Here is a 115,343-nt window from a genome sequence, read left to right on the forward strand (position 1 = left end):
TGGCTGTTTGCTGGACATGCTAATCACATTGGTGCATCAGGCATTGTAATGGGTTACTTTGGCTTACTGCTGGGTGCTGCGCTATTCAATCGCGATGTGCTTGGCATTGTTAGTTTTGTAGCTCTGCTGGTATTGACTTACTATGCCAATATTAGCTTTTTAGCGACATTATTTGATTTTTCGGCGCAGACGAGTAGTTCAAGCCATATTTTTGGGTTTTTAAGCGGATTATGCGGCGCTTACTTAACCAAGCAAAAGCGTATTGCTCGGCGTTAAAGCAGCACAACCTACCAGTGACGGCAGGTTATGCTTTGGGATTTAAGTTATTACCAAATACGCACGCGTTCTTCTGGTGCAAGGTAAAGTTTGTCACCCGGTTTTACGTCAAACGCTTTGTACCATGCATCATGGTTGCGAGGCGCAAGCGCTCTAAATTGCCCCGGTGCATGTGTACCTGCGCGTAGCTGGTTTAGCATGCTTTGCTCAGTACGCTTTTCTTTCCACACTTGTGCCCAAGCAAGGAAGAAACGTTGGTCGCCAGTCAAGCCATCAATCACCGGTGCTTCTTTGCCGTTTAGGCTCAGTTTATATGCATGGTAAGCCATTGCAAGGCCGCCTACGTCACCGATGTTTTCGCCAAGGCTGTTGCGACCGTTTACGAAGTTACCTTCAATAGGCTCATATTTGTTGTATTGTGCCGCGAGCTTGTCTGCCTTTTCTTCGAAAGCAGCGCGGTCGGCATCGGTCCACCAGTTACGTTGAATCCCGTTGGCATCTGATTTAGAGCCTTGGTCGTCAAAGCCGTGGCCCATTTCGTGGCCTATCACTGCGCCAATACCGCCGTAGTTTACTGCAGGATCTGCATTAGGGTCGAAGAATGGCGGTTGTAAAATTGCCGCAGGGAAAACGATTTCATTAAACGAGCTGTTGTAATAGGCGTTTACGCGTTGCGGTGTCATACCCCAGCGGTTACGGTCGGTTTTTTCAAGCTCTTTGGCGATGCTGTCGTTGCGGAAAAACTCACGTAGGTTTTTCACATTCGTCATTAAGTTATCGCGGGTTAAGGTTAACCCATCAAATGATTGCCATTTATCAGGGTAGCCAATCTTAGGCGTAAATGCGGCAAGTTTTGCCTGAGCATTTACTTTCGTTTCTTCACCCATCCAGTCTAAGCTTTTAATCCTTTCACCAAGCGCGGTGCGTAGGTTTTCAACCAATTCTGACATTTGTTTTTTAGAAGACTCAGGGAAATAACGGGCAACGTAAACTTTACCAATTGCAAATCCAAGCGAAGTAGTGCCAGACATTTCGCTGATTGCACGTTTCCAACGAGCACGCGGCTCTTGCTGACCACTTAAATGTTTGCCATAAAATTCAAAGTTAGTATTGAAGATATCTTCAGACAACAGCGACGCATTGCCGCTAATTGCGTGATAAGTTAAGTAGTCTTTCCAAACGGCCAAGTCTTCAGAGTTGATAAGCGTAATCATCGCTTTAATCGGCTCTGGCTGAGACATATTTAGCTGAGGCACTTTGTAGCCTGTTTCAGCAAAATATAAATCCCAATTAAAGCCTGGGTATAGTGTTGCTAGCTCGTCACGTTTGACTTGATTTAATGTCAGGTCGCGGTTTCTGCGTTTTTCACGTGGCCAGTGGCCCTCAGCAATTTTAGTTTCAAGTGCAAGAATGGCTTCTGCGCGCTCAGTCGGCTTGTCTTTACCCGCAAATTTAAGCATATCGGCAATATGTGCAACGTATGCTTCGCGAGTTTTAACAAAACGCTCAGCTTCTTCTAAATAGTAAGAGCGGTCTGGTAGTCCAAGTCCGCCAGCACCCATTGACATCTCATATTTATTTGGGTCTAGACGGTTAAACCACATACCGCCGCCGATCGGCGCATTGACGCCAGTTAACCAAGATTGTCCAAATGCTTTGGTGAGGCCGTCAGTGTTGTTAATGGCGTCAATGTCAGCAAGTAGTGGTTGAATAGGTTTAATGCCAAGCTTATTTAGGGTTTCAACATCCATATAAGCATTGTAAAAATCAGCAATTAGCTGCTCTTCGGCGTTTAGGTTTTTGCCGTTAGCAATTTCTTCGATAATGGTTTTTACTTGTTCTTCACTGCGTTCAGCAAGCGCAGAGAATGCACCAAAACGCGTTTTGTCTGCTGGCATTTCGTAGTTTTTGTACCAAGTGCCGCTGGCGTACATAAAGAAATCATCGCCTGGTTTTACACTTTCATCGCGTGCACTGAGGTCAACACCAAAACTACCTAGTTCTGCTTTACCTGTTGCTACTGCCGCATTTTCTGCTTGTTTGGTTTCACTTGTTGTGACTTGTGGCTCAGAGCAAGCTGTCAGCATGATGGCTGTAAGTGCACTTGCTATTATCGTTTTTTTCATTATGTAGTCTCTATTTGGTTCGAGAAGTGGGCCCGACAGTTGTATTATTGTACTTACTATCGGGAATGGAACCATTGTCGAGTGAATACGCTTTTGCTGCAAGCATTTGAGTCGAATTGTTGGGAAATTCGCGATGAATGTATTTTCAAACTGTAAAATAAGTAGAAGGGTATGAAATAGGATCAAGCTTTAAATCAACAACAATATCCCTTATCATTTCGGCATTGTTATCAGTGTTTTTTGCACTGCATGGGCCACAAGAAACGAATTTATGCAATTATCACCAAGTTTAACGGCGCTTATTGAAGCGCTGCGTTGTTTACCTGGCATTGGACCTAAGTCTGCGCAGCGTATTGCCTTTCATTTATTAGAGCGAGACAGAGAGGGCGGCAGCCAGCTGGGACAAAGCCTGACGCATGCGATGCAAGCCATTGGTCATTGCTCAAGCTGCCGAACATTTAGTGAGGTTGAGGTGTGTGATATTTGTCAAAGTATCAAGCGCCAAGACACAGGGCTGCTTTGTGTGGTTGAATCACCAACGGACGTTTTGGCGATAGAGCAAACGGGCCAATTTAATGGCTTGTATTTTGTGCTGATGGGGCATTTATCGCCTCTGGATGGAATTGGCCCTAATGAAATCGGCCTTGATGTTCTTGAGCGTAAGCTAAGTGCTGGCAATATTAACGAAGTTATTTTAGCGACAAACCCAACGGTAGAAGGCGAGGCGACGGCACACTATATTTCTGAGTTATGTCATAAATATCAAGTTGAAGCGTCGCGTATTGCTCATGGCATGCCTGTTGGCGGTGAGCTTGACCTGGTAGACGGTATGACGTTAATGCATGCGTTTAGCGGGCGCAAGAAGCTCTAATCTTAACGTTTCTTACTAAAAGCCCTGTTTTTGGAGCAATTGAATCTAAAAAATAGGGCGATTTGTTAAAAATTTTGTTCAGTCTCTTGAAAGTTTTTTCTCCTCCCCCATATACCTAGCATATTGATAAAGAACACTGCATTAATTGCTTATATTGGAGAGAACAATGTCCGCAGCTCAAAAAGAAACATTAGGCTTTCAAACAGAAGTCAAACAATTATTAAACCTAATGATCCACTCTTTGTACTCAAACAAAGAGATCTTTTTACGCGAATTAGTATCTAACGCTTCAGACGCGGCTGACAAACTACGTTATTTAGCTTTGCAAAATGGTGACCTTTACGAAGGTGACGCAGAGCTACGTGTCCGCTTAAGCGTAAACAAAGATGCAAAAACCATCACCATTTCTGACAATGGTATTGGTATGACGCGTGACGAAGTGATCAGCTCATTAGGTACCATCGCAAAATCTGGTACAGCTGATTTCTTTAAAAACCTAACTGGTGACCAAGCGAAAGATTCACAGCTGATTGGTCAGTTCGGTGTTGGTTTCTATTCCGCATTCATTGTTGCTGATAAAGTAACTGTTCGTACGCGTAAAGCGGGTGAGTCAGAAGCGGTTGAATGGGAATCGCAAGGTGAAGGCGACTTCACGATTGCTGAAATCGAAAAAGCAGAGCGTGGTACAGAGATCACACTGCATCTTCGTGAAGAAGAAAGTGAGTTCCTTGAAACTTATCGCCTTCGCGGTATTGTGACTAAATACTCAGATCACATTTCAATTCCTGTTGAACTTTATAAAGACCCAGTTCCTGAATCTGAAGGCCCAGATGGCGAGAAAATTGAAGCGCAACCTGGCGAGTGGGAAGCGATCAACAAAGCCACAGCACTTTGGACTCGCGATAAATCTGAGATCAGCGACGAAGAATATAAAGAGTTTTATAAGCATGTTGGTCATGATTGGGAAGAGCCACTCACTTGGGCACACAATAAAGTAGAAGGTAAAACTGAATACACCAGCCTACTTTATATCCCTAAAAAGGCACCTTTCGATTTATACAATCGTGAGCGTCAAGCTGGCCTTAAGCTTTATGTACAACGCGTGTTCATCATGGATGACGCCGAGCAGTTTATGCCAAGCTACCTGCGCTTTGTTAAAGGCTTACTAGATTCTAACGATTTACCGCTTAACGTATCTCGTGAGATCCTACAAGACAACAAGATCACTCAAGCTATTCGTAAAGGCTGTACATCTCGTGTACTTAAAATGCTTGAGCGCATGGGCAAAAACAAACCAGAAGATTACCAAGCATTCTGGAATGAGTTTGGTAATGTGATCAAAGAAGGTCCTGCTGAAGATTTCGCAAACAAAGATGCTATTGCAAAACTATTGCGTTTTAGCTCTACACATACTGACGAGAAAACGCAAAACGTATCGCTTGAGCAGTACATTGAGCGCATGAAAGAAGGCCAAGATAAGATTTACTATGTTGTGGCTGATAGCTTTGAAGCAGCAAAGAGCTCTCCGCATCTTGAAATCTTCCGTAAGAAAGGTATTGAAGTTTTACTATTGTCAGATCGCGTTGATGAGTGGATGATGAGCCACCTCACTGAATTCAACGAGAAGCCACTTCAGTCAATCACGCGTGGTGATCTTGACTTGGGTGATATGGATGATGAAGAAACGAAGAAAGCACACGAAGAAAGTGAGAAGGAAGTTGAAGGTCTAGTTGAGCGTGTGAAAACAGCACTTGGCGATAAAGTGAAAGAAGTACGCTTTACGCACCGCTTAACAGATTCTCCAGCGTGTGTGGTCGCAGATGATCATGATATGAGCTCACAAATGCAAAAGCTAATGGAGCAGGTGGGTCAAGCCGTGCCTGAGTCTAAGCCGGTATTTGAACTTAACCCAGAGCACCAATTGGTTAAGCATTTGAATAACGAACAAGACGAAGACAAGTTTGGACAATGGGCAGAAGTACTACTAGACCAAGCAATGCTTGCAGAGCGTGGTAGCCTGAAAGATCCAGCGGGCTTTGTAAGCCGTCTTAACAAGCTAATGCTAGATCTACAAAAGTAAAATTAATTAAGTAATAAATTAGTATAACGAATTGAAAAAGCCGGTCATTGTTAAGTGACCGGCTTTTTTGTGTTTATTGATGAGAGTATATGGTGAGGCTATAGACTCTTCAGTGCGCCAACGACTTCTTCGTAGTTTGGCTCTTTTGCTAAATTTTCTACCAGCTGCTTGTAAACAATTTTGTGTTCCTTATCTAGCACAAAAATCGCGCGACTGAGCAGGCCCATATCTTTAATCAACAAACCATAATTTTCACCAAAAGAATGCCATACGGCGTCTGATAATGTTTTAACCTTATCGATATTTTCCGCTTTACAGAAGCGCTTTTGCGCAAACGGCAAGTCCGCACTAATCGTCAACATGGCAACATCAGGAAATTGGCTTGCTACTTTCTCATTAAAATGTTTTGTTTGTAGGCTACAAGTACCTGTGTCTAGGCTCGGTACGACACTAATTAAAATTGCACGACTTTCAAAGTCTTTCAGGGTAACAGGGCTGAAGTCAGCATCGGCAACCTTAAAATCCGGTGCAGCCTGACCTTGCTTTACACCATTACCAAGCAATACCACCGCTTTACCTTGCGCTTTTACCTTGCCCATATCTACCGAGTTTTCAGGTAAATCATAAGCCAATGATATCGCACTAAACAGACCACTCGCTAAAACTAACGCTTTCAGCATAAAGTATTCCTTTTGAAGTTAACTTAATTGATTTGAGTGTATTATACTGACAGTAACTAACCAAGCTTAAGTGACATTTAGATTGTCAAGATGGCGTCATTTTATTAACATATGTCGCAATTTTAAGCTTTAATCTCATAATTATAACTAAAACTTCCCGACATCGTGCCGATACGCATGGGAAACAGAAAGAGAGCTTGTATGTCAACACTAGTCCTAATTTGTGACGATTCAAAACTTGCCCGTCGGCAGCTGGCGCGTTCATTGCCAGACGACTGGGACATTAAAGTAGAATTTGCAGAGAATGGACTCGACTGTATTAAACAAATCAAAGCACTTTCTCCAGAGATTCTATTCCTTGATCTAAATATGCCGCAGATGGATGGCTACGAAGTACTGCAAGCCATCAGCGAGCAAGATTTATCCGTGCTTACTGTCGTTGTTTCTGGCGACATTCAACCTAATGCGCACCAACGAGTGATAGAGCTCGGCGCTATTGATTTTATCCGTAAGCCCTGCGACGCTGCTAAACTTGCTGAAATTATTGAGCATCATGGAATAAAAGACAAAGCAATCAGAGAAAGCTTGGTTCATAAACTTGGTGAGCAGCTAGACCCTGAGATCCGTGATATCTATCAAGAGCTTACCAACGTTGCTATGGGGCAGGCGGGTGATTTGTTGGCGCGATTGCTAAACGTATTCGTCGAATTACCTATTCCAAACGTTAATGTACTCGAAGTCAACGAGCTGCATATGGCACTGCAAGCGATTGATGCGAGCGCAACTACGTCGGGCGTTTGCCAAGGTTTTATTGGTGGCGGCGTTTCCGGAGAAGCGCTGCTACTGCTTAATGATTCTAGTTTCAAAGAGATCGCGTCTTTGATGAATTATCATGGCGATCTTAATACCAAAGTTGAGCTTGAGCTTTTAATGGATATTAGCAATATTTTGATTGGCGCAATTTTAACGGGACTATCTAAGCAGCTCGATATGTCTTTCAGTCAAGGCCACCCTGTGGTGCTTGGTCAACATTGTGATGTTGCTGAGCTTGTGAAAGCCAACAAAGCGAGATGGCAAAGAACGCTCGCTATAGAGATTAGCTATGGCATTGAGCATCACAACATTAACTGTGATCTTATGCTGTTATTCACAGAAGACTCACTTAAAACATTAAAATACAAAGTAGCCTACTTATTGGATGATTAACTATGCCTGCAGCCGATTTTGATATGAATGAAATCCATTGGTTAATGGATATGTTTAACACCGTAGATGTTGGCTTGGTGGTACTCGATCGCGACTACAAGGTATGTATATGGAATGGTTTTATGGAAAATCATTCTGGTTTGTTACCGAGTGCGGTTAAAGATAAAGACATTTTTGATTTGTTCCCAAGTATTGATGAGCAATGGTTTAGATCAAAAGCTGAGCCTGTATTCGTGCTAAAAAATCGGTCGTTTACCATTTGGGAGCAGCAGCCGTATATTTTCCGATTCAAAAATTATCGACCTATCACAGGCAAAGCGGATTATATGTATCAGAATGCAACTTTCATCCCATTGACCACAGTGACGGGGGATGTAGGGCATATTTGTGTGATCATATACGATGTAACCGACGAAGCAATCAACAAGTTAGAGCTTGAGTCGTTGAATAAACAATTAGAAAAAATTAGCCGAACAGACAGTTTAACGCAGTTGCATAATCGCGGCTTTTGGGAAGAAAGCCTAAAGCAAGAGTTTAAACGCTTGAAACGTAATCAAGGCCAAAGTGCATTGCTTATGTTTGATATTGACCACTTTAAGCGTATCAATGACGAATACGGTCACAGTGGTGGAGATGAGGCAATCCGCCATATCTCTGACTTACTACGCAAAACACTACGCGAAACGGACACTGCAGGCCGCTACGGCGGTGAAGAGTTTGCAGTGACTTTGCTCGACACAGACGTAAAGGGTGCAATCACTTTCGCCGAAAGACTGCGCTCGTTAATAGAAAACTCATCTATTTACTACGATGAACAACAAATAAAGATTACGGTTAGCCTTGGTGTTGCCGTGTACGAAGAGTCTTTTGAAAAACATGAGCAATGGATTGAAGCCGCGGACAGCGCTTTGTATGTTTCTAAAGAGGGCGGAAGAAATCGGGTAACTGTATACTCTGAAGACATGGCCAGCGAGTAAATTTATCTTTATATGGTGACTTTAGCGCGATGCGGGTCTATTCATATTGCCACTTTATAATTTTTACCCCACTAACTTTTTAGTATCAGTGTGGAATGAACAGCGGTCTGTTAGACAAATCAGCCGTATTGTTCGGTTATTTCTGCGAATTAAAGTGGTAAAAGTGGCGTCTTACTTACCGCTAAATACATCACAATAACAACTGAAACCGGTATGGTTAAGAGTGCAAGTTTAGTAAAAGGGCCGTGATAGAGCGCTAACCAACGCCGTTGCTGAGCGCTTGCAATGCCCAAGTGGACACTTTTAGATGCCTTTGCTGCTAACCAATTTCCCAAGAAAATATCGACAATTTCTAATGGGATAATCACGAGACCGACCACCAGTAGCTTTTGCTGGAGCCATGGAGATGTAAACCATCCAGCTAAAAAAGCCATAGAAAAGCCTGTTAATAAGAGAACTATAAATGCCACATGTTCCAGTGTGACCATGAGAAAGAATACATGACCCACCTTCGCGGTCACCGGTCCTATATTTTCATTTTCTATTGCTTTTAACACAAACCAAGCACCAAGAGCTGGGCCGAGCCAAAAAATCAAGGCGCCTATGTGCACTAATTTTAAGATTGCGTATTCCATCTAGGCCTCAAAACTTGATGTGCAAAGATAATCATCCAAAGTGTACTAAGAGTCATGCTTGATGCAGTAAATATCTCAGCAGCTTTAAGTTGACCAGCAGCGATAGATACAGACAGCAATAAACCTAAAATCCAAGCGGTGATCCCCCACACTGACACCCATGTTTTAAATATACCTTGCTTCATGGCTAGACAGGTTAACGTAAGCCCTCCTAAATTATAAAGGCCATTACCTAAGTAACCGGTTAGATGGGTTGCAATATGCTCAAACAGTAAAAATACAGATTCGCCCATGGCTAAATGAACTACTTTTGGTAAAACAAAGGCATAAATCACTTCAGCAATTAGATCTGGGGCCACACCCAATGCGACTAATAGCAGGCCAACATGCTTTCTAAAGTCTGCTTTGAGCTCATCTGCTAAAATAACACTAAATACTAACAGACCTAGTGCAGAGAACATCCAAGCTATCCAAGACCACTGCCACAATACTAAGTTTTTGGCAATAAACTCCATACGCATTATTACCGTGTTATCAAGAGGCAAGCCTAGACGCATCGGTCCATTCATTAAAAGACATGCAGCAGTAATTATTGCGGCAATCAGATAAACAACAACAAATTTGGTTTTGTATTGATCCATTGGTTTTACGTCTGGATTGGAGTCTCATGGTTCATCTTAAATCTATACCCAAAATTGGTAAAGACTTAGTCTGAATAGACATTATTTACTTGGTGAAAATTGAATAACCCTTGTCTTTAAACTACAGCGGTTAACCAGAGTTGTTATGTCTACGCTCATGCTCTCGATATCAAAAGACTTGTAAATCATGGCTTATCTAGCTTTAATGGAGGAGTGGGGAGTTGAGTTCTCAATTAGAGGTCTTTAGCCATTTATTTTAAGATGAGGCAGGTGAATAGTAGTTCCTTAAATGATTTTAAGTCATTTAGGAAGAATTCCATAGACTTCAGTCAATATAAAACACTTGCTTGAAATGCGTAATCACTTACAACAATAAAAGGGAATGAAAAATGAACGATAATGATGAATACTGGGGGATGCCGCTAAATACATACTGTATGTTATTACATTTGAGCCAACTGGCGAGCTTTGTTGTTCCGGGACTAGGGCTTGTATTACCGGTGGTTATGTGGGCAACCAATAAGGATAAAAGCGAAACAATCGACCAACACGGAAAAGCCACTATTAACTGGTTAATTAGCTTAATCATCTATTCCATAATTTGCGGTATTTTAGTTTTTGTCGCGGTTGGTATTTTAGGGTTCGTTGTGTTAGCTATTCTTAATATTATATTTGCCATCATTGCCGCGATGAAAGCCAATAATGGGGAAGTATGGATTTATCCACTTAGCTTCAATTTTTTTAAGTAACCGGCACTTTGAATAGCGGAGAATCTGCTGTTTGTATTGTTCTGGTTTGCTGTATTGAGTTTAACAATACACCTCACAGCAGCATGATAAATAGAGGCAGGAGCTAATTTAAGGCTTCTGAGCATGAGAAAGGAGCCTAGGCAAACATAGCAGCCCAAGCTGTTTGCCTACTCCTAATTTACACTTACAGGGCTACGATTCACTTTCCTCTTCAGGGCATTGAGCTATCTGCTCAATATTGCCATTTTCATCTACTTGTTCAAGTTTCACTTTAAATCCCCATAAGCGGTAGAGGTGCTTTATCACTTCTTGCTTTGAAGCGGCAAGTGGGATCCCGCCTTGCGGTACATACCTTAGCGTAAGTGAACGATCTCCCCGTACATCGACGTCATAAACTTGAATATTAGGCTCATGGTTACTCAAGTTGTACTGCGCTGAAAGGGCACTGCGAAGTTGTTGATAACCCATTTCGTCGTGAATAGGGCCAACTTCTAAGTGCGGAGATTTTTGTTTGTCGACAATCGTAAAAAGCTTAAAGTCGCGCATGAGTTTTGGAGATAAAAATTGGCTGATAAAGCTCTCGTCTTTAAAATTTTGCATCGCAAAATGCAGTGTATCTAGCCAGTTGCTCCCCGCAAATTCCGGGAACCACTGTTTGTCTTCTTCCGTTGGGTTTTCGCATATACGGCGAATATCGACCATCATATTAAAGCCGAGCGCATAGGGGTTTATCCCTGAATAAAATTTACTATTGTATGGCGGTTGATACACAACATTGGTATGGCTTTGTAAAAACTCCAACATAAAGGAATCACTTAGTTTTCCCTCGTCATATAAGTGGTTCAAAATAGTGTAATGCCAAAATGTAGCCCAGCCTTCATTCATGACTTGAGTTTGTCTTTGCGGGTAGAAGTACTGTGATACTTTACGCACAATACGAATAATCTCGCGTTGCCAAGACTCCAACAATGGGGCATTTTTCTCGATGAAATACAGTATATTTTCCTGAGGTTCCGATGGGAAACGAGCACGGTTGTCGGTTTCTTCATCTTCACCTTTAGGAATGGTTCGCCATAATTCATTAACTTGGGACTGCAAATAATCTTCCCGTTCTTTTTGCCGTTTTTGCTCTTCAAACATAGAGATCCGTTGCGGCCTTTTATATCGATCAACCCCGTAATTCATTAACGCATGACAAGAGTCAATCAGGTTTTCTACCTCATCAATACCGTACTTTTCTTCACATTTGGCGACATAATTTTTAGCAAATACCAAGTAATCAATGATAGATGATGCGTCTGTCCAGGTTTTAAATAGATAGTTACCCTTGAAGAAAGAATTATGACCATAGCACGCATGCGCCATTACCAGTGCCTGCATAGGCATGGTATTTTCTTCCATTAAGTACGCAATACAAGGATTAGAGTTAATCACAATCTCGTAGGCAAGACCCATTTGACCTCGTTTGTAGGTTTGCTCAGTCTGGATAAATTTTTTACCGTACGACCAATGTGCATAACCAATTGGCATGCCCACACTTGAGTAGGCATCCATCATCTGCTCAGCTGTGATCACCTCAATTTGATTTGGGTAAGTGTCAAGTCTGTAATGCTCGGCTACACGAGCAATTTCCTGATGATAAGTATCAAGTAAATCAAAGGTCCAATCTGGACCATCGTCAATTGGCTGATATGTCATCGCGCAACCTCCCAAAAATTATGCCGCACTTTGCTTATTTTTGTTCTTCTTGAACAATTCTCTAAAGATAGGATAAATATCTTCTACACCCCGAATGTGCTGCATAGCAAAGTTGTCAAATGAGTTGGCTACTCCTTGATACTCCCGCCACAGACTTTGGTGTGCACGGGTCGTTATCTCTATATACGCATAGTAGCGGACAATTTTAAGTAGTTTGTTAGAGAGTATCTGGGTGCATTGTGGAGAATCATCTGCCCAGTTATCACCGTCAGAGGCTTGTGCGGCGTAAATATTCCAATCGCCTTGGGCATAACGCTCTTGAATGATTTCATCCATTAATTTCAGCGCACTTGAGACAATTGTGCCACCAGTCTCTTGCGAGTAGAAAAACTCTTGCTCGTCTACTTCTTTTGCTTGGGTATGGTGGCGGATATAGACTACCTCAATATCTTTATAAGTGCGGGTTAAGAACTGATAGAGCAAAATATAAAAACGTTTTGCCATGTCTTTTGTAGCTTGATCCATTGAGCCAGACACATCCATCAAGCAAAACATAACCGCTTTGCTGGTGGGGTGTGGACGCTTTTCGTAATTACGAAAGCGTAAATCGTAATTATCGATGAAAGGCACCGCGGCTATTTGCTCTTTTAGCACTTGGATCCGCAGTTCTATATCATTGATTTTCTGTTGAGGAGGAACCGGTTCAGCAAGCATATTCGCCAGCTCTTCTTCCAACTCCCTTAACTCTCGGCGTTTACTTGAGGTCATCGCAATACGGCGTGCCATTGAGCCTTTTAAACTGCGTACAATATCTAAGTTGCTAGGCATACCATCATTACAAAAACCAGCTCGATGCGTTTTCATTTGCATTAATTTATCTAACTGGCTTTGTTGTAAGTTGGGTAACTCCAAGTCTTCAAACAATAGGTCTAAGTATTCGTCTTTTGAAATAGAGAATACAAAATCGTCTTGCCCTTCACCTTGGTTACTTGCCTCGCCATCACCTGATCCACCACCTTGCCCAGAAGGAGGGCGCTGGATCCGATCGCCCGTTGAAAATTGATCGTTACCTGGGTGAATGAGCTCTCTGTCTCCCCCTTTACCCTGATGGAAAGTGGGCTCGCTGATATCTCGTTGTGGGATAGAAATGCTTTCGCCACTGGAGATATCAGTCACACTACGTTTGTTGATGGCCTCTGAAACCGCTTTCTTTATCTGCTTCTTGTAGCGGCGGATAAAACGTTGGCGGTTCAGAGTGCTCTTATTTTTGCCGTTAAGACGGCGGTCAATAAAATGCGCCATATAACACCCTCTTCATACTAACAAGTTACTGTGACTTTCTAACTCTTAAATACCATTCTGAAAGTAGGCGAACTTGTTTTTGGGTATAGCCTTTATCAACCATACGATTGACAAAGTCCTCGTGCTTCTTCTGATCTTCGGCAGAGGTTTTTGCATTAAATGAAATTACAGGGAGTAAGTCTTCGGTATTAGAGAACATTTTCTTCTCGATAACCGTTCTTAGTTTTTCATAGCTGGTCCATACTGGATTGTCACCATTGTGATGGGCTCTTGCTCTTAAAACAAAGTTGACTATCTCGTTACGGAAATCTTTTGGATTGGAAATACCGGCTGGCTTTTCAATCTTTTCCAGCTCGCCGTTAAGTGCGGCTCTATCAAACAGTTGACCAGTATCTGGGTCACGATATTCCTGATCTTGGATCCAAAAGTCTGCATAGGTAACATAGCGGTCGAAAATATTTTGGCCGTACTCAGAGTACGACTCAAGGTAAGCTGTTTGTAGTTCTTTACCGATAAATTCGACATATTGTGGGATTAGATACCCTTTTAGATGGCTTAGGTAGCGCTCTTGTACTTCAGCGTTAAATTGTTCGCGCTCAATTTGCTGCTCAAGTACATAGAACAAATGAACAGGGTTTGCTGCGACTTCACTATGGTCAAAGTTAAACACACGAGAGAGGATCTTAAAGGCAAAGCGAGTTGAAAGGCCGTTCATGCCTTCGTCAACGCCTGCATAATCTCTGTATTCTTGATAGGATTTAGCTTTTGGATCTGTGTCTTTTAAGCTTTCACCATCGTAAACCCGCATTTTTGAATAGATACTGGAGTTCTCTGGCTCCTTAATTCGAGACAGGGCTGAAAACTTCGCTAAAGTTTCTAATGTGCCAGGCGCACAGGGAGCCTCTCTGAGCTCACTATTTTCAATAAGCTTCTCGTAAATTTTGACTTCTTCAGACACGCGCAAACAATAAGGCACTTTGACGATGTAAACACGGTCTAAAAATGCCTCGTTGTTTTTATTGTTCTTAAAGGTTTGCCATTCAGACTCGTTAGAGTGAGCGAGTATTAGGCCGCTAAATGGTAGGGCGGAAATACCCTCGGTACCATTGTAATTGCCTTCTTGGGTTGCAGTTAGCAGCGGGTGTAGCACCTTAATGGGTGCTTTAAACATCTCGACAAATTCCATCAAACCTTGGTTCGCAAGACATAGCGCGCCAGAATACGCATAAGCATCAGGGTCATTTTGAGCGAAATGCTCAAGTTTACGAATATCAACTTTACCCACCAGCGCTGAGATATCTTGGTTGTTCTCATCCCCTGGCTCTGTTTTCGCGATAGCAACTTGATCAAGAATGGAAGGGTAACGTTTTACGACCTTAAATTGTGTAATATCTCCATTGTACTCATGTAAGCGTTTAGTTGCCCATGGAGACATTATCGTTTTAATATAGCGCCCAGGAATGCCGTACTCTTTTTCAAGTAGGTCGGCATCTTCTTGTGGGCTAAACAAGCAAAGCGGGTGGTCATTAACGGGTGAGCCTTTTAAAGAATAAACCGGCACCTTTTGCATCAAATACTTGAGCTTTTCTGCGATAGACGATTTACCACCACCTACCGGGCCGAGTAAATAGAGTACTTGTTTGCACTCTTCGAGCCCCTGTGCGGCATGTTTGAGATACGATACGATTTGTTCAATGGCATCCTCCATACCGTAAAACTCATTGAAGGCAGGGTATCGAGCTATTACTCTATTCGAAAACAGCCTGCTAAGTCTGGCATCTTTCGACGTATCGATCATTTCTGGTTCGCCTATTGCCATCAGAAGTCGCTCAGGTGCGCTGGCATAGGCTGATTTGTCATTCTTACAAATTTCAAGAAATTCCGCGATGGTGTACTCTTCTTCTTGCGCGGCTTCATATCTGGCCTGATAATGTTCAAATATTGTCATAACGACCTCCAATAAGCTACTTGGTGTGGTTTGCGGATCACAGATTTGGAAAGGTTACTTAAAGCTTAGTCGTGATATGAAGAATACCCAAAAAAAACTAGATTTTTTATGTATTAATGTTGAGTTACAGGCATGAAAAAGGGCGCTTTTGCGCCCCATTGTTGCATCAATACTGATAGTTGATGTTAAGCTAGGTTGCTGTTAGCGAAATCCCAGTTAACAAGTGCCCAGAAACCTTTAAGGTAATCAGGACGAACATTACGGTAATCAATGTAGTAAGCGTGTTCCCACAGGTCAACTGTGATGATAGGGGTAACACCTTCTTCAGTCAGCGGAGTCGCTGCATTTGAAGTGTTAACGATATCTAGAGAGCCGTCAGCTAGTTGTACTAACCAAGTCCAGCTTGAGCCAAAGTTGTTAACTGCTTTGTCGTTGAAAGCTTCTTGGAATGCTGCGAATGAGCCCCATTTTGCATTAATTAGTTCAGCAACTTTACCTGTTGGTTCGCCACCTGCATTTGGCGCAAGGCTGTGCCAGTAGAAAGTGTGGTTCCAGATTTGAGCAGCATTGTTGAAAACACCACCTTCAGAGCTACATACGATCTCTTCTAGTGATTTACCTTCAAAGTCAGTACCTTCGATAAGACCGTTAAGCTTTACAACGTATGTGTTGTGGTGCTTACCGTGGTGGAATTCTAGCGTCTCTTGAGAAACGTGCGGCTCAAGAGCATTTAGTGCATAAGGTAGTGACGGTAGTTCAAATGCCATATTAATCTCCATTTTTTGGTTGATTTGCCAATAACGCATACGAAAGGTAGCTAACATCAGCCCACTTTTCTATACCATTGGCCTATATAGTGATACTATAATTCCTGACTATTTTACTCAAGTTTTGGCAAACAGCAATGCGTGCCAGTGACTTAATGACTTATAATACACATTCTTTGTGAACATATGCCGAATAGCAGTCAAAGTGTAGAACATCATGACAGGCGGTCATGCTTATTTTAGCCATGTATCCCGAGATTCTACCGCTGCTTAAAGCTTGGCATTATGAATGCAACAGGTGTTGTTAAAGTGAGTAGCAAGCTAAAACGCCGATGCTAAACTAAATATTGATTAGCATTGGACGAAACGTCATTTTGAGGTAACTAATGGAAACTATTGACAAGATTAAACAGCAGATCGAAGAAAATCCAATCATCCTATATATGAAAGGGTCGCCAAAACTCCCTAACTGTGGTTTCTCTTCGCAGGCATCTCAGGCTTTGATGGCGTGTGGTGAGCAGTTTGCTTATGTTGACATTTTATTAAATCCAGATATTCGTGCTGAACTACCGCATTATGCGAACTGGCCAACTTTCCCTCAGCTTTGGGTAGAAGGCGAGTTAATCGGTGGTTGTGACATCATCATTGAGATGTTCCAAAAGGGTGAGCTTCAACCTCTTATTGCTGAAACAGCAGCTAAATATAAGAAAGACGAAGCAGCAGCGGAATAAGCTAACCGCTTATGGCAGAGTCGATACTCTGCCATGCTTTATTTTTTAAAAAATCTTCTAATATCTTCCTACCTACTTTTCTTAGCAAGTCTTTTTGTCTGATGTTTGGTTGAAAACCTGCAAGTTCATTGAATTTAAGATATTTACACTTTCATTAACGCTATCCGCGTTTATCTAACTCAGAGCTACTCACTTATTTTTATCAACTCAAGTTGACGTTAGCGTCAAGCTGAAAACGCTCTCTGTTTTGCATACCTATATAAACAGTGTAATAGAACGTGCTTCAGTATTGAGTTCTATAAAATCCAAAAAGTGAATAATTATTCACTTTTACTTTGGTTTACGTTTACGTAAACGTTTGCTATTGGTTATGTCTCGTTGCATTTTTATTGATGTGATACCGGTGTCATTTTACAAATTTATATTCACTATTTTCAAAGTGGCAAATTTATTACGATTTTGGCTAACTTGTCTTACCAATGAGAAATATTCAAGTTTGTGAATATGTATTCATATTTGTGTTGACTCTACTTTCAATCAAGGCTAATTTTGAATATCTGCCAGCATTTCGTCGTACCGTCATGGGCTGGCCGTTGTAGCAAGGGGAGGAGTCTATGTTATACGACTCAAAATTAGAAAAAGATAACTGTGGATTTGGCTTGATTGCGCATGTAAGCGGTCAGCCAAGTCACAAACTGATCCGTACAGCAATCACAGGTTTGGACCGCATGCAGCACCGAGGTGGTATTTCTGCAGATGGCAAAACCGGTGATGGTTGCGGACTGTTATTACAAAAACCGGATAGTTTTTTCCGTGCCGTCGCAGCTGAAAACGATTGGCATGTAGGCAAAAACTATGCGGTAGGTATGCTATTTTTAAATCAGGACCATGAGCTTGCAGCTGCGGCTGAGAAAGTGATCAGTGAAGAATTAGAAAAAGAAACACTGACGCTCATTGGTTGGCGTGAAGTACCCACCGATCCATCTATGCTTGGCCCTATCGCTAAAGCACAATTACCGCAGTTTAAACAGGTTTTTGTCGGTGCTCCTGAAGGGTGGCGTCCTAAAGATTTAGAGCGTCGTCTATATATAGCAAGACGACGCATTGAAAAGCGTTTAGAGCAAGATGAGCAGTTTTATATTTGTAGTTTGTCCGGTTTAGTGACTATCTACAAAGGCTTAATGATGCCAGCGGATCTACCGAATTTTTATACGGATCTTGCTGATATGCGGATGACCAGTGCGATTTGTGTATTCCATCAACGCTTTTCAACCAATACACAGCCTCGATGGCCGTTGGCGCAGCCATTCCGTTATTTAGCTCACAATGGTGAAATCAATACTATTGAAGGTAACCGTCAGTGGGCGAGGGCACGTGCTTACAAGTTTGCGTCACCTTTATTACCAGACTTGCAAAATGCGGCTCCGTTTGTCAATGAAACGGGTTCTGACTCGTCTAGTTTAGATAACATGCTAGAGCTATTTTTAGCTGGTGGCATGGACTTATTCCGCGCTATGCGTATGTTAGTGCCACCTGCATGGCAGAAAAACCGAGCCATGGATGAAGACTTACGTGCATTCTATGACTTTAACTCCATGCATATGGAACCGTGGGATGGCCCTGCTGGCATCGTGATGTCTGATGGGCGCTTTGCTGCCTGTAATTTGGACCGTAACGGTCTTCGTCCTGCCCGTTATGTGATCACACAAGACGGCTTTATTACGCTTGCCTCGGAAGTGGGCATTTGGGATTACGCGCCAGATGAAGTTATTGAAAAAGGTCGCGTGGGTCCAGGTGAATTACTGGTGGTTGATACTTTACATGGCAAGATTTGGCAGTCCGATGAAATCGATCAAGATTTGAAATCCAGACATCCATACAAAACTTGGCTTGAGCAAAACGTTAAGCGTTTAACGCCATTTGAAGCACTAGATGAAAAAGCGGCTGGCAAGCGCGATCTTGACGATGAAACCTTGTTGACCTATCAGAAGCAGTTTGGTTATACCAACGAAGAGCTCGACCAAGTTATTCGCGTGATGGGTGAAAATGGCCAAGAAGCAACTGGTTCAATGGGTGACGATACGCCATTTGCAGTGCTATCTGAAGGACACCGTTCGATATTTGACTACTTCCGCCAGAAGTTTGCTCAGGTCACGAACCCGCCAATCGATCCGTTACGAGAAAATCATGTAATGTCACTGGCGACTTGTATTGGTCGCGAGCAAAACGTTTTCAACGAAACCACAGGTCATGCTAAACGGTTGCAGTTTGCCTCGCCGGTACTGACTTATTCTGATATGCAGCAGCTATTAACCGCCGATGACGACCATTACTGTGCGTGTAAAATTTCATTGATTTACGAGATTGAAGAGTCTTTGCAAGATGCAATCAAGCGTATTTGTGATGAGGCTGTTGCAAAAGCAGGCTCCGGGTGCGTGATGTTAGTGCTCAGTGACCGAGAAATTGCTGCAGGTAAACAAGTTATCCCAGCGGCGATGGCCGTGGGGGCAGTACAAAGGCGACTAGTGGATGGCAACCTGCGCTGCGATACCAATATTTTGGTTGAAACAGGTAGCGTGAGAGATCCGCACCAGTTTGCTGTTCTGTTAGGTTTTGGCGCAACAGCGATTTATCCTTATTTAGCCTACGAAACCCTTGTGGCAATGTGTGATAAGAAGATCATTAAAAAGTCTTACCGCGAGGTGACTCTGTCTTATCGCGGCGCGATTAACAAAGGTTTATACAAGATCATGTCGAAGATGGGGATCAGCACCATTGCTTCCTATCGTTGTTCGATGTTGTTTGAAGCCGTCGGTTTATCCGATGAGGTGGTTGAATTGTGCTTCAAAGGCGTTGCAAACCGTATTAAAGGTGCGTGTTTTGACGACTTTGCCTTGGAGCAACAACAACTCAATAAATTGGCATTTAGCAAGCGTAAACTACTATCACACGGTGGATTATTAAAGTATGTGCATGGTGGTGAATACCATGCGTATAACCCTGATGTCGTGCAAACTTTGCAGACCGCAGTTCGTTCGGGTAGCTATCAAGACTACGTTAAATATGCGGAGCTGGTAAATAACCGTCCAATTACGAATTTGCGAGATATGCTTAAGCTTAATACGGCGCAACAAGCAATCGACATCAACGACGTTGAGCCTGCGACTGAGCTATACAAACGTTTTGACTCAGCCGCAATGAGTATCGGGGCTTTATCACCGGAGGCGCATGAGGCGTTAGCGATTGCGATGAATCGCCTCGGCGGTTGCTCTAACTCTGGTGAGGGTGGTGAGGATAAGCTACGTTTCGGTACAGAAAAGAATTCGCGTATTAAGCAAGTTGCTTCTGGCCGATTCGGTGTGACACCACATTATTTGCGTTCAGCTGACGTTATTCAAATCAAAGTTGCGCAAGGGGCAAAGCCGGGCGAGGGTGGTCAGCTTCCAGGTGAAAAAGTCACCCCTTATATCGCGAAGCTACGCTATTCGGTTCCTGGTGTTACTTTGATTTCGCCGCCGCCTCATCACGATATTTATTCGATTGAAGACTTAGCTCAGCTTATTTTTGACCTCAAACAGGTCAACCCTGAAGCGATGATCTCGGTCAAACTGGTTTCAGAACCCGGTGTCGGCACGATTGCGACTGGTGTTGCTAAAGCGTATGCCGATCTCATTACCATTGCCGGTTATGACGGTGGTACTGGGGCGAGTCCGCTGACATCGGTAAAGTATGCAGGTAGCCCATGGGAGCTTGGCCTTGCTGAAACGCAACAGGCGTTAGTTGAAAATGGTCTACGCCACCGCATTAGGTTGCAAACAGATGGCGGCTTAAAGACCGGATTAGATATTATTAAAGCAGCAATTTTGGGTGCTGAGAGCTTTGGTTTTGGTACCGGCCCTATGGTGGCGCTTGGCTGTAAATACCTGCGGATCTGTCACCTTAATAACTGTGCAACAGGTGTTGCTACACAAGATGATACGTTGCGTCAAAAGCATTATCACGGATTGCCAGAAATGGCGATGAACTACTTTAAGTTTATTGCACAAGAGGCTCGTGAACTGATGGCGGCTTTGGGAGTCACAAAACTCACCGATTTGATTGGTAGAACGGATTTACTTGAAGCCATTGAAGGTAATACTGCGAAGCAGAAAAAGCTCGACTTAAGTCCGCTTCTAGCGAAGCCGAACAATCCGTCAAATGAAGCGCTGTATTGCACCCATACTAATCCGTCACATTACAGTGGTGCGTTGAACGAAAGCTTACTTGCGAAAGCGAAGACGGCAATCGACGAAATGACCGGTATCTCGCTGGTGAGCCGTATATCCAATACGGATCGCTCTATCGGTGCAATGTTGTCTGGTTATATCGCGAGCAAGCATGGTAACCAAGGTATGGCAGCGGATCCAATCGCACTTGAGTTACATGGTACAGCAGGGCAATCTTTTGGGGTGTGGAACGCAGGTGGCCTTGAAATGACATTAGTCGGTGATGCTAACGATTATGTTGGTAAAGGGATGGCTGGTGGAAAGCTAGTCGTGCGTCCTCCTGTCGGCTCAAGCTTTGCTTCTCATCAGGCGGCTATCATTGGTAACACCTGTTTATATGGCGCGACCGGCGGCAAGTTGTTTGCGGCAGGTCGAGCTGGGGAGCGCTTTGCTGTGCGTAACTCGGGTGTACAAGCGGTTGTTGAAGGGCTTGGTGATAATGGTTGCGAATACATGACGGGAGGCGTGGTGTGTGTGCTTGGTCAAGTTGGCGTTAACTTTGGCGCAGGCATGACCGGTGGTTTTGCCTATGTACTTGATGAAGAGAGTGATTTTGATAAGCGGATCAACCCTGAGTTGGTCGAGCTGGTAGACCTCAAAGCGCTTGCATCGCACCAAGAACATTTACGCGGTTTAATTGCAGAGCATCTAGATTTAACGAGCTCAACTCGAGCTGAGCAGATCTTAGCTAACTTTGAGTTGTATTTGCCAATGTTTAAATTGGTAAAGCCAAAGTCGAGCGATTTAAACAGTTTACTTGGCCACCGAGCGCGTAGTAGCGCTGAGTTAAGAATTCAGGCGCAGTAGGAGAGAGCAATGAGCGAGAACGTTTACCAATTTATCGATGTACAACGTGTAGATCCGCGCAAAAAGCCTATTTCTACGCGTAAGCAATCTTTTGTTGAAATTTATGAGCCTTTTTCTGAGCAGCAAGTTCATTCACAGTCCGACCGTTGTTTAGATTGTGGTAACCCGTACTGTGAATGGAAGTGTCCAGTTCACAACTATATTCCGCAATGGCTCAAACTTATTCGTACGGGCAGAATCATTGAGGCAGCGGAACTGTCTCACCGTACCAATAGTTTGCCTGAAGTGTGTGGGCGAGTATGTCCGCAAGATAGGCTTTGTGAGGGGTCGTGTACGCTGAACGAAGAGTTTGGTGCAGTGACTATAGGAAATATTGAAAAATATATTACCGATACGGCGTTTGCACAGGGCTGGAAGCCTGATCTTTCTTACGTTACTTGGACCGATAAGAAAGTCGCAATCATAGGTGCGGGCCCGGCGGGGCTTGGCTGTGCGGATATTCTAGTGCGAAACGGCGTGCGTCCAGTGGTGTATGACCGCAACCCTGAAATTGGCGGTTTGCTGACCTTTGGGATCCCGTCATTCAAATTAGAAAAATCGGTAATGGAAAACCGTCGCGAGATTTTCACCGAAATGGGCGTTGAGTTTAATCTCAATACCGAGGTTGGTCGTGATGTTTCAATGGACGAGCTATTGTCGCAATACGACGCCGTATTCTTGGGTGTGGGGACGTACCAAAGCATGAAAGGCAATCTTGAAAATGAAGATGCCGATGGTGTTTATGATGCGCTACCATTTTTGATTGGTAACACCAACCGAGTTATGGGCTATGACGAAAGTCAGCATAGCTATGTGAACATGGCGGGTAAGCGCGTGGTGGTACTTGGTGGCGGGGACACTGCGATGGACTGTGTTAGAACGTCAGTCAGACAAAATGCGCAATCCGTGATCTGTGCTTATCGTCGTGATGAAGAAAACATGCCAGGTTCCGTTCGAGAAGTTAAAAATGCCAAAGAAGAAGGGGTTGAATTTAGATTCAATTTACAGCCGGTTGGTATTGAAATTGACAGCTCAGGCAAAGTCACGGGCGTTAAAATGGTGAAAACACAATTAGGTGAACCCGACAAAAATGGTCGCCGTAGTGCTGAAACCGTGGAAGGCTCTGAGCATACACTAGAAGCCGATGCGGTGATTATGGCATTTGGTTTTAAGCCGCACAACCTTGACTGGTTAGCACAATACGATGTCGCAATAAATCACTGGGGCGGTATTGTTGCACCAGAAAAAGGCGCATTTACACATCAAACAAGTAATCCGAAAATCTTTGCTGGTGGTGACGCCGTACGAGGTTCTGATTTAGTGGTAACGGCGATTTTTGAAGGCCGCAACGCCGCTGAAGGCATTTTGGACTATTTAGAAGTTTAACGCTTTTGTCGTTCACAAACCCCAACTACATTCGTTGTAGCTGGGGTTTTTTATTTGAATTTTGCGTAGGGACTGTTTATCTTTTAAGTTTGTTTTTGCAGCAGTTTGATTGGTGTTTATACAAGGCAGAGTCTGCGTAGCATAGTTGTTCTATGTGAGTCAGGCGAGAACACAGTAGAAATGCCAATCAAGCGCTGCCCTTTGGGTTCACCTGAGTGTGCTTTGTTCATTGTTGCTCAACTTTTACCTAGATTACTAGGCGGCAAGTCGAGCGTCGCGACCAAAACGCACTCTGAAGAACAAAAATCAAACAGCAAAGGTCAACAGACCCTTGTTAGCCGCTAACTTAATTTCACTTAACATGTATTTATCAATAATATTAAGGAAAGATCATGAATGAAACGATAAACTCAGGCGCTGATGCGGTCACTGCAAAGATAGCGAGTGTAAACGATTGGCGTGCGGCGGTATTGCAGCAGATCAGAAGTCTGATCCTAAGTGTTGATAAAGATGTAGAGGAAGATATCAAATGGCGTAAGCCAAGCAACCCAACAGGAGTGCCCGTATGGTCAAAAGCTGGCATGATCTGCACGGGCGAAGTATACAAAGATAAGGTCAAACTTACCTTTGCATATGGCGCAAAGTTTGAAGATGAGCACCAGTTATTCAATACAGGGTTTGCTGGTAACACTAGACGGGCGATTGATATTAAACAGCAGGACACCATCAATGAAGCCCATTTTTGTACATTGATCCGTGCAGCAATTCAATTCAACCTTGAAAAATAAAACGTAAAACGGTCTGATTTAATGTAGCATTCATGCAACCGCTTTGGGTAAAGTTGGCTCAAAGTTTGGTGGCAAAGCTTCAGGGTTTCAATGTGGCGTCCTTGTGGCGTTCGCATTAAGCTCGATAAAAGAAAAATAAAAAGGAATGAAAAATAAAGAATGCACAAAATCAAAATAACGACGAATTTATATCTCTATCAATTTCCTCCTTTTGCTGGGGATCATGTTGGCTACAATATCTATGCATTTATTCACAACAATACCGCCATGCTGCTTGATACTGGCTTTGAAGCGCATGGACAAGCTGTTCGCGAAGATCTAAACAGTCTCGATATCACCATAATACAAGTTTTATTTTCACACTTTCATCCGGATCATATCTCTGGGTTGCCAGCGCTTGCAGGACCAAAACTGTTTGGAAATCATCATTATAAAAACACATTAGATAAGTATACTGCTAAAGAGAAGCATCACTATTTTGAGGGGCTTAATGAGCTGCATGAAAACTCTGTGCTACATTTCGGTGAGTTCGAGTTTAAATTTGAGTTGATTACTGGACATGTAGAATGTGGTTTATACACCATCATTAACGATAAATATATTCATGTAGCTGATGATATCATGACATCAAACGAGGGAGAGGCGCTTCTGCCTGCGGTCCATATTAGTGGAGCTCGAGCACATTTTAATTCCCTAGAAAAATTAAAAAAGTATGCCGGTCTCACTTTACTGCTCTCTCATGGTAATCCAATTTCTGGTACGGAACCGATTTTAACCGCAATATCTCAAAGGCAAAGTTATTTAGAGGCGATAGCCCAAAGCGAGTCACCATTGAGTCTTGAAAACGCCTTGGCTGGATGTACGGCAGAGTTTTTACATACAGAGTGGCATAACTACGTTTACCGTTAATCATGTTACATCACACAAAATTGCCTTTCGTATTTGCTAACAGGCTATGTTTATAGGTTGCCTACAAACATAGCCAGTCAGGACTGATGACAGGTACTCAATGTTTTACGCACTTTGCACTTGTAATAATTCCTTTGCACTCGCTCTTGTCGTGTCACTTATTTTATCCCCACCAATTAACCTTGCTATTTCATCAATGCGTTGGCTTTGTGCCATTGGGGTCATTTTGGTAAAGGTTTCGCCATGTTCTACCCGTTTTGCGACAAAGAACTGATTGTGACCACTGCATGCCACTTGCGGTAAGTGAGTAACACAAATAACTTGCGTGGACTGACCAAGTTGGCGTAGCAATTTACCTACGGTTGCAGCAGTTGGACCTGAGATCCCCACATCAACTTCATCGAAAATCAAAGTGGGTGTCGTAACACGTGTTGCGATAATCACTTGAATGGCTAAGCTTATCCGAGATAGCTCACCACCCGAGGCAACTTTACCCATAGGCTGTAAAGGTTGTCCTGGGTTAGTCGAGACGTAAAATTCAATGTGGTCATACCCAAAAGGGCTCGGTTTTGCGCCAAGATTAGGCGTTAACTGGATCTCAAATTGACCATCACCCATCGCAAGCTCTTTCATACTTGCAGAAATACGCTCGTTAAGAGATGCACTGGCTTGCTGGCGGCTTTGACTTAATCCAAGCGCCGCTTGATTGTAGGCGTTGATGGCTTCAGCAATTTCTTCTTCTAGTGCATCCAATCGTGCAGAATCAGAGCTAATAGACTCAAGCTCGTGTTGCAGTGCTTGATGGTGCTGATGTAGCAATTCAGGTTGAACTTGATGCTTTCTAGCTAAATCCAGAGCTTGAGAGAGTCTATCTTCTAGCTCTTGTAGTCTCATTGGATCTTGTTCGACTGAATCGGAATAACTGCGGATCTCTCTACTTGCTTCTTCCACTTGTACTGCAGCTTCTTCAAGCACTTGCGCAATATTCTCAAGAGTTTTGTCAAAACTGGTGAGTTCAGAGAACACTTGTGCACTTTGTTGTAGTTGCGATAGCACAGTCTGCTCGTCATTTTCATAAAGGCGAGAAAGCTCACGATGGCATTGTTCTAAAATGGTCTGGCTATGGCTTAGGCGCGAGTGTTCGGTCTCAATATCTTCATATTCGCCTTCTTGTAGGGCAAACTCGTCAAGCTCTGCTACTTGGTACTCAAGAAGTTGTTTTTTTGCGGCTTGTGTCTGTTGTGACTTTTGTAGTTCGGCATATTCTTTTTGCAGCTTATGGTAGTGATTATATTGGCCCTTAACTGCTTGTAACAAAGTCGTGTGGTTTGCGTAAGCATCAAGCAAGTGCAGTTGATATTCTGGTTTTAGCAGTAGCTGATGGGCGTGTTGCCCATGAATAGCAATAAGGTGTTGCCCAAGCTCCTTTTGTTGGCCAGCAGTAACAGGGGAGCCATTGATGTAGCTTTTACTACGCCCACTTTTACTAATAACACGACGAAGGATACATTCATTCTCTTCGTTATCTAGCATATGCTCCGTTAGAAAGCGTTTGGCAGCAGGGAGATTTGAAACATCAAACTGAGCAGAGATATCCGCTTTGTCGGTGCCTGGACGAATAGCAGAAGGATCAGCACGCTCACCGAGACATAAAGAAAGCGCATCAATTGCAATGGACTTACCCGCGCCTGTTTCACCTGTAATTGCGGTCATGCCGCAATGCCAGTCAATATTTAGCGCACTAACAATAGCAAAATTTTGAACATTTAAAGCTAAAAGCATACTGTACACCCTAACAGAGAATTACTGTTAATTTATACAGTATTTTATTGTTTAGCAACTCAAATCAAAAAATTTTACTAAAAATAATAGCAAGATTAACCGATGGCGTGCTCTTTTACTAAGGCTGCTTGCATTTGTTGGTTGGATGGCTCTGAATCACCTAGCTCTTGCGAATCCAGCACATCTTCATCTTGCTGTATTGCTGGTGTATCAGGTGTTTGAATGCGTGCAATGAGAGCTGGAAGCATCTCGCGATAGAAGTCACGATTATAGGCAATGCCCGCCGTGGGTAATTCAGCAACAAAATATTGTAATTGCTCAGCAAGCAAATCCATATTGCCATTTGAGCGACACTTATTGAGCTCGTTTGTCACTGAATAGATAAATAACTCAGACACTTTTTCCAGTTGCGCCAAGTTCTCTTCCGAGTGCGCTTGAACAACAAAAAAGTTGCCAACAATTGCATTGATCTGCGGTGCGTATTTTGGCCTTAAAATCTTCGCTTCAACGAATTCAGCAACTTTAAGTTTAAAGTTGCTACTAATCACTTTTAAACGATCGTTAAAGGCTTTTTTTTCCGCTTCACGGGCTTTTCTTCTATTATTTTCAATCACTAAATACACTGAAAGTATAGTGATAAGCAGCGCCAATGTGAAAAATACAACGTAAGCCATTTTATTGTTATTTACCTAAATTAGAAAATTTAACCAAGGTTATTTTGCGTAACTTTGCGTGCTTAGTAAAGCCTACTGCCCCAATTTAATTTCTGTCTAAGAACATTGTAGTAGGAGTAGCATTTGGGATGGATCAATCTTAGTCTTTTCTCCGCTTTTTTGATGATAACTTCGTCACCAGGTAGCACTGCCAGTACAACATGACTGTCACAACTTACTTGTAAGCTGTCGGTGTTTTCTAGACTTAACTTGAGTTTGACTTCCTTTTCTGCGTCCACTACCAGAGGCCTGCTAGATAAAGTATGCGGAAACATAGGCACCAGTGAAATAGCGTCGAGTTCGGGGGTTAAAATAGGCCCACCACCCGAAAGCGAGTAAGCGGTTGACCCCGTTGGCGTCGAGACAATTAAACCGTCTGAGCGCTGAGAAAATACAAAGTCGTCATCGATAAAAGCCTCAAATTCAATCATATGCGCAACTTTATCAGCGTGTAATACGGCTTCGTTCATTGCTAAATTTGCGCTTTTAAGTTGGTGATGTCGGTATACTGCCACCTCCAACAGAAATCTTGACTCTTCAATAAATTGGCCGCTCAACACCGCTTCTAGCTGCGCTTCGAAGCCTTCGGGGTTCAAATCTGTCAAAAAGCCTAAGTTACCGCGGTTAACTCCGATAACGGCGACATCAAAACGAGCCAGTACTCTTGCTGCGCCAAGCATGTTACCGTCACCACCAACAACAATAGCAAGATCGCAACGTTTACCTAGTTCAACTAACTCGACAACAGCGTCTTCGTCTAACGACTTTATTTGCTCCGCAACGCGATCTTCTACGAGTACTTCATATCCTAATGCTTGCAAAAATGTGTAGAGTCGTTGTAAGGTCGTCCCCGCGCCTTCGTGGTTGGGTTTGCCAATTAAGCCGATGGTGTTAAACGTGGTCGTCATTCAGTCATTTGTCCTTGGTATCTTTGTTGCAAGATTATATTAAAAGCGTAGTGCTTGAAACTGGCAATTGACACCCATATTAAAATAATTATGAAACTAAATCCCAGAGATGAACAAATTCTGTGTGCGGTCATGCGCCATTATTGTAATGGTGAAGGACAGCCTGTTGCATCCAGCAAAATAGCAAAGCAGGACGGCCTTGCTATTTGTTCTGCAACCGTACGCAATGCAATGGCAAGACTTGAAAATCAAGGCTTATTGTATTCGCCGCACACGTCAGCTGGCCGCGTGCCCACCGACCAAGGTGTAAAATTCTGGCTACAGGAGTTTTTTCCTCTGGCTGATGTTGCTGTTCATTGGCAACCTGATCAATCCGCAATAGTCTCTTTTGCACATTTATTGAGCCAAAACTTTCAGGTCTGTTGCTGCGTGGGATTACCACAAGTTAGCAGCAAACAAATGTTCCGTGTGGAAGTGCTCGATTTTGATCGTAAAAATTGGCTGGTTCTGCTGTTAGACAGAGCGGGGCAGTCGCACAATATTTGTATTGATAAACCCGTTGATGATTCCGACGCGTTGCGTTACCAGTTCGCGGCTTGGATGAATACCGTATTCAGTCAACAAACTTTAGTCGAAGGGTTGCATCGAATGCGTGCCATGGCGCACAGTGCACCGCCGAGTTGTCATCATATTTTGGCCCAGTGGACTAAGCAGTTAAGTCAGCAATTAGGCTCAGATAATGCAATTGTTGTCGGCGAGCGCTACTTATATAACCGTTTGGAGTTGGATAGAGAGATTAATCTTGGCGTCGGATTTTTAGACCAAGTTGAAGACCGCTTAGCGTTTAAAGACGGCGTATCCGTGTTACTTGGCGAAGAGCTAAGCATGCTCGGTTTACATCGCGTAGTGGTGCTCAGTGTGCCGTATTTCTCCAAAGGAGAATATCAAAGTCGCTTTTGCGTCATTTGCCCTGCGGATTCAAAGATCGAAGCCATCTTGTCAGAATTCAAAAAATTGCCGCAATAAAGGGTTGAAACTCTCATTTCAATCCCCATAATTACCGCAGTTGTAAAGAATCGGAGAATCACCACATGTCTGAGCAGACAAAAGCACCAGAGCAAGAGCTTGAACAAACACAAGCGGAAGCAGAAGTTGTAGAAGCACAAGCAGAGCAACAAACTCAGGAAGAGCAGGCCGAAAGTGCGGGTGAGTTGAGCCCAGAAGAAGAAATCGCTGGTCTGTACGCTGAGCTAGAAACCGCTAAGCAAACTATCGACTCACAAAAAGATAGCGTTGTTCGCGCCGCCGCTGAGCTTGAAAATGTTCGTCGCCGTGCAGCGCAGGACGTTGAAAAAGCACACAAATTTGCGCTAGAAAAGTTCTCAAACGAATTGTTACCTGTAATCGATAACCTAGAGCGTGCGATTGAGTTTTCTGACAAAGAAAACGAAACGCTAAAGCCTGTGCTTGAAGGTATTGATATGACTATCAAGACATTTGCCGATGCCCTTGCTAAATTTGGTGTTGAAGCGGTAAACCCACAGGGTGAAACATTTAACCCAGAGTTACACCAGGCAATGTCAATTCAGCCGAGCAATGATGTATCACCAAATACAGTGCTTGCTGTGATGCAGAAAGGTTATACCTTAAACGGCCGTCTATTACGCCCTGCGATGGTTATGGTGTCTAAGGCTGCTGAATAAGCAAATCCAATTTGAAAAAGCCGCTCATTGAGCGGCTTTTTTGCGTTTAGGAACAAGTGTATTCGCTTACCAACTACACTGTTTCACTTTATCAAACCAAGGACTGGAAAAAGATTTAGCTGTGATGGGGAGGGGGGCAGTGACTTCGACGCCTAACTCTTTTGCTAAATATCTATGTACTAGCAGTTTTACTTTATCGCTTTCTAACTGGGTATATGCCAGTTGTAACGCTTGCTTAGTGTTTTGGTTGGGCATGTCCCCTTCGAGCTGCTTATAGCGCGCCTCAAGCCATTGTAGCCAAGCTTGTTTTGATTCGTTTGGAAAGGCTGTGGTTAGGGTAGATGTGGGCCCTTGTAAACGTTCGTAGTTGACGATTTGCTTTTGAATTAGAAAAACAAACATCAAGTTAATACCCGCTGAGATTTGACCAGATCGTTTATCAACTGCTTGATAACCCAGCAGGGCATGACGAAAATACTGCTCGGCTTCAAATATTCGGCCTTGATCAAGCGCGAGGCTACCTAAGTTGCTTTCGATCATCGCAAGTACTGGGGTTTGTTTTAACTCCTCAGCCAATTTGCGTGCTTTGGTATACAATGCTCTCGCTTTTTGATAGTCATCTTGGTTGCGAGCAACTAGCGCCATACTGTTAGTCAGCGTAAGTCGCTGGCGGTCATTTTCTGCATATTTGTAGGCACACTTGAGGCTAGTATCTGCATCATCAAGATACTCCTGTCTGCGTAACCAAATCCCAAGTGCACTTAAAATGGTAGGGAGGTTTGCTTTAAAAAACATGTCATCTGGATACAAAAAGGTCGCGTTTATTGAGGTATAGAGCCTATCTACTTTATTTGTTGGTACAGAGGCACGAGCGCTCAGCAAATGCCACTGAATAAATAACGGCACAGGTACATCTTGCAGTTGCTCTAAACTGTCGAGAATAATCAGTGATTGTGCTGGGTTAACCGTTAAATAGTCGCTGGCCTCGTCTAGCTTACTTTCAAAATATGAAAAGTCTTTCGCCAACGCGTGTTGGCAAAAATAAAATGTACAAGTTACAAAGAGTAAAAACCGAACCAAGCAAACCCCAACCACATTTTGGCGCATCTATTAACTGTAGTCGGCAGTAACAAATAGTTCCAAATCAATTACGATAAACAGCATTATACAAAGATAAGCAACAATGTAGAGGTCGCCTCTTTGGTTCTCAATGGGGATCGGAAACTTGATGAAAAGAAAACAAACTGCTGAGCTCACTTCGGTGCAATTCAATTAGCCGATTGATGTTTTCAAGATCTAAAGTAGTTAAACTGACTTTGCTAAGCATATAGCTAACTGGTGTTTTATTCGCGTCGATACCAGAATAAATAACATCGGTATACTCTTTGGTTTGAATAAAGTGTTCACCCGCGAGCTTATCTTCAACAACATAGTCAACTCGCTGTTTACGCAACATTTTAAAGCGGCGAGCGGCATTGGGCAGGTGTACCAGCTGCTCGTTATAAAAGTCTTGGATCAGTTTTTCAAAGGCCATACCGTAGTAGCTGCCAGCATTCAGTGCAAATGTGTTTCCTGCAAGGATCAATGACTCGACTTCGCCGCCAATTTTTGGTTTGTCTTTATGTTGGAATAATGCCATGACTTCTAGGCGGTAAGGTGTAGTGAAGTGCGCAAACTTAGCTCTGGTTGCGGTTTTGGTCGCGGCCATTAGCATGTCTACTTTGCCTGCTTTTAGCTCTGTTAGCATTCGTGCTGAGGTGGGGTAAAAAACATATTCCAAGCAATAAGAAGAGTTGTTAAATAAGGTGTGGAGGGCATTAATTTCTATACCAGATACATTACCTCCGCTGCGAGAAATATAGGGAGGCCACTGCGTTTCGTTCATTCCTACACGCAAAGTTTTATCGCATTTGGCCGACGCTTCGAACGCTAAAAACGCGATGAATAAACTGAGTACAAACGATCTAGCGTATTTCATGGTGATCGATCCTTGCAGATGAGTAGAGGTGATTATTTTATCAGTAAATCAAAAAAGGTACACGAGCTTTGTTAAACGATTAAGTTTGTAATCGCTAACCGCAGAGGGTTCTCATATCTGTAAAAGTTACTGCATATTACGGCTATGTGCGAGTACGGTCGCGATGGTATTGATAAGCTCAAGCTGCTCTATGGGTTTGGCAACATAACCATCAAATCCGACGCGCTCATACAAGGCTTTGTCTTCCGGAAAAGCATTTGCAGTTAATGCGATGATGGGGATATTAGGATCTTTACTCTTAAGACGTTTGCAAGCCTCAACGCCATCCATCTCTGGCATTTGGATGTCCATAAGTATTAAGTCGGGTTTGTTTAGCTCAAATTGTTCAATAGACTCTTTGCCATTATTCGCAATCGCAATATCACCATTGGCTTTACTGATCATAGAGCGCACTACTAGCTGATTTACTGGGTTATCCTCAGCCAGCAATATGGATGTGCCGCTCAAGTCAGCTGCGGTCAGCTGGTCGGTTGTTGGTTGCTCTGAGGTTATCTCAGACTTTTGCATAGGCAACTCGATGCTAAATAGACTGCCTTTTCCAACGGTACTCTCTACTTTAATCGTACCGCCCATCAGGTCAATTAGAGAGCGAGTGATAGAAAGACCAAGTCCCGTACCACCAAATTTTCTAGTGGTGGACTTATCTGCCTGCTCAAATCGTGAAAAGAGTTTGTTGATTGTGGCTTCTGTCATCCCTATGCCAGTGTCGGCAACGGTAATAAGCATACCTGAATCATTTTGAAGCGGTTTTATATGGGTAATAATGCTGCCCGTTTCAGTAAACTTAATGGAGTTTGACAAGAGGTTAAGCAACACTTGCCTGACTCTGACCTCGTCTCCAAGCCAAAACTTATGCTCAAGTTCAACGTGGATCTTAAGCTTTAATCCCTTGTTTTTTGCCAACACTAAGAAGTCTGAGCGCAGATGTTCAACCAGCACCTCAATATTAAATGGCCGTTCTTCAAGCTCAATTCTACCGGCTTCAATTTTAGAGAAATCCAAAATATCGTTGATGATGGTGTTAAGCGCCTTAACTGAGTAGGTGGCCTTCTCAAGCAGATTAGTGGCGGTGCTGTTAAGTGGCTCCGACTTTAAGAGTTGTAATGTGCCATATAAGCCGTTCATGGGGGTTCGTATTTCATGACTCATATTAGCCAAAAAGACGGCTTTTGCTTTGGCTGCTTGCTCAGCTGCTTCTTTGGCGTGCGAGAGTTCTCGTTCGTGCTTAAGCTGCTCTGTGAGATCTAATGCAATACCTAAAAAGCCATCAACATTGCCGCGTTCGTCGGTTAATGTCGTTACGTTCAGCTTAATTTGCACGTATTGGTTTTGCTTAGTGACGTAAGTCCATCGGCTAGTATCTACCACACCTTGCTTGGCTTTGGCGACAAAGACTTCAAATCCAGGTTCAATGACTCTGCCAAGCTCTTCCGTTAACGCTTTTGCTCTTGCTACGACCTCTTCCTCGAGATGGAAAATGGCAGGGGATGATTTACCAATGAGTTCATCTTTTTTGTACCCCAGTAAACGCTCGGCTGCAGGGTTAAACTGGGTAATGATACCGTCAGGATCGGTGGCAACAATGGCATAACCCGAACCTTCAACAATGCTGGTATGAAGTTGGCTGTATTTTACGATTTCTTTAGTTCGTGCTTTTACTTCCTGTTCTAATGACGAGTTCAGTTTAGCAAGGGACTGTGCTTTTTCTTCTTCTGCGGCTAACTTTTCCTTTTCAGCTAGACGCTGACGGGTAAAGCTTAAAAGCAAAATATAAGTGATGATTGCCAATAGCGTAGAGACCAGCAACGCGACCTGTAAAATGGTATTAGGAGAGACGAGATTGAGTGAACGGATAAACTGCGGAGTTGGCCAAATTTTTACTTCCCAAGTGCGACCAAACAAGTTGACCTGTTTAGCCACTGAGTTATCCAACTCTTTAACATCTTCTTTTAGCACCTGATAAAATGGCGTGTTTTCATCGTTATTGGTTACATCGGAAATTTGAATCGAGACATCTTGTCGAAAAGACAGCAAAGTTGACAGGATCTCATCGATAAGTAATGGGGAATAAGTCCAACCAACTAAGTTTTCTAAGCGATTTTCTTCATTTGCTGCCATACCAATAGAGGTATAAATTGGGGCGAGGATCAAAAAGCCATATTTAATTTTATTGTCGGCTTGTACTAAGGTAATTGGAGCGGTAAGTCTCGGTTCATTGGCAGTAGCTGCTTCTATTGCCGCTGTTCTGCGACTAGCTTCGGAGCCTATATCCAAACCCACGGCTTTATCATTGTTTACTTCAGGCTCAATATACTGGATAACAAACTTGCTGGTGTTATGTGGGTTTAGCGTTTTTATGGAGAACGTTCTGTCAGTACGCTCAGCTTGTGCTTGTTGCACAAAGTTGCTTACGTTATCGACGGGGACATATTTGATGATCCCCACGCCACGAGCCCCAGAATATTCCGCTTGGAAGTCAAACGACCTGATATAACGCTGCATCGCTTGATAGTCAAAGCTGTGTTGCTGGTTCGCATAAATTGCAGTGCGAAGCCCCAAAATACCGTACCAATACAGTGTAACGCGCTCGTTCACACCCTCAGTCACATGGTCAAGTCGTGAGGCAAGTGCCGCCGCTACCTTGTCAGCATGATGCTCCTTTTCTTGCTCATATAACACCAGCCCGTAAAGCATACTGCCAACTAACACGAGTAGTGCAGCAACAAGTGGCAAAAATCGGCTCTGGCGAACTGTGTGAGCATTCGCTAACGACACGCTATATTCCTTACGCTTTAAATCTAATCAATATGTTAGTCCAGATAGCATAGAATTGATAGTGATTACGGTGAAGTGACAATCCCGAATTTATGCCTAAATTGGCTCAATAAAGACATATTTTGAATTGTTATTTGGATAAATTGTAGATGAAGGCAGGCTAAATCCCGCAGCCTTAAAAGCAAAAAAATATGCGGGTTTTGGGCTTTATATAAATGTGGTCACGATGTGGACACTTTTTAGGATATTTGCCCCGAAAACAAAAAAGCCAGTCAAAGCATGTTGCTCTAACTGGCTGTTTTAAAACGCTAAAATTTGGTGGAGCTGGGGGGATTTGAACCCCCGTCCGGAAAGCGTCGACCTTCGGTCCTACATGTTTAGTATCGTCTTTTGGTTAACCTTTAAATCTCGGACGAACACGATAAGTAAAGGCGAGGCCGCTTAATTTTAGCCCTTCAACCCCGGCCAGGGTTTCCGTAGCGATCTTGTGTAGGGTGACACTCCAGAACCAGATCCACAAGAATATCATGGAGGAGTGCTAGCGGGCTATTATGCCGCTAGAGCGTAGTTATCGTCGTTTGCGATTACTTTAAATACGGCTTTTTTACGAGGCCAGCCGCACCTCGACATGCACCTTAGGCTTCTTGAATCCCGTCGAATCCTAATCAGCCCCGATTCAGTCATAAGACATAAATATTAGAATACTTTTCCATCGCCAACAAAGCTAGCGATGGTGCGGATTCTAGCTGCATTGTATTGGTTTGACAACCTTTTTCCATTTTTATCTTGTGTCTCAAGTTTAGTGATGTTGATTTAGTGAACATCTAGCTGTTTTTTTGATCAAAAACTTCTAATTGTTATTTAATTTGTTTATATTTGAAACTGAGTGTAATTAATGTAATCGGTTGATAGGTTTTGCGAGTAATGAAGGAACGTCCCCCTTTGAAGGAAAGAAATAAAGAGGCTTCAAGACCTCATAATTTAAAGTCATATCCCCAAAAATCGATTGAAGATGGACAAGATAGTCAAAGTAAAACAAAACTGTACACCATTTTTGCTGGCGTAGGGCTTGTTTTAGCAAGTCTTGCAGTTAGTTTTTCATCGCAAATATTTAATAAATTAAACACCGACTCGATTAGTGATAGTGAAATAAAAGCGATAAATAGTAGTTTTAATGCTGCGGTAGCAAACGGCGCGACAATCTTCCTACCCGTTGATTTTTCAGATAGTAAAGAAAGGCAAAAGGCTAAAAGTGCGTCAGGTTTACCGGAAACTGAAGCTGAACACTTATTAAAAGAAGCTGAAGGGGGCTTTATATCGCTCGCATGGGTAACGGTTTGGGATAATCTGGCAGAAGATGGTGATGTTATCGAGGTTAGTGCAGGTGGAATGACACATGTTGTCCCTATTATGCATGAACCTACAACGATAGTTGTACCTTACTCGATGGGCAATGCTCAGCTTATGATTAAGGGGCTAAAAGATGGTGGTGGAGGTATTACAGTTTCGGCAAAAACCAGCTCTGGTGATCTTGCGTTGCCTCCTATGAGAGTTGGTGAAGTTAAAAACTTGAGGTTTAACTAAATGACTCAAAGTAACTTCTTCAGGTTCTGCTTATTGGTCTCTGCTTTTATATTGGCGTTTGTATTTGTAACTTCGCTTGCTTGGTTAACTCTGTTTGTGGTGTTTGGTTTAGTTATACTTATTTTGCTAAATAGTATGTCATTGCTACCACATAGTATGAGCGTAGCGCTTACTAAAATAAGGCATTATTTACCCTATAAAGTTGATAGCCAAAACCTCAATTCAACTCGCGCTTCCACTTATCAAAGTAAAAATAAAGAAACACAAAATCAACAGATACAACCGAAGCGTGAGCATAACTTAAATGATATTAAAGATGAGGTGCGTGCAGCTTTAGAAATGATTGGCCATCATCAGGAAGGTGCAATGCATGTTATTAACAGCTTAGTAGAGCAGGTAAAAGTAGCTAAACAGCATAATCAAGTTGGTTTTGGAGTACATTCCCCTTCCGTGTTAATTACTATTTCAGGCCCGAGCGGCACGGGGAAAACATATATTTCAGAGCTTTTAGCGAAATTATTTTATAGCTTTGATGCGCTGCCTTCAATGCGAAGTGTGTCTCTATCTAAATCTCGTTTTAATGGGTATGAACCTGCGTCAGTCATAGAGCATTTTTTTGGTTCCGCTAATGGTGGAGCCATCGTTATAGACGATTGTGATTGGATCTTGGAACAAACAGGTTACGACAATCAAAAAACTATCGATAGTTTGGGTCCTGCACTGTCTGAATTTGTTGAAGATAATCCTAAACGATTCATTGTGGTGTTCAATGGCAGTGAAGAAAAAGTAGACAGTCTGTTTTCAGACTCGAATAAGAAATGGTTACGTAGCTTTCACATAGTAAGAATAAACACACAAGCAGTGTCTCCCCAAACTCTTACTTCATTAGTTAAAGACTTACTTTTGCAAAAGCAGTGGTCAGTTGCGGAAGATGCTGCCTTGCGTATAGAGCGCGAATTTGCACATTTAGAAAGAGCAGAAAAAGATCATTTTAGCTACGCCCATGAGGCGAGGAAATTCGCAGACTCTTTAATTGCCCATAAAATGCAGAGCGGCGAAGTTAGCCGTAAATTAATAACAGAACAAGATGTTAACGAGGTAATGGACTAATGAGTAACCAAGGCTTTATCAAAACGAAAAAATCTCGAAGTGAAGTAGTTGAAAAGCGAGATTCACTTACAGAAGTACTAAAAGAATTTGAAGATATGATTGGGTTAGATGCGGTTAAGGAAGAAATTAATAAGCTAATCGCTTTTGCAAGATTAATAACGCTCAGAAGAGAAAGGGATATACCAACGGGAGCAATTAACCTTCACATGGTTTTTTCTGGCCCTCCGGGCACTGGTAAAACTGAAGTTGCCAGAAAAGTCGGCAAATTATTAAAATCAATAGGGTTACTTAGAAAAGGTCATTGTGTAGAAGTGGATAGAGCAGCCCTTACAAGTGTTTATGCAAACTCTGGTGCACAATTGATGAAAGATAAGGTTAAACAGGCTCTTGATGGCGTTTTGTTTATTGATGAAGCTTACACATTATCTGGAAGTGATCCATTAAGTGGCCCGGATAAATCTGGGCAAGAAGTGATTGATACTTTGTTAAAGCTGATGGAAGACAACAGAGAGAGGCTAGTTGTAATAGCTGCAGGCTATACAGACGAAATGCGCCGTTTTATTGAAAGTAATGTGGGCTTAAAGTCTCGATTTTCAAGAATGGTTGAATTCGAATCTTATGACTCAGAAGAGCTGTTTGATATCTTTAAACTTATGGTGAGGAAAGGGCATTATTTTCTAACAGAAGAAGCTGAAGAAGTTTGTCGTAAACATATACAATGGATGGCAAAGCAAGCGAGAGACAGCGACTTTGGCAACGCTCGGGCTATACGTGGATTCTTTGAGCAGTTGTTACCTTTACAAGCTGAGCGTATAGCGTTTACACCAAATTATGAATTAATGAGTAATGAAGAATTACTTACTATCGAGCTTGAAGACGTTGTTAAAGCAACGGAAGAGGACTAATCAATATGCTCGGTAGTATGGTGAGCCAAGGGCGTGAACTTTACCATCAAGACCGCCTTTGGCAGTTGATGGTAAAACTAATAGCTGCAGCCTTAGTGGCTTTGTGCTTAATTAAAGTATGCCAAAAAATGTTTGGGGCAAACAACCCTAACACAATGAATAATCAACAACACTCTGCTTCCTACAAGCCGACTGTACCACCACGAGCATTCAGTTCGGGAGGACCTTCAAATTCTGGACGTACGATAAATATGCCAATGTCAGCTCAAGACGTAGCAAGTAACGAAAGGCTTAAAACATTGCACTTAGCTGCGCAATCGATAGATAAATCTAGCCATAGGGCAAAGCAATGCGAGCAATATTTACTGTTAGGTCAAGACATAACGGCTGATGACAAAAAAAGAGCAAAACCAGTTCATAATCAAATTTTGACTGAAATTTCACGTTGTAAGCTTAGTATTTCGCAAAGTGATGAAAGGTTTAGCACTTTAGAAAGTGCAGCCAAAAACTTTCAACAACTAAATGATGTAGACAGCGCAATTGCACTTATCAATAGTTCCTCGCAATTGACTAATTTTGATAAAGAAAGAACTAACTTCTCCTTATTTGAAGGTTTTTTAGCAAATTTAAATTTAGCCGAGCAGCTTAAAAATGAAAGTGATAACAGAGTTGCTACCTTAGTTGATGCTTTTAGAGCATTTGAAGGTAATAGTACGATTGAGAATGAAGAAAAGTTGCTCACTCAATTCAGTAAGCTCACGCAAGTAGATAAGTCCAGACAGTATAAAGGCTATCAACTGCTCGCATTAAATACGTCGCAAAAAGTGGCTCATGATAAAATAAAACGTACCCAAAACCTTATCCGACTTGAGTCTTTGGTAAATCGAGCCGAAGACCAAGAAAATATTACAGATACAGACTTAGAAGCATTTGCGAGTGTACTCAATCACCTAAATACTACTAAGCCACAACTTTTAACAAGGCAAGAAAAATCTTTGATGGAGCAAGCAAGCCGCTTGTCTTTTGCGCAACAAGTTCAAAAATTAAGTGGCTTAACTACCCAGTATAAAAACTCAAAAAATAGTGAATTAATTGACCCAATAGCTGCACAGTTTAGTCATCTTAAAACAAGTTACCCTAACAGAGTGACAACATTAGATAATGAGATAAACGCTATTTCACTTGATGCGGTTTCTAAAATAGCTGCAAGCAACCAGCGGCTAGCCGCTTTAGTAAGCGCGGCGAATAGTCTAGAAAATAAAATGAGTCCAACCAGCATAACGCAAATACAGCATGCACAAGGTAGTTTAACAGCACTTGATTTATCTCGCCTTAAAGCAGAACACCGCAAGGCCATTAAGCTTGCTGAAAAGGCATCTTCTGGTGTGTTAGAAAGTGACGAACGTATTAAAAACTTTGTATTGGTATTTAACACCTACAGCAAGCAGGGGTGTACTAAATCGAACCTCAAGAATCTAAGAATAAGCAGAAATAACTTAAGTGACTTAGATATTGAGCGCAGTACTGCAAATGTTAAAGAAGCAATACAAGTATCAAATAGCTATTTATCACGCACGTATTGTGTGAATACATTCGGCAAAATTAAACCAATTGGTCAGTAAAAAGTAGGGAATATCATGATAAAACCAAAAAGTAGCATATTAGCAATGGCAATGCTGTCAATAGCTAGCGGAGCCGCTATAGCGGCGCAACCAGCAGAAATAAAAACCTTGAACGTTTACCAAAATGGTCTAGTTGCAACAGTGTTTTCTGGCGAACAAAAAACAGGTACTTGGGCGTCAAATAAACAAGTAGGAGTGCCAATCGGGGAGTTTGTTGATACCAAAGTACCAGCATTTTCATTTATTAATTTAGAGCAGGATGAAACGGCTTGGTCAATATACCCCGGGGCGCATGTGGGTATTGAATGGAATGGTTTTTTCCATGCGGAAGAAGCCGGTGACTATATATTAATGTTGGATTTGGTAAAAAAAGACGATACTTATTTTTATGCAAACAGTTGTGTTGCCGATTTAAGTCTATCAAATAGTAGTGTTCTCAAAAATGAATTTAAATGGAATGCGGAAGATTACCGTACCGACAATTCTCGCTTTCAATTAACTAAAACTAATTCTATCGCTTTAGAAAAAGGCTATTACCCATTGAAATTATGGTTACATTGTGGGGTGACTTCTAATAAATGGGATTACTGGGTTGGCGATGCAGCGGATGCAACTTGGACACTTAAAGTCAAGCGCCCTAGCGATCGTATGGTTAAAGAAGCTCCGAAAGGTGTGTTAGTCTGGAAATAGTTCACAATGACTAAAATATTTTTTAGGGCAGCCCTATACGGCAGCCCTATCATTATTTGGTACTTATCTCGAGTGTTTGCAGGGAGTTTGGCTGAAGGTAGCGAGTTTTATGGCGTTGCACTAACGCTTGGTCCATTTTTATTGTTTTTAGTAAGTTTTGGCTTGTATCGCAGCCGAATTTTGCCGTTAACCGTTTATGCATTGGGTATGCTTGGTAGTGTGGTATCAGGCATTTATGCCCTTTGGGCTGAATACAGTCGCTGGCAGGGCCAAGGTTACGACTTTTTTACAGTATTAAGTCATCTAGACTACCCTTTAGTGTTAAGCGGCTTAGTTTGTATTACTGTGCCTCTTTTCACCATTTATACCGCAACCGATTTTTATAAAAAATCTAGACTTTTATCACAAAATAAAAGCTTACAAGGGTCGGCGCAATGGATGCCACTTCGAGAAGCGAAAAAAGTGCTATCAAACGGTAGCTTAGTATTAGGAGAAGCATACTCGCCTAATAAGGAAGAGCTTGCAGGTAAAGCACCTTTATTGCATTTCGATGGCAGTGGCCACTTAATTACAGTTGCGGGCTCTGGTGGTGGTAAATCGGTGAGTGTGGCTATTCCCAATACGCTAAATTGGCAAGGTAATCTGGTAGTACATGACCCAAAAGGTGAACTGGCAAGTCTGTGCGCACAGGCAAGAAAAGCAAAAGGCCAAAAAGTAGTGGTTTTAGACCCTAATAGTAATGACTCAGACTCAATTAACATCCTTGACTGGATAGATACTTCATCAGCGCAAGCCATTGAAGATGCACAAGCTATTATTAGTTGGTTAAACCCCGGTGAAGAAACTGGAGGCCATGATGACTATTTTGAAAAAGAAGGCGAAAAGCTATTATTGACGTTATTGCTGCATGTACTGTTTAGCCCTCAGTTTTCTAAAGAAAATAAAACACTCATTGAGTTTAGAGGTTTGGTTTCTAGCGGGATAGTTGAGCACATACTGGAAAAAGACATTCTAAGTCAGGGTGTTGATTATGGCTTTGGTGTACCTGTGCAATATGCAGAAGAGCTTTTAGTCATAGCCAAAACCGCTGAAGGGCAATGGGCTGGTATTATTGGGCATGCTTCCAATATCACAGCCTGGCTATCGCAACCTAATTTAGCGGCATTAGTGAGCGGCAAAACCTCGAGCCAAGTTGAGCTTATGGAATTAGCGACAGGCCAAGTTGACTTCTTTATTAACATTCCACTTAAAACACTCGAAACTACGGCGTCGCCAGCAAGGTTGATAATCGGTGCGTTACTCAACATAAAATATGATTATGCTAAACAGCATCAAGGTGAAAAGCCGGATAAAGCACTCTTTTTATTAGATGAGATGCCAAGACTTAAAAAAATGGAGGTACTTGAAACAGCAAGAGATGCAGGAAGGGGCGCAGGCATCATATTGTGGTCTATTATTCAGGATCTCGGTCAATTAGAGCAGTTTTATCAAAAACATGGTTGTCGCAGTTGGTTAGAGAATGCGAAAGTCAAAACGTTTTTTGGTATTTCAGACTTTGAAACTGCCAAGTTACTTTCTGAAATGCTAGGTAATGAAACAGTTCTGTCGTCTTCAATCAATGACTCGCAACAACATGGAATGAGTGCGGGTGGTAACTCAGGTCGTAGCTATCAAACAATAGCTAAGCCGTTAATGGCTCCTAGCGAAATTATGAGCATGAAGGTTGATAGTAACAATGACCCAGACGAGCAGCTTATTTTCGTGCGAAATTGTCTCCCTATTCGATGTGGAATGGCAAAATATTATAGACGACAAGAGTTTAATAATATGGTTAGCAAAAGGAATGCAAAATGAGTATGACTAAAAAAGGTTATGAGGCAAGTGTTGAAAAGAAAGATGAGCTAGCTGATTACTTAAGCAGTATTAAAGAACAAGTAAACCAAGATAAATTAATGGCGTCTACTTCTTTATCAACTGCTGCTCTAGCGAGTACACAAAGTGCATTTATTCGTTCTGGCTTTTTGGACAAAGAGGGGAATGTTAACCTTAATATGACTACCCCAGAAAAAATAGAGTTTTTTGAGTCATCAAATAATAATATGAACTGGTTTGCAAAGTTGATGGATGCATATCAAAAAGGGTCATTGTCACCACAGAGCTTAGAAAGTACTTTATCGAACTCTACTGATGCTATTACCAATGCATTGTTTAATTTGCATGAACAAATAGCATCTCTCCCGCACCTAGGCCAACATGCGGCTTCCAAAGATGAGTTTACAGTGGGTATCTTACTTGGAACTACGATTGTATTATCTGGGATCACAGCTTCTCAATTACCTGAAGCTAAAGATAAGGTGCTAGAGTCTTATCATTCGACAAAGCAAAAATTCGCTAAGCTTATGGACGGTGGAACTAAGGACGCAAAGCCTGAAGAAATACATCAAATGCTAACTGAAGCTAATTCAGAAATTAAAAGTTACGCCAATGGCGCTCAACAATGTGATGTGATGAGCGGACTAATTACAAGCTTAAAATTAGCCATAAGTACTAAGTACTATGCAGAAGCCTATAATTCTCAAGCAAAAGATAAAGTAAGCTCTATTTGTCACTCGGTTAAAAACTTTTTTGATGAGAAGTTAGGCCTTGAAAAAACACAAAAGCAGAGTGCTGAACTTAATGAAGCTGAAGTTGAGAAATCTAATAGTGTCGAGGATAGTAAACAAAGGGTAGAGTTTGGTTCTGATGGAAAAGAACTTTCACCGGTTAAGTGTAGTGATAAAGTGAATTCTCGTGGGGGAGATTTAAATTCATATCTAGACTCTATAAAAGAGAAAATAAGTGAAGAAAAGTTAGATAAACAAGTAGTCAACAATAAGTCTAAGGACTTAAAAATGTAGTTTAGGAAGCCGTGTTGTAGTCAACCAATTCCGTACAGTGAATTAAGTTTTCTTATATGAGTTAGTGTGATTTCCAAGGGATACTGACGGTATAAGTACCAAGCGATTTTGACGTAATCACACAATCAATATTGCCGAGCTTCAGAAAGTTTTGCTAACCGTAACGCAGTGGTATTTTCCCTTGGTTAGATATTGCGTACGCCGCTAGCATGTATGTCGACGTTTCTTTCAGACTTGAGCAACCGTGATTGTCGTAGCTGTCCCTAAAAAATTCATTTTCTTTTAGCAAGGGTTGAAATTACCCTATAAAGCGGCAAGTGTAAAACAGAGTAATACTTAGTTATGAATTTGCTGCCATTTGGCGTGAAATCCCAAAGTTTATCTAAAGTTTTGCACTGTAAAGCCGATAAATCTAAAGAAAATAATAAGTTGTCTTTTAAATGCACAGATTGATTTACATTCATTTATAATTTGTAGCAGTTCAGGTGATGTTAAGCTTAACAATTTGGCGAAGTTATGCTCAAATGAGTTCGCTGCATTAAAAATAACAACATAACAATAAGATCGTGCATACTTTTCAGGGTTGATGAATGTCATTATTTCGTTTTGATGAGGATGAGGGCTATGTCTACTTACTCTCTCATCCTGTGGAATCCGGATTTCCGGCGAGCTCGTCTCAACTTGTTGAGATGATAGAGGGGTCGCCATATGCGGATTTTGAAATCATTCATGCCAATATCGGCCAGCTATTTACAGCAAGTGAGGCGCCCGAGCAGGATTCGCTGATTGTGGCTCGTGCCATCGATGCGTCTATTTCTGTGCGTATTGAAGAAGGCAACATGCTTGCTGAAGCGAGAGTGACCACAGCCCGTGGTGGTAAGCTGGTTTGTATGAACAAGGCCAAACAAGCATTAAAACAAGCGGGTATTAAAAAAGGCGTCAGTGGCAAAGCCCTCGATAATCTTCTCGGTCAGCAGTTAGAACTCCCTCCCGGACACACATACAATGGTATTGTTGCGCATGGTCAACGAGCCAAAGATGGCAACGACGCACGTTTTGTGCGCCTGTGTATGACAGCGCAGGACAGAGTGCTCAGCCCGCAAGAGTCGAGCGGCGGTAAGGTCGATATGCGCAACTTAGGTGCTATCATCACCGTAAAGCCGGGCAGCCCATTAATGAAAAAAGTTCCACCAACAGAAGGCGAGCCGGGTTATACCGTGTTTGGTGATGTGATTGATCCAAAACCAGGCAAAGACGCACCACTTGAGGTGTCAGAAGGCACCAAGCTCGACCCCAACGATAAAAACCTGCTTATTGCCGATTCAAAAGGTGTGCCAGTAGCCATTCCTCGAGGTATGCGCGTTGATGATGTGCTGTGCTATGAAAACATTGATGTGACGACAGGGCATGTTGAGTTTGATGGCAGCGTGATTGTGAGCGGTGATATTAAAGATGGAATGCGTGTTAAGGCTTCGGGCGATATTACTGTGATTGGCTTTGTGGAATCGGCTATTCTTGAAAGTGGTAGCGCGGTCACGATAATGCTTGGCACAATTGGCCGTAAGCGCACTGAAGGTGAACCTTTTTCATGTTCAATTAAAGCAAAGCGCAGTGTTTCGTTAGGCTATGCGCAGTACTGCCGAATTGAAAGCGAACAAGATATTCTCATTGAACGTCAAGCTTTGCATTGTGACTTGGCTTCCAAGCGTTTAATCAAAGTAGGTAAAGGTGAAACCCCTAGAGGCAAACTGATTGGCGGAAATGTATTGGATGCCATGCGTATAGAAACGGGTGAACTTGGGGCACCTTCAGGCACAAGAACACGTATTTCACTAGCCCAAGACTGGGATAGTTTGCACGATAAGCACCGCGAATTAGTGGAGCTGGAAAAGGTGCTGGCGTCCAAAGTCATCGATATTAAACAAGCCATGAATAAAGCACAGGCGTCGCCGCAATCGCAAAAACGAGATGCATATCTTGCCAAGTTGCAGCACAGCGAAGCGCAGATAAATAAACATTATGGCCGTAATCAGCGTAACATCGGTTTAATACAGCAAAAAATACATCGATTAGCACGCTTGAGTCGAGTCACGGTCAATGAGCTAATGCACCCCGGAACCGAAGTAAAAATAGCGAAAGACACTAAGCTGTTTTCGCGAATTTACCCGCCTAATTTCGTTAAATTGCATGAAGGTAAGATCATGCAACAGTTTACGACTGCCAAAACCGCAGAAATAGCGTAAAAACGAGCACTTATAAAAATGCCAGCTGAATTTGCTGGCATTTTTATTATTCGGTGTCGGTTTCGGTTGTTGACTCAGATTCTGACTCTGCTTCAGGCTCTGGTAATGGCCAGCCACCTAGTGCTTGCCACTTGTTGACTATGTAGCAAAATAGCTCTGCGGTGCGCTCTGTGTCGTAAAGTGCGCTGTGTGCTTGGCTGTTATCGAACTCGATACCCGCAGCACGACATGCCTTTGCAAGCACCGTTTGCCCTAAAGCGAGCCCGGCAAGTGATGTGGTATCAAAGCTGACAAATGGGTGAAAAGGCGTACGCTTTATCTTGTTACGCTCAATCGCTGCATTTAAAAAGCCGTGATCAAAAGCGGCATTATGGGCAACAACAACGGAGCGCTGACAGCCTGCGGCTTTTTGGGCTTTACGCACGGCTTTGCAAATTTCTTTCAGCACTTCATCTTCTGCAACTGCGCCTCTGAGTGGTGAAAATGGATCAATGCCATTAAAGTCAATCGCAGCTTGCTCAATATTTGCACCTTCAAAAGGCGCAACATGAAAGTGTACTGTCTGATCTAAGCTTAATACCCCGTCATCGTCCATTTTTAACATACTGACGGCAATTTCTAGTAGGGCGTCAGTATCTTTATTAAAGCCAGCGGTTTCCACGTCGATAACTACAGGAAAGAAGCCGCGAAAGCGTTTTGAAAATAGCGTTTGCTCGGTATCAGACATAATCTTCTTGGTTTGTGAAATTTAGCGGCCTATTATACTGATACCTCGACAAGAAGCGAGCAGCTTGAGAGCGCTTAGTATGGTACATTTATTGCTTAACTCTAAATAGCACGAATTGGTAGAGATAAGCTCTAGTTTTTGGCGTGTTGAGCGCATGTAGATTAATGGTTGATGTTGTGAGGTGTGGGGTGATCAAGTTATATAAATCAGTAAGTTGGGTTGGTATATCGTTATGCGCCATTACCTTTAATAGCGAGGCTGCAATGCGGCAATACGCTGCCGAAGCTGATTCATCACATTGGAATGTTGACCAAAACAATCGTTTGAGTTGTGCGCTTAATCATGAAGTCCCGTATTACGGTGAAGCTATATTTTCAAGTAATGCCAGTAAAAATAAAGACTTAACCTTTAACCTAGATATGATGGTACGTCCTGAAAGTTACGATTTTGCAGGACTTGAATCGGTGCCACCGCTTTGGCGAGCCGGCAAACCGGCAAGAAACATCGGCCAAATGAAATTACTGAAAAAATTTGACGGTGAACTTGAAAATAACGTCGCGTGGCAGTTGCTGACTGAGCTTGAAAAGGGTTACTTTCCCACTTTTTATTATAAAGATTGGCACAACGACGTAGATAAAATTTCAGTTTCTTTGTCATCAGTGAACTTTAAACAGGCATATTGGGCGTTCTTACAATGTCGCGATAACCTGTTGCCATACAGCTTTGAAGACATCGCTTTTACAGTGATGAATTACAAGAAAAATTCCAGCGAGCTGACAAAGTCGTCACGCAAACGCTTGGATATGATCGGCGAATATCTTAAAAATGACCCGAAAATTGAGCAAATTTATATTTCGGCCTATAGCGATAGTTACGGCGGCCGTGATACCAACCTGAGATTGTCAAAGAAACGTGCCGAGGCGATTAAATCCTATATGGCGAGCTTAGGGGTTGAAGAGAAGAAGATTATGACTGACGGCTTTGGCGAAAAACGCCATATTGATACCAACGATAACGCCATTGGTCGCGGTAAGAACCGTCGAGTCGTGATCCAAATTTCAAGACCTTGATGTTGGGGTTTTTGTAGTTGGTTGTGGATTAGTTGGGTTGTGGGTTGTTGGGTTAAGTTGTCGGCTTAAAAGCCGACCTACAAGCCGAGACACGGTGCTGATATCGGTTTTATTCTAATACCGCACTGCATGACGCTTTTAATGCATCGGTATGACTGAGCTGATTGTGATAGGTGATGGTAATGGGCTGGGCGGTGTTTATCTCATAAGCCAGTGCTAAATCTAATTCTACGCTTTTACTTTGCCCAGCATTTAGGGTCATAAATTCATTGGCTGAGGGCGCGAGTCGTTTCGCCATGGGTCCTTGATAATTAAGCGACTTACCATTTTGTGTTACCTCTAAAAATTGGCTCCACCAGCCTTCAAAAGGGGTATGCCAAATTAGAAACTTTTCATCATTATGACCTGCGTTGGTAAAAGTGAAATTAATGGGGTAGGTCATACCTGAGTCGGAGCCCTTACTTACACTGCATTGAATGTTACTCTGTGCATTCATCGTTGCCTCTGATTTTGTAGTTGGGGCGGTGTCGTTGCAAGCTTGGAGCAGCATCGCAGCGGTGATAATCATTAGGGGTTTCAGCATACTGTTTTTGAGCCTGTTGCCACGCTCATTCCTTTTTTATTTTCAACGTAAATACTTTGCACTATGCTAAGTATTACAGTCGAATAACGAATCGCATACTCTCATGACCAAAAATAATAACAAAGAGTTCAATTCATTTGCATCGTTTTACCCTTATTATCTCGCGGAGCACAAAAACAAAACCTGCCGTCGCTTGCATTTTATCGGCTCAACCTTAGTGCTCTTGATTTTGCTCTTTGCGTTGGTTTTTGCACATTGGTCTTTATTATGGCTGCTGCCAATCGCGGGTTATGGTTTTGCTTGGGTAGGACATTTCTTTTTTGAGAAAAATAAGCCTGCGACATTTCAATATCCGCTGTATAGCTTGATGGGTGACTGGGTCATGTACAAGGATATTATCCGTGGTAAAGTACCTTGGTAAAGGAGACTCAGTAGATAATAAAAATGAATGTAAAACAAAGTGTTATTGCCATGAGCTGTGCTGTTTTACTGGCAGGTTGCCAAAGTGTGTCGGCCACTGGCACACGCACGCTAGCAACTTTTAGTGTAAATAATACCCAGTGCTACGACCGCAAGGCGCAATCTAGGTATTTTGCCGTTGATTCCCATCATCATTTTCAGCCATTTCGGGGAGATGCAGTCCCATTTGATAAGCTCGTTACTTGGGCAGCGCGTGCGGGAGTGGTGTTTATCAATGTTTATGGCATTGGTCAAACCTACGAGCGAAAGCCTGATTGCTTTGGTGAGCGTGGGTGCTACAGCCAGTTGATTTCACCCAGCATTCAAAATGACTTTAAAAATGCGAGCAATTATCTTAAATATGGCGCAGATAACGTGCATATTACCTTGTCTATGACCTTTGCTGACTTGCATAAACCAGAGACTATTTTGCCAAAAATGGCACTACTCGAAGACGAGTTTGGTGGCTTATTTCGTTGGATGGGAGAAGTGAATTTAGTCAAAGCGGCGCATTTTGGTAATGGTCATCAAGCGGTAGATAAAGAGACTATCGCCAAGTGGCAGCCATTTATGGCTGTGCTAAAAGAAAAGCGTATTCCGCTTGCTCTGCACGCTGACCTAGGCGATAACAACGCGCCACTCAAATACTTACCTTTGCTTGAGGAAGTGTTAAAACGCTATCCTGATAATGATATTATTTGGATGCACATGGGAGTCTCAAAAGAGTTAAGCCAAATTGACCCTGAGCTGCACATAAACACCATGGAGCGGTTATTCTCCCAATATAAAAACTTAAAGGCCGATCTGTCATGGCGGATTTTGTACGACTATTATTTTAGCGACCCGAAAATTCAGGCACAGTATGTTGAATTTATTAATGCCCATGCTGAGCGCTTTTTGCCAGGCAGTGATTTCGTCGCCAGTAAAAGTAAACGCTTTTTCGATTATTTAGAAGAAGTCGATATCAATAGCCGAATTTTCGCCGAACTTGACGACAATGCCTTTCGCCGGATCGCCTTAGGTCAAAACTACTTTTCGCTGTTAGATTTACCTTATCGCGCGCCAGAGATTTGTATTACAGCGTCTCCTTGAGCATGGATAGCACATCGTTTACGTCTAGCTTCATCACTTTATCGGTGTTCGCGAGCAATTGATCCGCGAGGTCTTTTTTATGGTGATGGAGCTCGACAATTTGTTCTTCAATCGTGCCTTTGGCAATTAAGCGATAAATAGTAACGGGGCGTGTTTGTCCCATTCTATGTGCGCGGTCTGACGCTTGCTCTTCAACCGCAGGATTCCACCAAGGATCCATGTGAATAACATAATCTGCAGCGGTAAGGTTCAAACCTGAGCCGCCGGCTTTGAGGCTAATTAAAAATACCTCGCCTTCACCTTTTTGAAAGGCATTCACGGCCTGCTGACGAGCTTTGCTTGGCGTGCTGCCATCTAAATACTGAAACTGGATCCCGCGTTTTTCCAAGCGAGCTTTAATGAGTTGCAAGTGGCCTACAAACTGACTGAATATAAGCGCCTTGTGATTGTTTTCTTGCAGCTCAGTCAGAAGCTCATCCAATGCCGCTAATTTCGAGCTGGTTATCTGACTTTCTGCCATTAACAGTTTTGGATGACAACAGGCTTGGCGCAAGCGGGTTAGTGCTGCCAGCATTTTAAAGCGCTGTTCATTGGCACTGTCTTGCTGTGTTGACTGTGAAATTTCGTCAATGGCATTTTGGCGCAGCGCTTCGTAAAAGGTTTGTTCTTCTTGGCTCAATTGAATTGGTACATTGATCTCAGTGCGTGGTGGCAATTCGGTTAATACCTGATGCTTCATACGGCGCAAAATAAAAGGCTGGATCAGGTGTTTGAGGCCTTTACGGGCGCGGTGTGCTGCGAGCTTATCTTCATTGGCGTTTTCAATGGGAGCGGAAAACTTTTCGCTAAAGCGTTTGAGGTTACCGAGCAACCCTGGGTTTACAAAACGAAAGAGTGACCAAAGCTCGGTGAGGTTATTTTCTATTGGGGTCCCAGTGGTGATCAGCTTAAACTTGCCTTTGAGCGCGCACGCGGCTTGAGTACGTTTTGCTAAAGGATTTTTTAGTGCTTGGGCTTCATCGGCGACAATAGTTTCAAAAGCGATAGGTTTTAAGATATCAACTTCGCGCTGTAGTAGACCATAACTTAATATCACACAATCCAGTGGTTGCAAGTTGCTCAGCATCTCAGCTCTGGCATCAGAATGTGGATAGTCAGAAAAGAGTTTCACCGACAAGGTTGGAGCAAACTTTTGGATTTCTTGTTTCCAGTTGAAGCAGACCGATGTTGGCGCGATGACAAGCGTTGGGCCGACATTGGCTCGGGCCAATATCATCGCCAGCGCTTGGATGGTTTTACCCAATCCCATATCATCGGCAAGGCACGCACCTGCACCCCAATGGGCAAGTCGCATTGCCCAATCAAATCCCGCCTGCTGGTAGTCACGCAGCTCGGCTTGTAATGTTGAAGGAAGCGTTGGAGTCAATGCGACGGCTTGCTGCATTTTTTCGTTTTGCTCTTCCCAAGCCGGCAAGGTTTTCATCCGCATTCCGGTAGTGGCTTCAGCAATTAAAGGCGCGGCTAGCGGGTGAAACTTTCCGCCCTCGGTCGCGTTATTGAGCTGGTCAAGTTGCGCTTTTAAGTCACTTGAAAGGGCGAGTACTTGCTCACCGTCCAGCGCAATAAAGCGGCCATTGCTGGTGGCAACCATTTTGAGAAGCTGTTTAAGTTCGATAACTTGGTCATTACTTACTTGTAGCTCACCGGTCATGTCGAACCATTCATTTTTCTTGCTCATGGCAAGTTGCAAATGTTGGCTCTCGAGCTTGCTACTGAGCTTAACCTTTTTACCTTTGGGCCACCTGAGCTTGAGCGCCATAGGGCAAGGCTCTTGATTAATCACCAGCTCAAGTTCTTGCAACACCTCTAGCGCTTCATCCATTTCAGCTAAACTTAAGCGATTATCCGTCATCTCCAAAAATAGCGGGCAGTGCGTATCTAACTCATCCAATCTTTGCTGCTCAAGTAATAAGTTTCGGGTGGTGGATAAGCGCTTACCATCGATTTCGGCGCTGACAGTGGCAATACCGTGTCCTGGATGAAAAATCGGCCCTTTTTCGCCAAAGGGCATGACCACACAGTGAAAATCGAGGCCTTGATGATAAGGTTGAATGTTAATAACAAGCGCCGATTGCGCCTCGATACTATCCAGCCCAGTATCTATATCAGCTAAATCAGACTGTACATTAAGATAAGGTGCGATGGCTTTAATACTCGACAGCACCTTTTGTTTTGCACTGGTAGGCACGGTTAATCCAGATTCACCAATAATCTCAGCGACCTGTATATGTGACTGGTTAAACACTATAAACTCGTAGTGATGCTCAGCTTGCTGAATAAATGAGTAGGTTTGCGGTTGACCAAAATAGCTGGGTAAATTAGGAATAGAGAGTAGCAGATCGTCGCCATGTTGACGGATGTGTAACTCGGGAGATTTCTCGGCAATGGTAATGGCTTGTTTTAAGTCTTCTTCATGGTATAGGTTGGTGGCGTCGACTGCGGCTTTTAACGCGGGAATTCCAGCAAGGGCGTAGTCCGCACGACCATTGTAGCCATAACCTGACTGTGGTGCGATGGCGTCGATCAGCTTTTTATCAGATTGGCTGATATAACTATATTGCTCCGGGTGCTGTTTCAGCTGTTTGCAGGAAATTGGCTTACCTTTTCCCCAGCCTGTTTTACCTCGCTTTTGCTCGCGTGCTAAAAACTCAATATCAAAGCGACCTTGCCTAATTTGCCAAATCAGGCGAAATTGTTCGTCAACTTCTTGGCTGGTATTTGCGTTCGGGTTTAGCGCAATAAGCTTGTCCAGTGCCAGATCCCATGCCGTCTTTTTGGCAACGAGATGGCTAACATTAAGCTCGGGATTAAACGCAAGCGGATATTGCTCACCGTGCTGCGCTAGCATTAACTGCTTTGCAAGCCCGGTAAACAGAGGTAAAGAGAGGCACTCAAACGTTGCGATGCAGTCATCAAGACTGGCAAGCGCTTTGGCATCTAAACTTTGATTACACCAGAAGTGTGCAAAGCAGTCGAGTAAGCGACCTAAGTGATAGTCAAAAACATGAGATTTCTTCAGACTTGAATAATTTAAATGGGCGCTGCTGTAGCTGCTGTTTTGCGACAAACTCTCTGCGCAGTATAACAACACGTTATTGGCAAAGAAGTTGTTATAAAGCGCTTTGCTGTCTTGGCTTTCAAACTCAAGCTGTTGAGAGAGTGTGTCAAATAATGCGGCATCATGGCTATTGGCTTGCTGCAATAGCGCCAACTTATGAAACAAACCCAGTGTTCTACCTAGGTACTGTTTTTTACGTTTGGTGATTTTGTCTTTGGCTTTTAGTGCTTGTTCAAAATAAACGATAAGGTTGTCGTGTTGTTGTAAAAAAGCAATGCTCGCCATAATTTGTGCACTATAAGCGGTTTGGATATTGGCTACCAACGCCTGAGCCTTATCCAATTGTAGGGTATAGATTTGATATTCTGCTAATAAACAGGTCAGTAGCGGGCTCTGTGTCTTGGCTTGAACCTGTGTGAGTATTTCAAGTGCATAGCTAATGCTGTGACCACCTTGTAGTAAGGTATAGAGCAAAGTTGCAAAAGCTTGATATTGCAAGTCATCAGCAAGCGCCGAAAATCTTTCAACTGAAAAAGGATAAAAATACAATGGTAATAACACTTGGTTGGTCTTATGACACACCGCCTGTGGGTCTTTCGCCAGTCCTAAATGATTGCGGGCTTTTGGTAGTTGATTGATAAATAAAAAGTCTCGAATGAGTCGCTGTTCATCGGCAAATTGGCGCTCCCATTCATAAGCATTCAGTACAGGGATAAACTCTTCAGCAGCGTTAAGGATTGCTAAAAACTGGCCGTCAGCCATGACTCGTTGGCTTAAACTGGTCGCGAGTTTTAGATTTATTTGCACTCCATCTTCGTTAAAAGTCACCAACCCGTCTGAGCGCCATTTCATAATTTGGCTATGACTTACACCTTGTTCAAAGTCATTTTCGGGGATGATCTCTTTTGCCACGAGTGCTTGAACTAGGCGTTTGAGTTTGATTGCTGAAACTGGTTTATAGACTACCGCCAGCATACTCAACAGCAGTTGCTCGTGCACAGGTAGGTTATGCACTTGATTGATTAGCGCTGTGATTTCTTCGTTAATTGCTGGTGGAAAGTCAAAATTCATCGTTTGGTTGTAGTATTCAATTTAAGACACTGAAAACTACCATAATATAGGTTGAACTACCATGAGGATAAACAAAGTCAAAGCTCATTTTTCGGTTATGGTGGTTCATTCAATACACTGAAAACTAGTACTATATTTAGTCTGAACTGCCATGAAGATAAGCAACAAGAAAAAGAGAGGTAAGGGAGGCGATGCCTCCCTTTTGGTTAGCCTAGCATGTTATAGAGTAATGCAGAAACCGCCAGCAAGCCGACTAAAAGCACAAAATAAGTGCCAATGTGGCTTTTGTATTTTTGTAGTGCCGGTACTTTAAACACGGCAATGGTTGGCATGATAAACAAGATCATAGCAATAATCGGGCCTGAGATAGCCCCCATCATGTCCAAAATACTTGGGTTTAATACGGCGCATACCCAAATAGCAACAAACATAAATACCACGCCTAGCTTGTCAGCAAGCTTATAGCTCATGCTCGTTTGCTTGGTTGCAAGGCCGTTAAAGCTTTCACGTGCACCAAGGAAGTGGCCTAGGAAAGACGAAGTAATCGCGATAAATGCCACAAGAGGGCCAAGCATTTCAATAAATGGATTGTTATACACGTTAGCTAAATAGGATAAAACAGACACGTTCGCCGATTTTGCTTCTTCCATTTGCTCTGGTGTTAAAGAGAATACGCAGGAGAATACGAATAGCAAAACAAACACTATCAACATAATAGAAGTCGTACGAAGAATCGCTTCTGATTTTTGAACTGCCTCACTTTTGTAGTGACGACGCTGCACGTTAGCAAAGCTAGAAATGGCGGCTGCATGGCTAAATGAAAATACTACGATAGGAACGGATAGCCAAAGCAATTCGGTTAAGCTCGCAACATCAGGCGTGCTTACCACTGGCATTTGCCAGTTAGGCACTAAATAGAGTGACAAAAACAGTAATACCCCAACCAGCGGGTAAACCAAAATAGCAAAAGCACGCAGTAGCAGCTTTTCGCCGCCTAGCATAATGGCAATCATCCCGGCAACGAGCACGCCAGAGAGTAAAATACGAGACGGTGACTCAAAGCCAAGCTGATTGACGATAAAGCTGTCGACGGTATTGGTTAGGCCAACACCATAAATAAGTAAAATAGGAAAAATAGAGAAAAAGTAAAGTAAGGAAATTAAACGGCCAGCACCTGCGCCGAAGTGCTCTTCTACTACATCCGTAAAATCGGCATCTTTTTGCTTTGATGAAAGGACGAATCGAGCCAATCCTCGGTGTGCTAAAAAGGTCATAGGGAAGGCAAGCACGGTCATGATTAGTAGTGGCCAAAAACCACCAATACCAATGTTAATTGGCAAGAATAAAATACCTGCGCCGACCGCAGTGCCAAATAAACTTAATACCCAATGGGTATCGTGTTGGGTCCAGCGCCCATCGCTGATGGTATTCATCTCCATCGTCGCTTCAGAGGAATTACTCATATACTTGTTGTCCTGGATTTAGAATTATAATCGAGCGCATCATATAAAAAATGACGAAGTGTTGCATGTATAAACCGTCTACTCCGAGGAGTTATGCGGTGAACTACGTTTGTTTGACTAAAACTTGCTCAAGATGTGGTGGGTTCCTAACCGGTTTTTGTAAATCTAAGTCTGCAAATGTTCTTAATTGTTACCACTGACAATGAATTGCTAGCCGACTTATAAATAAATTTTTATTCTGGTTTGCAAAGAGAATTAAAATAACCAAGTGGAAAAGTATGTTCAAGCTAAACTCTCTATTGCTCGCTTCAACTTTGTTAGGAAGCTTTGCTGCTAATGCAACGATTGTCGAATTTCAAACTTCTCATGGTAGCTTTCAGGTCAATCTATTTGATGAAAGCACGCCTAAAACCGTGGAAAACTTTTTGAAATACGTAGATAACGGGCGTTATTCTGATACCGTAATTCACCGCGTTATTCCAGATTTTGTTGTGCAAGGTGGCGGCTTCAAATATGAAGGAGACGTGCCCCTTGACGCCATCGCTACTTACGATGCTGTAAAAAATGAACCTGAGTGGTCTAACGTAAAAGGCACTATTGCAATGGCAAAGGTAGCAAATAGACCTGACAGTGCGACAAGCCAATGGTTCTTTAATTTGGTAGACAACAGTAAAAATTTGGACGTTGACAATGGTGGCTTCACAGTTTTTGGTCAAGTGACTGGTGATGGCATGGAAATATTAGAAGCGATAGCAAAAATTCCTCGTTGTGGTAATGTGCCATTAGTTAACTTCACTGATGAACAGTGTAAAGATAGCAATAGTGAGCCGGGGGCAGCTAACTTTGTGACCATAAACGCAGTTACTGTGCTGGATGATGACCCCAAATCAGCTCAGGGCTTAAGCCCAAAAGCAAATACCTTGATTGATCAAGTGCCTGATAAGCCTTCAACTGACTCTGATTCATCTGGCGGTTCAATGTTTGCCGGCCTTATGTTGCTGGCTGGTATTTTCGGATTTAGACGTAGATTTCATAGGTAACCAAATCCCTTTTGGTTGCAGATGCTAACGATAGCATCACAGTCCCTAGTTAACCTGATCTCAGGTTAATAACTTGGAAGCGCACTTCGGTGCGCTTATTTCTTTGTTATTAAGTTATTGTTTTCGTTATTCGTCTTCGCCAAACAGTGCAATCGCTTTTGTCGTTAAACTATACTGATCACGGCCATCCGCTTGGATAAGCCCTTCATTGAGGTGAGTGGTTACAACATCTTCGAGTAGTTGTTGATCCACATGCGGGAGTGAAAAAGTGTGGTGATTGATATCGCACGATTCTGGAAAGCTTGCTTTCAGCTTAGACAGCAACATTATCGAATACATATTCTGTAAACGTTCCATAGCCGACCCTTTTATTATTCCAATTTTTGCGAGAACAATCCTAACAGTAAAATTGCGGGTTTGTCTATTTTTTGTGCTGGTTTATTAGGGGGTAAAGATCCGATGTGCTTGAGAAAATACAAAGGGCCAATTTGGCCCTTTACAGTCTAATCTTATACAGCTTCAGCCGCTTTCTTCGCGAGGTATTCGTCGTACGTACCATGGAAGTCGGTGATCTTACCGTCTTTAATTTCCCAAATGCGCGTTGCAAGTGATGAGACAAACTGGCGGTCGTGCGATACGAAGAATAACGTGCCTTCGTATTGTTCAAGTGCCAAGTTGAGAGACTCGATTGATTCCATATCCATGTGGTTCGTTGGTTCGTCCATTAGTAGGATATTTGGCTTATGCATCATGATTTTACCAAATAGCATACGGCCTTGTTCACCACCTGAGATCACCTTAACTGACTTTTTGATGTCGTTTTGAGAGAACAGCATACGGCCAAGGAAGCCGCGTACGACTTGCTCATCATCGCCGGGCTGTTGCCACTGTTCCATCCATTGGAAAAGATCCAGATCTTTTTCAAATTCGTCAGCATGGTCTTGCGCATAGTAACCAATATTGGCGTTTTCTGACCATTTATACTCACCTGCTTGCGGCGCTTTACGGCCTGCTAAGGTGTTGAGTAGTGTCGTTTTACCGGCACCATTTTCACCGATGATAGCAACTTTCTCGCCAACTTCAACAAGGCCATTTAGGTCAGAGAATAGGGTGTCGTCATAACCTTGTGATAGCGAGATAAGCTCAAGTGCGTTACGGAATAGCGGCTTTTCCTGCTCAAAGCGAATAAATGGATTTTGACGACTTGATGCTTTAACTTCTTCCAGTTGGATCTTGTCAATTTGCTTAGCACGAGATGTCGCTTGCTTCGCTTTTGAGGCGTTTGCAGAGAAGCGCGAAACGAACTGCTGTAGCTCAGCGATTTGCGCCTTTTTCTTAGCATTGTCTGACAACAGGCGCTCGCGAGCTTGCGTCGCAGCAAACATGTATTCATCATAATTACCTGAGTAAATACGCAGATCGCCATAGTCGATATCCGCCATGTGTGTACACACTGAGTTTAAGAAGTGGCGGTCGTGCGAGATGATGATCATAGTACAATCACGCTGATTCAATACGTCTTCCAACCACTTGATAGTATAGATATCCAAGTTGTTGGTTGGTTCGTCTAGGAGCATGATATCTGGCTCTGCAAATAATACCTGTGCAAGTAGTACACGCAATTTCCAGCCCGGAGCAACTTCTGACATCAAGCCATAATGTTGCTCGGTTGGAATACCCACACCGAGGAGTAATTCACCCGCTTTTGCTTCTGCGGAATAACCATCCATTTCAGCAAATTGCGTTTCAAGGTCGGCAACACGCATGCCGTCTTCTTCGCTCATTTCTGGTAATGAGTAAATGCGATCGCGCTCTTGCTTGATTTCCCACAGCTCTTTATGACCCATGATCACTGTGTCTACAACCGTATATTGCTCGTAGGCAAATTGATCCTGATTTAGCTTAGCGATGCGCTCGTTTGGATCGTAGTTTACGTTACCTGCACTTGGTTCTAGCTCTTTGCTTAGGATTTTCATAAAGGTGGATTTACCGCAGCCGTTAGCGCCTATTAGGCCGTAGCGGTTGCCGTCACCAAACTTAACGGAAATATTCTCAAACAGTGGTTTTGCACCAAACTGCATAGTGATGTTGTTACACGAAAGCATAAATTTGACTCATTACTGACAATTGCGGCGATCCTATCATTTATGGGTGACAAATGATGTAAAAAGTTTGGCTAACTCACACATTACTTTTGCGGCTGATATAGCAAAGACCTAGGCGTTGAAAACTTATCGCCATAAGACGTTTTATTTACGATTTTATTAAATTTTATTTACCAATTGAGTGGTTAAATGTTAGCCTGTTTTAATGCGAAAGGATGATATAAAAAACTAACTCTGGTGAACAAGGATGAAAATAGTTGAAGAAAAACATAATTGGTTGATTGACCAACAAATCGATGAGCTGGAAGTCTTACCACCCCATACCACAACCGCTCATTTACCGTCAGAAATTAGAACGCAACTAAAGCCTCATGCCAGTGATTGGATAGTATTGCAACAAAGACATAATTGGCGCCATGTTAAGCGTGACGAATTTACTCGTGTTTTTATAAAGACCAAAAAGGGCTTACAAAGTGTAAGGTCTGGCAGTGCTGCCGGTTCTAGAGAGCAGCTAATCATCGTTAAACGCAAGTCTTATTTCAAAGCAGAGATTAGAAACAATGCCTTTACAAGCAGTGGTGGGGTTGATCCTAATCAGCCCATTGGCGCAAGCCAATTAGACCCGTTAACACCGGTTGAACAGGTATTGGCCTCGATTAACGTCGATAAATCACCTGAGGTGGCTGAAAAGCGCATATTGGTGTCGCTGGAAGGGGAGTTGGCGGTGAGTTTTGTGATCCAAGGTGCTAATACTCCCACATTGTCCAGAGCCTCTGAAGGGGCAACACAAACGCCTCTGATATTCGGCAAGTTGAGTGAAGATGGTCGCTATAGTCTAAAAGCAAAAATCTTGGGTGTGCCGGAGCAGGTGCTTTTTAACAATGTGCCCTATGCAGACTTACTTGATATAGAAAAAGTAAAAGCACTTAAGATTGGTGCTGATGGCGGAGTGCAGCTGATTAAACACAGAGTGTCAGGTGAGGGTAATGTACACCTATATTTTATTAGCGAGCCACCGAGTATCGGGATCTTCTTTGATGGTACAGGCAACAACAAGTACAACGATATTTTGGACCCCTTTGATGATAAAGAGCCGACGAATATCGCTAAGCTCCATGAGTTGTATGAAAATGAAGGTAAGTTTACCACTTCTTCATATATTGAAGGAGTTGGCACTTCGGCTGGAAAGAAAGATTCGACCATCGATCTGGCAATTGCATACTCTTTTGACGAAAGGCTAATTGAAGCGGTGTCAGACTTGGATAAGTTCATAAATAACAATGGATTAATTGAGCTTTGTAACACTCTATTGGTTGATTGTTTTGGCTTTAGCCGTGGCGCAGCGGCAGCACGAGCGTTTGTTAATCTGATCAATGAAATGAGAGAAAAGCAAGATACTAAATTAGCGAATAAAGAGGTGGTATTTCGCTTTGTTGGTATTTTCGATACCGTCGCGTCTATTGGAGGGGATGGAGATAATGATCATGGTGAGCTGTATGCCAGAGATGAGTTAGACGATGCAGCTAGACTCGATCTCAATCAGGCCAGCGCAGGGGCTGTATATCACTTAACGGCTTGGGATGAGCGACGTGATAAATTCCCACTAAGCTCATTAAAAAATAAGGATGGCAGCTTGTTTGCTAATCATAAGGAAGTCTACTTACCAGGTGTTCATTCTGATATTGGAGGCGGGTATGCCCCTATCAGTATTGATATTGAGTATCCTTTAAAGCGTATTCGTGGTATTCCCGGAAATCCAGAGCATGAAGCAAAAGTACAACAGGCGAAATTGGCAATTGAACATAAATATCAGTGGCCCGGTATTAACGTGGATATGGTCTACCGCTTTAAAAGGCTAAGATATGGCGCAAGTCGCTCGGGAAGAGATAAGGATTTTTACACCACATACCGGCCTGTTTGGAGACGTAAAATAGATAATACCCTTGCCCATTATGGACTGCACCAAATGTATAACGAGGCGATTCAACATGGCGTTCCGCTAAAAGATATGGCGCGTCTTCAAAGTATCTACCCTTATGAACTTAGCAATGAGGTCGCAACTTTGGTACCTAAAGCTCTTAAAGCTGGGCCAGCAAGCCAAGCTTGGCAGAAGTTATACGAGCATTATATTCATATTAGTTCTCGGTTTACGGGAGCTGTGGATAAAATGGCTCATGGAGCTGAAAGAAAGGCAAAATACGCCACTGAAAATGGACAAAGGGAAATGTTTTACAATAATGCAAAAGCGCTACCGCAGGTACAAATTTGGAAAGCGTATAAAAATGGAAATAAATCAATTTGGAGGAAAGGATGAACAATAAGCTCTATACCGTTTTACTGGCAGTAATACTGCTTTGCAGTTGCTCTTCACATTCCGAGCTCGAAAAATTACATATAGGCATTTCCGCTTATGAAAAAAGTGACCTGATGGTAAAGCTGATATTTGACGATAGATTTTCCCCTCCCGCTGGTGCTATAGGCTGTTGCTGGGGGAACGCTCAAAAGAAAGGTGTGTTTTGGGGAGCTGAGATCCCACATAAAGTTCAAGCAGAATGGTGGGATTATAAGCAAGGCAGGCATTATCGTGCTGTGTTTATGGTACAGCGAGATAAGGCGTACAAAATCGCGGGTAATTTACCGAGCGTGACTTATTACACAGGCAAAACGGAGACCGATGTTGATCCTTATATCATCTTTGGGTTTGGTGAAAAGGGAGAAGTAAAAATGTGGATTTCTAATTCTCAGTTTGCTAGTGGAGTTAAAGGACGCATTTTAGAAGAAATTGGTTCAGCACAGGCGACTTGGGAGCCCTTTGAATTAACCGATGAGATGTTTAATTAGATAAGTGCCCACAATCCAAAGTTAATATCTAAAACGAATGAGACTAGGGATGTTCGAATTGGAGAAAAGGATGATAAATAAACTCTACATCATTTTGTTGCTAGTAATACTGCTTTGCAGTTGTTCTTCACGCACAGAGCTCGAAAAATTACATATAGCTATTTCCGCTTATGAAAAAAGCGATTTAATGGTGAAACTGATATTTGATGATAGGTTTTCACCCCCAGCTGGCTCAATAGGTTGTTGTTGGGGAAATGCTAATGCAAATGGTACTTTTTGGGGAGCTGAAATCCCGCATAAAGTGAAAGCTGAATGGTGGGATTATAAACAAGGAAGGCATTACAAAGCTGAGTTCAGTGTACAACGTGATAAAGCATACAAAATCGCAAAAAACCTGCCTAGTATTACCTTCCACACGGGAGAGATAAAGGAAGATCTTGTCCCTCAGATTATCTTTGGTTTTGGTGAAAAGGGTGAAGTAAAAATGTGGATTTCTAATGCACCGTTTGATGGCGTCGAAGGACGAATTTTAGAAGAAATTGGTTCGGCACAAGCGACTTGGGAACCCTTTGAATTAGCCGATGAAATGTTTAATTAGATAAGTGCCCACAATCCAAAGTTAATATCTAAAACGAATGAGACTAGGGATGTTCGAATTGGAGAAAAGGGTGATAAATAAACTCTACATCATTTTGTTGCTAGTAATACTGCTTTGCAGTTGCTCTTCACGCACAGAGCTCGAAAAATTAAATATAGCTATTTCCGCTTATGAAAAAAGCGATTTGATGGTGAAACTGATATTTGATGATAGGTTTTCCCCCCCCAGCGGGCGCAATAGGTTGCTGTTGGGGGAATGCGCAAAAAAATGGATCGTTTTGGGGAGCCGAAATACCACATAAAGTAAAAGCGCAGTGGTGGGACTACAAGCAGGGAAAACACTATCGTGCAGCGTTGACTGTACAGCGTGACAAGGCGTACAAAATCGCGGGTAATTTACCGAGCATTACCCATTACACAGGCGAAACAGAAACCGATGTTGATCCCTATATTATCTTTGGGTTTGGTGAAAAGGGTGAAGTAAAAATGTGGATCTCTAATGCACCGTTTGATGGCGTCGAAGGACGAATTTTAGAAGAAATTAGTTCAGCACAGGCGACTTGGGAACATTTTGAATTAACCGATGAGATGTTTCGCTAAAAAAGTGAAAACTAGGCGTTTTATCTTGGTACTTTCTGCATGGTTGTTTACATCGGTTTATCGAATTCCACCGAAATAAATTGCTATTTGGCGCTATCTTGGGTCACATTACTGACCGCAATTAAAATAATATAACATTTAGGATTGGAATATGCGTATTAAAGCTATCTCCGCGGCCATGGTGTTGGCCTTTTCTCAGTACGTTGCTGCCGATGAAGGTATGTGGCAACCACATCAGCTACCTGAACTTGAATCTATTTTAAAGTCTAAAGGGCTAGAGATAGATGCTAAGTCAATTTCAAAACTCACTGAGTTCCCGATGAATGCGGTGATTAGCTTAGGTGGTTGTACGGCGTCATTTGTCTCTCCTAAAGGTCTGGTGGTGACAAACCATCACTGTGCATACGGCTCTATTCAATACAATTCAACAACAGATAACAATATTCTTGAGAATGGCTTTTTAGCAAAACAGCCAAGTGAAGACTTGCCAGCGGCACCGGGCTCACGCGTTTATGTGACAAAAGAAGTGTCGAACGTAACGGATAAAGTTAATGCTGGGACAGACTCACTGACCGGTAAAGCACGTTTTGATGCCATTGACAGTAAGCGCAAACAACTTGTTGCCGAGTGCGAGCAAGATGAAAGCTATCGCTGTAATGTATACACCTTTCATGGTGGATTGGAATATTACCTCATTAAATCGCTAGAGATAAAAGACGTCCGTTTGGCATATACACCAGCGATGGGCGTGGGCAAATATGGTGGCGATATAGATAACTGGATGTGGCCTCGTCACACTGGCGATTTTGCTTTTTACCGTGCATATGTGGGTAAAGATGGTAAACCCGCTGAGTTTTCTAAAGATAACGTACCTTATAACCCTGAGTCATTTTTGAGTGTGAGTGCAAAAGGCGTGCAAGAGGGCGACTTTGTAATGGTGACGGGTTATCCGGGTCGTACCAACCGTTATCGTATTGCTTCTGAAGTAGATTATGTGTTTAACACGGTTTACCCCATGGTACGTAAACATAACTCTAAGTATGTGGCACTGATTGAAGAAAATGCACCAGAAGGTTCTCAAGCTCGTATCGCCTATGAAAGCACCATCGCAGGTTACAACAACTACATCAAAAACTTTGGCTCTATGATTGAGAGCTTCAAAAAAGGCAGTATGTACAGCCGTAAGCAGCAATTTGAGCGCGATCTTAGCACTTGGATCAATGCCGATGCAGACCGTAAAGCAAAGTATGGCGCTGTGCTAAATGAATTGAGCGAGTTGGTTGCTCAATCCCAAGCCCATTATGAGCGTGATATGATGGTTGGCTATATCCACCGTTCGCAAATGATGTCTGTAGCGCGTCAACTTTACCGCTTGGCGGTTGAAAAACAAAAGCCTGATGCTGAGCGTGAGAGTGGTTATCAAGAACGTGATATGCCAAAAATCAAAGCGGGGCTTCAGCGTATGACGCGCCGCTATGATGAAACAGTTGATAAAGCGATTATGCTTTACTTCATGGAGCTTTATGCAGCCTTGCCAAAAGAAGCGCGTTTAGCTGAAATCGATAAGCAGCTTCAACTTGAAAACGGCTTCAATAAAGCAAAGCACCAGGCGCTGCTAGATGAGATGTATGCCAACTCTAAGCTTGCTGATGAAAAAGCCCGTCTTTGGATGTTAGATTTAGAACTTGAACAGTTAAATCAAAGCTCTGATCCATTCATTCAATATGCAAAAGCGATTTTTGCAGTGATGAAGCAAATCGAAGATGAAGAAAAAGAACTGGCTGGTAAGCAGCAATCTGCTCGTCCTGCTTTGATGGAAGCCATTATTGCTTACAACAAGTCGCAAAATAAGCCAGTTTACGCAGATGCTAACAGCACTCTCCGTGTCACTTACGGTACGGTAGGTGGCTATTCACCGCAAGATGGCTTGGTGGCAACGCCATTTACCTCGCTTGAAGGGTTACTGGCTAAAAATACCGATGTAGAACCATTTAACGCGCCGAAAAAGCAACAGCAGTTGATCCGCGAAAAAGTATATGGTCAATATACAGGGGGCATGAATACCGTACCGGTGAATTTCCTTTCTAACGTGGATACCACAGGTGGTAACTCGGGCTCGCCAACCTTAAATGGGAAAGCGGAGTTAGTGGGTTTACTCTTTGATGGTGTATATGAAAGCATTATTGGTGACTGGGATTACGATAAAAACCTAAACCGCTCAATCCATGTTGATTCGCGTTACATGTTATGGGTAATGGATAAGGTTGATAATGCGCAAAACCTGTTAGATGAAATGAAGATAGTAAAGTAGGTCGACCTTTAGGTCGACAATCCCCCAACGTTTAAAGGGTAGACTTTGGGTTTAAACGTTAGTCGGCCTAAAGGCCGACCTACGGGAGATATCAATTTTTCGAAAAACAATGCCGGCCATAAAGCTGGCATTATTGTGTTACTTCGTCATTAACTGGCGGATATATTTCACCGGAGCACTACCAAAGCTTAAGAATTCTTCATGGAATGCTTTTAAATCAAATTCCTTTCCAAGCTTTTGCTTTTGTGTTTCACGGAAGTCGTAAATTTCGCGATAACCAGAGTAATAGCTGGTTAATTGTACTTGGCTCAAGGTTGCACGGCGCCATTTACCTTCGGCTTCTGCACGCTCTTGGAAAGCCCCATTCATCAACAGATCTAAGCCTTCTTCTTTGCTTATTCCTTTTACTTGGATACCGTAATCTAGGATAGTGTTACAGATCACACGTAGATTCCACTTGTAGTACATTAACCACATTTCAGGCTCAAAGTTACCATAGCCTTCTTCTAGCATCATGCGCTCAGTGTATACTGCCCATCCTTCAATCATCGCGCCATTGCTTAAGATACTCTTCACCAAAGACGGAGATTCGTTAGAGTAAACCAACTGAGTGTAATGGCCTGGCACGGCTTCATGAATATTTAGGATCTGCAGGATCCAATGGTTGTATTCACGTAGATACGATTCAGCTTGCTCGTCGCTCATTGAGTCCAGCGGAGACACGTTATAATAGGTGTTCTCCTTTTTGTCGTATGGGCCCGGAGCACTGATTGAAGCGCCAGCAAAGCCGCGCATATATTCAGGCGTTTCGCGAACAACTAGCGGCTTTTCAGGGTCTAGCGTGATGAGATCCTTTTCCATCACAAACTTTTCAAGCTCTGGAATTTGCGCCTTGATTTCGCTCACAAAGTTTTCACGCTTTACGTGTTTGACCGAAAGGTGCTTGATAAGCGTGGCAATCGCATCAATGTCAGATTTTGGGCGTGGCTTGTCAGCAAAATACTTTGGCCAGAGTTGATCAACAATCTTAACCATTTCATTAGTAACACGGGCTTTGTCGGCCATTGCCTTTTCATACATTTGCTTGGCGGTGTAGCCAGACTGAATATCAAAGGCAAATTTTTCTTCGTACAGCTTCTCACCAATTCTAAATGAGCGCGCATTACCGTTTTCGCTTAACTCTTTTTCAAGGTTGCTAAGGTAAGATACATATCCATTGATGGCAGATTTCGCGGCAGCGAAGCGCTGCTTGAATAGGGCTTTTTCCTCGGCTGTTAATAATGAAGTCGCGAGTTTATCAAGCAACTCGTCGTTTAATACACTAAATGCGCCTTGGTTTTGTGCAATCGCAAGCTGAGTATATTCAAGCGTTGGATTGTTAATATTGTTTTGTGCTGCTTCATAATACGCTGGCACATATTGAAGACGTGCTAAAACGAGCTTGAGCTTTTCGTCATCCGTTTTAAAGCGGCTGTTGAGTATCGTCGCAAAGCCATAAGAAACATTGTAGTTTGACGGATTCCACTGCCAGCTTTTGAAGGTTTCAATATGCCAGATATCGCGTTTTAAGCGATTTTCAATTAAGTGATAATCGATTTTTTGACTATTGCTTAAGTTAGCAAGGTCGAACTGTTGTAACTTAGCCAGTTGCGCCTGAGAGAAGGCAACACTTGCATCACGAGTCGCTTGGGTTGGTACCGTGATAATATCGTCGTACTTGCCAAAGCCTGCCCAGAGCGACGCTTCTGGGTACTGTTTCCATAAGTCATTGATAAATTGCTGAGAAAAGTCAGCGAATTGTGCATTTGTTGCTACTGTTTGCTGTGAAGCTGAAGGCGTCGTCTCGACAGACGAAGGAGAAAGTGAGCAGCCAGTCAGGCCCATTGCCATGGCTAGCGCCATGCACAAGGCAGTCTTTTTCATTATTGTGTCCTATTTAATGGTTTTCGCTATCATAACAAGATTTTGCTTTATTTGCTTTGTCTGGCTCATCCAACCACACTGCACCGTTAGCCTCTTTGGCAACGATGTCATCGGGGTTGTAGATAGGGCATGATTTCATCGACAAACAGCCACAGCCAATGCAACCATCGACATAGTCTCTTAAGCGCTGCATGTAAGCGATTTTTTCGTCCAGCTTTGCTTGCCAGGCTGTAGAAAGTTTGGCCCAGTCCGCTTTGGTTGGTGTTCTTGAATCGGGTAGGGTATCAAGGGTTTCTTTTATCTCCCCTAGGGTTATCCCCATTTTTTGACCAGCTTTAATAATGGCAATTCGGCGCAACACATCCTTTTTATAACGGCGCTGATTACCGTTATTACGCCAACTACGAATAAGCCCTTTGTTCTCATAGAAATGCAGTGCAGACACCGCAACGTCAGCTCTTTGGGCAACCTTACCGACGCTGAGGTTTGGCTCGTCTCTTAATAATTTTTCAGTTTTCATAAATTAGTACTTTACCTTAACTTAAGGTGAGGTTTTAAGGTAGCACCCAATTTATTATTAGTGCAACTGGAATTGAAGATTATGAAAACAGTCGTTATTTACTCAAGCTCAAACCCCAATGGAAATACCTACCAATCTGCAAAGGCACTAGCAGCAGAAAAAAGAGCTGAGCTCATCTATTTAGACCGTTATAAAATTGGTGAGTATTGCTACAAACACTCTCACAGTGATGATGACTTTGTTAACCTTTTTAGATGGGTACTTGGTTTTGAGCACATCATTTTTGCATCCCCCGTTTATTGGTATGCAGTGACACCAAGAATGAAGGCATTTATCGACAGAATAACCGACTTTATGGACATAGAAGCGTTAAAGCCTGAGCTTAGAACGCTACGTGAAAAGCAGTTTTCTATCTTGTCGACCTCATGCCAAGAAAAAGCACCGGCACCATTTACTGAGATGCTGGTGGGGACCTTTGAATATTTGGGTATGAAATTACAAGAGCAGCGTCACGTCCATTATCCTTATGCTGATTAACTGTGGTGGACTTTGTTGGGTGGGGTTGTGTGACGATGGCTTTTAAAGATCGCTGCGTAAAGCAGCTCCTACGCTGGAGTAAAACCAGTCTGATATAAGGCGGTTTACACGCCGAGCAGTTTGTGACTGGCGCGCTAAAACCCCTTGCTACCCAACATTTCTCAGCGGAAGTACGCACTTCCGCGTCTGCAAACAGGTGCAAGGTCACACCTTAAATTCATTTACCATTTGTGAGAGTCGTTGTGACATTTCGCTTAATTGCTGGCTCGACGCTTTGGTGTGTTCAGCGCCAAGGGCGGTTTGGTTTGCCACTGTTGCGATACCACTGATGTTGTCAGTCATGTCAATAAGATCTTCGGATTGCTTTTCACTCCAGGTGGCGATATTAACGTTAATATCATGCACGGTTGCGATGGAGAGGTTGATTTGCTCTAGTGCGTGCTTACATTCTTGGCTCACTTTGAGGCTTTGCTCGGATGCTGCACGGCAGCTCTCCATTTCTTCAACGGTTGTGGCGACGCCATTGTGCAGTTTATCAATGATCGCTTGAATATCATCGGTAGATTGTTGCGTACGCTGAGCTAGTGTTCTTACCTCATCGGCCACCACGGCAAAACCGCGACCTTGTTCTCCTGCTCTCGCAGCTTCGATGGCCGCATTCAATGCTAATAAATTAGTTTGATCTGCCACTTTTTTAATGACATCAAGTACTGCACCAATCTCGGTTGATGAGCGTTGTAGTTCGAGCACAGCTTGTTGCGCTGAGTCGACGCTACGAGAGGCATGCGCTATGACTGCCACATTTTCGTCTACATGCGTCAGCCCTTGGGTCGTCAGTGTGGTTGTCTCTGTCACTTTATCAAGCGCACGCTTTGACTCATTATTGACAGCTTGTGCCACTTGATTAAGCGATTGCATGCGGTTTTGCACTGATTCTGTTTCACTGTTTTGTTGTCCAATACCAGCTTGGATCTGCTCGGTAATACAGGATAACTCCTCTGCTTGGGAAGCCAAAGAATGGGTGTTTTCGTTGATATCATGCAGTACATCACGAAAATGCGAGTTCATTTTATTAAATGCGATAGCCATTTGGGCAAGCTCGTCTTTACCGTGGCTTTTCAGTGCAATGGTGAGGTCTTTTTGCGCTGAAATGAGTCCCATAGTGCGGGTGAGCTTATCCAGTGGCTTGGTAATATTTTTGCTGATCAAGCTCGAGAGGAAAATAAGTAATATCGCATAGCCGAGCGTTTCAGCAGTCATCAACATGAGTCGGTCATAAAACTGTTCTTCAACGTCTTGAAGGTAAATACCTGTCCCAATTGCCCAGTTATAGTGCCCTAAGTTAACAATATAAGAAAGCTTGCCCTCAAGCTCCTTTGTCCCCGGTTTTGGCCATTCATATCGGGCAAAGCCTTGTTGATTTTGATTAGCAATGACGACGAACTGGCTGAATGCCTCGCGAATAAAGCGTTCATGATGGTGAGTCATTGAGGTGCCATTGAGTAGTGGCTTAATGGGATGCGTTACCATATTTCCGTGTAAGTCAAATAAGAAGAAGTAGCCAGCATCACCATAGCGTGCGGCATCAATGAGTTTTTTTATTTTTTCTTGTCTTTGTTGTGGGGAGAGTGAGGTCTCGGTGGCAACCATATTAAGTTGTGCAACTGTGGTTTCCATTAGATTTTTTGCATTAATACGTCTTTCTTGCGTTAAGCTGTCTCGTAAAACGAGTGCTGATGAGAGTTGCACAAGGGCAATGATCACGACAGACAAAAGCAGACTGAGTCTGAGTTTATTGGGCACTTTCATCAAACCTAGGAGTTTATTCAGCTGCTTCATGAGTTCCTCTAGTAACAAAGAATTAGTTAAAATGACAGCGATGTCAGTTGGCGTGGATCATACTTAGAACGAACCAAAAATAAATAGCATGAACAAGAGATGAATAAGGCGTTAAGCCGTGCAGACGGCTATCTAATTGATAGTTAATAAAAATGTTAATATTTACGTTTTGTAAATGATTGTGAATGAGAACTATTGTTAATAAGTAAGTGTAAGGGTTTTGTCTTAGGGAAGGATGGAGTTTAGGGATAGATCAAGAAAATTTGATATAGATCATTGCAGATATCTCTTGAATCGAATAGCGACTTTGTTATACTCGCTGCGAATTTTCAGTTTAGACTGAAAGTTCTGAACTAATCAATTCTATCAAGATAAAAACATCAGGATAATCTGTGCCACTGTTAAGCTATGTTCGACATACTGCTACTACTGACGACACAACCTATCAAGGTTGTACGATCACGCGTGCGCAGTTATTCGGTCGTATTTTCAGTGTGCTAAGCGCATTGATGATGTTTAACACGGCATTATTATTCACTGGCATGCTAGGTGATGTAGCTGAATTAGAAGCACTTTTTGCAGATAATTCACTACCTGACTCTGTTTTGGTGATGCTTGGAGAGTTTTGGGCTCAGCCTATCTTGTCATTACAATTATTGATAGGTCTTTATTGGTTAGTTTTCCATACTATTTTGCCTACACGCGCTGGCGTTGTCCTGCGTAAAACGGCATTCGCCTCTACTGAGGCTATTCAACCTCAACCGGTGCCTAGCGCACATGGTTGTCGTGCTCCTCCTTTTGGGTACCGCTGTCTGTTTGCGTAATCGCAATATTTGAGTCCAGTGCGTTTGATTTACGCGATTTGGATCTGCAGTCAGCAATTCAGTTTCAATTACATTAATCGGCTACTTACCGTCCTTTTAGGGCGAATTGTAAGCTTAGTAAATGTGATTGTCCGTTTACTGTATCGATTATTTGGTAAATGGTTAGTGACTGGTATCAAAGGAGCTTTTCCCTTCACTAATACATTTTCCCTGATGGATACAGTGCAATTCGAACTTGTGCAGCATAGCTTGCACAAATAGATACTCAGCGCGCTTGATAAATAAGCCGCAGCTTATCGTTGAAGGGTAATCAATTGAATAAACGTAGTGTTGTGAATTATGCGTTCGCTTCATTGGGGCTTATGCTCACCGGCTGTAGTGGTGGCATTTTAGATCCCAAGGGGCAAATTGGCATGGATGAGAAGTCCTTGATCATCATTGCCACTGTACTGATGTTACTCGTTGTAGTACCAGTTATTATTCTTACCTTATATTTTGCGTGGAAGTACCGAGACGGTCGTGACCACGAGATTTATGCACCTAAATGGGCTCACTCTAACAAAATAGAAGCCGTGGTTTGGACCATTCCGATTGTGATTATTATTGTACTTGGGGTGATCACTTGGCGCTCTACACAATCACTTGATCCGTACAAGCCGTTGGAAGGTAAGGGTGAGCACCTCACTGTTCAGGTGGTATCGCTAAACTGGAAGTGGTTATTTATCTATCCAGAGCAAGGCATTGCCACAGTGAATGAGCTGGTGTTTCCGGCGAATGTACCAGTGGAGTACAAAATCACTTCCGAAAGCACCATGAACTCTTTCTTTATTCCACAGCTTGGTAGCCAAATCTACTCGATGGCTGGAATGGAAACGCAGCTTCACCTGATTGCCAACGAGCCGGGGACGTTCAGAGGCTTTTCTGCTAACTACAGCGGAGCGGGCTTTACGGGTATGAAGTTCGATGCCATTGCGACCAAAGACAAAGCAAGTTTTGATAACTGGGTTGCCGATGTCAAAGCAAACGGCGAAGCCTTAACCGCAGGTCGTTACACGCAACTGGCTGAGCCTTCGGAATATCACCCCGTTGAATATTTTGGCTCGGTAGAGCAGGGCTTATTCCACACCATAGTTATGAAGTACATGCAGGGCCATGGCGAAATGAGTTATTACGCCAAACCAGAGCATGCTGCGCATCCACATCACGGCAAGGCTGAGGAGTAATTATGTCGTTGTTTGGTAAATTATCCATCGAGGCAATCCCTTATCACGAACCCATCATTATGGTGACGTTAGCTGTGGTGGCGATTGTTGGTCTAATTGTGGCTGCAATGGTCACAAAACACAAAAAATGGGGCGTGCTGTGGCACGATTGGATTACTTCAATCGATCATAAACGCCTAGGCGTGATGTACATTATCTTGGCATTAATTATGTTAATGCGTGGTTTTGCCGACGCCATCATGATGCGTACACAGTTGGCGATGGCCACAAGCGGCGCTGCCGGTTACTTACCTCCTGAGCACTATGACCAGATCTTCACTGCACACGGGGTGATCATGATCATCTTTATGGCGATGCCATTTATGATTGGTTTGATGAATATCATCTTGCCACTGCAAATTGGTGCTAGAGATGTTGCTTTTCCGTTTTTGAATAATCTCAGTTTTTGGCTGACGGCGGGCGGGGCAATTCTGATCAATTTATCCTTGGCATTTGGTGAGTTTGCAAAAACCGGTTGGGTTGCGTATCCGCCATTGTCGGAGTTGTCGTTTAGTCCCGGCGTCGGGGTGGATTACTATATTTGGGCACTGCAAATATCCGGGCTTGGGACATTGCTCACTGCCGTGAATTTCTTGGTAACCGTATTTAAGATGCGTGCACCTGGCATGACGCTAATGAAAATGCCTATTTTTACTTGGACTTGTACTTGGGCAAATATCCTAGTTGCGGCGTCTTTCCCAATTCTTACTGCGGTGCTAGCGATGCTAACGCTTGACCGTTATATGGATTTCCACTTCTTCACCAATGAAGCCGGTGGTAATGCCATGATGTATATCAACCTGTTCTGGGCATGGGGTCACCCTGAAGTTTATATTTTGATCTTGCCTGCGTTTGGGATTTTCTCAGAAATTATTTCAACCTTTACAGGCAAACGCCTGTTTGGCTATAAGTCGATGGTGTACGCCAGCGGTGCGATTTCTATTTTGGGCTTTATTGTTTGGCTACATCACTTCTTTACTATGGGTTCAAGCGCCAATGTTAATGCTTTCTTTGGGGTCATGACGATGGTCATTGCGGTCCCGACGGGGGTAAAACTCTTTAACTGGTTATTTACCATGTATCGCGGTCGTTTGCGGATCACTGTGCCGGTCCTTTGGACGTTAGGGTTTATGGTGACCTTTACCGTAGGTGGGATGACTGGCGTACTGCTTGCAATTCCTGGCGCGGACTATGTGCTGCACAACAGTCTTTTCCTAATTGCACATTTCCATAACACCATTATCGGTGGGGCAGTGTTTGGTTATCTAGCGGGTTTTGCTTACTGGTTCCCTAAAGTAATGGGTTACAAGCTTGATGAGCGTTGGGGTAAAGCCTCATTCTGGTGCTGGCTGGTTGGCTTTTTTGTGGCCTTTATGCCGCTTTATGTGCTCGGCTTCTTGGGCATGACACGTCGTCTTAATCATACCAACACGCCAGAGTGGAACATTTGGCTATACATCGCGTGTATTGGTGCCTTTATCATTATGTTTGGGATAGTTTTCCAAGTGGTACAGCTAGTGGTGAGCTACAAAAACCGCGAGCAATTGCAAGACACCACAGGCGATCCGTGGAATGGGCATACGCTGGAATGGTCTACGGACTCTCCTCCGCAGTACTACAACTTCGCGAAAACCCCTGTAGTTGACGATATTGACGCTTGGACAGAAATGAAAGAGCAGGGACAGGCATATCAAAAGCCTGCACATTATCAGCCTATTCACATGCCAAAAAATACCCCGGCTGGAGTGCTTATTAGCGCGTCATTGACCGTGTTTTGCTTTGCCATGATTTGGCATATTTGGTGGTTAGCGGCGGTGGGTTTTGTCAGTGCTATCGCGGTGTTTATTAAGCGTTGTTACACCAGCGACGTTGATTATTATGTTCAGGTTGACGAGATTGAGCAGATTGAGTCTGCCCACCTTTCTCGCGCATTACAGGAGGGTTAATTCATGAGTGCAATTACTCCCGCTACGCTGCATGCGTTAGAAGATGCTCACGAGCATGCAGATCATGACACAGGTTCAAATACCGTATTCGGTTTTTGGCTATATCTGATGACGGACTGTTTGTTGTTTGCCTCTTTCTTTGCCACTTATGCCGTGTTGTACATGAACACGGCAGGTGGCGTGTCTGGCAAAGACATATTCGAGCTGGGCTTTGTTGCGGTTGAAACCGCGGCCCTACTGTTAAGTAGTATTACCTTTGGTTTTGCCATGATAGCGGCAAACAAGCAGAAAAAGTCGCAAACCTTATCTTGGCTTGCGGTGACATTTGCCTTTGGTGCGGTGTTTATTGGCATGGAAGTATATGAATTCCATCACTTAATAGTACATGGTCATGGACCGCAGCATAGTGCTTTTCTGACTTCTTTCTTCTCATTGGTGGGTCTGCACGGCATGCACGTGACGGCAGGCTTGATTTGGATGACTGTGACGATGATTGAAGTGACACGTCGTGGTCTGAAGCCACAAACGGTGACGCGTTTGAGCTGCTTAAGCTTGTTCTGGCACTTTTTAGATATCGTGTGGATCTGTGTATTTACCGTTGTTTATTTAATGGGGGCAATGTAATGAGCCATAGTGAATCTCAAGCGTTAGCACAGATGGATGTTCATGAGCATGAACACGACAGCCACGGTAGTGTGAAGTCGTATCTAATTGGTTTTGTGCTATCCGTTATTTTGACAGCCATTCCTTTTGCTGCCGTGATGAGTGGCAGCTTGTCATCTAGCACGACATTTTGGACGTTAGTGACAACCGCGTTAGTGCAAATTTGGGTGCACCTAAAGTACTTTTTACACCTGAATTTTGTTACGGAAGAAGGCAAGGCAAGCACGCTTTCCTTTATCTTTAGTGCGTTGATTATTGTGATGGTAGTGGGGCTGTCGGTCTGGATCATCTACGAATCGAACGCCATGATGATGTATTAACAGGAGAGTAGTCATGCTGCGTCGTTATTTTCAGGTGACAAAACCTGGGATCATTATGGGAAACTTGATTTCAGTCGCAGGAGGCTTTTTATTGGCCTCTCGAGGTGAAGTTGATTGGCTGCTATTTGCCTTGACTCTACTGGGGCTATCTTTAGTCGTTGCGTCAGGTTGTGTAGTTAACAATGTCATCGACAGGGATATCGATGCGGCAATGTCTCGCACTAAAACTCGCGTGACAGTAACTGGGGAAATTTCCTCAGTTGCTGCACTGTCACATAGTCTGGTACTCGGATTATCTGGCTTTGGGCTCTTAGCCTATTTCACCAATTGGATTGCGCTGGGTTTTGCCGCATTTGGGTTTTTTATTTATGTCGGTGTTTACAGCTTATACATGAAACGAAACTCAGTGTATGGCACCGTGGTTGGTAGCCTGTCAGGGGCAGTGCCTCCTGTGGTTGGTTACTGCGCAGTAAGCGGGGTGTTTGACTCTGGCGCTGCCATTTTATTATTGATGTTTTGTCTTTGGCAAATGCCGCACTCTTACGCCATTGCGATTTTCCGTTTTGAAGATTACCGGGCCGCGAATATTCCGGTGTTGCCAGTCGCGCGAGGTGTTGAAAAGGCCAAGCATCACATTGTTTTGTATATCGCCATTTATGCACTGGTGGTGATGTTACTACCGCTTAGCGGTTATACCGGCATAGCATTTATGGCGGTGGCCTGTACAACCAGTTTTTGGTGGTTATTGATGGCGCTAAAAGGATACCAAAGAGACTTAGATTTACATGGTTGGGCGAGGCAAGTATTTGCATTCTCAATAGTCAATATCACAGTCCTAAGTATCGCGATGGCGATTGATAATCACAGCACAGTTTCTGTGATGCTGTACTGATCGCAGATTATCCCAAAGTAACTAAAATCCAAAGGCCCGCAGGGCCTTTTTTCGCTCTTATCTTAGTTTGTTTTACGTCGCTTGCTTTTTACCCATTTTATCTCCATATCAAGCTTATTGAGTAACCTGAGCTGTGGATAATCAATGCCTCTCTAGCAGCCAGTTTTAGCGCTAACTGCGTTGAATCCACTTCCAATAGCCAGCTATTGGTGCGTAAATTCGCCTTGCCTACAGGATGTAGGTACCTTAGCGAGAGCAGGACGCGGAAGCGGTGTTTCCCCTAAAACTCTCTGGCTAGACAAGGAGAAAAACTAAGTTGTGTTTTAGCAGTAATGAGTTAGAACATTCGTTATCCAAACCTCAGGTTAAATAGATGAGAAGATAATAATGGATATAGGGATCACAGAAGTATTGTTGTTACTTACGGCGATTTTTATCGCGTCCATTTTACTTTTTAAGGTCGTGCTATGGGCCAAAAAAATGCCAAAAGGCGCCTATCTATTTTTGGCTTTAATGCCGCTCATTTCTCTTTTTCCTATTCCACCACCCGTTTTTAAAAATGTCGCGAAAGCCAAACAAGAACAACGTAAAAAAGCCCCTAAATCAGAACCATAATCACACAGGAAAATAGCTTAATGTCAGCTTCGATATTTATTGTTAACCTTACTTATGTTACCGAAATTGAACAGGTAGAGCCGCTGCTCGCTCCTCACATTGCGTTTTTAGATCGCTTCTATGCCAATGGTACCTTTATCGCCTCTGGCAGAAAAATCCCACGAACTGGTGGGGTTATTTTGGCAAAGGCGAGTAGTGAAGCTGAGCTACTTGATATTGTTCGTCAAGATCCCTTTTATGTCGCCGAGGTGGCTCGGTATGACATTATCGAGTTTGTACCAAGCAAGTTTGCATCTTGCTTTACAGAAGTAGAGAAATATCTTAATTCTTGAGTGCCCGCTTGGCCACGTCCGTATCGTGACAGGTATAGGCCGTTGAAATAATCCCTTCGCTCAATAGAAACAAGCGCTCGACAGCGGCATCATCAGCGTCGTTGAGCGCTTGTTTAAGTAACGTTTTTACCGCAAGTTTGTGCCGCTGGCATAGTTGATTTATTGGATTGGTAAGCTCACCAAATTCTGCCGCCGTGTTGATAAAGTAACAACCACGGAAATCGCCCAGCATCGCCACTTTATTATTAATCCACTGATCTAGTGCTGAAAATAGCTGCTCTGCGAGCTGTTCATTCGTTTGAGCATTTTCAAGGCAACGAGATAACCAAGATATAAATAGGTGATGTCGCTGCTCAAGTGTTGCAAGCACCAGCGCCTCTTTACTCTCAAAATGGTTGTACAGGGTTTTTTTAGCAATGCCAGATGACTTCAATACTTCGTTAATGCCAATGGCATGAATGCCATGTTGATAGAACAGTCTCATTGCGCAATCGATCAGTTGTTGTCTTTTTGTACTCATCAGTCAGCCATGTTTATTCGCGTGATTATAGGTTGACAGAAGTAGACCAACTTGTCTACCATTTGCGAAGTAGACAAGTTGGTCTACTTTTTGGAAAGGGAAAGAATACAATGAGAGAAATACAACTTGCTTTAATTGCTGGAGCGGGGGCGTTTATCGCAATTGCAATATTGGCGTTTAGTCAAACGATAAGTGCTGAGCATATTTTTTTAATGGCACCTTTGGGCGCGACGGCAGTGCTGGTATTTGGTGTGCCTGAAAGCCCACTAGCGCAGCCTAAAAATGTCATATTTGGACATATCATTACCGCTACAATCGGGATTATTTTTGCGCAGTATATCGGTGTGAACGAATTCACTTTGGCATTAGCAACGGGGCTTGGCGTATTTAGTATGTTAGTAACAAAAACCACCCACCCACCGGCTGGCGCGAATCCAATACTGATCATGTTGGCACTAGAGGGCTGGAGCTTTTTATTTACGCCTGTGATTATTGGTGCAGTGGTGCTCGTGCTGGTTGGTAAAGCAACGTTAGCGGCTAAAATAAAGCTAACTACAATAACAGCTGCTTGATACTAATCACGCAATTTTCACTTTATTTAATATGCAGACTGCAATGGTCTGCTGTCCTCATAATACCAATCAAATTCACTTTCCAACCAATTTAAAAGGCTAAATACTCTATTCTATGTGTCAAAAGCTTCGCAACGAAATAACCTAAGGTTTAGGTAAAAAAATGGATTAACGTATTATTTTTTATCACATTAAATTATTTTCTTATCCAGCTGGAAAGGCATTAGTTATCCGAAGAGTAGTTACCATAGTAAAGTTTTTGCTGGGCCTATTTAGAGGTAACCGTATTGGTGGTTGCAAAGGGTGGAAGCCTTACTAAGAGGCCATTTCCTCGCTGCAAAAGGGCTCGTTTACTTAATGTAATTGTTATAGACTAAGCTTTAGCAAACACTTTAACGATTCAAATATTTTTTAATTATTTGACGCCAAACAAACTTATAGTGTCGGTTGGTAAATAAGAATAACAATAAGCCTTACATGGAGTAGATGTAGTTTGGAGCGTATTCAATTTGGCGAGTTTCAGTTTGATACTGGAGCCTATGAATTAACATATCACGGGCAAGTTGTCGCACTTGATCCGAGAATGGTCGCATTGCTGGTTTTTTGCCTCGACAATCCCAATCGAATAATTACTCGGGATGAGTTACAAGATGCGATTTGGCAAGGTGTGATTGTAACCGATAACGCTATCAACAAATTGGTTGCTAATTTACGAAAAATCCTAAATGACGACCCTAAATCTCCACAATATATTCAAACTGTGCCTAAACTGGGCTATCGCTTTATTGCTTCAATAAGTACGGTCGGTGATGTTAAAGGTCCTAATTATCAAAGATATTTGAAAAGCAGCTCTAATTATAATAATAAGGTACTTGGTGGCGCGTTGATCGGTTTACTCGTTATTGCTGTTTTCGTTTGGAACAGTATTGAAGATACTGAGCTGAGCTATGGTGAAAACAGCGTATTGACTCGGGTTTTGGGTGCCAAGCGTAGTTTGGTTGTCGCCCCAAAAGGGAATTCAGTGAGTTTTATCAATGATACTCGAGGTCATGGGAATACACTTTGGATGAAACATCTCGGTAATAATCACGATGATGTTGGTACTGAAGTGAGCAGTGGAGAGTACTACATTGAGTCTTTAATTGCGCAAACGTCGACAAGTCTTATTTTTAATGGTTATAACGAAGGTCAGTGCGGTTGGTTCAAAGCTCCTTTTACTGAACAGACAAACAGCATTGAGCGAGCACATGTTCAGCGGTTAGGCTGTGACAATCTCGTTGCTCACCGGCTTACCTATGCTACCAAGCAAGAGGCGATATGGTTGTTGGGACATGCCAGAAATCATGAGCATAGAAATACATTATATAAAGTTAATTTTGAAAGTGGGGTTGAGCTAGTCAACATTGCTTTGCCTCAAGGTTGGCATTTTGTCTCTGTGGATTTAAAACCCGATTCAAATGATTTGTTATTAATAGCTCATAATAGCCAAGGCATCAGCCGCTTATTTGACTTTGATATCGAGTCGCAAACTTTATCCATCCTAGCTGATATCCAGCAACAAATTGAGTTTGGAATTTGGGGACAAGGTGGTGGTGATGTTGTCTATGTGTCGGCTTCCAAGCCGACCCAATTACAACTGTTTAATACGCAAAATGACAAGGAACAAACGCTTGTAAGTTTGGGGGATAGAATTTGTTGTGAATTAGCGCGCCATCCCAATGAAAAAGATTACATTTACTCAACATACGACAAAAACATTGATCTAAATTGGCAAACAGCAGGTTTTGAGTTAGATAATAGCAACGGCAATGAGCGATTACCTGCATTTGCAAACGATCAAGTCGGGATCTACTTTGCTTCCAATCGTGCTGGTCATAGTTACATCTATTTTCAAGCTCCAGAACAACGAGCTACACCCATTTTTCCTATTGCAGAACATGCAGTATTGAGAGGCCTTTCTGTCTCTCCCGATGATAGGTTTGTGCTACTTAATCACGATAATCACCAATTGTGGTTGCTTGACAATGAAGAGAGAAAGGTAACACAGCAAACCTACTTAGACGGTTATGGCTTTGCCCAATCTTGGATTAATTCTACGTTATTTGCTATTACAGTGAAGCAAAATAAGACGCGTAAAGTTAGAGTCTACAACCGTCAACTACAATTAGTTGCAGAGCTCCCTTCATCATGGGTAAGGCTAATGGTTGATAAAACAGATAAAAAGTCTGTGTATGTGTACAATCAGCAAAGCGAACTTTATCGGTTCAACTTAGCTGATGTTCTCAATGGTCAGATGAAAAATGGGGCTTTACTTGGTGAAATAGCGCATTTTCACCAAGGTGTTATAGAAAAAGGCGTGCTTTATGCCGGTAACGATAAAGAGACAACACTCACTACCTATAAGATTCATGATGACTCGCTACAGCGATTAAGCCAAAAGCGTTTTGATGGTTATTACGGATTTGATGTTAGAGATGGTCAAATTATTTATGCCAGTGCTCGGGCATTTAGTAGTGATTTATACACTACCCGAGCACAGTAGAGAAAATAATATGTGATCCTTACCATCTATATGTGTAAGCTAGTTTTATCGCCGTCTCATCGGTGGTTTCTACACGTTCATGCCAGCCAGATCCTAAGTCGTAACCGCGATTGATGCTAGCGATATAGACAGCATTTGGAGATGGCTCGTAACGTAACCGACTAAATAGCGAGAAATTGTTAGTTTGGTTATTGTGTTGTAATAACGTATTCCAAGACCACTCAGTGTTAAATGCAACGTTAATTTTGAGCTGAGTGTTGAATAGCTGATCATTAATACCATCTCTTTCATAGTAATACATATTACGACTCAAGTTTAAAAATAGATGTCTGTTCGGGCGGTAGTTTAGGTCAAGACTGACTCGCTCTAGCTCAGCATCATAAAATTCTCCCTTAGTGATGCGGGAAGTGACATAAATAGGTCTGCTATTGGCACTACTGAAGTAAATTTCATTTTGGTTGTAATTATATTCCTTAGGCACAAAAGTGAGTTTATTCGTAAAGCTAAAGGGTTTTGTTAACATCCTTTGATAGCGATTGTGCGTGAAGAAGAAAAAATCATCACTTTTAAAATCGATTTGTAGCGGTCTTATAAAAATGCTTTGTCCTTCACGCTTACCTTGCGTGTCCTCCCATAAATAATAAAAGCCGGTAAATTGGTAGTAATTAACCTGCTCACCTAACCAACCTGATTGCGGTCGTATTCTGTAGTGACTCACCGTTTCATAGTATTTTAGATCTTTCCTGTTCACAAAACCTAAAGTAGGATTAAAGTTCTTTCCTACATACTGAAAACGGTTGCGCATGTAAAATGTATCATTGAGCAGGCGCATCGACGCACCGTAAGACTTATTATCTTCATTAGAAATAGCATTGTGTGACGCCGATTCCGCTTCCTGATAATAGGCATGTGCATCAACAGGAAACTGTTCAAATATATTTCCTTGATAACGATAGTCTGCACCGAATAGCGTGCTATCTGATTGGTCATTGGGGCTACCGTGCGTCACTATTGCGCCTATTTGATGTTTGTCTACAACTTGGTGAATGATACGGGCAACACTTAATTGAGTATCTTCTGACTGCATGGCATCTTGCTCTTGGTTTACGCTCAATATGCCTAGGCGGGTGTTACCAATTTGCCCGGTAAGCTTAGTACCCCAGTTGATGTCTAACAGACCGGATTGGCGACCTTGCCCAATGCGCCTTGAATAGAAAGGCATGCCATTTGAATAGGTATCATCCATGCCACCAAAGCGGAAAATTTGACTATCTTGCAGGAAAAAATCACGTTTTTCAGTAAAGTACTGACTAAACCTAGTGGTATTTAAAGGGACTTCGTCCACTTCTGTGCCAGAAAAATCAGTGTTGAGAGTCAGCATGGCTGATAGGTTTGGAGTGAGCTTGTATAACACATCAAGTGCAGGAGTGAGCTCGCTTTTTTCATTATTAGTGCTTTTTAGTGCTAGGCTTGGTTTTAGCTCTAGGCCGATACCTTGCTTCAAGTTGCGAAGACCGCTGATTGGTGCCAGTTGATTAGTGTGCCAAGCATAATTGTTGGGGTTATTGACGTTCCAGTAAATCTGCGTGTTCGGGCTTGCTGTTCTATGCCTTAACTGCAACCCCCATAGTGCGGCATTTTGCTCAAATGAGATGGATTGCATTGGGATCGCAATCTCAACTGACCAACTGTTTGCTTCTACGGAAGTTTTGGCATGCCAAAGCGTTTTCCACTGTGCGATATAGCTGGTGCCATCAACAAGGCCATCCTCTTTTACTCCGGAGGGAGTGACGTGAAATAAATATGCATCGGATTTATCGAAATTTGTGTCGAGCACTAGACCAAAGTAATCTTCGTCCCACATATATTCACCTTGGGAGAGTACTCTGTCGGTCAATGTATGTTTTGGTTGGTAAATTTTTGCTGCCACGTAAAAGAATTCACTGTCATAGCTGACATATGCTTCGATATTATGAGTGGGCTGGTCTCCAACATTGGGTCTAAATACCACAAAATCCTCAATCAGCCTCGCATCTTGCCATTCACTTTTAGATAACTTGCCATCAATAATGGGCTTGATATTGGTTTTAGGTATATGTGTTTCGGGCTGAGTGAACTGTTGCCAATTTGCTTCACTATAAGAGGAAGTAATGCAGGATAAGACGCAAAGCGCAATCAAGTGGGGTTTCTGGCTAAAAGTACTTTTCATATTATTTTTCTCATTACGATGGATAGATAAATGATGCAGCAGTCGCTGTATAAAGAAGTGATAAAGGCGAGAATTGTGATGACAAAAAGGTGATTTATGGTGATGAAAAGGTGTCTAGTTAATTGAAATCAATGGTAATAAATAGCAATGACAAAATTTCATTAAGCGCGTTTTTGGGTTTCGTGCTAGCATGGCTGCAACGGAATTACTTTGTCTGATTGACCAATTGATAGCATTACATCTCTTTAGTCGGCTGTTTTATGGGGTACGTAGTGCCAAATGTACGAAAGAAGGCCTCCACCTTAAGTCGAAATCTGCTGACAGTTTCATCCCCTTTAGCGCTATGACAGTTCCGCCAGCACCTCAGCGTGGTTGGCTTGCTCAAAAAGTCCTGATCAAACAGGGTCACGAGACCTATGTGTTAAGTGTTAAAAATCAAGGTGCAGATGAGTTAGTGCAACAATTGCAACGACTGTGGATCTTACACCATGGCAAGCACTTGCAAGTCAAAATTCGTAAAATCGAGCAGTTATTAACGCGTCGATATCTCAGCCATCATAATCAAACTCTAGTACGTCATGTTTGCAGTGCCTTATGGTCCAGCTGGCAGCACCTAGATGACAATATCGTGCCAAGTTCGTTAAAGCCTCAAGTAGCAACAGTACGAGAAATTGCACTTTGGAATGAGCGTGATATTGCTGAGTTTCAGTCTGCTTTTGTCGAACACTACTTGGCAAAAGACGCTAACTATTTTGACAGCGTTGAATCAAATCCCCTTACAGTAGCTCAGCGTAAGGCTTGTGTGATCCAGGATGACAGGCAATTACTGCTTGCTGGCGCTGGCACGGGTAAGACAAGCGTTATCAAGGCCAAAGTTGGGTATCTTTTGCATCGTAAATTAGCTCAGGCGAATGAGCTGTTATTGCTTGCGTATGGTAATGATGCCGCGACGGAGATGCGTCAGCGCTGTCAGCCTCTCTGTGATACCTTAAATTGCTCTACCTTTCACTCGCTTGGCATGCAGATCATCGAAGCGGTTACAGGGGCAAAGCCGACAATTTCAAATCTAGCAACGGATAAAAAACTATTTAAACAATTTGTTGCAGACACCGTGCAGTCGTTGCGACAAGAAAGCCACTTTGAGCGAGACTTTGCGCTATTTCTGAAAAGTTCGAGCACACAGCAAGCGTCACAGGCGATAGACCTGATAAGTCAGGTATTACCTTTGATGAAGCATGCTCAAATAATGGGTGAGGTTGAGCAACTGCTGACGCAATTTAGTAATCAAATGAGTGTGATCATGCCAGTTCTTGCGGAATATCAGCTGTATTTAAGCAATGAGTCTAGCATCGATTTCGATGACATGCTGGAGCGGGCTATTTATTACGTAGAGTCTGGTCAGTTTATTTCACCGTGGAAGTTCATCTTGGTCGACGAATTTCAAGACATCTCCCGTGTGCGGGCAAAGCTCATTCAGGTGCTGCTAGATAAAAAAGCCGGCTCGCAATTGTTCGCCGTTGGTGATGATTGGCAGGCTATTTATCGCTTTAGTGGTGGCGATATGCGCCTAACTACCGAATTTACTCGCTATTTTGGTAAGTCGACGACCACATATTTGGATAAAACATTCCGTTATCCTCAAACCATTTTAGATACGGCGAGTGAGTTTATTTGCCGCAACCCAGAACAAATAACCAAGCATATCACTTCTCATACCACAGGCGTGGCAGGGCAGGGTGTGGTGAAAGTTATGGTGGATGACGAATTGTCGCAGGCGCAACAACTGCTCAATCTTATCGAGCAGCGCAACGAAGGAAAAGCTTCCGTTGCCCTACTGGCAAGAAATCACAGAGCATTACCTGATAAATCAAAGATTGCGCAGTGGCGACAGCTCTATCCAGAACTTATTATTTCACATAACACCTTTCACGGTGCTAAAGGGACTGAAGCAGACTTTACGATAGTATTTGGTCTCAAGCATAGAAACTTTCCGTCACAGGTAAAAACGGCAGCATTTGTCGATGCGCTTTTACCTGCACAAGGGGCATTTCCCGACGCAGAAGAGCGACGGTTATTCTATGTGGCGTTAACCAGAGCGAAGAAACAATGCTTTTTATTAGCGCCAAACGATGCACCTTCTTACTTTTTAGAGGAAATCGCATAATTATTAATCCCTGTTGATGGACTTGATCTTTTTGTGCCATGCACTCATACAATTACTTGTTGAATAAAAAATAAGCGAGGAAAGGATGAGTACGGATCTACTAAAAGACGCGTTGAAACGATTAAACCATATAGTCGAAAAAACAGGAATTAACGAGTCTACCTATCAAGCGTTAGCCCAGCCTCAAAGAACGCTGTCGAGCAACATTTCAATTCGTCGTGACAACGGTAAGCTTGATTATTTTAAGGCGTATCGTTGTCAATACAATGATTTGCTAGGCCCAACAAAAGGCGGAATACGCTTTCACCAAGAGTCTGATATGAGTGAGGTGCAAGCTTTAGCCCTTTGGATGACACTAAAGTGTGCCGCGGTTGGCGTGCCATTTGGCGGTGGTAAAGGTGCCGTAACCGTTGACCCTAAATCACTGAGTCCGATGGAGCTTGAGCGCCTTGCTCGAGCATATATTAGAGCTAATGCTGATTTTATTGGACCCGATCAAGATATTCCCGCACCGGATGTGTACACCAATGCCAGGATCATGGGTTGGATGATGGATGAATACGAGAAAATCGTCCGTAAAAAAAGTCCAGCCGTGATCACTGGTAAACCGCTTATTTTCGGAGGGAGTGAAGGGCGAGAGTCCGCCACAGGTCGCGGTGCATTTTTAATGATAGAGCGGCTTAGTGAAAAAAATAATTGGAATAAAGCGGAACAAACAGTAGCTATTCAAGGCTTTGGTAACGGTGGCTATCACTGTGCAAGGCTGTTGCAGCAAGCGGGTTATAAAGTCGTTGCAGTAAGCGATTCAAAAGGCGGGATTTACTGTAAAGATGGCTTAGATATAGAAAGCATTTATCAAGAAAAGCAACGCAACAAAGCGCTTAAAGCCGTGTATTGTGATGATTCAGTATGTGAAAGCGTTGAACATAAAGTGCTGAGTAATGAAGAGCTGCTCGCGCTGGATGTAGACATTTTAGTGCCCGCAGCGCTATCCGGCGCAATCACCCGAGATAACGCCAAAGCAGTATCGGCAAAGTATATTGTCGAAATTGCCAATGGACCCATTGAGGCGGACGCCGACGAAATCTTGCATGAACAGGGCGTGATAGTGATCCCTGATATTTTAGCTAATGCTGGCGGCGTCATCGTAAGCTATTTTGAGTGGTGTCAGAATCGCCAAGGTGAGGCTTGGGACGAACATACTGTGCAAGATAAGCTGGCGCAATATTTATCGAGTGCGTTTGAAGCGGCGTGGCAGCTGCGAAGTGATGAAGGACTTGAGATGCGAGATGCCGTATACAAACTGGCGTTAAAACGGATTGAGAGCGCCTTGGAAGCCCACGGGACACAATCTTACTTTGAAAATCGTGAGTAGTTTTTTAGATTGTGTCGATAAATTTTTTTTGCTGTACTGTTTTCGGGTGAGTCCACATAATCGCGCTTTTGTTTGGGGGCCGGTGATACACGAACCTGCTTAGGTGTTTTCACTTAACAATTCGTGTCGACAGCGACCCTCTTATTCCGCTACTCAAGGGGCAATTCGTATGCGCGGTTGGATCATTTACAAAGACTCTGCCAGTTTGTTAAAACCTGAAATTTATGAAATAGATAGATTGATGGCGGTGGCAAAGGAAGAAGGTATTGATCTTCAAGTTTACTCACCTGATCAATTTGATCTATTGGTAACCAGAGAAGATGAAGAAAGTATTCTAATCGATGGTCAGCCGGTTGCGTTACCTGACTTTGTACTGCCGCGTATGGGGGCAGGCACAACTTACTTTACGCTTGCGATTATCCGTCACCTTGAGCGTTTAGGCGTACATTGTTTTAACTCTTCACAGTCTATCGAAACTGTAAAAGATAAGCTGTATGCGCAGCAGATCCTTGCAGAGCAAAACTTACCAACACCAAAAACCATGTTGGTTAAGTTCCCTGTAAATATTGAACTGGTAGAGAAGCAAATTGGTTTCCCGGTGGTGATTAAAACGCTATCAGGCTCGCAGGGCAGCGGCGTATTTTTGTCTAAATCACGCGGTGAATTTGATGATTTGATGCAACTTATTGAAGCGACAAATCCAAAAGCAAATATCATTTTACAGCGCTTTGTGAAGTCGAGTCATGGTCGAGACTTACGTGTATTGACCATTGGTGGCCGTGCTGTCGCTTGTATGGAGCGTAATTCTGGCGGTAAGAACTTTAAGGCCAACGTAAGTTTAGGTGCAAAAGGTAGCCCACACCCGATCACCCCTGAAATCGAATGGCTAGCAACACAGACCGCTAATATCCTGAATCTAGATGTTGCTGGCATCGACTTATTATTCGATGAAGAGCATTTTAAAATTTGTGAAGCAAACTCAAGTCCAGGTTTTGAAGGGCTAGAACAGGCTGTAGACATTGATGTGGCGAGAGAGATTTTACACTTTATTCGAATTCGCTTAGGGATCTTTAACCGCACTGGTCAATCAAAGAAGAGCAGTAACGGCACTAAAGCGAGCAAAGAAAAAGCAGCGGAATAATACCGCTACGTCATAACAAGAAAGGAGCTAGGCCAAGCTCCTTTTTTATTGCGTGAAGGGCTCAAGCGCGCCTCTTAGTGCGTCAAGCTGAATAGGCTTAGACAGAAAATTATTCATGCCGGCTTCATAACAGGCTGCCTTGTCGGACTCTGAAGTATTGGCGGTCAACGCAATAATATGTGGTCCTTGGCGTTTATCTTTTGCAAGCCGACGAATACTGCGAGTGGCTTCAAAGCCATCCATAATCGGCATGACGCAATCCATAAACACAATATCAAAGGTTTTGTCTTGGCATGATTTTACGGCTTGCTCGCCGTTATAAACTTTGTCGATGTGAGTTGCACCAAACTGATTCAGTAACTTTTCCATCACCAGTACGTTGATTTGATTATCATCTACAAGCAGGATTTTACATTCTGATAAGGAAATATGCTGCTCTTCAGTCTTTTGCTCTTGTACGTCGTTGGCCTTGTCTGCAAACTCTATTGGAAAGGTAACGATAAAGGTACTTCCTTTACCCAACTCACTTTCTACCTGTACTTCGCCTTGTAACAAATTACAAAGCTCAAATACGATTGAAAGGCCAAGACCAGTACCACCAAAATGCCGACTTACACTGGCATCGCCTTGGCTAAATGGCTGAAAAAGATGTACTTGATTGGTCTTAGCAATCCCTATGCCTGTGTCTGAGACACTTAATTGTAGAACCGGTGAAGTTTCACTTCCCAGCACGTCGGCATAAATATCGATACTACCCGTTGGTGTAAATTTGATGGCGTTACTCACGAGGTTTGCAATAATTTGTTTAACTCGTGTCGGATCTGAATAGAGCCAATTTGTGCCTTGTTTATGAATATGGAAGTTGATTGCAAGCCCTTTTTCGCGACAGGCTGGACTGTACAGGCCAACAACTTGTTCGACTAACTGATGAAGATCAAACGCGGTATTGTCTAGCTTCAGGTTGTTACTATTTAACTTACTGAAGTCTAATACGTCGTTTATCAATGTGATCAACATATCTGCACTGTTGACTGCGACGCTCAGGTTACTCTTGATTTCTTTTATGTCGGTTTCTTTTCGGCACGCTTGCAGCATGCCGACTAAGCCATTCAGCGGGGTTCTTAATTCATGGCTGATTTTGGCGATAAATTCACTTCGAGTCTTAAGAAGTTGCTCCGCTTCTTCGCGCTTTTGCTCTAATGCAATACGCATTTTGACTTGTTCATCAATGTCTTGAATTGCACCAAAAACCCGAACGCATTCGCCATTTTCATATTCACCTTGACCGTGAGAGGCGACCCACTTTTCGTTGCCGTTGGCATCAATAATAATGGATTCTATGTCCCATTTGGTTTTGGAGGTGATGGCGTCATCTATGGCTTGTTTAATGTTTCCTTGGTGAATGCCGGGTTTGTAGAAGCTGATGGCATTGTTGAGTGTTGGTGTAAAGTTATCATCAACGCCATGAATGAGTCGCGTTTGTTGGCTCCAATACACTTTGTTCTTTTTAAAGTCGACTTCCCATGAGCCAATATCAGCAAGACGACTCATCGCTGCTAATGCTTGTGAGCGGTGTTGTATCTTTTTTAACGCCTTTTGCCGAGAAATTTCAACACCAATCCATTGACCTAATAAACTCACGTAATCTAAGTGTTCTTGACTGAACGCCTGAGCTTTGGCACTGGATGCGGAAAAGTTGACGGTACCATAGCGTTTACCATCAACAATAATTGGCGCACCAATGTAGCTCTCTAGGCCAAAGTTTGCGTAGCAAGGATGAGTGGCAATTTCGCTGGTACCAGCGTGATGAAATGACAGTGCGCTGTCAGCTTGTAAAGTGTGCCAGCAATAGGTGTTTGCCAGTTCAAAATCCGTACCTACCAACAAAGAATTATCTGGAGTGATCACATGCCTTACAGTGTATACATCAGCTTGGATTTCACTGACGATTGCAATATCAAGCTCAAATACATCGAGGCCAAGAGTCAGCAGCGCCGTCACTTTTTCTTCAAATGTGGTGTCTTGGTTTGTGGTGATGAGGTGTAATCGTTTTAAAATACTCACAAATTTCACATTGGCAGTACAAGGCAGTTAATCATTTAACTTTAACCGCTCTTTGCTAACTTGCCAACATTAAATCGTTTGAGTCTGTCGAGATAATTTCCGTTTTTCAAAGGATTATGAATAAAATAGTCATCGCGGGATTTATCACAATTTTTTAAGGCAAATCTATGAAATACGTAGGTCTACTTTTTTTATTAATGACAACGGTCGTAAGTGCACAAACACTTCGTGTTGCTACCTTTAATGTCAGTATGGAAGCAACGAACTATCAACAAAAAGGGCAAGCACTGGACTCTCAAAAGCTCAGTAAGTTGCTACAAAATGGTCAACATCAACAAATCAAGAATATTGCAGAAATCATTCAGCGTGTTCGTCCAGATGTGATGCTGCTCAATGAATTTGATTACATCGCTGAACCAAATAAAGGTGTACAGGCATTTGTAAATAACTATCTAGCACAACCTCAAGCGGATCAGCAGCCGATATCGTACCCTTATTTTTATATTGCGCCAGTCAATACTGGATTACCAACACCGTATGATTTAGATAATGACGGTAAGCAATCTAACTATGGCGGTGATGCCCAAGGGTTTGGGCTATATGAGGGGCAATATGGGATGGTTGTGCTGTCAAAGTACCCGATTAAAAAAGAGCAGGCCCGAACTTTGCAGGCATTTCTTTGGAAAGATATGCCAAACCATATGGTGACAATAGATCCGACGACGAGACAGCCTTGGTATAGTGAGCAAGAGTGGCAAAGCTTGAGGCTAAGCTCAAAATCTCACTGGGATCTGCCAATTGAAGTGAATGGTAAATTGTTTCACCTGTTGGCTATGCACCCAACTCCCCCTGTCTTTGATGGTGAAGAGGATAGGAATGGCAACAGAAATCACGATGAGATCCGCTTAATGGCTGATTATATCGACCCTAAACGTAGCCAGTACATTTATGATGACAATGGTGTTAAAGGTGGCCTTAAAAATGATACACGATTTATCATCGTCGGTGATTTAAACGCTGCTGATAAAGGCGATAAGCATAGACCAGGCGTGATAGAACAATTATTAGATAACCCTAAAGTATGCTCGAACTTTACGCCAAAAAGCAGAGGGGGAAGTGAACATAGCAAGGAAAGTGAGAGTCGCAGTTATACCGCACATTGGGGGGCTCGTGTAGATTACGTATTGCCATCCAAGTTCGGTTTTCGAGTGATTAGCAGCGGGGTTTTCTGGCCAAGCAAAGAAGATGAATTATTCCGTTTAGTGGAAAGTCGTCATGCCAGCTCCGATCACCGTTTAGTTTGGGTAGACGTGGAAGTTAAGTGACCGCAGTGATTGGTCAATTGTGTCGCTTATTACAAATTTAAACAATGACTAACGGAACTAAACCGAAATAACCCTTAAGCTTGCACTTAATGAATAGGAGAGTGTGATGAAAAGAATTCTATTAAGTGTTGGTTTAGCGGTTTGGTTATCCGGGTGTGCTCATCATGATGATGTGCGTCCATCGTCTGATGGTGTGCATAATATTATGTTATTTTCCGACAGCCGTGATGCGGGTAGTAAAGAGGCATTAAAGCAGGCCAGACACTATTGCAAACAAGCTGATATGGTCGCGTATGTTGTGAATCTAGATATCATTTATAACAGTGATACGCCTGAGAGTACTTATATCACGCAAAAAGGCGTAGCTAACGCCGTTGAGGCTGCTGGTATGGCAATGTGGATTTTTGGTCGAAATAGTGTCGATGATGCAGGGGCTGCAATGACCATAGGTGGAGGAATAGCCGATGGTGCGCTCGGTAAGCCTTATGATGTGCGATTAAATTTCAAATGTGGATGAATGATTAGTCAGCACGTCTAACGTCGCAACATGCTTCAATCTTCATCCTTTTTTGGATTATTTTGAGGCGTGTTGTTTTTGGATGTTACCTTATCTTTGTCAAAAGGCGCCGTTTGCTCGTCTATTTTCTTTTTCATTTCAAATTTGGCGGAATATTTTAACAACGCAATATTGCTCCAAATCACCCCTAACACACCAGCAATGATCAAGATCACTTGCCATGTTTCTAATTGATTGCCCATTCTAGCTCCTCAAAAAAGCCCTATTTTTTAAATTTGTCCTGAAATAGGTGAGCATTTTAGCGCGACTGTTGATATTATTCACCACCTAGTCATTTCGCGATAATTATGCTGCATATATTTACATTCTGAGGATAATAGCGCATTCATGGAACAAGTGTTAATTTGGCCTGCCCAGTATCCCATGCTGTTAAAGGGGTTAATCGAACAAAACGGTGCTTACATTCTAGATGCCATAGAGGCATGGCCGAATTGCCAACAAATGAAAGATGAGCAGGGCGTAACGACCACTGTTCTACCTCCTTTATTTTACCTCGCTTGGCTACGACCGCTAGAGCCGTTCGAAGCCTGTTATTTTCAGCATATTGATGACTATGACGATAAACAGCGTCAATACGTTAATAGCGTAATTCAACACATTGAGGAAAATGATACTGATCAGGATGAGCTAATAAAAACTCTTATTCAGCGTCTTGGTCAGTACTCTAACATTCAAGCTCAGGTACAAGAGCAAAGTTTATCGTTTGTAGAGCTGCTCTGTGACAAACATTATGAAAAAACGCTGATATGGCTATTGGAGAAAGGACTTAAGTTTAGCGCGAAAGAAATTGTTGCTCTGTGGTGCAACAGCTCGGAGGCAACACAGACGGTACTATTGACTCATATTGATACTTGTCTGCTTGACCGAGCCGCTACTGCTAAACTAGCAACGGATAGTTTGCTGGATGGACAGCAGACCTTTGAGCTGCTTTGCGCCATGTGTGACAAAGATGAAGTGACGGGTCTTTTGGAACAAGCGCTATTGTTCCAGCTAACCCAGCAACAGGTGAAGCAATCAGCGATTATTACACTGGTAACGCAGGGCGCGAAAGGAACCGCAAGAGATAGCAACGGGCGCTCTGCCATTATGTTAGCGGTTGAAAATGGTTTTGTGAGTGCAGTTGAAACCATGTTGCCGCACCATAAAGTAAATGAGTTGGACGAATCGGGCAGGAACTTAATGCATTATGCGGCGGCATCGAACTCGGCTGCTATGATCGAAATGATTTTTGAACATGGTGATGACCCGACGCTTGCGGATATTCATGGCGACACCCCTTACCGTGTGGCTATGAAAAATCAGGCGCTTACTTCTAAGCAAACATTTGAACAGCACGGGATTATCGAGCTTTCTAACGAGGCAAAGTATCAAAAAATAAAAACCGTCCATATTCTTTATGCCTTTGCTGCTATTTTGCTACCACTTCAGTTATTTTTATTTTTTACTGATGAGGTTGATGAAAAAACCATTGCAACACTTGTCACTACGGCTGCTTCTATCGCAATTTTTGTTTTTGCGAGACGAAAACGCAGTAATCCCCTCTATCCAAGCAGCTCAACACCTTGGTCACTCATCGGGGTAAATGCGTTAGCATGGCTTAGTATTGGTGTGCAGGTATTGTTTTCAGTATTGGTGTTGATAGCCGTACTCTCGTTGCAGTAGCTTACCATATCGAATAATACCAAAGGATGAATACGAAAAAGCGCAGTTACTTCATTGAAGACTGCGCTTTTTTAATGGAGTTACGCAAGCGAGATTATGACTCTTTATGTTCGTGAGCAGCCTTTTCGTCAGCAAGGTCTTCTTTTAACTTGCGGATCTTCAATCCTAACTCTTGGCCTCTGTGTCTTGCGTAGTAAGTGCAACCAATAAACATGGAGGTTGCAAAGCCAATCTCAAGCAGGACTAACACTAGCTCGTCAGGAGATGTCCACAACAGGGTAAAGCCGTGGATAAAATAAAACATCACGACAAAGTTTGCCCACGCATAAGTGTATGGCTTATCCTGTAAAATACCTTTAAGCGGGAGTAATAAAGGTAAAACGTACACCACAAAGACAAAGCCCAAGCTGTAACCTTCTCTTGGTGCAAGCACAAAGAGCCATAGTGGCATTAGGATCAGGAGACCAAAATACCCGACTAGCGCACAGAGTTGAAAGCGTCTAGTGATGGGCTTTTTTGCAATTTCATTCATGTTAACTTTTCCGCGACGCGTAGCAGTCGACTCGCTGCTGCACGACAAATTTTGATTTCTGTTTGAGTGAGAGAAGTATTGTTTTGGCTGCCCGCAACATGTGTTGCACCGTAAGGCGTTCCGCCCATTTCGGTTGCCAAAAGCTCTGGAACATCATAGGGGATACCTAACAACATCATGCCGTGGTGTAATAACGGTAAGGAGAGGTTGAGTAGAGTAGCCTCGTTGCCACCGTGCATACTGCTTGAAGAAGAAAATACGCAGGCTGGTTTATCGATGAGCGCGCCTTTAAGCCACAGATCGCTGGTGGTTTCCCAAAACGCTTTCGCTTGAGCCGCCATCATACCAAAGCGTGTTGGAGTGCCAAACGCCAAACCGTCACAGGATATTAAGTCTTGCTTTGTTATGACTACATCATGGTCTTGACGTTTCTCAAATACGCGTACTACAGCTTCACCACCTTGTGACACTATGGTGTCTGCAAATTCGTGCGCCATATTCGCCACAGAGCCATGACTTGAGTGGTATAAAATAAGAATTTTACTCATTACAGGATATCAAGCACTGACTCTGGAGGCCTGCCAATTGCTGCCTTGTCACCTTTGACAACGATAGGACGTTCAATCAGTTTAGGGTTTTCAAGCATGGCTGTGCGCAGTGTCGCTTCGTTCGAGTCTTTCGATAGTCCAAGCTCTTTGTAGAGCGTCTCTTTGCTGCGGACGAGCTGGTGAGCAGAACTAAATCCAAGTTTAGAAAGTAAATTAGCCAAAGTGTCACTATCGATTGGCGTCTTTAGGTATTCAATAACGGTAGGATTAACGCCATTGGACTCTAGTAAAGCTAGGGTTTCACGTGATTTTGAACAGCGCGGGTTGTGATAGATTTCTACTGACATGATTTCGCTCTATTTTGCTCTAAGTCGTAATGTAAACGGATCATAGCTTAATGTAGAGATGACGAAAAGCGATGTGCAAGAAAATTGGCTTAAATACGTTTTTACTATTGCTGTAAGCAATCGCTAAGCCTACAGCTTAGCGATTTCTTTTTGCATATTACGGTATTGGCTAAGTAGCGCTTTTAATCTGGTACGTTTGATATCTTCGTTATCTTCGACATGATTGAGTGCTCGCTGGACTTCATCCGCGGCTTTAGTAAATGCGCCATATTGTGCGTAAACCCCTGCTTTTGACTCATGATACGCAGCCTTGTTTTCTTGGGCTTCGTAGGTTTGTGTGAGTAAATCGCGGGCGAGAATATGATCCGGTTTCTCAAGCAAAAAGATCTTAAGCAATTGCTCAGCAACTTCATACTGTTTTGCTTTTATGGCGGCATTAGCATAATTCAGCGTGATAACTTGGTTATTGGGCCTAAGTTGATGTTGAGCTTGAAGCATCTCAACGGCTTTGCCAGAGTGCTCTGTCGCAATTAAATAATCGGTATATACATCAAGATAAAACAGGTTATTTGGATCTTTTTCTAACAACTCATCCAATAGTTTGCCAGCTTCTTCGTACTTTTTTTGATCGAGTAACGTAATTGCTAATCCGTATTGTAGGGCGCGCTTGTCGAGCTCTGCTGAGCGCTTTAAAGAGTTTCTAAAAAAGGCTTCCCCAGCATCTTCGGAATAATAGTATCGAGCAAGCACACGGCTTTTAGCCAACGCGTAGGAAAGGCTTGAGGGGTAATGCTTTTTCTCGAATTGTTGTGCTCTAAGTCTAACGTCCGATACTCGACTGTCGGGTAACGGGTGTGTAAGCAAAAATGCGGGTGGTTTATTTTTAAAGCGAATTTGATCCGAGAGCTTAGTTAAAAATTCACTGGCCGCATAGGGGTCAAAGCCTGCTTTATGTAATGTATTCATACCAAATCGGTCGGCTTCTTGCTCCGCTTTTCGGCTATGCGTTAGTTGGTTCAACGATGATTGCGTTTGGCTTGCGGATAAAATGGCGATACCCGCATCTGGGGCAACAACGGTTGCCAAAATACCAGTAATAAGCCCCGCTATGGTCAAGGCGCTGTTGTCTTTTGCGTTTTGTACGCGGCGTGCTAAATGACGTTGGGTAACGTGCGCAATTTCGTGGCCAATAACGGATGCTAATTGACTCTCGTTATCGGATTGCGCAATGAGTCCCGTATGTACACCAACATGGCCCCCGTAAAAAGCGAAGGCATTAATATCTTTATTATTTATCCAAAAAAAGGTAAATGGAAAGCGTACGTCATTAGCATTGGCGACGAGGCGATTGCCCAGGCTAGTTAAGTACTCTTCAAGTACCGGATCGCCAACTACAGGGGAGCGCGAGCGTAGCTGCATCATCATGACTTCGCCGATCGCTTGCTCTTTTTCAATAGGTAGTACTTGGAGAGCTGAAGTGCCTAAATCTGGTAATTTCAGCTCTGTTTGTGCAATAGCGCTGCTTGATGCAGCGAGCACAAATGTTAAAACGATTGAATTTAATAGGGGTTTTAACCGCATTTTAATCCCTTTTAAGGTCTTCTCCGAGCATGATCCTAGCTAAGTCGACTTCATCATTGCATGCTCGAGCATCTTTTTCGCAAAGTTGGTAAAAATCTTTTATTGAGACCCCATCAACACCTGTGATGTTCAATTCTTTTTGCAAAAACGTCACTGTCATATGTAGCACTTTGTGCGCATGAAGTATTAAAGCTTTGTCGGCTATATCACCACGTTCAAAGTAAAACGCAATGAATTTATGGAGCTGGTTGATGCGCAGTAAGTTTTTCATCGTGTGCGGATCCCACACTCGGAATTCTAAAAAACGATTATCTTTAACATAGGCATCAATCTTGGTGCCTTTGGCTATTGGGTAAGCCCAAAGCTCAAAGCCTCTATCAGTAAATGCTTGATGTAATGCTATTTGAGGTTTATTGTCACAGTGAATTATGCCACTGTCATCTTCATAACCACCTAACAGTTCTATATTCCAGTTTCGCTTATCTAGTAAACGCTTTACCGCATTATCAAAGCCGTGATGGAGCAGACCTTCACATTCACTTACCGCTGAGGCGACAAGGTGATAAAAAGGCGGAAGTTCACCCCAATTAATTTGCTTTTTGTACCAATTTATTTCTTTTAGTGTTGGATTGGCTGGCAATCGGGCCTTATTATTAACGCCTGGCATTAAGATTCCCAAGAAGTAGAGTATGCTATTAAGAATAAACCATCAACGCCTTGAGGGCTACCGCATTGAGTGATTTGTGTGGAGACAAGACAACAAAATTTGTGCATGATTTGCGAGAATTTACCTGTCCCGCATTATTTGTTCAGTTTAAGTGGCGGTTAAAGCGCCATGACTATACTCTAGGCAAACTAAAGTTGCTGATGAGTCAGGATCAAAGCTTGTTAGACATAAAAAAATATTTGGATGGTAACTCGGTGAGTTACCAAATTATTGAAATTGAAAGCGGTGAAGTGTGTTTGGAGATCATGGATGTTTGAGTTAGTAAAAGCGTGGTATATCAAAAAGTTTTCAGATCCACATTCCGTTACTCTATTGCTGATGCTAGTTGCTACGGTTGCATTGCTGTACTTTTTTGGCAGTTATGTCATGCCGGTACTGGTCGCAATTGTCATAGCTTATTTACTAGAATGGCCAGTGAACAAGCTTACCCGAGTGACTGGCAGTAGGATGTTATCAGCAGTAGTGGTAATGGCGGTATTTGTGGGGGTCGCTTTGGGGCTGGTATTTGGTATCGTTCCCGTTTTGTGGCAACAGTTAAGTAACTTGCTCCAAGAAAGTCCAACCATGGTCGAAGAGGGTAAGGACTTCCTTTTACATTTACCTGAATACTATCCGACGTTGATCTCTACAACTCAGGTACAGGCAATTGTGAGTTCTGTGGAAAGCAAACTGTTAGAGCTTGGCGAAGTCATTGTGTCAGCCTCATTAACTTCATTAAAAGACGTTGTCGCTTGGATGATTTATTTAGTCTTAGTGCCGCTGCTTGCTTTTTTCATGTTGAAAGACAAGTCAGAGCTTACATCTGGAGTGTCAAAAATTATACCCAAGGACAGAAAGCTCATTTCACAAGTGTGGCATGAGATGGACCAACAAATCATGAATTATATTCGTGGTAAAGTTTTTGAGATTGTCATCGTTGGAGTAGTGAGCTTTGTGACCTTTTCCATTTTGGATTTACGTTATGCCGCACTACTGGGAACGTTGGTTGGGCTCTCTGTACTTATCCCATTTATTGGTGCTGCACTCGTTACCTTACCCGTTGCCGCAGTTGCTTTGTTTCAATTTGGTCTAGCGCCAGAATTTTGGACCATTCTCATCGCGTACGGCATTATTCAAGCATTAGATGGTAATGTTTTAGTGCCGTTATTGTTTTCAGAAGCAGTGGATCTCAACCCTGTTTATATCATTGTTGCAGTGTTATTTTTTGGTGGTTTATGGGGATTTTGGGGCGTATTCTTTGCGATTCCACTTGCATCTCTGGTCAAGGCGCTGATCAATGCATGGTCGAGTAAGAGTGAAGAACTGTTGGCGAAATAGTGAGAATTTTTGATGTTAGTCGGCTCAAGAGCCGACTAAATAAATAGCTATTGTGTGATCCTACCCGTGCTTTCACGAACCACCATACTCGGTGTGAACACATGTGAGACTTCTTTATCATTTTTTCGATGTCCCCGTGTTTTAGAAAACAATAAACGCGCAGCATGTTCAGAAATAATGTTGTTAGCCTGATGTGCAGTCGTAAGCTTTGGCCAAGTTTGGCGGGAGAATGGAGAGTCCTCAAAGCCACTGATAGACAATTGACCCGGGATCTCTATGTTCATCAGCCGCGCAGCAAATAAAGCTCCAGCGGCTACCTCATCGTTACCACCTAAAATCGCAGTGATTTGGTTTGGATTACCATTGGCCAGCAGCGCTTTAGCGCCTTTTACCCCTGATTCAAATGAGTAAGTACCGTGATAGAGCAGTGTATCGTCTTGTTTTATATCGTGTGCTTTTAGGGCATCGCGATATCCGGCTAACCGTTCCGTCGTTGATTTGTGTTCTTCATCCCCAAGTACAAACGCAATTTTTTTATGTCCAAGTTGGATCAGATGCTCAGTAATTTCATAGGCTGCAGCGTAGTCGTCAACAAAGATACAGTTATTTGCGCTATTTTTCGCTTCTTGCGCTCGACCAGAAAGTAGACGCACGTAATGTATGCCCAGCTCATCTAGCATATCAATAATGGATTGTTGCTCGGATAGAGGAGGAGTCAAGACCAAACCTGCAAGACGTGAGCGTTTGATCATAGTGACGAATTCTTCGGCCATATTTTCCGAATTGGATTCACAGGGGTGGATGACGAGCTCATATCCTTCATCTCTACAGCGAGATAACACCCCGTTTTGCATATCAATGACATAATACGCATTGGGATTGTCGTAGACCAAGCCAATTGCAAATGAAGAAGTACCAGCTAAGTTTCTCGCAGCGATATTAGGCTGATAATTAAGCTCTTTTACAGCCTGCATTACTTGATCGTAGGTTTTTTTTCTAACCGAAGGTTCTTTATTGATTACCCGCGATACGGTTTTCATAGATACGCCAGCTAGCTTGGCAACATCATTAATAGTGACTTTCATGTAGTTGTTCTTCTATTTACAGGTCTGTATCGATCATTATTAAGCACAGAGGAATAGTAGCGCTTTATGTATGCAGAAGCTAGCGCCCAATTTCTGAGATATTTAGCCGCTAAGGCGACCATCGGCTTAATAAAAGGATCATCTGTTTTTCTTAGTCTATCTAATAAGTACAGAATTTAGCACTACAATTCGCAGAAATAAATGAATGATACCGGTGTCAAAAATTTTATTTTAGGTTATTATTCGCAATGTAAAATTGAAAAGAAGCGATTTGACAGCGTTGTCATTTTGGCATAATGTGCTTGTTTAATAATGTTTCTTTGTTGTTACTACCTGAAAAGTAAGGTAACTAACAATCACTTACGTCTTAGGGGAATATGTAATGGGTGGTCGTGTAGATTTGGATAGTTGGCAAAAGCTCAGTGGTTCTGCGCAGCGAGTAGAGCAACAGCATTTAAAAACGATGTTTGCAAACGATGCACAAAGGTTTGAAAAGTTCTCTCGTCAAATCCCAGGTGTGTTGTTCGACTTTTCCAAGCAACGCATTGACGACCAAACATTCTCTGAAATGATGCAGCTCGCAAAAGAGAGCGATATCGCGCTTTGGCGAGAAAAGATGTTTTCCGGTGAAAAAATAAATATCACCGAAGACCGAGCGGTTTTACATACAGCACTGCGTAACCGAGCTAATACACCTATTTATGTGGATGGTGTAAACGTTACTGAACAAGTCAATGCAGAATTAGAAAAACTACAAGCATTTAGTAACCGAGTTCGTTCAGGTGAGTGGCAAGGGTATACAGGCAAAGCTGTAAAAGATGTGGTTGCGATTGGCGTTGGCGGATCTAACTTAGGCCCGCAAATGGTAACTGATGCGCTTGCTGCGTATGCAGATGACACGCTAAACGTGCATTATGTTTCGAATGTTGACGGTGTACAGATTGCTTCAGTACTAAAAGGTTTGGACGCAGAAACAACCCTGTTTGTTGTGTCATCAAAAACCTTCACAACCTCTGAAACTATGACCAATGCAAAGACTGCCGTTGAGTGGTTTTTGAATGCTGCAAATGATAGAGCGGCAATCGCCAAGCATTTTGTTGCGGTGAGCACCAACCTTGAGAAGACCAGAGCGTTTGGTATTAGCGATGACAACGTGTTTACGATGTGGGACTGGGTTGGCGGTCGTTTCTCGCTTTGGAGCGCGATAGGATTACCAATCGCACTTTATTTAGGCTTCGATAAGTTTGTCGAAGTACTTGAAGGTGCGTTTGAAATTGATGAGCACTTTAAAACGGCAAACAACGAAGACAATATTCCACTGTTGATGGCGTTACTTAGTGTATGGAATACCAGCTTCTTAGGGTATCAAGCACAAGCGATTTTGCCTTATGATCAGGCGCTTCATATGCTGCCTGCGTATTTACAACAAGGTGAAATGGAAAGTAATGGTAAGCATGTTACCTTTGCAGGAGAGCAGGTAAACTATACGACTGTGCCAATTATTTGGGGCATGACAGGGATAAATGGCCAGCACGCTTTTTATCAGTGTTTACACCAAGGTAATGTGATTGTACCGGCCGATTTCATCGCTTCGATTGAACCGCAAAACAAAGTAGGCCAGCATCACGATATTTTACTGTCTAACTTCTTCGCGCAAACGGAAGCAATGATGACGGGTGTAGATGCACAGCAGGTACGTGAAGATTTAACGGCTAAAGGTAAGTCGGATGCGGAAATCGACAAGTTGATCCCGCATAAAATACACCAAGGTAACCGTCCAACCTCTTCATTTATCTTAGATAAGGTAGATGCAAAAGCTGTGGGCCGACTAATTGCCTTGTATGAACACAAAATTTTCTGCCAAGGCATTATTTTGGATGTGTGTTCATTTGACCAGTGGGGTGTTGAGCTTGGTAAAGGACTGGCTTCAAATATTGAAGCCGAGCTAACACAAGAAGGCGTTACTAACCCGCATGATAGCTCAACGGCGGGTCTAATCGCTTATTACAAGCAAAAGAGAACAAATTAATACTTCGAGTGGAACTGGAAGTAAACAGAATACCTTTGAACGGGTAGCGCTGGAGTACTTAGAACCTGTATTTTTGTGAGAGGAAATACAGGTTTCTAAGACTCATTTATACCAACTTACTTAATCCCTCAAATTGAGCAGGTATTAAGTCGAATTGATATTACTAGTGCATTGCAATCGAAATTATCACCCGTTACACAATGAGTTTGGTAGGCTTTGGAGTGGCTCCAAATCGAATAAACACTGCGTGCTTGTAGTGCACGCCTAACCTAATGAGAGTGAATTATGCTTAATCCTTTTGACATCGTAATTTTTGGTGGGGGAGGCGATTTAGCACTTCGCAAACTCCTACCTGCCTTGTATCGTGCATATCAAGAAGGTAACTTACCTGAAGGCACTCGCATCTTACCGACCGTTCGTGAACAAAACAAACAACAAGAATTTATCGAAACGGCACATATCGCATTACAAACTCACCTTGGCAAAGGCGAATACAACAAGAAAGATTGGTCCGCATTTGAACAGTTTTTAGTGCCTGTGGTAGTCAACGTTACTGAAGAAGACGAACATTGGGATACGCTAAAGAATATGTTGGCTGATGGGGAAGATAAATCTCGTGTATTCTACTTGTCACTTCCTCCAGCGGTTTATGGCCGTTGTTGTGAGCTATTGTCAATTAAAGGGCTGATCACTGAGCAATCACGTGTAGTTGTTGAAAAGCCTATTGGTTATTGCGGTAAATCTGCAGAAGAAATTAATGCCAAAATCGGTGAGTTCTTCTCGGAAGAGCAAGTATTCCGTATCGATCATTATCTAGGTAAAGAAACGGTTCAAAACCTGATGGCACTTAGATTCTCAAACGCACTGTTCGAGAATTTATGGGATGCTAAAGCCATAGATAATATTCAGATCAGTATCTCTGAAACAGTCGGTCTTGAAAGCAGAGCTGGCTTCTACGACAAAGCGGGTGCACTTCGTGATATGGTACAAAATCACTTATTGCAACTACTTTGCTTGGTTGCGATGGAGTCACCACATAAACTTAATGCCAACAGTATTCGCACTGAAAAGCTTAAAGTATTAGAAGCGCTTAGACCGCTAATTGACGCGGATGTAGATAATAATGTTGTGCGTGGCCAATATGTGCCAGGCGACCTTGAAGGTAAGCTGGTACCCGGCTACCTAGAAGAGTTGGGTGAAGGGTCGAGTAAAACAGAAACATTTGTTGCTATTCGTGCTCACATTGATAACTGGCGTTGGTCTGGCGTGCCTTTCTATTTAAGAACAGGGAAGCGTATGAAAAAGCGTTGTGCTGAAATTGTGGTTGAGTACAAGCCTGTTTCTCACAATGTTTATGGTGATGCGGCGGGTCCAATTCAGCCAAACCGTCTGGTAATAAGATTACAACCTGAAGAAAGTATTCAGTTAACGCTAATGTCTAAGCGTCTAGATAACCTTGAAATGCAACTAGAGCCAGTGACGCTAAATATCTCATTGAGTGAAAAGTATAACAATGGCTATCATTCAGACGCATATAAGCGCTTAATGCTAGACGCCGCTGCAAATAACCCTGCTTTATTTATTCACCGTGACGAAGTGCGCCAAGCGTGGCAGTGGGTTGATCCAATCATTGAGCGTTGGCAGAGTAAAGGGGCTCCGTCACTTTATCGTGCTGGCTCTTGGGGTCCTGAAGACGCCGATGAACTGCTAGAAGAAAACAAACATGTTTGGTTCAACGCGGGAGAGCAAGCGTAATGGCACAGTTAACAGAAAGAAATTTCAGCTCCAAAGACGAGATGACAGCAGCGCTTGCTGAGCTACTCCAATCAGGGCTTAGCCAAGGGATTGCACAAGATGGTGAAGCTGTGCTGTTAGTATCTGGTGGTTCATCACCGGCTCCAGCGTATCGTTACCTTTCTGGTGTTGAACTAGGCTGGGACAAAATTACGGTTGCTATGGTTGATGAACGTTGGGTCGAACCGGAACACGAAAAGTCTAACGAAGCATTTATCAAGTCGACATTACTGCAAGACAAAGCGGCAAATGCTCGATTTGTAACAATGAAGAATGCGGCAGTGTCAGCAGAAGAGGGCGCTGATCTATGTGAGTCTGCTTATGCAGCGTTGAAAAAACCGTTCGATGTTACTATTTTGGGAATGGGACCTGATGGTCATACCGCCAGTTTATTTCCAAATGCAAAGGGCCTAGAGCACGCGTTAACGACCACAAACACTGTTTGCGCAATTAATGCTCATCAAAGCGAAGTGACAGGTGAGATCACCGAGCGCATGAGTTTGTCTTTGGCGGGAATAGCTAACTCTAAGGCGGCTGTTTTATTGATCTCTGGTGATGAAAAAAAGGCGGTGTATGAAGCGGCAAAACAACCCGGCTCAGAGTATGAAGTACCACTGCGCGCTGTATTAAATCACCCTGATATTAATTTGACCGTATTTTGGTGCCCGTAACCCGAGTGCATCTACTAAAAATAGTAAAATGCAAGGCTGGCGTGATAGCTGGCCTTGTCTTGATTATTTGGTCAACTGATTGAATATCTCTGGACATTCAGCTCGAAGCGACAACACTTCTTACTTCTTACTTCTTACTTCTTACTTCTTACTTCTTACTTCTTACTTCTTACTTCTTACGAATAAAAGCAATAAATTTTACTGATTCAAGATACAATCATTATAAAATCAACAAGTCCCGTAATGGGGTATTTAAATTTGTGCAAAAGATAGTGATAGCTAACTCGCTAATTGTAGATTTTATAAGCCTTTGTCATAAAAAATTCTCTTAAAAGAACTAGACAGTACTTACAGATAAACCTATAATGACAGCGTTGTCATTGATATTGATTCTCATCTTTAGCTTCTGCCCAAGCTTGATGAGGGAATTGAATACACATCCCCTTGTGTGTATTCAGATAACTAAAATGTCCCTTTATTGAGACAATTCCATCTTAAAACCCTACAGCAGCAAAATTTTTTGTGCTATTCTCCAATCGTTTTTGTAACAAACCATATCTTGGCTATATTTAAGTTTATATTTATCAATAAGATATATATCTATATGAATATTTTTTGAATAACAGGCCAAAAAAATTGTAGCGAATATGTAATTTAGGGTGTATGGTTTGTTATTAGATGACAGCGTTGTCATCATCACTGGGCAGAAGTGATTTAAAAAACCAACAAAATGATTCAAGGGGAATCCTGTGTTAGCTAATAATTTCAAAAAAAGCTTACTAGCAGTGAACGTCGGTATCGCACTAGGTGCGGGCTTTTCAGGCGTTGTAGTTGCAGAAGAAAGTCAAAGCCAAAATCAAGTACAAGAAAACGTAGAAGTCATTGAAGTTCGTGGTATTCGCCGTTCTTTAAAAGAATCTATCAATACCAAGCGTTTTGCAACGAGTGTTGTTGACGCCGTATCTGCAGAAGATATCGGTAAGTTTCCTGACAGCGATGTAGGTGAAGCACTTGGTCGTATTCCAGGTGTTGCGGTAAACCGTCAATTTGGACAAGGTCAACAAGTATCTATCCGAGGAGCTTCAAACCAATTGACACTGACTACTTTAAATGGTCAGTCAGTTGCGTCGACTGGTTGGTATGACCAACAAGCAATCGACCGAAGCTTCAACTATACATTGTTACCACCTCAATTAATCAGCGCTATCGAAGTATTTAAGTCTTCACAGGCCGATTTAGTTGAAGGAGGAGTGGGTGGTACTGTTAACGTTAAAACTCGCAAACCATTAGATTTGGACTCAAACTCAGCGTTCTTCTCTGTTGAAGGTGAATATTCAACAGAGTCGGAAGAGACAGACCCTGGCCTCTCAGCGCTTTACAGCTGGAAAAATGCTGATGAAACTTTTGGTGTGATGGGGGCGGTTGCGTATGAAGATTCTACATATGTACGTCGCGGAAATGAAGCGTCTTATGGTTGGGATGGTGCGGAGTCAGTAAACTATTTCGAACAGCAGCGTGAAAGAACTTCTATCGATATCACTGCACAGTACGCACCAACAGAAAATTCAGAGTTTGTCCTACATTACTTAGGATTAGAGCTAGAAGCTGATAACGCTAACAACAGTATTTTCTTATTCACAAACTTGAATAACTGTGAGAAAAAAATCGCAGTGTCAGATGTCTGTACTGTTCGTTCGAACACAGCAGAGAATCCAGCGCCAAACCGTGCATTCTTACAAACGTTTGCTCGTTTTGCTTCGATGGAATCTGAAGTTATTGATTTAGCCTATAATTATCATGGCGACAACTTTAAGGTTGAGACTCGTTTAGGCTCAACTTCAGCTGAAGGTGGAACGGATTTAACAATAAACCACGCAGCATACTTAGGAACTGCGGCAGATCTTAACGGTTTAGTTTTAGATAACTCAGGAAAGGTATCTTCGGTAAATCTGCCAAAAGGCGGCTGGAATATTTCAGAATTTGACCCAAGTTGGGACGGTCGAGGTCTGCAAAATTGGGCTTCTCAAAAAGCACCAAATAAAGATGAAGAAACATATTTCCAAGCAGATCTTACCTACAATCTAGATCATGATTATATTACGTCAATAAAAGCAGGTGTTCGTTGGACCGATCACGAAGTAGAAAGAGATTCGTATCGCCCAACGCATAATGCACACAATACTATCGACCCAACGCAGTTTTGGACTGGTAGTGATACGTCAGGAACGGATGCAAATGTCGCAATTCCGACACCAGACATTAATGCAATGAGAGCAAATGCAGAAGCAACTTTTGGTACTTGGTATCATGACCGTTCAGGTTATTCTACGGTTGAAGAAGAAAACTTAGCTATTTACTTAATGGCTAACTATTCAGGCGAAAATTACAGAGGTAATTTTGGTTTGAGATATGTATCAACAGATGCATCATCTAAATACTTTGCGCCTATGCCAGGTTTTGTTGATCCAAATGGTATTGGTCAAAACAATGGTCTGAGCTCAAGCATTGTTGAAGATAAAGGTGATTACAGCGAAATCTTACCTAGCTTTAACTTAGCCTACGACTTAAGTGAAGATAGCATTGTACGTGTTTCTCTAGCACAAGTTATTTCTCGTCCTAACTACAACGATATGTTTGCAGCGACGCAGATTGCAGGTTATGGCGATACTCAGCGCGGTAATGAGACGCTTACAAAGGGTAACCCTAATCTTAAGCCGTTTAAAGCTACTCAAGCTGACCTAGGATATGAGTATTACTACGGTGATGCAAATATGGTTGCAATCACATTGTTCTACAAAGATGTCAGTAACTTTACGACTAGTGAAACTACGTTGAACCAATCGGTTGGAATTGTTGACCCTGTGACTGGTCAAGATAACTGGCAGGTAAACACTCAGGTTGATGGTGATGGTGGTGATATTCTTGGTTTTGAATTCCAAGTTCAGCACGAACTAGGTGGTGGATTTGGCACGCTATTCAACTACACCTATGCTGACGGTTCTGTTGATGAGTCGAACTTCTCTGATGCTGTAGGCTTATTCTCAGATAGTTCTGAAAACACAATCAATGCGGTTGCGTATTATGAGCAAGATGATGTAAGCGTAAGACTTGCTTACAACTGGCGTTCTAAGTATATGATCCGTGAGACCGGCTTCTACGGTAACCGTATGCACGATGACTATGGATCACTCGATTTAACCGCAAGTTACAATGTTACTGACGCAATTACGCTACGTTTTGCAGCTGTGAATTTAACTGAGGAAGATAGTGTACAGTATGGGGTAGCTGAATTCCCTGCTGGTACTAAGCCATCAATTCGTGACGGCTATGCTGCTTGGTCATATAAAGGGGATGCGAGATACTCTCTTGGTGTTGATTTCCGCTTTTAAGATTTAGCATACTATCAAGGAAGCCCCTATATGGGGCTTCTTTCTATTTAGTACTATAGAAATTCGATTTTGATGTTTTACTATGTTTCGTAGGTAATTAATTTGAAAGAAATTAGCAAGGTCGTAATCGTTGGTGGTGGGACGGCTGGATGGATTGCTGCATGTCATATTGCCAAAAAATTAAACCCTAATGAAAATGACAATATTTCAATTACTTTATTAGACTCGCCCGATATTCCGACCATCGGAGTTGGAGAAGGAACCGTCCCTGTAATCAAAGACACGCTAAAATACTTTGGAATAAAAGAAAGTGATTTTATAGGTCAATGTGATGTCACTTTCAAGCATAGTATTAAATTCGTGAATTGGTGTCATAATCCATCAGCAGTAGAAGAAGATTTTTATCATCACCTTTTTGATTTCCCAAATATTCGCCCTTTTGATGTAACACCTCATTGGTTATTAAATAAAGAGTTAGCCAGCAAAAAGTATGCAGATTTAGTATCGGTACAGTCGTATATTTGTGAAAAAGCATTACCACCAAAACGGTTATCAGATAAAGAGTTTTCAGGACTCTTTAATTATGCTTATCATCTTGATGCTGGTAAATTTACAGAGCTTCTGCGTCAGCATGCAATACACAAGCTTGGCGTTAAGAATCTTAAGTGTAATGTCACAAAGGCTAACTTAAATGATGAGCACTTTATCGAGTCTTTAGAACTCGACAATGGTGAAAGAGTGAAGGGAGATTTCTTTGTTGATTGTTCCGGTTTTCAATCGCTACTGATTGAACAGTCACTTGGAGGGAAGTTTATTGATAAAGGGAGTGAGCTTTTAGCAGACACTGCATTGGCTGTTCAAGTTGATTATGATACTCCAAATGCCACGATCAAACCTTACACGACTTCAACCGCCCAAAAATATGGGTGGATTTGGGATATAGGCTTAACAACACGCAGAGGAATAGGGTATGTTTATTCCAGCAAGTATCAAACAGAGGAGAGTGCGAGATCTACCTTACTGAATTATATAGAAGATAGTAAGATGCTCAGCCAAGTCCGAAAATTGCCAATGAAAGTTGGATACCAGCAAACGCCGTGGATAAATAATTGTGTGGCTATGGGGCTGTCACAAGGGTTTGTAGAGCCATTAGAAGCTACAGGTTTGCTTATGTTTGATGTTACAGCAAGGATGTTTGCAGAGGCTTTTCCGAGTGATGTAGAAAATATTAAACTTAGGCAAAAGCGTTTTAATGAAGATGTTACGCAGATGTGGGAGTCAACGACCGACTTCATCAAACTTCATTATTATTTATCAAAAAGAGATGATAGCGCTTTTTGGATTGATAATAGAAATGATAACTCGTTATCGAATGAGTTAAAAGAAAAGCTACAGCTTTGGCGTGCTAAAATTCCTTCTCAATTCGACTTCCGTTCCAATTTAGATCTGTTTCGTGTCAGCAATTACCTCTATGTTCTATACGGCATGAATTATTATACCGACCTTTCGATTCAGCCGCCTTCGGGAGAGGCTAGTGCATTATCGAAGCTATTGGAGGATATTCAGAAAGGAGTAAGCTATTGCAGTAATAACTTACGAGGGCACAGAGAAACCTTAGAGCATATTAAACGTTCGGTAGTTCACGTCGGTCAAAAATAATGAAGCTCGTAATCGTTAAACGTCCATCCAATATTACGTCTGAGTTAAGTTGCGATTCCGCGAGACACGCTGAATGAAGTCGAGTGCTAGGGAAAGCCACGATGCGGCCAAACTCAGCTTCGATATAATGAGTTCTGTCAAAAAGTGGATGGTGACTGGAGATATATTGTTTTTCTTTGTAGCCACCTTGTGACAGCTCAATATCTAAGTGATCTCGATAGCGGTCATGATTTGCACTGATAACTTCCTTCACTCCCGTCGATTTGTGTTGGTAAAAGCCAGTTCCACCAAATTCACCACCACAAAGGTAATGAACCAATGCTATCTGGTTTGAGTTTAAATTGTCGAAGTGTGGAATTGTTTGATATGCATGAAGTTCTTCATTTGACTTGGTGGCAATTGCATAATTGCAGCTGATACGTTTAATTGATTCTAGTGATGGTGATGCACCAAAATAAGGAGCCAGTTTAAGTGCTAATTCCTTAACAAATTCAAAATAGTCATTTGAAACTCGAGCCCATAAGCCTGGATAACTGTTTATCGGTTTTACCCAATCAGGACGATAACTTGGCGCTTGCTGTTTCCACACTGTGCTCATATTGCCAAAGTCCATATAAATCATCGGTGTGTCTCTTTCATAAGGCGACAATTGAATGGGTTCAACCTTTTCAATAGATTTTATATGTTGTTTAATTGCTTCGTTCATTTAGCTCTCTTTTTACACTAGGGAAGTTGGCAAGACCATCAATATATCAAACTCTTAACTAAGAGTTTAATATATTTCTTTACTTCTTTAGTCATTGATTCGCACGATGCGTCTAGATTGATTCTTAGACAGATATTCAAGAATTTTTAGACAGATATTCAAGAATATAGGCGAGGTAATTATTTGGTTTTTGGTTGCCATAGTTAGCGGTATCTCTTCTCATAAATATTTAACTTCCAATTTGCCCCGAAAACCGCTAGCCTTAGGGGCAATAAATAAAGTAACAAATACGTAAAACAATGGAGCAGTATTATGGCGGAACAACAAGTGCAGCCTTTACACAACGAAAAGCACGCTAATATCAAAGTAAAAAATGGCGTGAACGTTGATTTCCTTAAAACTCAGCACTTAATGCCTGTAGTGGCGCATGAGTTTGCGCGTGTAGCGACAGAATTCCCAATGGCGTTTGTTAAAAACACTGAGTCAGGTCAATTTCAAGCGGTTGCTATGTTTGGTCTTCAGCCTGGTGAAAACCTATTTGTTGATGGTGATAAGTGGACTGGCAGCTTTGTGCCAATGGCCGCAGCACGTTACCCGTTTGGTTTGGTTAAGCACCCAGAGCAAGATCAGTTTGGTATTGTTATTGATGAAGCAAGCCCGCTAGTTGGTGAAGAGGAAGGCAATGCGCTTTTCGAAGACGGTAAAGAAACCGAATATCTAGGTCGTCGTAAAGAAGCGTTAGTTAGCTATGTTGAGTTTGCTCGCGTAACTGAAGCGTTTACTCAGTATCTTGCTGACAAAGAGCTTCTAGTTCAACAAACACTAACGGTGGAAATCCGTGGTGAGAAAAAAGACATCAACGGTATTTACCTTGTGGATGAGCGTAAGCTAAATGAATTAGGTGACGAAGATTTCCTAGAGCTACGTAAACGTGGCTATTTAGCACCGATCTTCGCATTCTTAACTTCTACACATCAAGTAGCGCGCCTTGCTCGTATGAAGGCACAGCGTGAAGCGAGCTAATCGCTTTTAGATATTGAATGATTCGATAGAAGCGCTTCCAGAGGAAGCGCTTTTTTGTGCATGCTATTTTATAAGTGCCACACCAATTTGCTCCTTCAAATTGAGCAAGTATTAAGACAAATTGGTATTACTTAGCGTTTGGAATAGGGCAGTATGAACCGCCACGAGGGATCCAGACCGAGCGTGTTTCCCAGCGACAGTTGTAAGCTACTCGGCGTTCTTCTTGTTGAGTTGAAAAAGTATCATGTTGATGAACATAGGCACCTCCAGGCACCTGATAGTTTGGGATTGGATGAGGAATAGTCCAACCTCCGGGGCAGCTTTGTGTCGCGAGTACGGTTTTAGTTTGCCATAAAGTATAGGGGCCGTAAGGTTCACCTGCTATTAATTTGTAGTGGCAAGTCTTATAACTCACATCAACGAGCTCTGTACGGTAGTCACATACCCACACACGTCGCTCATCCCAGTAGCCACCGCAGTCAACATTGTTTACTTGGGTGTCATAAAAAGTGTTGTAATCAATAACTTTAATTTGCTCTTGAGTAGACGCGGCTTGAGCAGTACCAAGCAGTAGTGTGCTAAAAACTGCAATTTTTAGAATGTTTTTCATATCGATTCCTGTCGAATTTCGTTATTTTATTACTTTGAGTTATTTCAAAGTAATAAATATGTTTCCATTTTGTGGTCGAAATAACAACCATGAATTGATTGAAAAATATTCAAATTTGCTGTTGTGTCTTGCTGCTCATGAGTTTCTTTCAACCACACTGTAAATAGGTTAGCTTGACAATTTTAACGCGAAAGCTTGCATCGTTCTAAAATTCATCTCATGCTGAAGTTTAACAACGAACCAAGGTATAAAAATGAAAAAAATCTCTTTGTTAGCAGCCTTATTAGCCTTGTCGGCGACAGCTGCTGTCGCTGACGAGAAAGCGCCACCGTTTGCGATCGCCATTCATGGAGGAGCTGGTACGATTGAGCGCAGTAACTTCACACCAGAAAAAGAAAAACAATACAAAGCTAAATTAAAAGAAGCCGTTGAAGCGGGGTATAAGGTACTAGAACAAGGTGGAGAAAGCCTTGATGCGGTAACGGCAGCCATTAATATTCTTGAAGACTCGCCTTTTTTTAATGCTGGTAAGGGGGCCGTGTACACTTATGATGAAGGGCATGAGCTAGATGCGTCAATCATGGATGGTCGTAATCGCCAAGCGGGCGCTGTGGCGGGGGTGAAGCACATTAAAAACCCAATCAACCTGGCAAAAGAAGTGATGCAGCATTCAGTACATGTCATGCTAAGTGGTGAAGGTGCGGAAGACTTTGCTAAGAAACGCGGATTTACGTTAGTGGAAAACAGCTATTTTGACACCGATGCTCGCTATCAATCGCTCCTAAAGGCGAAAAAGCGATTGCAGATGAAAGAAGCGGCGACCAAAGACTATCAGGCGGCACACCAACAATTAGAGAGCCAATATAAGATGGGAACTGTGGGGGCTGTCGCACTCGATAAGCAGGGGAATTTAGCTGCTGGAACGTCAACTGGTGGCATGACGGCTAAACGCTTCGGACGGATAGGTGACTCACCGGTGATTGGTGCGGGCACATTTGCGGATAACCGCTCTTGTGCTGTTTCAGCAACGGGACATGGCGAGTATTTTATTCGATATAATGTCGCAGCTGATATTTGTGCTCGTGTCGCTTATCAAAACAAGTCGATTGAAAAAGCGGGGCAAGAAGTGATTTTTGATACGCTTTATCCAATTGGTGGCACGGGAGGGGTGATCATAGTTGACCCTAAAGGAAATATTAGCATGCCATTTAATACCGCTGGAATGTATCGTGCGAGCAAGTCGTCAACAACACCGACCTATGTTGGTATTTATAGCGAGTAAAACAATATTTCGTTGAGATTAAGCAAGTTCTTCAAACGCCAGCTACTATTATCATGATAGCTGGCGTTTTTAATGGAGATGAGCAATGCAATCAATAAAAGTCGCAGACTACTTAAATCATCGCCCCGTAACATTCAAACAGGACATGCGCGTAGAATCAGCTGTAGAAAAGCTGCTACAAAGCGGCCAGTCGGGCGGGCCGGTTATAGACGAAGCAAGGCGGGTTATTGGGTTTTTATCTGAGCAGGATTGTCTCAAAAAAATGTTAGAGGCGACCTATCAAAATGAGTCTCATAGCGTGGTGTCCGATGTGATGACAAAAGAGCCTCTGTGTGTAAAACGCGAAGACAGCATAGTGCAAATGGCAGATTTGATGATTTGTAATAAGCCCAAAGTGTACCCGGTAGTTGACGATGAAGGGCGCTTACTTGGGGTTATCAGTCGTGCAAATGTGTTATTAGCGTTGGATAAGCATTTACATGATGCTTATGTCTCTGGTCACCGCTACGTATAAAGCGATGAAATTTACGAGCTGTTAAGTTAACCCATGAGGAGTTGCCTTGAGAATAACAGCAAAAATCTCAATTCCTAACCAAATTTAGTTGGGTTCGTCTAATCTGATTTGATAAACTACACGGCGTTTTATGTAATCACAAGGTGTCGTGTAGTGCAGGTTGACTCGCTGTTCAAAGAGCTAAATTCATGTCTTAAAAAGGATCACTTCATCCTCAAAAAGCGCCTCCATGGTGCGAAAAAAATTACCGATCAAGAAAAGCAAAAGCAGGTAGTCGCAAAAGTAGCGGCTGCAATAGCAAAAAGCCAAGAATTAAAGGTAACAAGAAGTGCTAATATTCCAGCAGTAGAGTATCCTGAGCAATTACCTGTTAGCCAGAAAAAAGACGACATCAAAGCAGCCATTGCGAATAACCAAGTGGTTATTGTTGCCGGTGAAACAGGCTCGGGGAAGACCACGCAGCTGCCTAAAATTTGTTTAGAGTTAGGTCGAGGCGTGGATGGCTATATTGGTCATACACAACCAAGAAGACTAGCGGCAAGAAGTGTATCTACCCGTATCGCAGAAGAAATTGGCTGCGAGATGGGGCAAGAAGTTGGATTTAAAATTCGCTTCTCAGATCAAGTTTCTGACAATACATACGTCAAACTGATGACCGACGGTATTTTGCTCTCGGAAATTCAACAAGACAGATTCCTCAACCAGTACGACACAATCATCATTGATGAAGCGCACGAGCGTAGCCTGAATATTGATTTTATTCTGGGTTATTTAAAGCAGTTGTTGCCGAAGCGTCCAGATCTTAAAGTGATTATTACCTCAGCAACCATTGACCCAGAGCGTTTTTCCAAACATTTTAGTGACGCACCTATTATTGAAGTGTCAGGGCGAACTTATCCAGTAGAAGTGAGATATCGTCCAGTTGAAGATGTAGACTCACAAAATGGCGAAGCAGAAAATGACCAGTTGCAGGGCATTTTTGATGCGGTTGATGAGCTTTGTGCCGAAGGACCCGGGGATATTTTGGTATTTATGAACGGTGAGCGTGAAATTCGTGACACCGCTGATGCGCTGGCAAAACGCAATTTAAAAGGCGTTGAGATTTTACCTTTGTATGCGCGCCTGTCTAATGCCGAACAAAATCGCATTTTTGCGCCCCATAGCCAACGGCGCATCGTATTGTCTACAAACGTTGCAGAAACGTCATTGACCGTACCAGGTATTCGCTATGTTATCGACCCGGGTACTGCGAGAATAAGCCGCTACAGTTATCGAACCAAAGTGCAACGCTTACCGATTGAAGCGGTATCACAAGCCAGTGCAAACCAACGTAAAGGTCGATGTGGGCGTGTGGCATCCGGTATTTGTATTCGCTTATATTCTGAAGACGACTTTTTAGGGCGTCCTGAGTTTACCGACCCTGAAATTCTAAGAACCAATTTAGCTTCGGTTATTTTGCAAATGCTGGCACTTGGACTTGGTGATATAAGTCAATTCCCATTTGTACAAGCGCCTGATAGCCGTAATATCAAAGATGGTATGTCGTTACTTGAAGAGTTGGAGGCGATAGTTCCTGCACAGCGCAGAGAAAAAGCCAAGCTCACAGAATCAGGTCGTAAACTAAGTCGCTTACCCATAGACCCAAGGCTTGCCAAGATGGTGATGTCAGGGGCACAAAACAACGCGCTTTGGGAAGCGATAGTGATCACTGCGGCACTGTCTATTCAAGACCCAAGAGAGCGTCCTCAAGACAAACGTGCAGCAGCTGACGAAAAACACAATCGCTTTGAGTGCGAACACTCTGACTTTGTTGCATATCTAAACCTATGGAATTATATCGAAGCGCAGCAGCAAGCACTAACGCGCAACCAGTTTAGAAAGCAATGCCAAAAAGACTTTTTGGCCTATATGCGCGTACGTGAGTGGCAAGATATTGTATATCAGCTGACCACGGTATGTGAGGAGCTCGGCTTTAAAATAAATAGCAGTCCTGCAAGTGATGAGGCTGTCCATCAATCATTGCTAAGCGGTATGCTTAGCCATATTGGTGTGAAGGACGAAAAGCAAAAGCAAGTTTTTAAAGGCGCACGTAACAGCCAATTTCATATTTTCCCCGGTTCAACACTGTTTAAGAAAAGCCCTAAGTGGCTGATGTCTGCGGAGCTTGTGGAAACCAGTAAACTTTATGCTCGGGTTAATGCCAAGATCGATGTAAATTGGATTGCACCGCTCGCCAAGCATTTAGTTAATAGCAGCTATAGCGAGCCGCATTGGGAAAAAAAGGCTGGGGCGGTTATCGCATTTGAACAACAAACCTTATACGGCTTGATCATCGTTGGCCGCAAACGCACGGTGTATAGCGATATTGATCCTGTGGTTAGCCGAGAGATATTTATTCGTGAAGCGTTAGCAAACGGTCAACTTGGCCAGAGCGAAGGTTTTTTAAGCGCAAACCAAAAATTGGTTGAAGAAGTGCAGGCGCTTGAAGATAAAGCGAGGCGTCGCGATATCCTAGTCGACGAAGAAGATGTGGTTGCGTTTTATAACGATCGAATTCCACAAGACGTAAATAATCGTGCTGCGTTTAGTAAATGGTGGCGTTCACAAAAGCAAAAAGACAAACGTTTTTTGCATATGACGCGCGATCTGTTAATGAAGCATGACGCCGAGCATATCACGGATATTCATTATCCAGATACGTGGCAGCAAGGGCATTTGATCTTGCCTCTCAGTTATCACTTTGACCCAGGCCAAGCACTAGACGGCGTGGTGGTCAA

General features: G+C 42.8%; 91 protein-coding genes, 1 other RNA gene and 1 pseudogene (2 of these 93 running past the window's edge). 57 read left to right on the forward strand and 36 right to left on the reverse strand.

Translation table 11 applies throughout. From position 1 onward, the window contains the following. A protein-coding gene (locus tag GSF04_RS11440; RefSeq protein ID WP_211859575.1) for a rhomboid family intramembrane serine protease crosses the window boundary here: on the forward strand, window positions 1-276 show its final stretch. It extends 300 nt beyond the left edge of the window; the window shows 276 of its 576 coding nt (coding positions 301-576); its start codon lies beyond the left edge, outside the window; its stop codon occupies window positions 274-276. A 50-nt stretch (window positions 277-326) separates the two neighbouring features. Here GSF04_RS11440 and GSF04_RS11445 read toward each other — a convergent pair whose 3' ends face one another. Continuing rightward, entirely contained in the window at window positions 327-2,402 is a 2,076-nt protein-coding gene (locus GSF04_RS11445; RefSeq protein ID WP_211859576.1) for a M13 family metallopeptidase, read from the reverse strand. A gap of 271 nt (window positions 2,403-2,673) precedes the next feature. Between GSF04_RS11445 and recR the strand changes: the two genes are divergently transcribed. After that, complete coding sequence (gene recR / locus GSF04_RS11450; RefSeq protein ID WP_010606421.1) at window positions 2,674-3,273, forward strand: recombination mediator RecR; 600 nt, start codon at window positions 2,674-2,676, stop codon at window positions 3,271-3,273. 166 nt (window positions 3,274-3,439) lie between these two features. Next, complete coding sequence (gene htpG / locus GSF04_RS11455; protein WP_017217996.1) at window positions 3,440-5,353, forward strand: molecular chaperone HtpG; 1,914 nt, start codon at window positions 3,440-3,442, stop codon at window positions 5,351-5,353. Window positions 5,354-5,451: 98 nt separating this feature from the next. Here htpG and tpx read toward each other — a convergent pair whose 3' ends face one another. Beyond that, entirely contained in the window at window positions 5,452-6,033 is a 582-nt protein-coding gene (tpx, locus tag GSF04_RS11460; protein ID WP_017217995.1) for a thiol peroxidase, read from the reverse strand. Between the two features lie 201 nt (window positions 6,034-6,234). Between tpx and GSF04_RS11465 the strand changes: the two genes are divergently transcribed. Together GSF04_RS11465 and GSF04_RS11470 are read left to right on the forward strand one after the other, a co-directional pair. Then, window positions 6,235-7,239: a response regulator gene (locus GSF04_RS11465; RefSeq protein WP_010375391.1), complete on the forward strand. Its 1,005-nt coding sequence runs from the start codon at window positions 6,235-6,237 to the stop codon at window positions 7,237-7,239. A gap of 2 nt (window positions 7,240-7,241) precedes the next feature. Next, complete coding sequence (locus tag GSF04_RS11470) at window positions 7,242-8,216, forward strand: diguanylate cyclase (RefSeq protein WP_010375394.1); 975 nt, start codon at window positions 7,242-7,244, stop codon at window positions 8,214-8,216. A 149-nt stretch (window positions 8,217-8,365) separates the two neighbouring features. On the opposite strand, the gene GSF04_RS11475 is transcribed toward GSF04_RS11470, so the two are convergent. Both GSF04_RS11475 and GSF04_RS11480 read right to left on the reverse strand, forming a co-directional pair. Then, window positions 8,366-8,851, reverse strand: a complete 486-nt coding sequence (locus GSF04_RS11475; RefSeq protein ID WP_211859577.1) for a DUF2269 family protein — start codon at window positions 8,849-8,851, stop codon at window positions 8,366-8,368. Further along, the gene (locus GSF04_RS11480; protein ID WP_211859578.1) at window positions 8,833-9,492 is read right to left on the reverse strand and encodes a hypothetical protein; all 660 of its coding nucleotides are present in this window, start codon (window positions 9,490-9,492) and stop codon (window positions 8,833-8,835) included. Before GSF04_RS11480 ends, GSF04_RS11475 begins: the two co-directional genes overlap by 19 nt. A gap of 389 nt (window positions 9,493-9,881) precedes the next feature. Here GSF04_RS11480 and GSF04_RS11485 point away from each other — a divergent pair, with 389 nt between their 5' ends. Then, a complete protein-coding gene (locus tag GSF04_RS11485) occupies window positions 9,882-10,241 on the forward strand; it encodes a DUF4870 domain-containing protein (RefSeq protein ID WP_211859579.1) in 360 nt (119 codons plus the stop codon). A 192-nt stretch (window positions 10,242-10,433) separates the two neighbouring features. Here GSF04_RS11485 and GSF04_RS11490 read toward each other — a convergent pair whose 3' ends face one another. The 4 genes from GSF04_RS11490 to GSF04_RS11505 all read right to left on the reverse strand — a co-directional run bounded on the left by GSF04_RS11490 (window position 10,434) and on the right by GSF04_RS11505 (window position 15,956). Next, window positions 10,434-11,939 carry a SpoVR family protein gene (locus tag GSF04_RS11490; protein WP_010606429.1) on the reverse strand — a complete coding sequence of 502 codons (1,506 nt, stop codon included), beginning with the start codon at window positions 11,937-11,939 and terminating at the stop codon, window positions 10,434-10,436. An 18-nt stretch (window positions 11,940-11,957) separates the two neighbouring features. Continuing rightward, complete coding sequence (locus tag GSF04_RS11495) at window positions 11,958-13,241, reverse strand: YeaH/YhbH family protein (RefSeq protein ID WP_211859580.1); 1,284 nt, start codon at window positions 13,239-13,241, stop codon at window positions 11,958-11,960. 25 nt (window positions 13,242-13,266) lie between these two features. After that, window positions 13,267-15,189, reverse strand: coding sequence for a PrkA family serine protein kinase (locus tag GSF04_RS11500; RefSeq protein ID WP_211859581.1), 1,923 nt, complete (start codon window positions 15,187-15,189; stop codon window positions 13,267-13,269). A gap of 185 nt (window positions 15,190-15,374) precedes the next feature. Beyond that, on the reverse strand, window positions 15,375-15,956 hold the full coding sequence (locus GSF04_RS11505; RefSeq protein ID WP_010375405.1) for a Fe-Mn family superoxide dismutase: 582 nt from the start codon (window positions 15,954-15,956) through the stop codon (window positions 15,375-15,377). A 386-nt stretch (window positions 15,957-16,342) separates the two neighbouring features. On the opposite strand from GSF04_RS11505, the gene GSF04_RS11510 reads away from it, so the two are divergent. The 5 genes from GSF04_RS11510 (at window position 16,343) to GSF04_RS11530 (ending at window position 24,881) form a co-directional block, all read left to right on the forward strand. Further along, window positions 16,343-16,687, forward strand: a complete 345-nt coding sequence (locus GSF04_RS11510; protein WP_010375406.1) for a Grx4 family monothiol glutaredoxin — start codon at window positions 16,343-16,345, stop codon at window positions 16,685-16,687. 614 nt (window positions 16,688-17,301) lie between these two features. Beyond that, window positions 17,302-21,759, forward strand: coding sequence for a glutamate synthase large subunit (gltB, locus tag GSF04_RS11515; protein ID WP_211859582.1), 4,458 nt, complete (start codon window positions 17,302-17,304; stop codon window positions 21,757-21,759). Between the two features lie 9 nt (window positions 21,760-21,768). Beyond that, window positions 21,769-23,184, forward strand: a complete 1,416-nt coding sequence (locus GSF04_RS11520) for an FAD-dependent oxidoreductase (RefSeq protein WP_211859583.1) — start codon at window positions 21,769-21,771, stop codon at window positions 23,182-23,184. A 392-nt stretch (window positions 23,185-23,576) separates the two neighbouring features. After that, complete coding sequence (locus tag GSF04_RS11525) at window positions 23,577-23,972, forward strand: DUF1801 domain-containing protein (protein ID WP_045990550.1); 396 nt, start codon at window positions 23,577-23,579, stop codon at window positions 23,970-23,972. A gap of 159 nt (window positions 23,973-24,131) precedes the next feature. Next, entirely contained in the window at window positions 24,132-24,881 is a 750-nt protein-coding gene (locus GSF04_RS11530) for an MBL fold metallo-hydrolase (protein ID WP_211859584.1), read from the forward strand. A 105-nt stretch (window positions 24,882-24,986) separates the two neighbouring features. Here the strand turns inward: GSF04_RS11530 and recN are convergent, their stop codons facing one another. From recN to nadK, 3 genes are all read right to left on the reverse strand, one after another. Then, window positions 24,987-26,663 (reverse strand): DNA repair protein RecN, encoded by a 1,677-nt coding sequence (gene recN / locus GSF04_RS11535; RefSeq protein WP_211859585.1) that lies wholly within the window; start codon window positions 26,661-26,663, stop codon window positions 24,987-24,989. A 95-nt stretch (window positions 26,664-26,758) separates the two neighbouring features. Then, the gene (locus GSF04_RS11540; RefSeq protein WP_039492440.1) at window positions 26,759-27,337 is read right to left on the reverse strand and encodes a hypothetical protein; all 579 of its coding nucleotides are present in this window, start codon (window positions 27,335-27,337) and stop codon (window positions 26,759-26,761) included. A gap of 62 nt (window positions 27,338-27,399) precedes the next feature. Then, window positions 27,400-28,284, reverse strand: coding sequence for an NAD(+) kinase (gene nadK / locus GSF04_RS11545; RefSeq protein WP_017217984.1), 885 nt, complete (start codon window positions 28,282-28,284; stop codon window positions 27,400-27,402). 90 nt (window positions 28,285-28,374) lie between these two features. On the opposite strand from nadK, the gene GSF04_RS11550 reads away from it, so the two are divergent. Continuing rightward, window positions 28,375-29,310 (forward strand): HrcA family transcriptional regulator, encoded by a 936-nt coding sequence (locus tag GSF04_RS11550; protein WP_171039494.1) that lies wholly within the window; start codon window positions 28,375-28,377, stop codon window positions 29,308-29,310. Window positions 29,311-29,375: 65 nt separating this feature from the next. After that, window positions 29,376-29,987 (forward strand): nucleotide exchange factor GrpE, encoded by a 612-nt coding sequence (gene grpE / locus GSF04_RS11555; protein WP_130126567.1) that lies wholly within the window; start codon window positions 29,376-29,378, stop codon window positions 29,985-29,987. Window positions 29,988-30,053: 66 nt separating this feature from the next. Here the strand turns inward: grpE and GSF04_RS11560 are convergent, their stop codons facing one another. The 4 genes from GSF04_RS11560 to ssrA all read right to left on the reverse strand — a co-directional run bounded on the left by GSF04_RS11560 (window position 30,054) and on the right by ssrA (window position 35,473). Beyond that, entirely contained in the window at window positions 30,054-31,094 is a 1,041-nt protein-coding gene (locus GSF04_RS11560; protein WP_130164440.1) for a tetratricopeptide repeat protein, read from the reverse strand. A 100-nt stretch (window positions 31,095-31,194) separates the two neighbouring features. After that, on the reverse strand, window positions 31,195-31,965 hold the full coding sequence (locus GSF04_RS11565; RefSeq protein ID WP_211859586.1) for a transporter substrate-binding domain-containing protein: 771 nt from the start codon (window positions 31,963-31,965) through the stop codon (window positions 31,195-31,197). Window positions 31,966-32,091: 126 nt separating this feature from the next. Beyond that, window positions 32,092-34,800: a CHASE domain-containing protein gene (locus GSF04_RS11570; RefSeq protein ID WP_211859587.1), complete on the reverse strand. Its 2,709-nt coding sequence runs from the start codon at window positions 34,798-34,800 to the stop codon at window positions 32,092-32,094. A 316-nt stretch (window positions 34,801-35,116) separates the two neighbouring features. After that, window positions 35,117-35,473, reverse strand: a transfer-messenger RNA (tmRNA) gene (gene ssrA / locus GSF04_RS11575). 251 nt (window positions 35,474-35,724) lie between these two features. Here ssrA and GSF04_RS11580 point away from each other — a divergent pair. The 8 genes from GSF04_RS11580 to GSF04_RS11615 all read left to right on the forward strand — a co-directional run bounded on the left by GSF04_RS11580 (window position 35,725) and on the right by GSF04_RS11615 (window position 45,851). Beyond that, the gene (locus tag GSF04_RS11580) at window positions 35,725-36,384 is read left to right on the forward strand and encodes a hypothetical protein (RefSeq protein WP_211859588.1); all 660 of its coding nucleotides are present in this window, start codon (window positions 35,725-35,727) and stop codon (window positions 36,382-36,384) included. After that, window positions 36,385-37,494: an AAA family ATPase gene (locus GSF04_RS11585; protein ID WP_211859589.1), complete on the forward strand. Its 1,110-nt coding sequence runs from the start codon at window positions 36,385-36,387 to the stop codon at window positions 37,492-37,494. After that, window positions 37,494-38,399, forward strand: a complete 906-nt coding sequence (locus GSF04_RS11590; RefSeq protein ID WP_211859590.1) for an AAA family ATPase — start codon at window positions 37,494-37,496, stop codon at window positions 38,397-38,399. The genes GSF04_RS11585 and GSF04_RS11590 overlap by 1 nt, the downstream gene beginning before the upstream one ends. 5 nt (window positions 38,400-38,404) lie before the next feature. Beyond that, window positions 38,405-40,021, forward strand: coding sequence for a hypothetical protein (locus GSF04_RS11595; protein WP_211859591.1), 1,617 nt, complete (start codon window positions 38,405-38,407; stop codon window positions 40,019-40,021). Window positions 40,022-40,036: 15 nt separating this feature from the next. Next, window positions 40,037-40,711 (forward strand): hypothetical protein, encoded by a 675-nt coding sequence (locus GSF04_RS11600; protein WP_211859592.1) that lies wholly within the window; start codon window positions 40,037-40,039, stop codon window positions 40,709-40,711. 6 nt (window positions 40,712-40,717) lie between these two features. Continuing rightward, window positions 40,718-42,565: a type IV secretory system conjugative DNA transfer family protein gene (locus tag GSF04_RS11605; RefSeq protein WP_211859593.1), complete on the forward strand. Its 1,848-nt coding sequence runs from the start codon at window positions 40,718-40,720 to the stop codon at window positions 42,563-42,565. Then, a complete protein-coding gene (locus GSF04_RS11610; RefSeq protein ID WP_211859594.1) occupies window positions 42,562-43,608 on the forward strand; it encodes a hypothetical protein in 1,047 nt (348 codons plus the stop codon). The genes GSF04_RS11605 and GSF04_RS11610 overlap by 4 nt, the downstream gene beginning before the upstream one ends. 590 nt (window positions 43,609-44,198) lie before the next feature. Next, entirely contained in the window at window positions 44,199-45,851 is a 1,653-nt protein-coding gene (locus GSF04_RS11615; RefSeq protein ID WP_045989126.1) for a FapA family protein, read from the forward strand. Window positions 45,852-45,897: 46 nt separating this feature from the next. Here GSF04_RS11615 and rnt read toward each other — a convergent pair whose 3' ends face one another. Next, window positions 45,898-46,578 carry a ribonuclease T gene (rnt, locus tag GSF04_RS11620; RefSeq protein WP_211859595.1) on the reverse strand — a complete coding sequence of 227 codons (681 nt, stop codon included), beginning with the start codon at window positions 46,576-46,578 and terminating at the stop codon, window positions 45,898-45,900. Window positions 46,579-46,742: 164 nt separating this feature from the next. Between rnt and GSF04_RS11625 the strand changes: the two genes are divergently transcribed. Then, entirely contained in the window at window positions 46,743-47,648 is a 906-nt protein-coding gene (locus tag GSF04_RS11625; RefSeq protein WP_211859596.1) for an OmpA family protein, read from the forward strand. 109 nt (window positions 47,649-47,757) lie between these two features. Here the strand turns inward: GSF04_RS11625 and GSF04_RS11630 are convergent, their stop codons facing one another. Next, on the reverse strand, window positions 47,758-48,231 hold the full coding sequence (locus tag GSF04_RS11630) for a protease (protein ID WP_211859597.1): 474 nt from the start codon (window positions 48,229-48,231) through the stop codon (window positions 47,758-47,760). 103 nt (window positions 48,232-48,334) lie between these two features. Here GSF04_RS11630 and GSF04_RS11635 point away from each other — a divergent pair, with 103 nt between their 5' ends. After that, entirely contained in the window at window positions 48,335-48,652 is a 318-nt protein-coding gene (locus GSF04_RS11635; RefSeq protein WP_010606470.1) for a DUF962 domain-containing protein, read from the forward strand. A 23-nt stretch (window positions 48,653-48,675) separates the two neighbouring features. Further along, window positions 48,676-49,782 carry an amidohydrolase family protein gene (locus tag GSF04_RS11640; protein ID WP_211859598.1) on the forward strand — a complete coding sequence of 369 codons (1,107 nt, stop codon included), beginning with the start codon at window positions 48,676-48,678 and terminating at the stop codon, window positions 49,780-49,782. On the opposite strand, the gene GSF04_RS11645 is transcribed toward GSF04_RS11640, so the two are convergent. Both GSF04_RS11645 and GSF04_RS11650 read right to left on the reverse strand, forming a co-directional pair. Continuing rightward, on the reverse strand, window positions 49,766-53,971 hold the full coding sequence (locus GSF04_RS11645; RefSeq protein WP_211859599.1) for a DEAD/DEAH box helicase: 4,206 nt from the start codon (window positions 53,969-53,971) through the stop codon (window positions 49,766-49,768). The two genes, GSF04_RS11640 and GSF04_RS11645, sit on opposite strands and share 17 nt — an antisense overlap. Before the next feature lie 206 nt (window positions 53,972-54,177). Then, window positions 54,178-55,434, reverse strand: coding sequence for an aromatic amino acid transport family protein (locus tag GSF04_RS11650; protein ID WP_069019808.1), 1,257 nt, complete (start codon window positions 55,432-55,434; stop codon window positions 54,178-54,180). A gap of 278 nt (window positions 55,435-55,712) precedes the next feature. Between GSF04_RS11650 and GSF04_RS11655 the strand changes: the two genes are divergently transcribed. Further along, entirely contained in the window at window positions 55,713-56,474 is a 762-nt protein-coding gene (locus GSF04_RS11655; RefSeq protein ID WP_039492377.1) for a peptidylprolyl isomerase, read from the forward strand. Window positions 56,475-56,600: 126 nt separating this feature from the next. On the opposite strand, the gene GSF04_RS11660 is transcribed toward GSF04_RS11655, so the two are convergent. Both GSF04_RS11660 and GSF04_RS11665 read right to left on the reverse strand, forming a co-directional pair. Continuing rightward, the gene (locus GSF04_RS11660) at window positions 56,601-56,831 is read right to left on the reverse strand and encodes a hypothetical protein (RefSeq protein WP_039492375.1); all 231 of its coding nucleotides are present in this window, start codon (window positions 56,829-56,831) and stop codon (window positions 56,601-56,603) included. Window positions 56,832-56,983: 152 nt separating this feature from the next. Then, window positions 56,984-58,579, reverse strand: a complete 1,596-nt coding sequence (locus GSF04_RS11665; protein ID WP_010375453.1) for an ABC-F family ATPase — start codon at window positions 58,577-58,579, stop codon at window positions 56,984-56,986. A gap of 247 nt (window positions 58,580-58,826) precedes the next feature. On the opposite strand from GSF04_RS11665, the gene GSF04_RS11670 reads away from it, so the two are divergent. From GSF04_RS11670 to GSF04_RS11690, 5 genes and pseudogenes are all read left to right on the forward strand, one after another. Continuing rightward, the gene (locus GSF04_RS11670; RefSeq protein ID WP_211859600.1) at window positions 58,827-60,893 is read left to right on the forward strand and encodes a DUF2235 domain-containing protein; all 2,067 of its coding nucleotides are present in this window, start codon (window positions 58,827-58,829) and stop codon (window positions 60,891-60,893) included. Further along, window positions 60,890-61,420, forward strand: coding sequence for a hypothetical protein (locus GSF04_RS11675; RefSeq protein WP_211859601.1), 531 nt, complete (start codon window positions 60,890-60,892; stop codon window positions 61,418-61,420). The genes GSF04_RS11670 and GSF04_RS11675 overlap by 4 nt, the downstream gene beginning before the upstream one ends. A gap of 70 nt (window positions 61,421-61,490) precedes the next feature. After that, a complete protein-coding gene (locus tag GSF04_RS11680) occupies window positions 61,491-62,018 on the forward strand; it encodes a hypothetical protein (RefSeq protein ID WP_211859602.1) in 528 nt (175 codons plus the stop codon). A 70-nt stretch (window positions 62,019-62,088) separates the two neighbouring features. Beyond that, window positions 62,089-62,617, forward strand: a pseudogene (locus tag GSF04_RS11685) (hypothetical protein). Window positions 62,618-62,768: 151 nt separating this feature from the next. Continuing rightward, complete coding sequence (locus GSF04_RS11690) at window positions 62,769-64,928, forward strand: S46 family peptidase (protein WP_211859603.1); 2,160 nt, start codon at window positions 62,769-62,771, stop codon at window positions 64,926-64,928. A gap of 138 nt (window positions 64,929-65,066) precedes the next feature. Here the strand turns inward: GSF04_RS11690 and GSF04_RS11695 are convergent, their stop codons facing one another. Together GSF04_RS11695 and soxR are read right to left on the reverse strand one after the other, a co-directional pair. Further along, window positions 65,067-66,851, reverse strand: coding sequence for a DUF885 domain-containing protein (locus tag GSF04_RS11695; protein WP_211859604.1), 1,785 nt, complete (start codon window positions 66,849-66,851; stop codon window positions 65,067-65,069). Window positions 66,852-66,864: 13 nt separating this feature from the next. Then, complete coding sequence (gene soxR / locus GSF04_RS11700; RefSeq protein ID WP_010375466.1) at window positions 66,865-67,371, reverse strand: redox-sensitive transcriptional activator SoxR; 507 nt, start codon at window positions 67,369-67,371, stop codon at window positions 66,865-66,867. 81 nt (window positions 67,372-67,452) lie between these two features. On the opposite strand from soxR, the gene GSF04_RS11705 reads away from it, so the two are divergent. Then, window positions 67,453-67,908: an NAD(P)H-dependent oxidoreductase gene (locus GSF04_RS11705; RefSeq protein ID WP_138583305.1), complete on the forward strand. Its 456-nt coding sequence runs from the start codon at window positions 67,453-67,455 to the stop codon at window positions 67,906-67,908. A 204-nt stretch (window positions 67,909-68,112) separates the two neighbouring features. Here GSF04_RS11705 and GSF04_RS11710 read toward each other — a convergent pair whose 3' ends face one another. Next, on the reverse strand, window positions 68,113-69,747 hold the full coding sequence (locus GSF04_RS11710) for a methyl-accepting chemotaxis protein (protein WP_211859605.1): 1,635 nt from the start codon (window positions 69,745-69,747) through the stop codon (window positions 68,113-68,115). Between the two features lie 392 nt (window positions 69,748-70,139). On the opposite strand from GSF04_RS11710, the gene GSF04_RS11715 reads away from it, so the two are divergent. From GSF04_RS11715 to GSF04_RS11750, 8 genes are all read left to right on the forward strand, one after another. After that, window positions 70,140-70,571, forward strand: a complete 432-nt coding sequence (locus tag GSF04_RS11715) for a hypothetical protein (RefSeq protein ID WP_069019791.1) — start codon at window positions 70,140-70,142, stop codon at window positions 70,569-70,571. A 314-nt stretch (window positions 70,572-70,885) separates the two neighbouring features. Then, on the forward strand, window positions 70,886-71,794 hold the full coding sequence (gene cyoA, locus GSF04_RS11720; protein WP_211859606.1) for a ubiquinol oxidase subunit II: 909 nt from the start codon (window positions 70,886-70,888) through the stop codon (window positions 71,792-71,794). 2 nt (window positions 71,795-71,796) lie between these two features. After that, window positions 71,797-73,779 carry a cytochrome o ubiquinol oxidase subunit I gene (gene cyoB, locus GSF04_RS11725; protein ID WP_045989093.1) on the forward strand — a complete coding sequence of 661 codons (1,983 nt, stop codon included), beginning with the start codon at window positions 71,797-71,799 and terminating at the stop codon, window positions 73,777-73,779. Between the two features lie 3 nt (window positions 73,780-73,782). Continuing rightward, complete coding sequence (gene cyoC / locus GSF04_RS11730; RefSeq protein ID WP_211859607.1) at window positions 73,783-74,403, forward strand: cytochrome o ubiquinol oxidase subunit III; 621 nt, start codon at window positions 73,783-73,785, stop codon at window positions 74,401-74,403. After that, window positions 74,403-74,762, forward strand: coding sequence for a cytochrome o ubiquinol oxidase subunit IV (gene cyoD, locus GSF04_RS11735; RefSeq protein WP_017218861.1), 360 nt, complete (start codon window positions 74,403-74,405; stop codon window positions 74,760-74,762). The genes cyoC and cyoD overlap by 1 nt, the downstream gene beginning before the upstream one ends. Window positions 74,763-74,775: 13 nt before the next feature. Then, the gene (gene cyoE / locus GSF04_RS11740; RefSeq protein WP_211859608.1) at window positions 74,776-75,654 is read left to right on the forward strand and encodes a heme o synthase; all 879 of its coding nucleotides are present in this window, start codon (window positions 74,776-74,778) and stop codon (window positions 75,652-75,654) included. A gap of 387 nt (window positions 75,655-76,041) precedes the next feature. Beyond that, a complete protein-coding gene (locus GSF04_RS11745) occupies window positions 76,042-76,269 on the forward strand; it encodes a hypothetical protein (protein WP_211859609.1) in 228 nt (75 codons plus the stop codon). Window positions 76,270-76,289: 20 nt separating this feature from the next. Continuing rightward, complete coding sequence (locus tag GSF04_RS11750) at window positions 76,290-76,601, forward strand: YciI family protein (RefSeq protein WP_045989089.1); 312 nt, start codon at window positions 76,290-76,292, stop codon at window positions 76,599-76,601. On the opposite strand, the gene GSF04_RS11755 is transcribed toward GSF04_RS11750, so the two are convergent. Further along, window positions 76,591-77,121 carry a TetR/AcrR family transcriptional regulator gene (locus GSF04_RS11755; protein ID WP_211859610.1) on the reverse strand — a complete coding sequence of 177 codons (531 nt, stop codon included), beginning with the start codon at window positions 77,119-77,121 and terminating at the stop codon, window positions 76,591-76,593. The genes GSF04_RS11750 and GSF04_RS11755 overlap by 11 nt on opposite strands. A 110-nt stretch (window positions 77,122-77,231) precedes the next feature. Here GSF04_RS11755 and GSF04_RS11760 point away from each other — a divergent pair, with 110 nt between their 5' ends. Continuing rightward, the gene (locus GSF04_RS11760) at window positions 77,232-77,693 is read left to right on the forward strand and encodes an HPP family protein (RefSeq protein WP_039492336.1); all 462 of its coding nucleotides are present in this window, start codon (window positions 77,232-77,234) and stop codon (window positions 77,691-77,693) included. A gap of 493 nt (window positions 77,694-78,186) precedes the next feature. Continuing rightward, window positions 78,187-80,235, forward strand: a complete 2,049-nt coding sequence (locus GSF04_RS11765; RefSeq protein WP_211859611.1) for a winged helix-turn-helix domain-containing protein — start codon at window positions 78,187-78,189, stop codon at window positions 80,233-80,235. Between the two features lie 19 nt (window positions 80,236-80,254). Here the strand turns inward: GSF04_RS11765 and GSF04_RS11770 are convergent, their stop codons facing one another. Then, a complete protein-coding gene (locus tag GSF04_RS11770) occupies window positions 80,255-82,444 on the reverse strand; it encodes a carbohydrate binding family 9 domain-containing protein (protein ID WP_211859612.1) in 2,190 nt (729 codons plus the stop codon). Between the two features lie 190 nt (window positions 82,445-82,634). On the opposite strand from GSF04_RS11770, the gene GSF04_RS11775 reads away from it, so the two are divergent. From GSF04_RS11775 to GSF04_RS11785, 3 genes are all read left to right on the forward strand, one after another. After that, on the forward strand, window positions 82,635-84,608 hold the full coding sequence (locus GSF04_RS11775) for a UvrD-helicase domain-containing protein (RefSeq protein ID WP_211859613.1): 1,974 nt from the start codon (window positions 82,635-82,637) through the stop codon (window positions 84,606-84,608). An 85-nt stretch (window positions 84,609-84,693) separates the two neighbouring features. Continuing rightward, window positions 84,694-85,983, forward strand: a complete 1,290-nt coding sequence (locus GSF04_RS11780) for a Glu/Leu/Phe/Val dehydrogenase (RefSeq protein WP_211859614.1) — start codon at window positions 84,694-84,696, stop codon at window positions 85,981-85,983. A 169-nt stretch (window positions 85,984-86,152) separates the two neighbouring features. After that, the gene (locus GSF04_RS11785) at window positions 86,153-87,124 is read left to right on the forward strand and encodes a RimK family alpha-L-glutamate ligase (protein ID WP_010375495.1); all 972 of its coding nucleotides are present in this window, start codon (window positions 86,153-86,155) and stop codon (window positions 87,122-87,124) included. Between the two features lie 45 nt (window positions 87,125-87,169). Here GSF04_RS11785 and GSF04_RS11790 read toward each other — a convergent pair whose 3' ends face one another. After that, window positions 87,170-89,188, reverse strand: a complete 2,019-nt coding sequence (locus GSF04_RS11790; protein WP_211859615.1) for an ATP-binding protein — start codon at window positions 89,186-89,188, stop codon at window positions 87,170-87,172. A 167-nt stretch (window positions 89,189-89,355) separates the two neighbouring features. On the opposite strand from GSF04_RS11790, the gene GSF04_RS11795 reads away from it, so the two are divergent. Together GSF04_RS11795 and GSF04_RS11800 are read left to right on the forward strand one after the other, a co-directional pair. Then, a complete protein-coding gene (locus GSF04_RS11795; protein ID WP_211859616.1) occupies window positions 89,356-90,513 on the forward strand; it encodes an endonuclease/exonuclease/phosphatase family protein in 1,158 nt (385 codons plus the stop codon). Between the two features lie 106 nt (window positions 90,514-90,619). Beyond that, on the forward strand, window positions 90,620-91,030 hold the full coding sequence (locus tag GSF04_RS11800; protein WP_017218873.1) for a hypothetical protein: 411 nt from the start codon (window positions 90,620-90,622) through the stop codon (window positions 91,028-91,030). 35 nt (window positions 91,031-91,065) lie between these two features. On the opposite strand, the gene GSF04_RS11805 is transcribed toward GSF04_RS11800, so the two are convergent. Continuing rightward, on the reverse strand, window positions 91,066-91,272 hold the full coding sequence (locus GSF04_RS11805; RefSeq protein WP_069019746.1) for a DUF2897 family protein: 207 nt from the start codon (window positions 91,270-91,272) through the stop codon (window positions 91,066-91,068). Window positions 91,273-91,417: 145 nt separating this feature from the next. On the opposite strand from GSF04_RS11805, the gene GSF04_RS11810 reads away from it, so the two are divergent. Then, on the forward strand, window positions 91,418-92,752 hold the full coding sequence (locus GSF04_RS11810; protein WP_211859617.1) for an ankyrin repeat domain-containing protein: 1,335 nt from the start codon (window positions 91,418-91,420) through the stop codon (window positions 92,750-92,752). A gap of 94 nt (window positions 92,753-92,846) precedes the next feature. On the opposite strand, the gene GSF04_RS11815 is transcribed toward GSF04_RS11810, so the two are convergent. From GSF04_RS11815 to GSF04_RS11835, 5 genes are all read right to left on the reverse strand, one after another. After that, window positions 92,847-93,284: a DUF2069 domain-containing protein gene (locus GSF04_RS11815; protein WP_010375505.1), complete on the reverse strand. Its 438-nt coding sequence runs from the start codon at window positions 93,282-93,284 to the stop codon at window positions 92,847-92,849. Further along, window positions 93,281-93,832: an NAD(P)H:quinone oxidoreductase gene (gene wrbA / locus GSF04_RS11820; protein ID WP_211859618.1), complete on the reverse strand. Its 552-nt coding sequence runs from the start codon at window positions 93,830-93,832 to the stop codon at window positions 93,281-93,283. Before wrbA ends, GSF04_RS11815 begins: the two co-directional genes overlap by 4 nt. Beyond that, window positions 93,832-94,179, reverse strand: coding sequence for an arsenate reductase (glutaredoxin) (arsC, locus tag GSF04_RS11825; protein ID WP_211859619.1), 348 nt, complete (start codon window positions 94,177-94,179; stop codon window positions 93,832-93,834). Before arsC ends, wrbA begins: the two co-directional genes overlap by 1 nt. Window positions 94,180-94,308: 129 nt before the next feature. Further along, complete coding sequence (locus tag GSF04_RS11830) at window positions 94,309-95,760, reverse strand: M48 family metalloprotease (protein WP_211859620.1); 1,452 nt, start codon at window positions 95,758-95,760, stop codon at window positions 94,309-94,311. Window position 95,761: 1 nt separating this feature from the next. Then, a complete protein-coding gene (locus tag GSF04_RS11835; protein WP_045989077.1) occupies window positions 95,762-96,427 on the reverse strand; it encodes a hypothetical protein in 666 nt (221 codons plus the stop codon). A gap of 309 nt (window positions 96,428-96,736) precedes the next feature. Between GSF04_RS11835 and GSF04_RS11845 the strand changes: the two genes are divergently transcribed. Further along, complete coding sequence (locus GSF04_RS11845) at window positions 96,737-97,804, forward strand: AI-2E family transporter (protein WP_045989076.1); 1,068 nt, start codon at window positions 96,737-96,739, stop codon at window positions 97,802-97,804. Between the two features lie 47 nt (window positions 97,805-97,851). Here GSF04_RS11845 and GSF04_RS11850 read toward each other — a convergent pair whose 3' ends face one another. Beyond that, window positions 97,852-98,889 (reverse strand): LacI family DNA-binding transcriptional regulator, encoded by a 1,038-nt coding sequence (locus tag GSF04_RS11850; protein ID WP_211859621.1) that lies wholly within the window; start codon window positions 98,887-98,889, stop codon window positions 97,852-97,854. Between the two features lie 382 nt (window positions 98,890-99,271). Here GSF04_RS11850 and pgi point away from each other — a divergent pair, with 382 nt between their 5' ends. The 5 genes from pgi to GSF04_RS11875 all read left to right on the forward strand — a co-directional run bounded on the left by pgi (window position 99,272) and on the right by GSF04_RS11875 (window position 108,431). Beyond that, on the forward strand, window positions 99,272-100,918 hold the full coding sequence (pgi, locus tag GSF04_RS11855; protein ID WP_211859622.1) for a glucose-6-phosphate isomerase: 1,647 nt from the start codon (window positions 99,272-99,274) through the stop codon (window positions 100,916-100,918). Between the two features lie 285 nt (window positions 100,919-101,203). Further along, window positions 101,204-102,673: a glucose-6-phosphate dehydrogenase gene (gene zwf / locus GSF04_RS11860; protein ID WP_211859623.1), complete on the forward strand. Its 1,470-nt coding sequence runs from the start codon at window positions 101,204-101,206 to the stop codon at window positions 102,671-102,673. Continuing rightward, entirely contained in the window at window positions 102,673-103,383 is a 711-nt protein-coding gene (gene pgl / locus GSF04_RS11865; protein ID WP_211859624.1) for a 6-phosphogluconolactonase, read from the forward strand. The genes zwf and pgl overlap by 1 nt, the downstream gene beginning before the upstream one ends. Window positions 103,384-104,132: 749 nt before the next feature. Continuing rightward, a complete protein-coding gene (locus GSF04_RS11870; protein WP_045965439.1) occupies window positions 104,133-106,772 on the forward strand; it encodes a TonB-dependent receptor in 2,640 nt (879 codons plus the stop codon). Window positions 106,773-106,874: 102 nt separating this feature from the next. Further along, window positions 106,875-108,431 carry a tryptophan halogenase family protein gene (locus GSF04_RS11875; protein WP_211859625.1) on the forward strand — a complete coding sequence of 519 codons (1,557 nt, stop codon included), beginning with the start codon at window positions 106,875-106,877 and terminating at the stop codon, window positions 108,429-108,431. Here GSF04_RS11875 and GSF04_RS11880 read toward each other — a convergent pair. Continuing rightward, window positions 108,397-109,137: a DUF6445 family protein gene (locus GSF04_RS11880; RefSeq protein ID WP_017218887.1), complete on the reverse strand. Its 741-nt coding sequence runs from the start codon at window positions 109,135-109,137 to the stop codon at window positions 108,397-108,399. The two genes, GSF04_RS11875 and GSF04_RS11880, sit on opposite strands and share 35 nt — an antisense overlap. Window positions 109,138-109,449: 312 nt before the next feature. Here GSF04_RS11880 and GSF04_RS11885 point away from each other — a divergent pair, with 312 nt between their 5' ends. Further along, window positions 109,450-110,160 carry a SapC family protein gene (locus tag GSF04_RS11885; protein WP_010375531.1) on the forward strand — a complete coding sequence of 237 codons (711 nt, stop codon included), beginning with the start codon at window positions 109,450-109,452 and terminating at the stop codon, window positions 110,158-110,160. A gap of 127 nt (window positions 110,161-110,287) precedes the next feature. Here the strand turns inward: GSF04_RS11885 and GSF04_RS11890 are convergent, their stop codons facing one another. After that, a complete protein-coding gene (locus GSF04_RS11890; protein WP_039492283.1) occupies window positions 110,288-110,770 on the reverse strand; it encodes a hypothetical protein in 483 nt (160 codons plus the stop codon). A 253-nt stretch (window positions 110,771-111,023) separates the two neighbouring features. Here GSF04_RS11890 and GSF04_RS11895 point away from each other — a divergent pair, with 253 nt between their 5' ends. The 3 genes from GSF04_RS11895 to hrpA form a co-directional block, all read left to right on the forward strand. After that, the gene (locus GSF04_RS11895) at window positions 111,024-112,052 is read left to right on the forward strand and encodes an isoaspartyl peptidase/L-asparaginase (RefSeq protein WP_039492281.1); all 1,029 of its coding nucleotides are present in this window, start codon (window positions 111,024-111,026) and stop codon (window positions 112,050-112,052) included. Window positions 112,053-112,137: 85 nt separating this feature from the next. Continuing rightward, on the forward strand, window positions 112,138-112,566 hold the full coding sequence (locus GSF04_RS11900; RefSeq protein ID WP_010375537.1) for a CBS domain-containing protein: 429 nt from the start codon (window positions 112,138-112,140) through the stop codon (window positions 112,564-112,566). A 153-nt stretch (window positions 112,567-112,719) separates the two neighbouring features. Further along, window positions 112,720-115,343, forward strand: the 5' portion of a protein-coding gene (gene hrpA / locus GSF04_RS11905; RefSeq protein WP_211859626.1) for an ATP-dependent RNA helicase HrpA. 1,270 nt of this gene lie beyond the right edge of the window; 2,624 of the gene's 3,894 nt are visible here — the first part of the coding sequence; the start codon lies at window positions 112,720-112,722; its stop codon lies beyond the right edge, outside the window.

The sequence above is a fragment of the Pseudoalteromonas sp. A22 genome, assembly GCF_018141345.1.
Taxonomy (GTDB): Bacteria; Pseudomonadota; Gammaproteobacteria; order Enterobacterales; family Alteromonadaceae; genus Pseudoalteromonas; species Pseudoalteromonas maricaloris.

Coding starts and splice junctions, on each gene's coding strand:
- GSF04_RS11695 (WP_211859604.1), bottom strand. CDS start 66,851: ATGAAAAAGACTGCCTTGTGCATGGCGCTAGCCATGGCAATGGGCCTG.
- GSF04_RS11470 (WP_010375394.1), top strand. CDS start 7,242: ATGCCTGCAGCCGATTTTGATATGAATGAAATCCATTGGTTAATGGAT.
- soxR (WP_010375466.1), bottom strand. CDS start 67,371: ATGAAAACTGAAAAATTATTAAGAGACGAGCCAAACCTCAGCGTCGGT.
- GSF04_RS11500 (WP_211859581.1), bottom strand. CDS start 15,189: ATGACAATATTTGAACATTATCAGGCCAGATATGAAGCCGCGCAAGAA.
- GSF04_RS11490 (WP_010606429.1), bottom strand. CDS start 11,939: ATGACATATCAGCCAATTGACGATGGTCCAGATTGGACCTTTGATTTA.
- cyoC (WP_211859607.1), top strand. CDS start 73,783: ATGAGTGCAATTACTCCCGCTACGCTGCATGCGTTAGAAGATGCTCAC.
- GSF04_RS11750 (WP_045989089.1), top strand. CDS start 76,290: ATGTCAGCTTCGATATTTATTGTTAACCTTACTTATGTTACCGAAATT.
- GSF04_RS11895 (WP_039492281.1), top strand. CDS start 111,024: ATGAAAAAAATCTCTTTGTTAGCAGCCTTATTAGCCTTGTCGGCGACA.
- GSF04_RS11480 (WP_211859578.1), bottom strand. CDS start 9,492: ATGGATCAATACAAAACCAAATTTGTTGTTGTTTATCTGATTGCCGCA.
- GSF04_RS11580 (WP_211859588.1), top strand. CDS start 35,725: ATGAAGGAACGTCCCCCTTTGAAGGAAAGAAATAAAGAGGCTTCAAGA.
- gltB (WP_211859582.1), top strand. CDS start 17,302: ATGTTATACGACTCAAAATTAGAAAAAGATAACTGTGGATTTGGCTTG.
- pgi (WP_211859622.1), top strand. CDS start 99,272: ATGGGTGGTCGTGTAGATTTGGATAGTTGGCAAAAGCTCAGTGGTTCT.
- GSF04_RS11615 (WP_045989126.1), top strand. CDS start 44,199: ATGTCATTATTTCGTTTTGATGAGGATGAGGGCTATGTCTACTTACTC.
- recN (WP_211859585.1), bottom strand. CDS start 26,663: ATGCTTTTAGCTTTAAATGTTCAAAATTTTGCTATTGTTAGTGCGCTA.
- GSF04_RS11770 (WP_211859612.1), bottom strand. CDS start 82,444: ATGAAAAGTACTTTTAGCCAGAAACCCCACTTGATTGCGCTTTGCGTC.
- pgl (WP_211859624.1), top strand. CDS start 102,673: ATGGCACAGTTAACAGAAAGAAATTTCAGCTCCAAAGACGAGATGACA.
- GSF04_RS11660 (WP_039492375.1), bottom strand. CDS start 56,831: ATGGAACGTTTACAGAATATGTATTCGATAATGTTGCTGTCTAAGCTG.
- GSF04_RS11850 (WP_211859621.1), bottom strand. CDS start 98,889: ATGAAAGTCACTATTAATGATGTTGCCAAGCTAGCTGGCGTATCTATG.
- GSF04_RS11810 (WP_211859617.1), top strand. CDS start 91,418: ATGGAACAAGTGTTAATTTGGCCTGCCCAGTATCCCATGCTGTTAAAG.
- GSF04_RS11880 (WP_017218887.1), bottom strand. CDS start 109,137: ATGAACGAAGCAATTAAACAACATATAAAATCTATTGAAAAGGTTGAA.
- GSF04_RS11815 (WP_010375505.1), bottom strand. CDS start 93,284: ATGAATGAAATTGCAAAAAAGCCCATCACTAGACGCTTTCAACTCTGT.
- GSF04_RS11670 (WP_211859600.1), top strand. CDS start 58,827: ATGAAAATAGTTGAAGAAAAACATAATTGGTTGATTGACCAACAAATC.
- GSF04_RS11680 (WP_211859602.1), top strand. CDS start 61,491: ATGATAAATAAACTCTACATCATTTTGTTGCTAGTAATACTGCTTTGC.
- GSF04_RS11755 (WP_211859610.1), bottom strand. CDS start 77,121: ATGAGTACAAAAAGACAACAACTGATCGATTGCGCAATGAGACTGTTC.
- GSF04_RS11505 (WP_010375405.1), bottom strand. CDS start 15,956: ATGGCATTTGAACTACCGTCACTACCTTATGCACTAAATGCTCTTGAG.
- GSF04_RS11550 (WP_171039494.1), top strand. CDS start 28,375: ATGAAACTAAATCCCAGAGATGAACAAATTCTGTGTGCGGTCATGCGC.
- GSF04_RS11780 (WP_211859614.1), top strand. CDS start 84,694: ATGAGTACGGATCTACTAAAAGACGCGTTGAAACGATTAAACCATATA.
- GSF04_RS11520 (WP_211859583.1), top strand. CDS start 21,769: ATGAGCGAGAACGTTTACCAATTTATCGATGTACAACGTGTAGATCCG.
- nadK (WP_017217984.1), bottom strand. CDS start 28,284: ATGACGACCACGTTTAACACCATCGGCTTAATTGGCAAACCCAACCAC.
- GSF04_RS11600 (WP_211859592.1), top strand. CDS start 40,037: ATGATAAAACCAAAAAGTAGCATATTAGCAATGGCAATGCTGTCAATA.
- GSF04_RS11900 (WP_010375537.1), top strand. CDS start 112,138: ATGCAATCAATAAAAGTCGCAGACTACTTAAATCATCGCCCCGTAACA.
- GSF04_RS11530 (WP_211859584.1), top strand. CDS start 24,132: ATGCACAAAATCAAAATAACGACGAATTTATATCTCTATCAATTTCCT.
- GSF04_RS11645 (WP_211859599.1), bottom strand. CDS start 53,971: ATGAATTTTGACTTTCCACCAGCAATTAACGAAGAAATCACAGCGCTA.
- GSF04_RS11495 (WP_211859580.1), bottom strand. CDS start 13,241: ATGGCGCATTTTATTGACCGCCGTCTTAACGGCAAAAATAAGAGCACT.
- wrbA (WP_211859618.1), bottom strand. CDS start 93,832: ATGAGTAAAATTCTTATTTTATACCACTCAAGTCATGGCTCTGTGGCG.
- cyoE (WP_211859608.1), top strand. CDS start 74,776: ATGCTGCGTCGTTATTTTCAGGTGACAAAACCTGGGATCATTATGGGA.
- GSF04_RS11795 (WP_211859616.1), top strand. CDS start 89,356: ATGAAATACGTAGGTCTACTTTTTTTATTAATGACAACGGTCGTAAGT.
- GSF04_RS11785 (WP_010375495.1), top strand. CDS start 86,153: ATGCGCGGTTGGATCATTTACAAAGACTCTGCCAGTTTGTTAAAACCT.
- GSF04_RS11585 (WP_211859589.1), top strand. CDS start 36,385: ATGACTCAAAGTAACTTCTTCAGGTTCTGCTTATTGGTCTCTGCTTTT.
- GSF04_RS11690 (WP_211859603.1), top strand. CDS start 62,769: ATGCGTATTAAAGCTATCTCCGCGGCCATGGTGTTGGCCTTTTCTCAG.
- htpG (WP_017217996.1), top strand. CDS start 3,440: ATGTCCGCAGCTCAAAAAGAAACATTAGGCTTTCAAACAGAAGTCAAA.
- cyoB (WP_045989093.1), top strand. CDS start 71,797: ATGTCGTTGTTTGGTAAATTATCCATCGAGGCAATCCCTTATCACGAA.
- GSF04_RS11760 (WP_039492336.1), top strand. CDS start 77,232: ATGAGAGAAATACAACTTGCTTTAATTGCTGGAGCGGGGGCGTTTATC.
- GSF04_RS11540 (WP_039492440.1), bottom strand. CDS start 27,337: ATGGCTTACGTTGTATTTTTCACATTGGCGCTGCTTATCACTATACTT.
- GSF04_RS11650 (WP_069019808.1), bottom strand. CDS start 55,434: ATGAGTAATTCCTCTGAAGCGACGATGGAGATGAATACCATCAGCGAT.
- arsC (WP_211859619.1), bottom strand. CDS start 94,179: ATGTCAGTAGAAATCTATCACAACCCGCGCTGTTCAAAATCACGTGAA.
- GSF04_RS11640 (WP_211859598.1), top strand. CDS start 48,676: ATGAATGTAAAACAAAGTGTTATTGCCATGAGCTGTGCTGTTTTACTG.
- GSF04_RS11625 (WP_211859596.1), top strand. CDS start 46,743: ATGGTTGATGTTGTGAGGTGTGGGGTGATCAAGTTATATAAATCAGTA.
- zwf (WP_211859623.1), top strand. CDS start 101,204: ATGCTTAATCCTTTTGACATCGTAATTTTTGGTGGGGGAGGCGATTTA.
- rnt (WP_211859595.1), bottom strand. CDS start 46,578: ATGTCTGATACCGAGCAAACGCTATTTTCAAAACGCTTTCGCGGCTTC.
- GSF04_RS11745 (WP_211859609.1), top strand. CDS start 76,042: ATGGATATAGGGATCACAGAAGTATTGTTGTTACTTACGGCGATTTTT.
- GSF04_RS11510 (WP_010375406.1), top strand. CDS start 16,343: ATGGAAACTATTGACAAGATTAAACAGCAGATCGAAGAAAATCCAATC.
- recR (WP_010606421.1), top strand. CDS start 2,674: ATGCAATTATCACCAAGTTTAACGGCGCTTATTGAAGCGCTGCGTTGT.
- GSF04_RS11610 (WP_211859594.1), top strand. CDS start 42,562: ATGAGTATGACTAAAAAAGGTTATGAGGCAAGTGTTGAAAAGAAAGAT.
- cyoD (WP_017218861.1), top strand. CDS start 74,403: ATGAGCCATAGTGAATCTCAAGCGTTAGCACAGATGGATGTTCATGAG.
- GSF04_RS11805 (WP_069019746.1), bottom strand. CDS start 91,272: ATGGGCAATCAATTAGAAACATGGCAAGTGATCTTGATCATTGCTGGT.
- GSF04_RS11775 (WP_211859613.1), top strand. CDS start 82,635: ATGGCTGCAACGGAATTACTTTGTCTGATTGACCAATTGATAGCATTA.
- GSF04_RS11705 (WP_138583305.1), top strand. CDS start 67,453: ATGAAAACAGTCGTTATTTACTCAAGCTCAAACCCCAATGGAAATACC.
- GSF04_RS11800 (WP_017218873.1), top strand. CDS start 90,620: ATGAAAAGAATTCTATTAAGTGTTGGTTTAGCGGTTTGGTTATCCGGG.
- GSF04_RS11485 (WP_211859579.1), top strand. CDS start 9,882: ATGAACGATAATGATGAATACTGGGGGATGCCGCTAAATACATACTGT.
- GSF04_RS11830 (WP_211859620.1), bottom strand. CDS start 95,760: ATGCGGTTAAAACCCCTATTAAATTCAATCGTTTTAACATTTGTGCTC.
- GSF04_RS11890 (WP_039492283.1), bottom strand. CDS start 110,770: ATGAAAAACATTCTAAAAATTGCAGTTTTTAGCACACTACTGCTTGGT.
- GSF04_RS11475 (WP_211859577.1), bottom strand. CDS start 8,851: ATGGAATACGCAATCTTAAAATTAGTGCACATAGGCGCCTTGATTTTT.
- tpx (WP_017217995.1), bottom strand. CDS start 6,033: ATGCTGAAAGCGTTAGTTTTAGCGAGTGGTCTGTTTAGTGCGATATCA.
- grpE (WP_130126567.1), top strand. CDS start 29,376: ATGTCTGAGCAGACAAAAGCACCAGAGCAAGAGCTTGAACAAACACAA.
- GSF04_RS11885 (WP_010375531.1), top strand. CDS start 109,450: ATGGCGGAACAACAAGTGCAGCCTTTACACAACGAAAAGCACGCTAAT.
- GSF04_RS11675 (WP_211859601.1), top strand. CDS start 60,890: ATGAACAATAAGCTCTATACCGTTTTACTGGCAGTAATACTGCTTTGC.
- GSF04_RS11630 (WP_211859597.1), bottom strand. CDS start 48,231: ATGCTGAAACCCCTAATGATTATCACCGCTGCGATGCTGCTCCAAGCT.
- GSF04_RS11655 (WP_039492377.1), top strand. CDS start 55,713: ATGTTCAAGCTAAACTCTCTATTGCTCGCTTCAACTTTGTTAGGAAGC.
- GSF04_RS11605 (WP_211859593.1), top strand. CDS start 40,718: ATGACTAAAATATTTTTTAGGGCAGCCCTATACGGCAGCCCTATCATT.
- GSF04_RS11565 (WP_211859586.1), bottom strand. CDS start 31,965: ATGAAATACGCTAGATCGTTTGTACTCAGTTTATTCATCGCGTTTTTA.
- GSF04_RS11710 (WP_211859605.1), bottom strand. CDS start 69,747: ATGAAGCAGCTGAATAAACTCCTAGGTTTGATGAAAGTGCCCAATAAA.
- GSF04_RS11445 (WP_211859576.1), bottom strand. CDS start 2,402: ATGAAAAAAACGATAATAGCAAGTGCACTTACAGCCATCATGCTGACA.
- GSF04_RS11835 (WP_045989077.1), bottom strand. CDS start 96,427: ATGCCAGGCGTTAATAATAAGGCCCGATTGCCAGCCAATCCAACACTA.
- GSF04_RS11635 (WP_010606470.1), top strand. CDS start 48,335: ATGACCAAAAATAATAACAAAGAGTTCAATTCATTTGCATCGTTTTAC.
- GSF04_RS11590 (WP_211859590.1), top strand. CDS start 37,494: ATGAGTAACCAAGGCTTTATCAAAACGAAAAAATCTCGAAGTGAAGTA.
- GSF04_RS11665 (WP_010375453.1), bottom strand. CDS start 58,579: ATGCTTTCGTGTAACAACATCACTATGCAGTTTGGTGCAAAACCACTG.
- GSF04_RS11595 (WP_211859591.1), top strand. CDS start 38,405: ATGCTCGGTAGTATGGTGAGCCAAGGGCGTGAACTTTACCATCAAGAC.
- GSF04_RS11845 (WP_045989076.1), top strand. CDS start 96,737: ATGTTTGAGTTAGTAAAAGCGTGGTATATCAAAAAGTTTTCAGATCCA.
- GSF04_RS11525 (WP_045990550.1), top strand. CDS start 23,577: ATGAATGAAACGATAAACTCAGGCGCTGATGCGGTCACTGCAAAGATA.
- GSF04_RS11560 (WP_130164440.1), bottom strand. CDS start 31,094: ATGCGCCAAAATGTGGTTGGGGTTTGCTTGGTTCGGTTTTTACTCTTT.
- GSF04_RS11465 (WP_010375391.1), top strand. CDS start 6,235: ATGTCAACACTAGTCCTAATTTGTGACGATTCAAAACTTGCCCGTCGG.